Origin of the sequence: Photobacterium japonica, from assembly GCF_050337005.1 — a bacterium.
Lineage (GTDB): Bacteria > Pseudomonadota > Gammaproteobacteria > Enterobacterales > Vibrionaceae > Photobacterium > Photobacterium japonica.
In genome coordinates this window covers 1-115,343 of the sequence record NZ_JAKJSN010000016.1, presented here as the reverse complement: position 1 = coordinate 115,343, position 115,343 = coordinate 1, and the positions used below count along the sequence as shown (strand labels likewise).

General features: G+C 50.4%; 88 protein-coding genes (1 of these 88 running past the window's edge). 43 read left to right on the top strand and 45 right to left on the bottom strand.

All coding sequences use genetic code 11. The features are described 5' to 3' along the window. The 6 genes from L4C36_RS07345 to L4C36_RS07320 form a co-directional block, all read left to right on the top strand. A protein-coding gene (locus tag L4C36_RS07345) for a GH92 family glycosyl hydrolase (RefSeq protein ID WP_428477146.1) crosses the window boundary here: on the top strand, positions 1-1,175 show its 3' portion. The gene continues 1,282 nt to the left of window position 1, outside the view; only the last 1,175 of its 2,457 coding nucleotides appear in the window; its start codon lies beyond the left edge, outside the window; it ends in the stop codon at positions 1,173-1,175. Positions 1,176-1,246: 71 nt separating this feature from the next. Continuing rightward, positions 1,247-3,727, top strand: coding sequence for a GH92 family glycosyl hydrolase (locus L4C36_RS07340; RefSeq protein ID WP_428477145.1), 2,481 nt, complete (start codon positions 1,247-1,249; stop codon positions 3,725-3,727). 741 nt (positions 3,728-4,468) lie between these two features. Next, complete coding sequence (locus tag L4C36_RS07335) at positions 4,469-6,958, top strand: GH92 family glycosyl hydrolase (protein ID WP_428477144.1); 2,490 nt, start codon at positions 4,469-4,471, stop codon at positions 6,956-6,958. A 69-nt stretch (positions 6,959-7,027) separates the two neighbouring features. Continuing rightward, entirely contained in the window at positions 7,028-9,763 is a 2,736-nt protein-coding gene (locus L4C36_RS07330; protein ID WP_428477143.1) for a GH92 family glycosyl hydrolase, read from the top strand. Between the two features lie 64 nt (positions 9,764-9,827). After that, positions 9,828-12,668: a GH92 family glycosyl hydrolase gene (locus L4C36_RS07325; protein ID WP_428477142.1), complete on the top strand. Its 2,841-nt coding sequence runs from the start codon at positions 9,828-9,830 to the stop codon at positions 12,666-12,668. A 392-nt stretch (positions 12,669-13,060) separates the two neighbouring features. Continuing rightward, complete coding sequence (locus L4C36_RS07320; RefSeq protein WP_428477141.1) at positions 13,061-13,600, top strand: hypothetical protein; 540 nt, start codon at positions 13,061-13,063, stop codon at positions 13,598-13,600. A 76-nt stretch (positions 13,601-13,676) separates the two neighbouring features. Here the strand turns inward: L4C36_RS07320 and L4C36_RS07315 are convergent, their stop codons facing one another. After that, positions 13,677-15,965: a peptidase associated/transthyretin-like domain-containing protein gene (locus L4C36_RS07315; RefSeq protein WP_428477140.1), complete on the bottom strand. Its 2,289-nt coding sequence runs from the start codon at positions 15,963-15,965 to the stop codon at positions 13,677-13,679. A gap of 49 nt (positions 15,966-16,014) precedes the next feature. Between L4C36_RS07315 and L4C36_RS07310 the strand changes: the two genes are divergently transcribed. The 3 genes from L4C36_RS07310 to L4C36_RS07300 all read left to right on the top strand — a co-directional run bounded on the left by L4C36_RS07310 (position 16,015) and on the right by L4C36_RS07300 (position 20,431). After that, positions 16,015-16,347 carry a hypothetical protein gene (locus L4C36_RS07310; RefSeq protein WP_428477139.1) on the top strand — a complete coding sequence of 111 codons (333 nt, stop codon included), beginning with the start codon at positions 16,015-16,017 and terminating at the stop codon, positions 16,345-16,347. Positions 16,348-16,538: 191 nt separating this feature from the next. Continuing rightward, a complete protein-coding gene (locus L4C36_RS07305) occupies positions 16,539-17,321 on the top strand; it encodes an efflux RND transporter periplasmic adaptor subunit (RefSeq protein WP_428477138.1) in 783 nt (260 codons plus the stop codon). Then, a complete protein-coding gene (locus L4C36_RS07300; RefSeq protein WP_428477137.1) occupies positions 17,318-20,431 on the top strand; it encodes an efflux RND transporter permease subunit in 3,114 nt (1,037 codons plus the stop codon). The genes L4C36_RS07305 and L4C36_RS07300 overlap by 4 nt, the downstream gene beginning before the upstream one ends. A 120-nt stretch (positions 20,432-20,551) precedes the next feature. Here the strand turns inward: L4C36_RS07300 and L4C36_RS07295 are convergent, their stop codons facing one another. The 6 genes from L4C36_RS07295 to L4C36_RS07270 all read right to left on the bottom strand — a co-directional run bounded on the left by L4C36_RS07295 (position 20,552) and on the right by L4C36_RS07270 (position 27,404). Further along, on the bottom strand, positions 20,552-21,376 hold the full coding sequence (locus L4C36_RS07295; RefSeq protein ID WP_428477136.1) for an enoyl-CoA hydratase/isomerase family protein: 825 nt from the start codon (positions 21,374-21,376) through the stop codon (positions 20,552-20,554). A 291-nt stretch (positions 21,377-21,667) separates the two neighbouring features. Beyond that, positions 21,668-22,591 carry an EamA family transporter gene (locus L4C36_RS07290; RefSeq protein ID WP_428477135.1) on the bottom strand — a complete coding sequence of 308 codons (924 nt, stop codon included), beginning with the start codon at positions 22,589-22,591 and terminating at the stop codon, positions 21,668-21,670. A gap of 87 nt (positions 22,592-22,678) precedes the next feature. Next, positions 22,679-23,383 carry a phosphonate utilization transcriptional regulator PhnR gene (phnR, locus tag L4C36_RS07285; RefSeq protein ID WP_428477134.1) on the bottom strand — a complete coding sequence of 235 codons (705 nt, stop codon included), beginning with the start codon at positions 23,381-23,383 and terminating at the stop codon, positions 22,679-22,681. 9 nt (positions 23,384-23,392) lie between these two features. After that, complete coding sequence (locus tag L4C36_RS07280; RefSeq protein ID WP_428477133.1) at positions 23,393-25,150, bottom strand: putative 2-aminoethylphosphonate ABC transporter permease subunit; 1,758 nt, start codon at positions 25,148-25,150, stop codon at positions 23,393-23,395. A gap of 9 nt (positions 25,151-25,159) precedes the next feature. Next, entirely contained in the window at positions 25,160-26,266 is a 1,107-nt protein-coding gene (locus L4C36_RS07275) for a putative 2-aminoethylphosphonate ABC transporter ATP-binding protein (RefSeq protein ID WP_428477132.1), read from the bottom strand. Between the two features lie 130 nt (positions 26,267-26,396). Continuing rightward, entirely contained in the window at positions 26,397-27,404 is a 1,008-nt protein-coding gene (locus tag L4C36_RS07270; RefSeq protein ID WP_428477131.1) for a putative 2-aminoethylphosphonate ABC transporter substrate-binding protein, read from the bottom strand. 259 nt (positions 27,405-27,663) lie between these two features. On the opposite strand from L4C36_RS07270, the gene phnW reads away from it, so the two are divergent. Both phnW and phnX read left to right on the top strand, forming a co-directional pair. Next, the gene (phnW, locus tag L4C36_RS07265) at positions 27,664-28,791 is read left to right on the top strand and encodes a 2-aminoethylphosphonate--pyruvate transaminase (RefSeq protein ID WP_428477130.1); all 1,128 of its coding nucleotides are present in this window, start codon (positions 27,664-27,666) and stop codon (positions 28,789-28,791) included. Positions 28,792-28,833: 42 nt separating this feature from the next. Next, positions 28,834-29,652 (top strand): phosphonoacetaldehyde hydrolase, encoded by an 819-nt coding sequence (gene phnX / locus L4C36_RS07260; RefSeq protein WP_428477155.1) that lies wholly within the window; start codon positions 28,834-28,836, stop codon positions 29,650-29,652. A 97-nt stretch (positions 29,653-29,749) separates the two neighbouring features. Here phnX and L4C36_RS07255 read toward each other — a convergent pair whose 3' ends face one another. The 7 genes from L4C36_RS07255 to L4C36_RS07225 all read right to left on the bottom strand — a co-directional run bounded on the left by L4C36_RS07255 (position 29,750) and on the right by L4C36_RS07225 (position 41,342). Further along, positions 29,750-31,384 (bottom strand): FGGY-family carbohydrate kinase, encoded by a 1,635-nt coding sequence (locus tag L4C36_RS07255; protein ID WP_428477129.1) that lies wholly within the window; start codon positions 31,382-31,384, stop codon positions 29,750-29,752. Positions 31,385-31,395: 11 nt separating this feature from the next. Then, entirely contained in the window at positions 31,396-32,355 is a 960-nt protein-coding gene (locus tag L4C36_RS07250) for an ABC transporter permease (RefSeq protein WP_428477128.1), read from the bottom strand. Between the two features lie 3 nt (positions 32,356-32,358). After that, entirely contained in the window at positions 32,359-33,357 is a 999-nt protein-coding gene (locus tag L4C36_RS07245) for an ABC transporter permease (RefSeq protein ID WP_428477127.1), read from the bottom strand. After that, a complete protein-coding gene (locus L4C36_RS07240; RefSeq protein WP_428477126.1) occupies positions 33,350-34,843 on the bottom strand; it encodes a sugar ABC transporter ATP-binding protein in 1,494 nt (497 codons plus the stop codon). Before L4C36_RS07240 ends, L4C36_RS07245 begins: the two co-directional genes overlap by 8 nt. A 122-nt stretch (positions 34,844-34,965) precedes the next feature. After that, entirely contained in the window at positions 34,966-35,940 is a 975-nt protein-coding gene (locus L4C36_RS07235) for an autoinducer 2 ABC transporter substrate-binding protein (RefSeq protein WP_428477154.1), read from the bottom strand. A 565-nt stretch (positions 35,941-36,505) separates the two neighbouring features. Then, positions 36,506-38,173: an ABC transporter substrate-binding protein gene (locus L4C36_RS07230; RefSeq protein WP_428477125.1), complete on the bottom strand. Its 1,668-nt coding sequence runs from the start codon at positions 38,171-38,173 to the stop codon at positions 36,506-36,508. 352 nt (positions 38,174-38,525) lie between these two features. Continuing rightward, a complete protein-coding gene (locus tag L4C36_RS07225; RefSeq protein ID WP_428477124.1) occupies positions 38,526-41,342 on the bottom strand; it encodes a nitrate reductase in 2,817 nt (938 codons plus the stop codon). Between the two features lie 627 nt (positions 41,343-41,969). Here L4C36_RS07225 and cobA point away from each other — a divergent pair. From cobA to L4C36_RS07200, 5 genes are all read left to right on the top strand, one after another. After that, positions 41,970-42,815, top strand: coding sequence for a uroporphyrinogen-III C-methyltransferase (cobA, locus tag L4C36_RS07220; RefSeq protein WP_428477153.1), 846 nt, complete (start codon positions 41,970-41,972; stop codon positions 42,813-42,815). 52 nt (positions 42,816-42,867) lie between these two features. Then, positions 42,868-45,456, top strand: a complete 2,589-nt coding sequence (gene nirB, locus L4C36_RS07215; protein WP_428477123.1) for a nitrite reductase large subunit NirB — start codon at positions 42,868-42,870, stop codon at positions 45,454-45,456. After that, positions 45,453-45,821, top strand: coding sequence for a nitrite reductase small subunit NirD (nirD, locus tag L4C36_RS07210; protein ID WP_428477122.1), 369 nt, complete (start codon positions 45,453-45,455; stop codon positions 45,819-45,821). The genes nirB and nirD overlap by 4 nt, the downstream gene beginning before the upstream one ends. Before the next feature lie 317 nt (positions 45,822-46,138). Further along, positions 46,139-47,632: a NarK family nitrate/nitrite MFS transporter gene (locus L4C36_RS07205; RefSeq protein ID WP_428477121.1), complete on the top strand. Its 1,494-nt coding sequence runs from the start codon at positions 46,139-46,141 to the stop codon at positions 47,630-47,632. 34 nt (positions 47,633-47,666) lie between these two features. Continuing rightward, positions 47,667-49,523, top strand: coding sequence for a bifunctional protein-serine/threonine kinase/phosphatase (locus L4C36_RS07200; RefSeq protein ID WP_428477120.1), 1,857 nt, complete (start codon positions 47,667-47,669; stop codon positions 49,521-49,523). 121 nt (positions 49,524-49,644) lie between these two features. On the opposite strand, the gene cls is transcribed toward L4C36_RS07200, so the two are convergent. Continuing rightward, positions 49,645-51,102 carry a cardiolipin synthase gene (gene cls / locus L4C36_RS07195; RefSeq protein ID WP_428477119.1) on the bottom strand — a complete coding sequence of 486 codons (1,458 nt, stop codon included), beginning with the start codon at positions 51,100-51,102 and terminating at the stop codon, positions 49,645-49,647. Between the two features lie 157 nt (positions 51,103-51,259). On the opposite strand from cls, the gene L4C36_RS07190 reads away from it, so the two are divergent. The 3 genes from L4C36_RS07190 (at position 51,260) to L4C36_RS07180 (ending at position 53,423) form a co-directional block, all read left to right on the top strand. Further along, entirely contained in the window at positions 51,260-51,973 is a 714-nt protein-coding gene (locus L4C36_RS07190; RefSeq protein WP_428477118.1) for a TIGR01621 family pseudouridine synthase, read from the top strand. A 257-nt stretch (positions 51,974-52,230) separates the two neighbouring features. Next, positions 52,231-52,440, top strand: a complete 210-nt coding sequence (locus tag L4C36_RS07185; protein WP_428477117.1) for a hypothetical protein — start codon at positions 52,231-52,233, stop codon at positions 52,438-52,440. A gap of 44 nt (positions 52,441-52,484) precedes the next feature. Next, a complete protein-coding gene (locus L4C36_RS07180; RefSeq protein WP_428477116.1) occupies positions 52,485-53,423 on the top strand; it encodes a class I SAM-dependent methyltransferase in 939 nt (312 codons plus the stop codon). A gap of 98 nt (positions 53,424-53,521) precedes the next feature. Here L4C36_RS07180 and gspS2 read toward each other — a convergent pair whose 3' ends face one another. The 4 genes from gspS2 to L4C36_RS07160 form a co-directional block, all read right to left on the bottom strand. Continuing rightward, on the bottom strand, positions 53,522-53,911 hold the full coding sequence (gene gspS2, locus L4C36_RS07175; RefSeq protein WP_428477115.1) for a type II secretion system pilot lipoprotein GspS-beta: 390 nt from the start codon (positions 53,909-53,911) through the stop codon (positions 53,522-53,524). Between the two features lie 78 nt (positions 53,912-53,989). Then, positions 53,990-54,289: a YciI family protein gene (locus L4C36_RS07170; RefSeq protein ID WP_428477114.1), complete on the bottom strand. Its 300-nt coding sequence runs from the start codon at positions 54,287-54,289 to the stop codon at positions 53,990-53,992. 145 nt (positions 54,290-54,434) lie between these two features. Further along, on the bottom strand, positions 54,435-54,833 hold the full coding sequence (gene yciA, locus L4C36_RS07165; protein ID WP_428477113.1) for an acyl-CoA thioester hydrolase YciA: 399 nt from the start codon (positions 54,831-54,833) through the stop codon (positions 54,435-54,437). 14 nt (positions 54,834-54,847) lie between these two features. After that, entirely contained in the window at positions 54,848-55,387 is a 540-nt protein-coding gene (locus tag L4C36_RS07160) for a septation protein A (protein WP_428477112.1), read from the bottom strand. Positions 55,388-55,632: 245 nt separating this feature from the next. Between L4C36_RS07160 and L4C36_RS07155 the strand changes: the two genes are divergently transcribed. Next, positions 55,633-55,980, top strand: coding sequence for a hypothetical protein (locus L4C36_RS07155; protein ID WP_428477111.1), 348 nt, complete (start codon positions 55,633-55,635; stop codon positions 55,978-55,980). A gap of 103 nt (positions 55,981-56,083) precedes the next feature. On the opposite strand, the gene L4C36_RS07150 is transcribed toward L4C36_RS07155, so the two are convergent. The 8 genes from L4C36_RS07150 to L4C36_RS07115 all read right to left on the bottom strand — a co-directional run bounded on the left by L4C36_RS07150 (position 56,084) and on the right by L4C36_RS07115 (position 65,316). Next, positions 56,084-57,319, bottom strand: coding sequence for a dicarboxylate/amino acid:cation symporter (locus tag L4C36_RS07150; RefSeq protein ID WP_428477110.1), 1,236 nt, complete (start codon positions 57,317-57,319; stop codon positions 56,084-56,086). A 332-nt stretch (positions 57,320-57,651) separates the two neighbouring features. Beyond that, the gene (gene trpA, locus L4C36_RS07145; RefSeq protein WP_428477109.1) at positions 57,652-58,455 is read right to left on the bottom strand and encodes a tryptophan synthase subunit alpha; all 804 of its coding nucleotides are present in this window, start codon (positions 58,453-58,455) and stop codon (positions 57,652-57,654) included. Beyond that, the gene (gene trpB / locus L4C36_RS07140; RefSeq protein WP_428477108.1) at positions 58,455-59,645 is read right to left on the bottom strand and encodes a tryptophan synthase subunit beta; all 1,191 of its coding nucleotides are present in this window, start codon (positions 59,643-59,645) and stop codon (positions 58,455-58,457) included. Before trpB ends, trpA begins: the two co-directional genes overlap by 1 nt. A 14-nt stretch (positions 59,646-59,659) precedes the next feature. Beyond that, positions 59,660-61,030 carry a bifunctional indole-3-glycerol-phosphate synthase TrpC/phosphoribosylanthranilate isomerase TrpF gene (trpCF, locus tag L4C36_RS07135; protein ID WP_428477107.1) on the bottom strand — a complete coding sequence of 457 codons (1,371 nt, stop codon included), beginning with the start codon at positions 61,028-61,030 and terminating at the stop codon, positions 59,660-59,662. Then, positions 61,030-62,043 carry an anthranilate phosphoribosyltransferase gene (gene trpD, locus L4C36_RS07130; RefSeq protein WP_428477106.1) on the bottom strand — a complete coding sequence of 338 codons (1,014 nt, stop codon included), beginning with the start codon at positions 62,041-62,043 and terminating at the stop codon, positions 61,030-61,032. The genes trpCF and trpD overlap by 1 nt, the downstream gene beginning before the upstream one ends. Positions 62,044-62,088: 45 nt before the next feature. Further along, on the bottom strand, positions 62,089-62,694 hold the full coding sequence (locus L4C36_RS07125; protein WP_428477105.1) for an aminodeoxychorismate/anthranilate synthase component II: 606 nt from the start codon (positions 62,692-62,694) through the stop codon (positions 62,089-62,091). Between the two features lie 10 nt (positions 62,695-62,704). Further along, positions 62,705-64,306 carry an anthranilate synthase component 1 gene (locus L4C36_RS07120; protein WP_428477104.1) on the bottom strand — a complete coding sequence of 534 codons (1,602 nt, stop codon included), beginning with the start codon at positions 64,304-64,306 and terminating at the stop codon, positions 62,705-62,707. Next, a complete protein-coding gene (locus L4C36_RS07115; RefSeq protein WP_428477103.1) occupies positions 64,303-65,316 on the bottom strand; it encodes a 3-deoxy-7-phosphoheptulonate synthase in 1,014 nt (337 codons plus the stop codon). Before L4C36_RS07115 ends, L4C36_RS07120 begins: the two co-directional genes overlap by 4 nt. A gap of 343 nt (positions 65,317-65,659) precedes the next feature. Here L4C36_RS07115 and rnm point away from each other — a divergent pair, with 343 nt between their 5' ends. From rnm to rluB, 3 genes are all read left to right on the top strand, one after another. Next, complete coding sequence (rnm, locus tag L4C36_RS07110) at positions 65,660-66,553, top strand: RNase RNM (RefSeq protein ID WP_428477102.1); 894 nt, start codon at positions 65,660-65,662, stop codon at positions 66,551-66,553. Next, on the top strand, positions 66,550-67,170 hold the full coding sequence (locus tag L4C36_RS07105) for an L-threonylcarbamoyladenylate synthase (protein ID WP_428477101.1): 621 nt from the start codon (positions 66,550-66,552) through the stop codon (positions 67,168-67,170). The genes rnm and L4C36_RS07105 overlap by 4 nt, the downstream gene beginning before the upstream one ends. A 165-nt stretch (positions 67,171-67,335) precedes the next feature. Further along, positions 67,336-68,580 carry a 23S rRNA pseudouridine(2605) synthase RluB gene (rluB, locus tag L4C36_RS07100; RefSeq protein WP_428477100.1) on the top strand — a complete coding sequence of 415 codons (1,245 nt, stop codon included), beginning with the start codon at positions 67,336-67,338 and terminating at the stop codon, positions 68,578-68,580. Positions 68,581-68,689: 109 nt separating this feature from the next. Here rluB and L4C36_RS07095 read toward each other — a convergent pair whose 3' ends face one another. Then, positions 68,690-69,451: a YciK family oxidoreductase gene (locus L4C36_RS07095; RefSeq protein WP_428477099.1), complete on the bottom strand. Its 762-nt coding sequence runs from the start codon at positions 69,449-69,451 to the stop codon at positions 68,690-68,692. Between the two features lie 104 nt (positions 69,452-69,555). On the opposite strand from L4C36_RS07095, the gene sohB reads away from it, so the two are divergent. Continuing rightward, on the top strand, positions 69,556-70,617 hold the full coding sequence (gene sohB / locus L4C36_RS07090) for a protease SohB (RefSeq protein ID WP_428477098.1): 1,062 nt from the start codon (positions 69,556-69,558) through the stop codon (positions 70,615-70,617). Between the two features lie 118 nt (positions 70,618-70,735). On the opposite strand, the gene L4C36_RS07085 is transcribed toward sohB, so the two are convergent. Further along, positions 70,736-70,981, bottom strand: coding sequence for a YciN family protein (locus L4C36_RS07085; RefSeq protein WP_428477097.1), 246 nt, complete (start codon positions 70,979-70,981; stop codon positions 70,736-70,738). A 629-nt stretch (positions 70,982-71,610) separates the two neighbouring features. On the opposite strand from L4C36_RS07085, the gene topA reads away from it, so the two are divergent. Then, the gene (gene topA / locus L4C36_RS07080; RefSeq protein WP_428477096.1) at positions 71,611-74,262 is read left to right on the top strand and encodes a type I DNA topoisomerase; all 2,652 of its coding nucleotides are present in this window, start codon (positions 71,611-71,613) and stop codon (positions 74,260-74,262) included. A 322-nt stretch (positions 74,263-74,584) separates the two neighbouring features. Here the strand turns inward: topA and L4C36_RS07075 are convergent, their stop codons facing one another. Then, positions 74,585-75,346 carry a DNA repair protein gene (locus L4C36_RS07075; RefSeq protein WP_428477095.1) on the bottom strand — a complete coding sequence of 254 codons (762 nt, stop codon included), beginning with the start codon at positions 75,344-75,346 and terminating at the stop codon, positions 74,585-74,587. A gap of 268 nt (positions 75,347-75,614) precedes the next feature. Here L4C36_RS07075 and cysB point away from each other — a divergent pair, with 268 nt between their 5' ends. The 3 genes from cysB to L4C36_RS07060 all read left to right on the top strand — a co-directional run bounded on the left by cysB (position 75,615) and on the right by L4C36_RS07060 (position 78,703). Further along, the gene (cysB, locus tag L4C36_RS07070) at positions 75,615-76,589 is read left to right on the top strand and encodes an HTH-type transcriptional regulator CysB (RefSeq protein ID WP_428477094.1); all 975 of its coding nucleotides are present in this window, start codon (positions 75,615-75,617) and stop codon (positions 76,587-76,589) included. 198 nt (positions 76,590-76,787) lie between these two features. After that, positions 76,788-77,993 (top strand): methyltransferase, encoded by a 1,206-nt coding sequence (locus tag L4C36_RS07065; RefSeq protein ID WP_428477093.1) that lies wholly within the window; start codon positions 76,788-76,790, stop codon positions 77,991-77,993. Further along, positions 77,975-78,703 (top strand): sulfite exporter TauE/SafE family protein, encoded by a 729-nt coding sequence (locus tag L4C36_RS07060; protein WP_428477092.1) that lies wholly within the window; start codon positions 77,975-77,977, stop codon positions 78,701-78,703. Before L4C36_RS07065 ends, L4C36_RS07060 begins: the two co-directional genes overlap by 19 nt. Positions 78,704-78,764: 61 nt before the next feature. Here L4C36_RS07060 and L4C36_RS07055 read toward each other — a convergent pair whose 3' ends face one another. The 3 genes from L4C36_RS07055 to L4C36_RS07045 form a co-directional block, all read right to left on the bottom strand. Beyond that, positions 78,765-80,738: a putative bifunctional diguanylate cyclase/phosphodiesterase gene (locus tag L4C36_RS07055; protein WP_428477091.1), complete on the bottom strand. Its 1,974-nt coding sequence runs from the start codon at positions 80,736-80,738 to the stop codon at positions 78,765-78,767. Between the two features lie 181 nt (positions 80,739-80,919). Continuing rightward, on the bottom strand, positions 80,920-81,855 hold the full coding sequence (locus tag L4C36_RS07050) for a DUF3943 domain-containing protein (RefSeq protein ID WP_428477090.1): 936 nt from the start codon (positions 81,853-81,855) through the stop codon (positions 80,920-80,922). 248 nt (positions 81,856-82,103) lie between these two features. After that, positions 82,104-83,324 (bottom strand): aromatic amino acid transport family protein, encoded by a 1,221-nt coding sequence (locus L4C36_RS07045; protein WP_428477089.1) that lies wholly within the window; start codon positions 83,322-83,324, stop codon positions 82,104-82,106. Positions 83,325-83,804: 480 nt separating this feature from the next. Here L4C36_RS07045 and L4C36_RS07040 point away from each other — a divergent pair, with 480 nt between their 5' ends. The 3 genes from L4C36_RS07040 (at position 83,805) to adiA (ending at position 89,113) form a co-directional block, all read left to right on the top strand. Next, entirely contained in the window at positions 83,805-85,040 is a 1,236-nt protein-coding gene (locus L4C36_RS07040) for a CinA family nicotinamide mononucleotide deamidase-related protein (RefSeq protein WP_428477088.1), read from the top strand. A 379-nt stretch (positions 85,041-85,419) separates the two neighbouring features. Further along, a complete protein-coding gene (gene potE / locus L4C36_RS07035) occupies positions 85,420-86,742 on the top strand; it encodes a putrescine-ornithine antiporter (RefSeq protein ID WP_428477087.1) in 1,323 nt (440 codons plus the stop codon). Between the two features lie 76 nt (positions 86,743-86,818). Then, a complete protein-coding gene (adiA, locus tag L4C36_RS07030; RefSeq protein ID WP_428477086.1) occupies positions 86,819-89,113 on the top strand; it encodes an arginine decarboxylase in 2,295 nt (764 codons plus the stop codon). Positions 89,114-89,188: 75 nt separating this feature from the next. On the opposite strand, the gene yfaE is transcribed toward adiA, so the two are convergent. The 4 genes from yfaE to ubiG all read right to left on the bottom strand — a co-directional run bounded on the left by yfaE (position 89,189) and on the right by ubiG (position 94,211). Then, complete coding sequence (yfaE, locus tag L4C36_RS07025; RefSeq protein WP_428477085.1) at positions 89,189-89,539, bottom strand: class I ribonucleotide reductase maintenance protein YfaE; 351 nt, start codon at positions 89,537-89,539, stop codon at positions 89,189-89,191. After that, positions 89,536-90,669, bottom strand: a complete 1,134-nt coding sequence (gene nrdB / locus L4C36_RS07020) for a class Ia ribonucleoside-diphosphate reductase subunit beta (RefSeq protein ID WP_428477084.1) — start codon at positions 90,667-90,669, stop codon at positions 89,536-89,538. Before nrdB ends, yfaE begins: the two co-directional genes overlap by 4 nt. 58 nt (positions 90,670-90,727) lie before the next feature. Beyond that, entirely contained in the window at positions 90,728-92,995 is a 2,268-nt protein-coding gene (gene nrdA / locus L4C36_RS07015) for a class 1a ribonucleoside-diphosphate reductase subunit alpha (RefSeq protein WP_428477083.1), read from the bottom strand. A 508-nt stretch (positions 92,996-93,503) separates the two neighbouring features. Then, positions 93,504-94,211: a bifunctional 2-polyprenyl-6-hydroxyphenol methylase/3-demethylubiquinol 3-O-methyltransferase UbiG gene (gene ubiG / locus L4C36_RS07010; protein WP_428477082.1), complete on the bottom strand. Its 708-nt coding sequence runs from the start codon at positions 94,209-94,211 to the stop codon at positions 93,504-93,506. 331 nt (positions 94,212-94,542) lie between these two features. Between ubiG and gyrA the strand changes: the two genes are divergently transcribed. Further along, positions 94,543-97,179: a DNA topoisomerase (ATP-hydrolyzing) subunit A gene (gene gyrA, locus L4C36_RS07005; protein ID WP_428477081.1), complete on the top strand. Its 2,637-nt coding sequence runs from the start codon at positions 94,543-94,545 to the stop codon at positions 97,177-97,179. Positions 97,180-97,392: 213 nt separating this feature from the next. After that, entirely contained in the window at positions 97,393-98,475 is a 1,083-nt protein-coding gene (gene serC / locus L4C36_RS07000; protein WP_428477080.1) for a 3-phosphoserine/phosphohydroxythreonine transaminase, read from the top strand. 172 nt (positions 98,476-98,647) lie between these two features. Here serC and L4C36_RS06995 read toward each other — a convergent pair whose 3' ends face one another. From L4C36_RS06995 to L4C36_RS06985, 3 genes are all read right to left on the bottom strand, one after another. Then, complete coding sequence (locus L4C36_RS06995; protein WP_428477079.1) at positions 98,648-99,331, bottom strand: hypothetical protein; 684 nt, start codon at positions 99,329-99,331, stop codon at positions 98,648-98,650. A 208-nt stretch (positions 99,332-99,539) separates the two neighbouring features. Next, on the bottom strand, positions 99,540-100,799 hold the full coding sequence (locus L4C36_RS06990) for a sensor histidine kinase (RefSeq protein ID WP_428477078.1): 1,260 nt from the start codon (positions 100,797-100,799) through the stop codon (positions 99,540-99,542). Beyond that, the gene (locus L4C36_RS06985; protein WP_428477077.1) at positions 100,771-101,439 is read right to left on the bottom strand and encodes a response regulator transcription factor; all 669 of its coding nucleotides are present in this window, start codon (positions 101,437-101,439) and stop codon (positions 100,771-100,773) included. The genes L4C36_RS06990 and L4C36_RS06985 overlap by 29 nt, the downstream gene beginning before the upstream one ends. Before the next feature lie 93 nt (positions 101,440-101,532). Between L4C36_RS06985 and L4C36_RS06980 the strand changes: the two genes are divergently transcribed. The 9 genes from L4C36_RS06980 to pyrF all read left to right on the top strand — a co-directional run bounded on the left by L4C36_RS06980 (position 101,533) and on the right by pyrF (position 110,622). After that, positions 101,533-102,669 (top strand): DUF5666 domain-containing protein, encoded by a 1,137-nt coding sequence (locus L4C36_RS06980; protein WP_428477076.1) that lies wholly within the window; start codon positions 101,533-101,535, stop codon positions 102,667-102,669. A 139-nt stretch (positions 102,670-102,808) separates the two neighbouring features. Next, the gene (locus L4C36_RS06975) at positions 102,809-103,480 is read left to right on the top strand and encodes a hypothetical protein (RefSeq protein ID WP_428477075.1); all 672 of its coding nucleotides are present in this window, start codon (positions 102,809-102,811) and stop codon (positions 103,478-103,480) included. Between the two features lie 133 nt (positions 103,481-103,613). After that, positions 103,614-104,894 carry a 3-phosphoshikimate 1-carboxyvinyltransferase gene (gene aroA, locus L4C36_RS06970; protein ID WP_428477074.1) on the top strand — a complete coding sequence of 427 codons (1,281 nt, stop codon included), beginning with the start codon at positions 103,614-103,616 and terminating at the stop codon, positions 104,892-104,894. Positions 104,895-105,125: 231 nt separating this feature from the next. Next, the gene (gene cmk, locus L4C36_RS06965) at positions 105,126-105,809 is read left to right on the top strand and encodes a (d)CMP kinase (protein WP_428477073.1); all 684 of its coding nucleotides are present in this window, start codon (positions 105,126-105,128) and stop codon (positions 105,807-105,809) included. A gap of 99 nt (positions 105,810-105,908) precedes the next feature. Then, entirely contained in the window at positions 105,909-107,579 is a 1,671-nt protein-coding gene (gene rpsA, locus L4C36_RS06960; RefSeq protein WP_428477072.1) for a 30S ribosomal protein S1, read from the top strand. Positions 107,580-107,651: 72 nt separating this feature from the next. Then, positions 107,652-107,942, top strand: coding sequence for an integration host factor subunit beta (gene ihfB, locus L4C36_RS06955; RefSeq protein WP_428477071.1), 291 nt, complete (start codon positions 107,652-107,654; stop codon positions 107,940-107,942). A gap of 193 nt (positions 107,943-108,135) precedes the next feature. Continuing rightward, positions 108,136-108,432 (top strand): LapA family protein, encoded by a 297-nt coding sequence (locus L4C36_RS06950; RefSeq protein ID WP_428477070.1) that lies wholly within the window; start codon positions 108,136-108,138, stop codon positions 108,430-108,432. 6 nt (positions 108,433-108,438) lie between these two features. Next, on the top strand, positions 108,439-109,608 hold the full coding sequence (gene lapB / locus L4C36_RS06945; protein ID WP_428477069.1) for a lipopolysaccharide assembly protein LapB: 1,170 nt from the start codon (positions 108,439-108,441) through the stop codon (positions 109,606-109,608). Positions 109,609-109,926: 318 nt separating this feature from the next. Continuing rightward, a complete protein-coding gene (gene pyrF / locus L4C36_RS06940) occupies positions 109,927-110,622 on the top strand; it encodes an orotidine-5'-phosphate decarboxylase (RefSeq protein WP_428477068.1) in 696 nt (231 codons plus the stop codon). A 109-nt stretch (positions 110,623-110,731) separates the two neighbouring features. On the opposite strand, the gene L4C36_RS06935 is transcribed toward pyrF, so the two are convergent. Together L4C36_RS06935 and L4C36_RS06930 are read right to left on the bottom strand one after the other, a co-directional pair. After that, positions 110,732-111,061: a zinc ribbon domain-containing protein YjdM gene (locus tag L4C36_RS06935; RefSeq protein WP_428477067.1), complete on the bottom strand. Its 330-nt coding sequence runs from the start codon at positions 111,059-111,061 to the stop codon at positions 110,732-110,734. Between the two features lie 49 nt (positions 111,062-111,110). Then, positions 111,111-111,767: a QnrS family quinolone resistance pentapeptide repeat protein gene (locus tag L4C36_RS06930; protein WP_428477066.1), complete on the bottom strand. Its 657-nt coding sequence runs from the start codon at positions 111,765-111,767 to the stop codon at positions 111,111-111,113. Positions 111,768-112,062: 295 nt separating this feature from the next. Between L4C36_RS06930 and L4C36_RS06925 the strand changes: the two genes are divergently transcribed. Next, positions 112,063-112,968, top strand: a complete 906-nt coding sequence (locus tag L4C36_RS06925) for a DMT family transporter (protein ID WP_428477065.1) — start codon at positions 112,063-112,065, stop codon at positions 112,966-112,968. Positions 112,969-113,120: 152 nt separating this feature from the next. Here the strand turns inward: L4C36_RS06925 and L4C36_RS06920 are convergent, their stop codons facing one another. From L4C36_RS06920 to L4C36_RS06910, 3 genes are read right to left on the bottom strand one after another with little or no spacing between them, the layout of a single operon-like run. After that, positions 113,121-113,567, bottom strand: a complete 447-nt coding sequence (locus L4C36_RS06920) for a pentapeptide repeat-containing protein (protein WP_428477064.1) — start codon at positions 113,565-113,567, stop codon at positions 113,121-113,123. Between the two features lie 24 nt (positions 113,568-113,591). Further along, entirely contained in the window at positions 113,592-113,987 is a 396-nt protein-coding gene (locus L4C36_RS06915) for an ArsR/SmtB family transcription factor (protein WP_428477063.1), read from the bottom strand. 55 nt (positions 113,988-114,042) lie between these two features. Further along, positions 114,043-114,963 (bottom strand): permease, encoded by a 921-nt coding sequence (locus L4C36_RS06910; protein WP_428477062.1) that lies wholly within the window; start codon positions 114,961-114,963, stop codon positions 114,043-114,045. Positions 114,964-115,343 lie beyond the last annotated feature (380 nt).

Sequence of the window (115,343 nt, the reverse complement as noted above, 5' to 3'; positions counted from 1 at the left end):
TTATTGCCGATGCGATGGCGAAAGGGTTGGATGTTGATCCGAACTTGGCCAAAGAAGCCGCTGAATTCACCGTGCGTTACCACGAGAAAGAAGCGTTCCCAGATTGGACCGAAGACAACAACATTGGCGCGGCGAACGTTGTTCAAGTGAAAGTGTATGAAGAGAATGGCTTTGTACACCATGGTTACTGGAACAGTGCGTCTTACACATTAGAGTTTGCCTATGGTGACTGGGCGATGGCCGAAATCGCACGCATGGCGGGTGACGTGAAACTGCAAGAAGAATTCATGGTACGCGCGGATAACTGGATGAACCACTGGGATGCGGAAACAGGCTTCTTGCGTCCGAAGAATCACCCAAATAGTTCATCACCGAACAAGCCACCATTGGAATTTAACAGCCCAGTGGACGAAAACCGTGTGAATGAATGTGTGACCGTCGRGTGGCCGGAAGGCTCTGGCGACATGAAAGAGCAATGTCCGTTGTTGCCGTTCGACCCGTATTACGTCGATGAATTTGCCTTTACCGAGGGCAATGCGTGGCAATGGAAGTTCCAGCCAATGCATGACTTCGCTCGTCTAAAACAAGAAATCTTTGAAGCGGATAAAGCGAAAGGCAAAGACACCACACCAGAGAAAGCCTTCCGTGAAGACTTGGATGAGTTGTTCAATGCGCGTTCTTCAAATACGGGCGAAGAGCTGCCTGACTTGACCGGTTATATCGGCCAATACATGCACGGTAACGAGCCGTCGCACCACATTCCTTACCTGTATGCATTGACGGATGAGCCTTGGAAAGCACAAGAGTACCTTGATCGTATCATGACGGAAATGTACACCAGCGAACCAACCGGTTTGATTGGTAACGAAGATGTTGGCCAGATGAGTGCGTGGTACTTGATGTCTGCGATGGGCTTCTATCAAGTGACTCCGGCTGATCCGGTTTACACCATTGGTCGTCCAATGTTTGATGAAATTGCCATTCCTGTGGAAGGCGGCGAGTTCAAAGTGATTGCGGATAACAATAGCCCGCACAATAAGTACGTTAAATCTGTGACCATCAATGGTCAGCCTTTGGGTGAGCATTTCACGTTTGCGCACAGCGAAATTAAAGCGGGCGGTACATTGCACTTCATCATGACAGGCGATAAGCAAGAAGCCCTGCAAGCGCAATAACGCCATCTCGTTTCATTTACGCAATTGAAAGGGGGAGTGTCGACTCCCCCTCATCAGGACAAGGACATTCCATGAATTTCTCAAAAAGCATGCTTACCACAGCGGTTATCGCCAGTTTAGTGGGTTTGGTTGGTTGCAACGATGATGATTCGACCAGCAAAACTCAGGTAGACACCACGAACCTGCAATATGTCGATCCGTTGATTGGTACCGGTTTTAACGGCCATACTTTCCCTGGCCCTGTTGTGCCTGAAGGCATGGTGCAATTGTCGCCAGATTCTGAATTGATCGGCTGGCATTCATCGTCAGGTTATCATTTCGATAAGAAAACCCTGTTTGGCTTCTCGCATACCCACCTGTCAGGCACTGGCATGGGCGGCTTAGGTGACATTTTGTTCCTGCCGTTTACCGAAAACAAAGCCAAATATATTGAAGAGACCGACGACTACCGCAAGGCGATTTCCGTCAAGATGGATAAAACCTCTGAAATTGCGGAAGCCGGTTACTACTCGGTAAAAATTGCAGAAAACGGCATCAAAGCCGAACTGACCGCATCTGAGCGTGTGGGTTTCCACCGTTATACTTACCCAGAAGGCCAACCACAGCGTTTGAAGATCGACTTAAACTCGATCCTCAATAGCGACTGGGGCGCGACTTCACTGCGCAACAAACTGACTGTCAGTGATGATGGTTACACCATCACCGGTGAGCGTGATGCGGCGCATTTCTCGGGTTGGGCGAAAAACCAAAAAATCTTCTTCTACGCGACATTCGATAAGAAAATTAAAGATGTGTATATCTTATCGAACGGTCAACCGGTTGATGGTCTAACCGCAGAACACGTTTCATCGTTGATTTATGATGACGAAGGCACGGCTATCAAACGCGTTAAAGCGGACGTCACTGCCTATGTGGAATTTGAAGACGGCGGTTCACAAACGCTGAATGCGCAAGTGGCGCTTTCTGCGGTGGATGCTGACGGTGCACAGAACAACCACGTGGCAGAAGCCGATATGTCGTTTGATACGGCACGCACGCAAGCGCGTGAGAAGTGGGCCAAAGCACTGAATTTCAGCATTGAAGGTGGCACGGACGATCAGAAAGAGATCTTCTACACCGCGCTTTATCACACCAAAATTGCCCCAATGGTGCATCAAGATGTGGACGGACGTTTTCGCGGCATGGGCAAAGGCTCAATCCGCAATGGTGAGGGAGAATACTCCATCGCGTATGGTCAGGCCACCGAAGCGCTTCCTAACTTCTCGGTTTACTCCTTGTGGGACACGCATAAAGCTCTGCACCCGTTGAAAACCATCACTGAACCGACACGTGCGGTGCAGTACGCGAAGAACTTGGTACAGAAATATACAGAAAGTGGGTTGCTGCCGAAGTGGGAACACTTAGGGGATGAAACCGGCACCATGGTGGGTTACCCCGCGGTGGCCGTGATTGCTGATGCGATCACCAAGTTCCCGGATGCCTTCACCCAAGCTGAAAAAGATTTGGCACTGAAAGCCGCGATTGATTCGTCGACGTATGATAACTACGCGACCTTGGAAACAGAGTGGGATAAGGGCGTGTTGGATCGCACCCTGACCAAGCACATCGACTACATAGAGAAGGAAGGATTTGCACCGGCGATTCAACGTGATGCTGATGGTGACCCGATCGATCCAGACTACACCATTGAGTCGGTGTCGTACGGCTTAGAAAATGCCTTCTATGACTGGGCAATTGCACAAATTGCCAAAGCCGCAGGGGATACCGATGCTGAAGCCACGTACTTGAAACGTTCGAAAGGTTACCAGAAGTACTTCGACAACAACCCAAGTGAATACGCTGACTACGGGGTGACGGGCTTTATGCGTCCGGTCATGATGGACGGCTCCTTTATGGCACCGTTTGACCCTTATGGTACCGCTCATGAAACCGGTAACTACACCGAAGGTAACGCGTGGCAGTGGACATGGTTTGTGCCCCACGATATCGCAGGCTTGAAAACCATCATGGGTGGCGAAGCGGCCTTCCAGAAAAACTTGGAAGCGACCTTTACCGCTGAAAGCCAAGGCACCGAAACGGCTGACATGTCAGGTTTGATTGGTCAGGTCGCCTTCGGTAACGAGCCATCACACCATATTCCTTACCTCTACAACTGGACGGCAGAGCCATGGAAGACTCAGGAAGTGGTTGACCATATTCTGGACGACATGTACTTCGCTGCCCCTGAAGGGGTGATCGGCAACGAAGACGTCGGTGCGATGTCTGCATGGTACGTGATGTCGGCACTGGGCTTCTATCAGGTGAATGCGGCGGATCCAACCTACACTGTGGGTCGTCCGTTGTTTGATAAAGCGGTGATCCCAGTCGATGGCGGTACCTTCACCATCACCACAGAGAACAATGCCGACAACAACATGTACATCAAATCCGTTACCATCAATGGCAAGGCGCTGGATGACGGCTTGTTCTTCAACCACACGGAATTTAAACCGGGTGGTGAGCTGAAGTTCGTGATGACAGGCGATAAAACACAAGCGATTGGCGCTGAGTAAATATCACGATAATGATTCAATGAACGAAAAGGCCTGAGTGATCAGGCCTTTTTTTTGCCTGTTATTTCTGATTGTTGATATGCGTGGTGATGCATTTGGTAGGGAGGCGTTTTTTAAGATGAATGGATATTTCAGTATGATCATTAAAAATGTAACAAATAATATCTGTGACATTGGTTCTAAATATTAAGTCGCGTGTGTTTTGGTGTGCTTATTAATTCAAAAAAATAAAGGTAATGAGTCATGCCTTGAAAGTATGAGTCTGAGTGAATAGTTAAGTTAATGGTACATTGTTATTTAGAACGTATGTCACATTTTTTATATCCTCCTCCTTTCAATAGCATGACTCGTTACCGTCTCTTTGTTGGTTTAAGTGCTTGATTTTAAATGTTTTGTTGCGGTTTTTTTGTGGTGAGTGATTGTTTCTAGTACGTAATTGTCACTGCCGTCACACTTTACTTTCATAGGTACAAAAATCCAGTAAATGCTGTAAATGTCAACTTACAAAGGTGGCGTTTAATTAATATTATTTCCTCATTAAATGAATGCATGTTGAATTAAGCAAAAGTGTTGTGATGGCATTTTTATATTTTACTGTGATTCATGGTTTGTCATTTTATAAATTGAACGTAGAAGCCACCGTAAATAGGGGAGTCGTTGTTACATTATGTGTGTAATGGCGAGGGGTTATCCTATGGGCAGTTTTACTTTCCCTTTAAAAATAGAATAAAAGGTATAGTAATGAAATTTGAACGTAATGTACTTTCACTTGCAGTATTTATCGGTATCGTCGGGTTAACGGGGTGTAATGACGAAACAACGCATATCACCAATATCACGCCAGAGACATCCATTCCGACGACACCGCTTGAGCCAAGCACACCTGTCACACCGGTTGAGGTGGATTTGTCATTGAACAAATTCGTCAATCCTATGATTGGTACCGCTGCAAGTGGGCATACATTCCCGGGGGCGGTAGTGCCAGCGGGTATGGTTCAGCTGTCTCCTGATACGTTCGTGGGTTCTAATATTGACCATGAATCTGGCCTAAACCCTTGGCACTCCGCGTCTGGGTACTGGGATTCTTCCGATTACGCTGAAAACGGCGTGATCGTGGATAAAGATGTGCCGATTTATGGTTTCTCACATACGCACTTGTCGGGCACAGGTGCGACCGATTTGGGCGATATCTTAGTGCTGCCATACAGCGACATGAAAGATACCCTGATTAACGCCTTTGATAAGTCTAACGAACACGCCAGTGTGGGTTATTACAAGACCACGCTGAATGAAGGCAACATTGATGTTGAGCTCACCACAACAAAACGTGTGGGCTTGCACCGTTATACGTTTGAAGAAGGCGCCGATCGTAATATCAAGTTTGATTTAGGCCACACGCTGCTGAACAACAACGGCGAAACACTCAAGACAAAAATCGAAATTCTGGATGACTACACCATTCGTGGCCGTAAAACCTCAACCGGTTGGTTCCAGGGGCAAGATCATCAGGGACAAGATATTTTCTTCTACGCCAAATTTAATGAGCCAGTGGCGAAGGCGCTATTAGGCAAAGGGGAAGATGCACCGACGGATACAGAAATGCGTCACAACGCCGTGTACCAAGGTGATGACCTTACCGCGTATTTGAACTTTGGTGCGGGTGATAAAGCCATTGAAGTTCGCGTCGCGATTTCACCAGTGAACTGGCATGGCGCACAGAAAAACCTTGAAGCCGAAGCGATGACGTATGACTTTGCCAAAGTCAAAGAAAGCGCCGAATTCGCATGGGCAGAAAAACTGTCGAAAGTGAAAGTGGAAGGCGGCACCGACGCAGAAAAGACCAACTTCTACACCGGCTTGTATCACATGATGATCGCGCCAATTGAGTTCTATGATGTCGATGGCAAGTACGTCGATATGCTAGGCACCACGCGTACACTTGAGAAAGGCGACACGCCGAACTACTCGATTTACTCAACATGGGATACGTTCCGTGCCGTACACCCGCTGTGGACCATCATCGATCCGAAACAAGCGACGTTGTACGTTAACGACTTGATCCGTAAGTCCAATGATGAATTTGGCATGCTGCCTAAGTGGGAAGGCCACGGGTCTGAAACGGGTACCATGATCGGCTACCCATCAACGGCAATTCTGGGTGATGCCGTGACAAAAGGGCTGGTGGATGCACAAACGGCACTGGATGCCTCTGTGAAATCGGCTCGCTACCGTCCACATGATTTCCCACAAATTAACGATGGGATCTTAGGCTCATTGATGGCCGGTCAGTTAAATTACCACGTCAATGAACAATGTGTACGTGTACCTAACTGGAACTCAGTGTCTTACTCGTTGGAGTTCTCGTTCTATGACTGGACTATCGCCGAAATGGCGAAGGCGGCCGGTGATACGCACACCTATGAAGAATTTAAAGCGCGTTCTTATAACTCGCTGACGCATTGGGATGCAGAATCAGGCTTCTTCGTACCGACGGTACAAGTGGGCGACAACAAGTGTGCGCCATTAGCGGGTACTGACACATCGTGGGCCAATGATATTTACCCAACAGGCAACTTTGACCCGTATGTTGCTAACCCTTACGCCTTTACCGAAGGCAATGCGTGGCAGTGGCAGTGGTCATTCATGCAAGATTTGGACAAGCTGACGGAGATCATGGGTGGCACCAATGGCCTGAATGAAAAGTTGAATAACTTGTTTACGGCGAATTCAGACGAGGGTGACCAACACCAGGATATGACGGGCTACATTGGCCAATATATTCACGGTAACGAGCCGTCACACCATGTGATTTACTTGTACCAGCGCACCGAAGAATCGTACAAGACACAAGAATACTTGGATCAGGTTTACAAGGAATTCTATACACCAACACCAGACGGTATTATCGGTAATGAAGATGTGGGTCAGATGTCAGCGTGGTACATCATGTCAGTATTGGGCTTCTATCAGATTTCACCGACTGATCCAACGTACACGATTGGCCGTCCTATTTTCAATAAAGCAACAGTTCACATTGGCTCTGGTTTATTTACGGTGATTGCAGAAAATAACAGCCCTGAAAACATGTATGTGAAGTCAGTGACCATTAATAATAAGCCTCTGAACACGTTCAATACCTTTGAACATGAAGAATTCAAGGCCGGTGGTGAATTGCGCTTCGTGATGACGGGTGATAAAACGCAGGCAATGAAAGCCAACCTAGCTAAATAAACATCATCATCTCAATAAAGGGGCGAACGCCCCTTTATATTGACGCTTAAATTCATAGAGAACATCAACATGACATTTAAACAAAATGCATTGTCTATTGCTGTGCTATTGGGCATGGTTGCTTTAACCGGTTGTAATAGTGATTCATCCAATAATACGGATGGCAATATATTAGATCCGGGTCTTTCTGCGAATACAGTATTGAAATATGTCGATACGTTAATCGGAACGAAAGGTCTAGGAAATGTTAACCCGTCACCGGTGATGCCGGAAGGCATGATTCAGCCATCACCGGATAACTATGATCCGAATGGCTGGAATGGCAAAGGTTCACCATCAGAATATGATCCATCGAATACATACCTGTCTGGTTTCACGATGACGCATATTTCAGGTGCAGGTAAAGGCGATTTGAATGATTTCGCTTTCCTACCGTATTCTGAATTTAATACTGATGCGCCAACCATGAACAAAGAAACAGAAACGGCGGAAGTCGGTTATTATTCTGTTGAATTGATTGAGACTGGCGTTAAAGCCGAATTGACCGCAACGGATCGCGTCGCGTTCCAACGTTTCACGTTTAATAAAGGCGGCGATCGTAAAGTTCGTATTGATTTACAGCATGAGCTATTAGAACAATACGGCAACCACTCACGTAATATTTATTATAAGCGTATTAATGATACCACCGTAGTGGGTGCGCGTACCTCGAATGAATGGGGACAGTGGCAAACCGTCTTCTTCGTCGCTGAATTCTCTGCGCCGATTGTGGAAGAAAACCTCTACGCCAAGCTGGCGTCTGAAAGCCAATTATCACCGGTTGATGCCACTGAAGTTGGTCTCGCCGACTACCGTGGTTACGCTGAACATAAGCAAATGCCGGGTGAGCCCGCGCCAGAAGCTGATCGTTTAGCCAAGCGTGCCAACGATGTCATGACCCACTTGAACTTTGGTGCAGGCACCGATCCAATTACCGTGAAAGTGGCCATTTCTGGTACCAGCGTGGAAGGGGCAATCAACAACCTCGACGCCGATACCAATGACTTTGACTTTGATGCGGTGGTGGCGAAAAACCGCAACGCGTGGATCGATGTACTGGGTGAGTTTGAACTGGAAGGCGGAAAAATCGCGGACAAGACCATGTTCTATACCTCGCTTTACCGCACCTTTGTCGCGCCTTTTGTCTACCAAGATGTCGACGGTAAATACCGGGGCATGGATGGCAAAGTGCATCAGGCAGAAGACGGTTTCACCAACCTGTCTGTGTACTCGATGTGGGATACGTTCCGTGCGTCTCACCCGCTGAAAACCATCATCGATAAAGACCGTTCAATTGATTACGCCCGCGATTTGATCAACAAATTCAAAACGGGCGGGGTCCTGCCTAAGTGGGAACTGCACTCGGATTACACCGGTGAAATGGTCGGCTACCCGGCGGTGTCGGTGATTGCGGATATCATGGTGAAACACCCAGAAGCCTTCACCCAAGCAGACTTTGAACTGGCCTTGCAAGCGGCGGATGTGTCTGCAAACTTTGATGAATCTATCACCGAAAGCTGGGTGCCTTACAAAGATGCATGGAGCGGGGATAAACGCTTTACGGTCATGACGCGTCACGGGCAATACGCAGAAGAATTAGGCTACGTACCGGCCAACGTGAAATGGAGCGCAGGCGAGGGCAATAAGCCCGCGTATGTCGAAGGCTTAAAGCAAGATAAGTACGATGAACTGGTCAATGAATCGGTCGCGTACGGGCTTGAAAATGCCTACTACGACTGGACCATTGCTCAAATCGCTAAACTGGCGGGCAATGACGCCATGTTCGCGCGTTACATGAAGCGTTCTGAAACCTTCAAAGCCTACTTTGACTACAACCCTGAATACTACGGCAAAATGCTGGGTAAGAATAAAGAAAGCCTAGGGGCGACTGGCTTCATGCGTCCGTTATATCAAGTGTCGGGTTCTACCGAGCCAGAGTTTGCCAATAACCTGAGCCGCGAATGTCTGGATGACAATCTGGCACTGGCGATCCCTGATGGCAAAGATTACAACTGGTGTAAAGAACGCAAAAACCTCGTACAAGGCGACAGCTTCTGGCCTTACCGTGCCGAGCACCGTGGGGAAGACTTTACCGAAGGCAACCCGTGGCAGTGGACGTGGTTTGCGCCTCAAAACTTGAATGGCCTTGCGAATGTCATGGCTGGAGAAGTGATTGAACGTGCAGACTACAGCTTGCCAGAAGCGGTTTCTGAGCAGGGCAAAGCGGCGTTCTTGGCGAACCTGAATGCCTTGTTTAACGCGGATTCAAACGCTGATACCACGCAATCGCACGACATGTCTGGGTTCATCGGCCAATTTGTCATGGGTAACGAGCCGGATCACCACGTGCCTTACCTGTACAACTGGACGGCTGAGCCGTGGAAAACGCAAGAAGTTGTGAACCAAGCGATGAACGACTTTTACCACCCAACGCATGAAGGCTTGATCGGTAATGAAGACGTAGGCCAGATGTCAGCGTGGTACATCATGTCAGCGCTTGGTTTCTATCAAGTCACGCCGGGTGACCCGACGTACACCATTGGTCGCCCAATCTTTGATAAAGCGGTGATCCCAGTGGGGGATAATGGTTCATTCACCATTACGTCGACGAATAACTCTGAAGAAAATATTTACGTTAAAAACGCGACGATTAACGGTAAACCGCTAGGGGCGAATTTATCTTTCCATCATCGTGATTTAAAAGACGGCGGTGTGCTTCATTTTGAAATGACGAATGATAAACACCAAGCGTTAAAAGCGAATTAATTGACACAGTAATAGTTAAGGGGGACTCGCTCCCCCTCCTTTTTATCGACAAGAAAGGCATAACATGGAATTTAAACAGAATATATTATCCATCGCTGTATTCATGGGATTGGTGGGTTTAACGGGCTGTAATGATGAAACGATTAATTATAATGGTGACATCGATGTTGCACCGCCAACAGTAAGCCCAGAGACGGGTAAACCTGTGTGTCCGCCAACGGGTGACGAAGAGTGTGACGATAAGCCAAGCACCGAAAAGCCGGTCATTGATATGGGTGTACACACACCGGTTGAATTTTCCGATATGGATTTAACGCGTCACGTTAATCCTTTTATTGGTACTGGTAACCTCGGCAATAACTACCCAGGTGCGACAACGCCACACGGTATGGTGCAATTGTCACCGAATAACGGCGCTAACGGTTGGGAATATATTTCTGGTTATTATTACCATGATGCACGCACGTCTGGTTTCTCGCACACCCATTTATCCGGTGCTGGCGCGGGCGACTTGAACGATATTTTGGTGATGCCAATCAACAGCCGTTCTAATTATATGCTCAATGAAGGTTCGGCCACTCTGAACCTTGAAGCGTCACGCTTCCAACATAAAGATGAACAAGCCACGGCAGGTTATTATAAAGTTGATTTGATTGACTACGATATTACCGCTGAATTGACGGCTTCTGATCGTGTGGGTGTTCACCGTTATACCTTCCCGCGTGATAATAAATCGGAAATCATCGTAAACACCGGCTTTAAGATCAACTGGGACTACACGTCAGATTCTTACCTGAAATGGGATAAAGAGAATAACCGTTTGGAAGGTCACCGTTTCTCTGACGGTTGGGCGGCGAACCAGAAAGAATTCTTCGTGATGGAATTCGACCAGCCAATCAAAAACATCCGTTTTGCTTATTATGACAAAGACGGTAAACAGTATACCGATGCGCCTGCTGGCACGCTGGAAATCGGTGGCGAAACGCTGGGTAAATACCAATACGCCCGTGCTTACGTCGAGTTTGATACGGCAAAAGCGGGGCTGACCGTTGAAGCGAAACTGGCACTGTCAAACGTTGAAATTGGTAAAGACGGTAAAACCGGCGCATCACTGAATATGAGTGAAGTGGCGGGCAAAAACTTTGATGAAGTGCGTCAAGCGGCCACCAAGTTGTGGGAGAACGAGCTAGGTAAAATCCGTGTAGAAGGGGATGCTGACTATAAGCAAACTTTCTATACCGCACTGTACCGTTCGTACTCGGGTCAAACCATGTTGTCTGACCTTGATGGCCGTTACCGCCAGACACACCAAGGCCGTAACGCCTACCCAGATGGGAATACCCCATGGGGTGACAAGATCGACACGCTAAAAGAGTCGATTCGTACGGCCGATGCCAACAAAGACGGTAAAGCCGATTACACCCGTTACGATACGTTCTCACTGTGGGATACTTACCGTGCGGTTCAGCCGTTAGCCTCTATCACCGAGCCAGCGCGTATTGCTGACATGGTACTGTCGATGCTCTCTTATGCAGAAGAAGAGTGGACGAACGACAAGGGCGAAATCAAGCGCGGCCGTTTACCTGAATGGACCTTCAAAGGTAACGAAACGGGCATGATGATGGGGATGCACTCGACGCCAATCATTTATGACGCCCTGTCGAAAGGTTACCTCGATACCCGTATGATCGACTTAGGCTTCTCTGATGCAGAGCGTCAAGACGTGAAAGTGCGTCTGGTGAACGCAATGATCACTGATGCCCGTGCCGTATCGAGCCAAGGTGTCGCATGGATTAAGGAATATGAAGAACAAGGCTACGTACCTGCGCAATTGCATGATACACCGCCTGACTCATACGGCGGCCACTCACCGTTCAAAGATTCATGGACCGCGTCTTACTCGTTAGAGTATTCCATGAATGACTGGAACATCGCGAAATCCATTGCCCTTGTGATGGGTGAAGATGCGCCAGAATACAAAGAGTTCGCAGACCGTTCGAATAACTGGCAAGCCCAGTTCGACTTTGGTGGCTCGAAGTACCAAGGTTGGTTTAAAGCGCGTGATTACAGCGGCGAATTCATTGATGCAGGCTGGGTTGATCCAGTCACAGGTAACGCAGTCGGTAAAGACTGGCGACCAGACATGTTCAACTGGGCGTTCTCTGAATCCAACGGTTGGCAGTACTCGTTCAGCGTACAGCATGACATCACCGGTCTGGTGGACTTGATGACGGAGTTTGAACAGTCAACGCTAGGAGAAGATGAAGTGGCTGAACGCGGTGCCTTGTTTGCGGCGCGTTTGGATGAGTACTTCAGCACGTACCCAGACCGTAACGCCGGTGATAACCAGTTCCCTGTCTTTAATACCGGTAACCTAGGTCAGCATGTTCAAGGTAATGAACCCGATATCCATGTGCCTTACCTGTACAACTACGTAGCACAACCATGGAAAACTCAAGCGGCAGTCACAGCTGCAACGAATGTGTGCTACGACAACACTGCTGACGGCATCTGTGGTAACGATGACTTCGGTACCTTGTCATCATGGTTCGTGTTCCGTGCGCTCGGTTTCTTCCCAGTGAACTCCTCGTCGGGCGTTTACGAAATCGGTACGCCTATGTTTGAAACGGCCTCTATCGCCGTAGAGAACAACCAGCGATTCACTGTGAAAGCGAAGAACGTGAGCCGTGAAAATATCTTTATTCAATCAGCCTTGCTGAATGGCAAAGATTTCAATCGCACGTACCTGACGCATGCTGAAATCATGCAGGGTGGCGACATTGAATTCTTGATGGGTGATAAGCCAAACCATCGTTGGGGTGCCAACATGGATACGGATACACCACCTGATTTGGGTATCGGTGAGTTCCTACACACGGATGCACTGCCTGCGGGTTCACGTTAATCACGCTGTGCTAGTCTCAATATATTGCTAATTCAAATAGCAATTGAAACGATAGCCTCTACGTTCCCCCGTAGAGGCTTTTTTTGTATTTGTATTTGTATGTGTATGTAGGAAGGTTAGGTTGAACCGAGTGGGGGCGGAGTCAATCAAGAAAAAAATCAGGCATTCGGGATGAGAAGAGAGGCGGCACGGTGTGGCGGGTAACAGCAGGGAGAGGTAAATGAAACGGTTGTTCGTCGTTGCGTACATTTTAACGAGATGTAGCGCGCAAGTGGTTGATGTGCGCGGTGTAGAACATTTACCTTGCGATAACAGGTTGATAGGTTTGTAGATTCTGGCCTCAATCGTTATGTCTATGGCCATTTATCAAAGCAATGATAAAGGGAAGTAAAATGAAAAAAACAATACTTGTTGTCCTGTGTAGTTTCGCCTTAACCGCCTGTTCGACCATGCAGCCACCGAGGTATGCCAGCTCGGTTGATAATGTCATTAAGCTAAAAGAGTTTGATGGTGCAAAAGCACAGGTGACGTCACTTACGCAAACCGCAGAATTTAGTGCAACTTGTCGTTTGATGGGGCCAATTGAACCTGCTGATGGTCTGACTATTCCTGAGTTCATTACCAAGGCGATCAACGATGAGTTCAAGATGGCGAGTATTTATCATGCCGATGGCCATGCCATTACCGGTGACATTAAAAATATCGAATTCTCTTCGTCATCAGGCTTAACCAATGGGTATTGGGACATCGGCGTTATTTTGAATTCATCGAATGGCCAGTCTCTTGAAGCGAGCAATAAATACACATTCAAAAGTGGTTTTGATGCTGTCACGGCTTGTAATGCGACGGCAGATGCGCTGACTCCCGCAGTTCAAGACCTGATTAAAATGGCCATTAACCACCCTGATTTTTCCAAGTTGATTGTAAACTAGAAAAACAGAACCAGAGCCAGAAAACGTTAACGCCCAAGTGATCCTTGGGCGTTTTTTGCCTGATGGTGTGTCGAGACTAGCGTCGTGGTAACGCAATATGGTGGGACGATGTTTCCGTGTTGTGATTGACCCATTGACGTACGGATTGATATCCCGGTGCTGACACGTCGATATCATAGCTGCCTTGTGGCAAGGTCATGCCTGCTTGATAACTCGGTCTGATATTCATGATCCGCACTTTTATATGGGGGGCATTACTGGTTACCGTAAACGGTAATGGACCCGTATGTGTCGCCGGTGTTGTTGTGTTGCCATATAAGGAGGCCATGATGAGATTGTCCCATTGGGTCAATGAGGGTTGAAGATGGCGATCAAAGGCAGGGATCACTGCCAAGTGATTTTCTAACGTCGCCCCCAGAGGTTGCACTAACGGTTGTGTGTGCAGTACCCACTTCAGGGCAATGGAGCTGACAGGTGACACTGTGTCATCAAACTGCTCAAGGAAATATGAAACCGCAGAGCGTTGTTCGGTGAACTTTGAACTACCGACCAATACTGGGCTGATCATCATCAAGGCGATTAAGCCAGCCGTGATCAGTTGATGGTTGCGCTTCTCGACGGGGGTGACAGGGGTATCATAGTGTACTAACTGCCACAATTTGAGCGGCAATTTGATGATGGTGAGTAAAATCAGCAATAGGGACAATGACATGGAAATCGGCGGTACGATGATTGAACGTAGTGCGGCTTTCCCATCCTCAGCAAAAGGACGTCCATCGGCGAATTGGGCGCTGGCTGACTGAATGTAAGTGAGCCAGTATTTGCGCTCGCGATCAATGTTAACTTTCACCACATGCTGATAGAACTGGCGTTTGTTCCAGTCAGACAGGATCGGCTTGACGTAATAACGCTCACCCATTTCAGCTTCAATCTTCCCTTGAATATCCGGATGCACCTGAAAAGCGGTCCAACTCTTATTCGGGGATAAATCCATTCCGCTTTGGTTGACTTGTTGTTGCCATGCCGTGTTTGCCTGCTGGCGAACGGACAGTTCTACCGCTTGTTTAAACGCAGAGACTTGATGGATGCGCCATTGGGGAGAGAGTGTGACTCCTTCATGACTCATTTTGTCGCGGATGGTATTGGCGGTGGCCACATGGTTACGGAAAGTCTGGTTAGAGGTAATAAACAGCGGATATCCCGTTTTCTGTTTGAATTTATCGTTCCATAAAGCCAAAATTTTGGGTTGATAGTCTGACGGATCGTTTGTGTAGTAATACTGCACATCTTTTTCACCGGCATCGCCAGCCGCAATTTCTACGGCCGCTAATAATGCGGATAAGCCCAGCGTCATCATGGTTTCTTTAACCGATGTTTCCCCTCGGGTACGGTTTATTCTTTCAATTAACCAGTAATCCATGTCTCGGTAAGGAAGCTGTGCTTGTCGCAGACCATACTGATATTTCTTTTCGATTTTAGCGAGACAGCTTTCAAGGCGATGGCCAGAAGAGCGCTTGTTACATTGATTGCGAGCGTCTAACAGTTCATACAATTGGGGCGCAAATTTGTCTGCGATGTGGCCAGCCTGTTTTTCATAGGCTCGGTGTGCTGATTGGTAGTCTTGCCAGCCTTGTTGGATCTGTTGGTTGGCGTCATCCCACGCAGTGTTGGCTCGACGATTCGCAGAGGCCATTGTTCTGTTGTATTCCGTACTGCCACGGTGATAGTCCGCCCATGCTTCTCTGACTTCGGTGCGCAGCGTGACATAGCGAGCATAATCGTGATCAAACTGACGACCTGCGTGGTTGGTGATGTAGCGATCTAAAATAGCGTGTTTTTGGGTCGAAACATGATCGATGAAATCATCTTGCGCGAAAATCAGTCCACCAATCATGGTCAGGAAGGTCATTTCTGTCGCGGAATTCGACCGGTTGGGATCGTAAGGTATGCCTTGGATCTCTACGGCATTGACCGCCAAGCCCGACCGTAAAACGGAAGAGAAAAAGGCATCTTGGCGTGCTTGCGGGGTGGATGGATGAATTAAAAACGTATCGACAGCCCATTTCTGCCCCCAAAAGACGGTGGGCCATACAACAGCTGCAATTAAGGCAAAGTGGCAAAGGGTATGCGTTGTCGTGCGTACCCAGCGTCCTTTTAATAGAACATCCGCCACTAAGAGCGTAACCCCGATCCCTGACATCGTACGGCCAAATAATTCAATGACATGTAGTAGGTGTTGATCATTACGACCGTTACCTGCGACATCCACCAAGGTGGCATTAAAAATGATTTCAGGAATGAGATAGAGTAGAGAGAGGCTGAAAAGCAATATCGCGAGCCAACGCGGCTTATTGAGACGTTTCATCAATGTGTACGCTTAAGAATGAGGGACAGTGATTTGAATAGGTTTGAGCATGACGTCAAAATCACCGTCATCAACAATCGTGGGTGGCATGGTCACTCGGATGGGTTTAGGCGCATTCTTTAACGGTGTTGCTGTGGGCGTTTTGTCAACGGCACTGGATGAACGCGTGTGCGATGGGGTATTGGGCCTTTCTGAAGAGGATGGCGTTGTCGCACAACCCACTAATAGTATGGCAGTCATGAGCAGCGTACATAGACGAATGCGCGTAAGAAGTATGTTCATAAAAATACGGAAAAAGAATGGGTTAGAAGAAAGAGCGCCGAAAGTAGCATTAAAACGTAATGTGAACAATGACAATAAGGGGAAACGCTTGTTAATTTAAATCGGTATCTCCTATCACCTCTCTCCTTTCCCCTCTCGTCGTCTTGTGCTTATAACCCTCTTCGACATTTTATCCACTTTTCCTTGTTTACACTGGTTGCTGATGGCAGGCCTATTGCCTAGTACCCATAGACCACCAATAGCCATGTTGTCTTTTCCTGATAACAATCCATTACAACCAAGGAAATCCCCATGAAAAAAGCATTGTCGCTGCTTACGTTGTGCCTGATCTCGGCAGGGGCGTTTGCGGATAATTATATTGTTGGCAAGTTAGCGCCAGAAAAACAGGTAGAAGTGCGCAGTGAAGTCAGCGGCATTGTGGATACCTACCATGTTGATACTGGCGATGCTGTTAAACAGGGCACGCCATTACTGTCTATTTCGCAGCAGGATTACACCTTGGAAGCCGATTTGGCCAAATATGACATGGCGGTCAAAAAGGCTGAGCGCGATATGCAGGAAAAACAGCTTATCCGCTATCAATCCCTTTTTAAAAAACACGGGATCTCGGAAGGGGATTATGAAAACCAATTGCGCCTGACCCATATCAGCCGGGCTGAACAACAGCGCAGCCAAACCCAGTATGCGATTGCGCAGCGTACGCTCACCAAAGCCACGCCGAATGTACCGTTTGACGGCGTTGTCGCCTTGCGCGCTGTAGAAGTAGGGCAGTTTATTTCGGTGGGCGACGCCCTTTATACTCTTGCGGATATTCATACATTGAAAGTGCGTTTTCATTTGCTGGAAAGTGATTTTGACCCGTTCCATAAAGGCGATACGGTGCAGGTGACCATTCCGGCTGATGCGCAAACCGTGACAGGGACAGTGTCATTGTTTTCACCGGTAATGGCAGACAATGATCCGGGCTTTTTAGTGGAAGTGACCATTGATAATGCCCAGCAGCAGTGGCTACCGGGTATGGAAGCTTACGTGCATGTGAATGAGCACACGCCAACGGCCGAGGCGGGTCAATGAATACCTTATTAAACCTACTGTTTACCCGAAAATATGCCGCCAAGCTGCTGACACTGTTAATCATCGGTATCGGTGCGTGGACGGCTTACCACCTGCCATTGGCGGAAAAGCCCCGTTTTGATATGCGTGAAGGCAATATCGTGACCCAGTATCCAGGGGCAACGGCGCTGGATGTGGAAAGCAACGTCACCAGTAAGTTGGAAAAAGAGTTGCTGTCGATTTCCGGTATCAAACAGTTTACCTCAACCTCGGAAAATGGCCGATCGGATATTGCTTTTGAACTCGATAGTCAGGTTACGGATCCGAATGCGGTTTATCAGGATGTGCGAGATGCCATCACCCGCGTTTCGGATCTACCCAGCGGTGTAACCGATGCGCCAACCTTGTCGATCAAAAAATCCTACAGTTTGGATTTTATGGTGGTGGGCATTGCCGGTGACGTACCGTATGCCACCTTGCGCGACAAAGCGAAAAACCTTGAGTTGGCATTGCGTCGCGTGCCCGGGATTGGCGAAGTACATCCGATCGATTTACGCGATCCGGAGTTTTTGATCCAGCTTGAACCGATTTCACTCAAGCGTTATGGCTTCACACTGGATGAAGTCGCCAGCATTATTGCCGAGCGCAATGCATTGATCAGTGGCGGTCGCTTGGAAGCGTTGAAAGACAATCCGGAATTGATCACCGCTGCCGAGTTGAACAGCTTGCAGACGCTGCGCGAGATGTTCATTGGATTCAGTCCGAATTTGCAACTGCAAGACGTTGCCGGTGAGATTGCGGCGGGTTTTGAAAAAGGAGCGTCCTACGGGTCGATTAACGGCAAGCAAAGTATTTTGTTTGATTTGCGCACCAATGAAAGTGCTGATGTGATTGCTACCTCAAAGGCGGTAAAAACCTTATTGGCGCAACAAGAAACCCAGTTAGGGGATACCTACACGTTAGCCATTGGTTCTGATTTATCGGCGGACATTCAAGAAAAAGCCAACATTGTACAGAGTAACGGCTTGATGGGCTTGGCCTTGGTGTTGGCGACGTTGGCCTTGTTCTTAAACAAACGTATTGCGTTCTGGGTGGCGATTTCGATTCCGGTGTGTATTTTTGGCACCTTGGCGGTATTGCCACATTTTGGCCAGATCCTCGATGTGTTTACCTTGTCAGCCCTGATTTTGATTATCGGGATCATCGTTGATGATGCGGTGGTGGTGAGTGACAAAATTGTCTCGCTGGTGGAAGAAGGCTATGAATTTGACCGCGCGGTGATTGACGGGGTGAAAAGCGTATTCCCGGCAGTGGTCGCAAGTATTATGTCGACCATGGTGGCCTTCATTCCGTTGCTGTTCTTTCCGGGGAACAGCGGAAAAATGATGTACGTGATCCCGCTGACGGTGATCATCGCACTGTGCTTCTCATTCATTGATGCCTTGATTTTTATTCCGGCCCATCTCAAAGGCGTGTTGAAAAAAGGCGTGTTGAAAAAAGGCCACGGCTTAAAAGTAAATCCAGATTCAAAGTCAGATTTAAAGCCTGATTCAAAGGCAGGCCAAGGCGGTCAGTTTACGCTGATTAATCGAGGTATTGCCGCTGCGATTGGGCAATACAAATGGGTGTTGCCGGGCGCCATCATTGTGGTGGTGGTGATGGGGGCGGTATCGTTGAAAAACATCAGCTACCTGTTTTATCCCACCGACGGCGCGTACCTGATTGAAGTCAGTGCCGAGGCGAACCCAGAGCTGGCGTTGGATGATGTGTGGCAACAAACCCAAGCGTTAGAGACGCTGTTTGCACAGACGCCAGAAGTGGCGTATTGGTTCGGGGAGATTGGCTCCCCCAATAGCACATGGGTGCTGTCGTTAACGCCAGCTAATGATCGTACCCGCAGCGCTGAAGTGATAGTGGCGGACTGGGAAACGCGCATGGAAGGCATGACGGGATTAAGCCAAGTCGAGTTTGATATCGATGGCGGTGGCCCGCCCGTAGGGCGTCCGATTGACTTGCGCATTGTCGGGGGGACCGATGCGGGGCGTGAACAATTGGCGGATGACGTCGCCGCCACGTTACGTACCTTACCGGGCACCACGCGCGTCAAACGGGATGTGAACGAGCCAGCCCCACAGATTGAAGTGGCGTTGCAACACCGTTGGCTGACGTATTACGGGATCAGTGCCACGCAAGTGGGTGACATTATTCAATACGCCATTGAAGGGCAACGTGTGACGCGTATTTTCAATGGTAAAGAAGAAGTCCATTTCCGTGTCACCTTGGAAGAGAACGACAAGTCACTGGCTGAGTTGGATCAGATCCGCGTCCGGGCGAAAGATGGGCAATTAGTCCCTCTGAATAAACTGGTGCGCTGGACGTGGCGTGACACGGTCGCGCAAGTTGACCACTTTAACGGTGAGCGAGTGATCCGTGTGTCGGCAGGGTTAGATGCCAGCGTGACCGATCCGCTGACGGTGTTTGAACAGGTGCAGACAGCTTTTGCCCGTGACAATCTGGCGGAAGGGAAAGATTACGCAGGCGCGCGTATTGTGCCAATGGGGCAGATATTGGAAACGCAGGAAGCGCAGTCCGGTTTTACGGTCGCGATTGCGGTGGCGCTGATTGGCATTGCGTTGATTCTGTTGCTGCTGTTCGACAACGTGTTGGAATCACTGATTGTGCTGGCGGTGATCCCGTTTGGTATTGGCGGCGCGTTATTTGTTCTGTTCCTGCATAACCAAGTGCTGAGTTTCTTTTCAATTATCGGCATGATTGCGCTGATTGGGATCATGGTGAACAACAGCTTGGTGCTGATATGGCATTTGAAAGATACCGCGCACGAGCGTGCGGCCTTAGGTTGGGTGGCGTTTGTCATCAAAGGCACGCAAAGCCGCGTGCGCGCCATTAGCCTGACAACCATCACCACGGTCGCGGGGCTGATCCCATTGGCGTATGGCTTAGGCGGTTATGATAACTACATGTCGCCGATGGCGCTCGTAGTGGGCTGGGGATGTGTGATTTCCTGGGTGGTGACATTGACTGTTATCCCGTCGCTGTATTTGTGGGTGATGAAAGGACGTTCTCCTGACCAAGTGGCTGCACCGTCACATCCGCAGGATCCTGCTTATTAACGGGGCCAAAACAAGCCGTTGATACGGGCTTTTTCAACCGAAAAACCGCTGATGACGTTATCGCTATCAGCGGTTTTTTTAGGTTTGTTCTATGCGGTTAGCCGCGTTTATTACTACAGCTTATTTCGACAATTCGGCCGCCGTATCGACAAAGATCCCTTGAATATCTTTGGCTTCACGCTCGGTTTGACCACCATGTTTTAAGAACGCCTCAATGATGCTGGCCGTCTTTTGCTCTTTGGCGCGCTCCAAGAAGTAGCGCAGTTCTAGCTCGGCGCCTGCATTTTCATCGACGATAGAGGTCGTGACAATGTCTTTGTACATCACGATATCACGCACTTCTAATGTGCTGATTACACCCAGAGTGGCCGCAAGAAAAGCGTCCATCTCGGCTTTAGGTACATACTGGGTAATGATGTTCAATTGCTCTGCTTGTTGTGCGGTGAAATCGTTGCCCAGTAGCAGTGCCTGTAGTGCTTTGTTTTTTCCCATACGGCGAGCAAACTGCACTGCACCTTGACCGCCGGTTGGGATGTTGACATGAATTTCTGGCTGTGCAAACGCGGCGTTTTCGGTGCCGTAGGCCAAATCACACGCCATCACAAATTCGTTACCGCCCCCACGCGCCACACCATCTACCAGCGCAACAGACAGTTGTTTCATCGCTTTGATATTGGCAATCATGTGGTTGAACTCAATCGAGGCGGCTTGACCGCCTTGTGTCCCGTTGATCACGTTCAGATCCAAATGCGCTAAGAAGAAGGTCTCATGCAGGGATTTGAATACCACGATTTTGGTGTCGCGGTCATCTTTCAGCGACAGTACAAACGCATTGATAGCGTTGATTAAATCACTGGTGATCACATTCACTGGCGGGTTGTTGATCGCCACTGTCGCAATGCCGTTGTGGTGAGTGATAGCAAGCAAGTTTGATTGAGCGTTCATAGTGGTATTCCTTATGGGGTGGGACATCAGTAAAAGGCCGTGTCCTCGTTGTGTGTGATTACTATAGGTCTGGAATACGCCAAGATAAATGAACGAATCGGCACATTATTGGTGCCATGAATGCACCAATACTATGGCCCTATTGGTGATGCGGTGAATACAGAGCGATGCGTGGTGTGATTGAACCTGTGAGCGAGCATGTAAGAGAACGATGAAAAAGAGGGGGGAGCTTGTGCGGTGAGTGACTGCCATGTTGTAGATGACGTATTGTGAATGATGTGTCGAGAGTCGCTACAAGGTCAGCAGGATGCCACCCAATATTGCGGCGACACCGACGCCCCGTGTGATGTACCATTTTTCCTTGAGGAACAGGGTGCCCATGATCAAGCCGACCACGATACTGAACTGGCGTAAGGCGACAATCAGGCTGACGTTGTCGGTCATGGTCATGGCAAACAGCACTAAGCCGTACGTCATGGCCATCATGCTGCCGGCAAGGGTGGCATTGCGTCGCAGCTGCCAGGTTTGTGCCAGTATCGCGGTGTGGTGTCCACGCGTCCGTTGAATACCGGCATAAACCGCAATCCCCAGCAGTAAGGGCAGTACCATCGCCCAAAACTGCATGCCTAAGTAAAATAGGGCAGAGAGGGGATCACTGATGAGGGTGTGTACCAGCTCAGTCAATAACGCCATGGCCGCTTTGTCGACCACCGAATAGCCGGTGGTCCCCAGCGCGGCAATCAATGCCCAACCAACGCCTAAGTTGCAGTAGGCCGCGCGGGAGAGCTGGCGAAAGCTGCTCAGTGGCACTATCAAGCAGCCAATGGTGATCAAGACAAACCCCAGCCATTGCAGATTATCTAATGACAGGCCAAGCCAGCGGGTGATCCCACCGACCATTAAGACGGGTAAGGCTCGAGCAATGGGGTAGATCAGGCCAATGTCACCGTGTTGATAAGCGACCAATAACCCCACTAAATAGATCAGCTGGCAAAGGCCGCTGATCAGCAATAATTGCCAGAACGCAGGCGATAACGTGTCCCAACCAATCGTGAACAGATACCACAACAAAAAAGGCGAGAGCAGCAATGCCGCCGAGCCACTGGCGGCCAGTGAAAAGGCCACGCCAGATCCCGTATTACGTTTGCCGAGCAAGTTCCAACTGGCGTGGATCACGGCGGAGAGGAGTACTAAAACAATCGCCAACAGTGTCATACAGCATCCCTGACTGAGTGAGGCCTATTTTTCTTATGGTGTGTGGTGATGGTGTGGTTATGGCGTCGCTATTGGGCAGAACGCGCGTTAGCGTACGAGGGTCGCGAACGACTCAATACTGATGGCATCGTGACGCCAGTATTCAATATCACAATCAATTAATTCACCGTGTTGGTTATAGTTGACGCGCTCTACTACCATGGCCGGCGTGCCTGACGTGGCACGTAAGGCTTGTGCGATGTCACCCAGCAAGGTGCTGGTGGTGATGCGATAACGAATGGACTGATACACCATGCCGTAATGCTCACGGTAGATATCCGTTAGCGAGGTGGTGAGATCATGCGCCAACAAATCAGGAAAGTGTTCCGGGCGAATGTAGTGAGTGACATACACCACCGGACGGCTTTCCAAATAGCGCACGCGATCCACCTGATACACAGTGGAAAACGGCGGTAAATCCAGTAGTTGCGCTGCGTGTTTGTTGGCGACTGTGTTATGCGCAGACAACAGCACCGTGTTCGGGGTGCGTTGTTGTGCCAGCGCCATATTGGTGAAATTTAAGGTCTGGCTCGGATCGTAACGCAGGGGCGGTGGCGAGATAAACCAGCCGCGGCGGTCTTCGCGATAAAGACGGCCTTCGGCTTCCAGCAGTGACAACGCTTCACGCAAGGTCACACGCGTGGTGTCGAACGATTCGGCTAACTTGCGCTCTGCCGGTAGCTTTTCCCGAGGCGACAGTTGCCCCGTTTCAATTTGCTCGACAATCGCATCTTTGATCTTTACGTATTGCACACGGTGTCCTTATTTTTTACGCCACGCTTGGGTACGGTTTTCTAACAGTTTGCCAAGGGTCAGTTGCACGATTTTCGCGGTAGCCGCCGACATCATGATCATGACCGCCATAGCGGCTGCCGCGCCAGTTTGACCAGCATCGTCCATATTCAAGACAGACACCGAGGCCGGAATGGTATCGGTGGAATAGAGAAATATTACCGCAGATGTGGTGGTTAATGCATTAACAAACAGATAGGTAGCGATATCTAAAATAGCCGGTAAGCACACTGGCACCGTCACTTTAACAAACAGTTTGTATTGCGGCAGTTTGATGGCTGCGGCGGTGGCTTCAATTTCAGCCGGCAATTGTTTCAGGGCGGTCAGTGCCGTCATGTGGCCGACGGTGTAGTAATGCACCACAGTGTTCACCACCAAAAAGGCCATGGTGCCATACAGCACATTCAGCGGGTTGTTGGTATCGTTGAAATAGAAGATATAGCCCAAGCCCAGCACCATGCCCGGTACGGCCATCGGGATCACGCTGATCACTTGCATCACTTGACGAATAGGGGCAAACGCACGGCCTTTTTCCATGCTGTAGGCGCCGATGAAAATCACCACAGTACCGATCAGAGCCGTCCATCCCGCCATGGTCAGGGAGTTCATGTAGGGCAGCCAGCCGTAGGTACTGATTTCGGCAAAGTTGTAGTTATTTAGGGTCAGGGCTTTGTTCCATGGCCAGAACGTCACGAGGGAGCCGTATACCGCCATGCCCAACACGGCGAGAACGGCCACGGCAATCACAGAGCAATAGAGTAAACACAGGCCATCACGCACAGGGTGTGGCGCGGGTTGATAAGGCACGGAGTGGGAATCAAACAGGTTTTGCTGTTTGCGCTGTACCCAACGGTTCGCGGTGAAGGCCAGTATCGCCGGGCAGAGCAAAATCAAACTGGCGACGGCCCCCATGGCAAAGTTCTGCTGACCGACGACTTGCTTAAAAATGTCGGTGGCCAACACGTTATAACTGCCGCCAATGACTTTCGGGACACCAAAGTCGGTGATCACCAGCGTGAAAACCACAATCAGGGCGCTGATCAGACCAAATTTTGCCGCCGGTAATGTGACGATGAAAAAGGTTTTGAGCGGCGAGGTTTTCAACACACGCGCCGCTTCATACAAACGGGCATCGGAGGTGCGCAGCGAGGTGGTAAGGATCATCAAGGCGTGTGGAAATGTCCAGAAAATCAGCCCGAGTGAGATACCGATCATGCCGTAAACGGAGTGGTCGCCTAACACGTCTTTGGCGACCCCCTGATTGCCGAACAAGAAAATTAGACTGATTGCCGGCAGCAGTGACGGGGCCAGTATCGGTGCCGTGCCGAGAATGTGAAACAGCCCTTTGCAAGGCATGCAGGAACGGGTTAAGGCGAACGCATAGCCAAAGGCCAGCACACCCACCATGGTGGTGACCAGTATGCCGACGGTGAACGTATTGCCCATGGAGTGCCACAAACTGGCCGATGAAAAGTAATGGGTAAAGTTGGCCAGCCCGACAAACTCCCCGTCAGTGTTTTGCACGCTTTTGCTCAGCATGGCCCACAGTGGCATCAGGATGAAGAGGATCATCAGCATGGCGAGTCCCGTCAGCAGCGCAAACAACACCAGATTATCGCGGCTAAGACGGTTAACCCAAGATTGGGCCTGTTGTTGCAAACGACGGGCGGTGGGCGTTGTCGTTGCTGCTGCGTTGCTGTTGGCAATGCGGGTAGAAAGGGTATTCATGGTCTGTCCTTACGCGGCACGGGTGTGATGAACGGCGGGCATGTCATAGCCACGCAGGCCTTGTTCGGCGAACTGGATATAGCGGATATCACCCGGTCGCAGGTTCAGGGCCTGTACGGTGTCGACACTCACATCCACGCGAATGGGTTTGGCACGGTTGTCGTTGTGCAACTGGCAGTCGACCCGGTAGAACGCCCCCAAAAATTCGGTGGCCAGAATGCGTACCGGCAGCGAGCGATTAAAGCTGTCGACAAAGCGAATATTTTCCGGACGGGCGGCCAAATCAAAATGGTCACCGCGAGCAATGGTGCGGTTGTCTAGTGTCGGTGCCGGTAACAAAGATTCGGCAATGCGGATTTGTTGATCGCTGGTGGCGGACGCGGCAATGAAATTCATGCTGCCGACAAACTCAGCCACAAAACGGGTGGTTGGTTGTTGGTAAATCTCTTGTGGGGTACCCACTTGCTCAATCACGCCGTGGTTCATGACCACAATGCGATCGGCCATGGACAAGGCTTCATCCTGATCGTGCGTCACCATGATGGTGGTGATCCCCAATTGGCGCTGTAAACGGCAGATTTCATTCCGCAAATGCACGCGCACTTTGGCATCCAGTGCTGACAGCGGTTCATCCAGCAATAACAGCCCCGGTGACAGCGCCAGTGCGCGGGCTAACGCGACACGTTGCTGTTGGCCGCCAGACAGTTGATTCGGGTATTTGTTGCCCGAGGTCGGCAGGCCAATCGTCTCCAGCCAGTGCTCGACTTTCAGCAAGGCGTTTTGGGTCGACATGCCTTGGTTTTTCAGGCCAATGGCAATGTTCTCTTCCACTGTCAGGTTCGGCAAAAGGGCATAGGATTGAAAGACAATGCCAAAGTCCCGTTTTTCCGGTGGCAGAAACGTGGTCTCTTGCTCGTTTTGGTAAATCGCACCGGAGGTCGGTAAATCCAAACCAGCAATGGCACGTAACAGGGTGGTTTTTCCGCAGCCGGAAGGGCCAAGAAAACAAACAAACTCGCCTTTTTCGATCGCCAGCGAGATCTGTTTCAGCGCCGTGAACGAGCCAAACTGTTTCACAACCTGCTCAATCTGCAAATAAGGGGGAGGGGGGGTCATGCGCAATACTCCATTTGGTATAGACCAAATTTATCGAGGTTATATTTCAGGTCAATGACACATTTGTAGCGTGTCGATGACAAATGTGCCGATGGTGCATGTAGCGACGGTAGATGTGGCCACGAACATGTTATGACTGTGGCTCTGATTTTCCCTCAAACTTGGCCGCCCACGTAGCCAGTACGTGGGCGCGATCGCTGCCCATCTTGGCGAAATCCATCGTTGCCATAGCCTCTTCCACATCTGGGTAGTGAGACACCGTGGAAGACACCGCTTTGTGGGCCACCACCGGGTAAGACTCGACATACAACTCATTGGCGGCTTGTGAGACAGACCAATTGACCACGCGCTTGGCCGCGTCAGAGGCTTTCACCAAGCCGACCGCCTCCGATTCCCAGCCGATGCCTTTCGGGGTGATGATCGCCAGTGGTGCGCCTTGGGCTTTCAGCTTCGCGCCTCGTACCGCCATTGAGATGCCAATGGCCACTTCGCCCATGGCCGCCTGCACACAGGGTTTAGACCCCGAATGGGTGTAATGGGCGATGTTCTTGTCCAATTGCTGCATGTATTGCCAGCCTTCCGTTTCCCCTAAGGTGTTCAACCACGCAAAAACCTGCATATACCCCGTGCCGGAAGAGGCGGGGTTCGGCATGGCGATATGGCCTTGGTACACCGGTTGGATCAAGTCATCCCACGACGTTGGGGTCGGCAGGTTGTGTTGTTTGGCGACGGCCTCATTGAAGCAAATGGCATTGAAGTAGGCATCATTGCCAAACCAAGCTGGATTGGATTGCGGGTCGTTCAGTGCTGGGCGCAGGTGTTCAATTCCCTTCGGTGTGTACGGCTTGAGGATCCCCGCGTCTTTGATCAGTGCCATGGAAGAGCCTGATAAGCCCCATACCACTTCAGCGCGCGGGTTGTTTTTTTCCGCCAGTAATCGGGCTGTCATGATGCCTGTTGAGTCACGTACCCACTTGATGGTGATATCCGGATTAGCACGTTCAAAGGCCGTTTTGTATTTGGCCAGAATGTCGGTTTCAAACGCGGTATATACCGTCACTTCCTGTGCCGCAAAGGCCTGCGTTGCCATCAGRGAAACCAGTGCCGCCAGTGATCCTTTCATTACACGGTTTTTCATCAACTTCTCCAGAATAATTCATATTGGTCTGTACCAAATATGCTGATTACCCTAAAGCGTGACTGTGACGATTCCGTGAACGAAAAATGGCAATTTGACGATGAATAAATCGGTGTTAGCGGGCGATTAACCCATGAGGTGGCCAAAAATGAAGCTTTTGTGAATTTCACTGTGCCCCCATTTACGGCGTGATTTTTCTGCTGGTACAGTAAATGCGTTTCTGGTGTAGACCAATTTAATTTTCTTGATGGATGACATGATGAAAAATGCTTATTTGCTGTTAACGCCTGGCCCGCTATCGACGTCTGAAACCGTACGTAGTGCGATGTTGAAAGACTGGTGTACGTGGGATGACGATTACAACAAAGCGATTGTGGAAGTGATCCGCGACAAGTTGGTGGCGTTAGCCACGCAGCAACCGGGTTATACCAGCGTGTTAATGCAAGGCAGCGGCACCGCGTCAGTGGAAGCGACGTTGGGCAGTGCCATTGGCGAAAACGGTAAACTGCTGGTGGTCGATAACGGTGTTTACGGTGCGCGTATGGCAGAAATTGCCCAGTACCTGCGTATTCCATGCCAGACCGTGGCCTCGGGCGAAACGGCACAGCCAAACGTAGACGACGTGGCAGCGGCACTGGCAGCTGACCCAAGCATCACCCATGTGGCGATGGTGCACTGTGAAACAACCACCGGCATGCTCAATCCCATCGCAGACGTGGCAGCCTTAGCGAAACAACACGGCAAAGTGATGATTCTGGATGCGATGTCGAGCTTTGGCGGGATCCCGATGGACATTGGCGAGTTGGATATCGATTTTATGATCAGCTCCGCCAACAAATGCATTCAGGGCGTACCGGGCTTTGGCTTTGTGATTGCCAAGCGCGAGGCGTTGGCGGCGTGTGAAGGCCAAGCGCGCTCATTGAGTTTAGATTTGTACGCACAGTGGGCGTGCATGGAAGCCAACCACGGTAAATGGCGTTTCACCTCACCGACACATACCGTGCGCGCGTTTTATCAGGCGCTGTTGGAGTTGGAACAAGAAGGTGGCATTGCTGCGCGTCATACACGTTATCAAACTAACCAGCGCACCTTGGTGGCGGGTATGCGTGAATTGGGTTTCACGCCGTTGCTGGATGAGGCGTTACATTCACCGATCATCACCTCGTTTTATTCGCCGACAGACAGTGACTATCAGTTCAGTGATTTTTATGCGCGTTTAAAAGCAGAAGGATTTGTGATTTATCCGGGCAAAGTCTCGAGTGCGGATTGTTTCCGTATCGGCAACATTGGTGACGTGTATCCCGCTGATATTGAACGCTTGTTAGTGGCGATTCGCGGCGCGATGTACTGGCAGACACAAGACATTGACACCGCCGTACTGGCATAACACACATTGACGCAACAAGGGATCAGTACTATGAGCAATACCATGACGACGACATCTTCTGTACAAGCGGTGATTTTTGACTGGGCCGGCACCATTGTGGATTTCGGCTCGTTTGCCCCCACCACGATTTTCGTGGAAGCCTTTAAGCAAGGTTTTGATTTTGACATTTCGCTGGAAGAATCCCGCGTACCAATGGGCGTGGCCAAGCGGGATCACATCCAGGCGGTCGGCCGTTTACCGGAGGTGGAAAAACGTTGGCTGGCCCAGTTTGGCCGTGCCATGACGTCTGAGGATATCGATGCGATTTACGCCGCGTTCATGCCACTGCAAAAGGCCAAAGTGGCGGATCACGCCACGCCGATTTTGAATGCCATTGCTGTGGTGAGCGATCTGAAAGCACAAGGGATCAAAATTGGCTCTTGTTCGGGCTATCCACGAGAAGTGATGGATGTGTTGATCCCGGTGGCGGCGGATTATGGTTACCAGCCGGATTACATTGTGGCGACCGATGATTTGCCGCAAGGTGGCCGTCCTGCGCCTTTCATGGCACTGAAAAACGTGATTGAACTGGGCGTGACAAATGTGAATGCGTGTATCAAAGTGGATGATTCCGCGCCGGGGATTTATGAAGGCCACAATGCGGGCATGTGGACGGTAGGTTTACTGCTGTCGGGCAACGAAGCCGGACTGACAGAAGCGGAATTCCTTGCTGCCGATGAGGCCACACTAGACGCTGCCCGTGAAAAAGCCCGTGCGACCTTGATAAAAAGCGCCCCGCATTATTTGATTGATACTATCAATGATTTGCCAGACGTAGTGGCCGATGTGGAACGCCGACTGGCCGCGGGTGAGCGTCCATAACTATCGACGTGTCTCGTGAATAGGCCATTGTGAACGTCAACACGCAGTAAAAAAGTAAAGCCCAGCGATTGCTGGGCTTTGTTCTATTCAGTGGGTCTTAAAAGTCAGCCATTAAGCGTTTGTACTCGGCATCATCTTCGTACATTTTGTGGAAGATTTGGTATTTCGCGTCGTAGAAGCGCTTAATCTTCTCGGTTTGTGGCATCACGCTCTTGCTGATGCGGCTCATTGCGTTCATCGCATCTGGAATATCGCTGTAGAAGTTCGCGGCCACCGAGCCGAGCATGGCCGATCCCAATAAGACCGCTTCGCTTTCTTCCGGTAGCAAAATTATACAGGCCGTGGCGTTGGCATGCTCTTGCAAGAAGACGCTGTTTTTCGTGCCGCCGCCACACGCCATGATGGTGTCAATCTCATAGCCGGCGTCATTCATCACCTCGATAATGTGGCGGGTACCCAACGCAATGCCTTGAATGGTTGCCAGGTAGTGCAGCGCCATGTCATCCAGTGTTTTCGACATTTTCAGCCCCGTCATAGTACCCGTCAGGTGGGCATTAGCACGCGGTGAACGGTTACCGTGGAAGTACGGCAGTACATGGATGTCTTTGGTCAAAAACGCGATATCTTCTTTGCTGCCCGCCAGTTGCAACAGGCGTTCGTTCAGGATCTGGTAAACCGTGATGCCTTGCTTGTGTGCTTGCTCTTTGGCGCTCTCGTACATCGGGTGCGACGTAATGATATGGTCAATGAGCGCGCCTGTTGCCGACTGGCCGCCTTCGTTCAGCCAATAACCCGGGATCATCGCACTGTAGTACGCGCCCCACACCCCGTCGATAAAACGGGCGGTTTTTGATGCCGCCATGTGGCACGATGAGGTTCCACCAATCAGGGCTAAACGTTTATTGAAATCGGCTTTTTCACCGGTCATACCTGCTGCACCCAGCACACCGATGCCGCCTGCGTGCGCATCAATGATGGAGGTGCCGACCGCCGTGCCCGGCATCAAGCCCAAATCGTCAGCGGCGTGCGGTGTCAGGCCGTTACCGACCGGTTGACCCATCGGCAGAATGCGATCACCAATGGATTGGGCATTGTTTTCGAGCAAATCTTCCAAGCCAATGCGTTCAAAGAAGCTCTTATCCCACTTACCTTCATGGCCGGAATAGGTCCACTTACACACGGTGGAACACAGTGAACGGCTGGCATCAAAGGTGGCTTTCCAGGTCAGGAAATCCGGCAAATCAAAGAAGTAACCGGCTTTTGACCAGGTGTTTGGCATGTTTTGTTTGAGCCACAACAGTTTCGGCGTCTGCATTTCCGGTGAAATACGGTTACCGACATAGGTCAGCACCGGGTGCTGGGTTTTGTTGATGCGATCGGCTTGGGTAATGGCACGGTGATCCATCCACATCACAATGTTTTGTTCACTGCGACCGGTTGGGCTCACGGTCAATGGCTGGCCGTTTTTATCGAGTACTACCAATGAACAGGTGGCATCAAAACCGATCCCTTTGACCTGAATCGGGTCGATATTTGCTTGTGAAACGGCGTCTTTGACGGCCAGACACACGCACTGCCAAATGTTGTCAGAAGACTGTTCAACAAAATCGGCCTGTGGCTTGAACATCAAGGTGTCGCGTTTGGCTTCACCCACTTTACGGCCTTCAGCATCAAAGACCCCAGCACGTGCGCTGCCACTGCCAACATCAACGCCAATGAAATAAATAGTCATAGTCTTCCCCGTTACGCCTTATTTTTTTGTAAGAAGATAAATAGGATCAAGATGCCGCCCCAAAGCGCCATGGTGAGATAACTGCTCACACCCAGCAGGTTTAGACCACTTTCCAGTGTCTGTAGAACGATAAGTGCCAGACCGATACCCATGATGCGGCCAAAGCCCCCGTCAGGATTAATGCCGCCTAATACAGAAGCCAAAATCGCAATCAGCAGGTAGGACTCACCGTAGCCCGCCTTGGCGGAGTTAAACTTGGCCATCATGACGATAGCGGCGACCCAGCACAGCATGGATGAAATCACGTATACATACAGGGTGGCTTTTTGCGTGTTGATACCGGAAAAGCGTGTGGCTTTCTCGTTCGAGCCCATCAGGTAAATCGTACGACCAAGCGGCGTATGTTCCAGTAGCGCCCATAGCCCGATAGCGAACGCCACGAACAGGATCAATGGTGTCGGAATACCCATCAGTGAGCCATTCCCTAGCACCTGTAGCGCTTCAGGGAAACCGGAAATCACGCTACCGCCAGACATCAGCACGTTCAGGCCGTTAATAAGGGTCATCATACCCAGTGTCGCCAGAATCGGGGATACCCCTACGTAGGCGATAAGCGCGCCATTGAGCAAGCCCACCACAACGGCAGTCATCAGACCGCCAGCGAGTGCGAGGATCAGCATCATTATGCTGTCCGGTGCTTGAGTAATGATGCTGGCCATGACCAAGCTACAGGCGTTGGTGGTGGCAATGATTGAGAGGTTAATCCCGCCCGTCAGCATACACACGGCCATAGCGAGCGCCAGCAAGCCTAGCAGCGGCATCTGCGAAGACATCGACTGTAAGTTGTCGACAGAGAAGAAGGCTTGGCCGCTGGAGAGCGCCATGATGGCTAAAATGCCCACCAAAATTACCAGTAAATAACGAATGTTTTTGTCTGTTGGTAGTTTCAAACTATTGAGAACGTGTTCCATCGCTTATGCCCCTTGTGCCGCTTGTTTTTTCTCATTCATGGCGGTCATGCTGATACTGAAAACAATGATTAAACCCGTGACGACCGTGTGCCAGTATGAAGGGACACCCAGTAGGGTGAGGCCATTTTTGACAATGGCCAGTAGAATTACACCTAAAATCACGCCAAACAAGGTGCCTTTACCGCCACTCATGCTGGTGCCGCCCAATACCACCGCCGCCAGTACCATCAGCTCAAAACCCATGAGTGAGTTAGGCGCCACAGACTGGGTAATTTGGGTTTGTACCACAGAGGCAATACCAGCCAGTGCGCCCATGTAGCCGTACACAAACAGGTTAATGCCAAATAGGTTGATACCGATACGACTGGCTGCATCCGCGTTACCGCCAACCGCATAAATTTGGCGGCCTAGGCGCGTCTTTGACATCAAAAAGGACGTCAGTGCGATCATCGCAATCAAGGTGATAATCGGAAGAGACAGGCCATAGTCGTACCCATCACTGCCAGTGAAAGAAAATAGTTCAATACCGTTCATGAACCAATCCGGGAAGCCGTACAGCCATTCGCCATTGCTGAAGTAAATCAGTAGGCCAAAGAACATGTTAAGGGTTGAGATGGTTATGATGATGGCCGGTACCTTGAGTTTGTAGACCAAGGTGGCGTTAATCATCCCTAACAGCACACCCACGACCGTGGCAATTGCAAAGGCGATCATGAAATTGCCGCCGATATTCAGAATGTAGGTCGCTGCAACATATTGCGCGATCGCTGCCGTAGCTGGGAAAGAAATATCGATCCCGCCAGCAATCAGTACCACAAACAAGCCACAGGCCATGATGCCCAGCAAGGCGGAACTGACTGACATATCAAAGATGTTACCGAGTGTCAGGAAGTCTTCGGCGGTGACGCTCAGTACGCCGACAATCAACACAATCATCAATGAGAGATAAAACTCATGGCGTTTGGCAAAGGTCGCCAATGCGCCCTGAAATTGATTAAGCATTGACGGCCTCCATAATTTCTTGCTCGGTAGCGTGAGTGGGGTGGAAGTCATGAGTAAAACGTCCTTCTTTCATCACAATGACGCGATGGCTGTTGTAAAACACTTCTGGTATTTCATCACTGACCATAATGATGGCCATGCCTTGTTGTGCGAGATCTTTGGCGATGTTGTAAATGGCTTCTTTGTTCGCCACGTCCACACCGACCGTTGGGGAGTCCAGAATCAGCACGTCCGGCTGCGCCGCAATCCATTTGGCGATGGAGATACGCTGGGCGTTACCGCCCGACAGACTGGTGACCGGCAGTTTGGGATCCGCCACTTTGATCGCCAAAGAAGAAATCAAGGTCTTCACTAAGCGATTGGCTCGGATGTGGTCAAGAAAGCCGGACGGTTTGCGCAGTCGTGGTAATACCGACGCGGTAATGTTGTCCTGAATGGCTTGCTCCATCACCAGGCCGGTCGACATGCGGTCTTCCGATACATAGCCAATGCCGTGCGCAATGGCATCGCGGTTAGAGGCAAATTGCACGCGCTGGCCATTGATCAGGATGTCGCCATTGTCCGGCTGGGTCATGCCAAACAGCGCCATGCACAATTCGGTGCGTCCTGCGCCCAGCAAGCCCGTGATAGAGACGATTTCGCCAGCACGGACCGAAAATGAAATGTCGTGGAACTGTCCCTGCTTGCTCAGGTTGTTCACTGCCAGCTTCACGTCGCCGTTTTGGGCGTAAGCGGGCAGTGGGGTGAATTCAAAACGCTGGCCAGTCATCAGGAAGGCCAATTCGTCGCTGTCGACGTCGCTGGCTTGATAGGTGCCAATCGTGCGGCCATCACGGATCACCGTAATACGATCGGATATTTCCATCACTTCATCCAGCTTGTGGCTGACAAAGACCACGGTGACGCCTTTGGCTTTCAGGTCGGCGACCACGTTAATGAGGTGATTGACTTCGGTGCGGGTCAATGAGGCGGTCGGCTCATCCATGATCATCAATTTGGCATCGGACGCCATGGCCCGGCAAATGGCCACCAACTGACATTCAGCAATGGAGAGTTGCTCTACACGCTTGTGCAGTGGCAGGGTCACGCCGACTTTGGCCATCGCTTGTACGGCGATATCTTCGAGGCGTTTTTGCTGCACCAAGCCTTTGGTCCATTCAACGTGATCCTGAATGGCGATGTTTTCTGCCACGGTTAAATTCGGGAACAAGGACAGATCTTGATAAATAACCTGAATGCCGTGCTCAATGGATTGTTGCGGATTGAGGCGCGCGTAGTGTTTGCCACCCAGAATGATTTCAGCCCCTTTCTCTGGCGCATGAACGCCGGAAATGACTTTAAAGAGCGTACTTTTGCCGCAGCCATTTTTTCCTGCTAAGCAGTGTACTTCACCTTGATTGAAAGTAAGGTTAATACCATCCAGCGCCTTCACAGAGCCAAAGTGTTTCGACACCTGCTTCAGGGTAATAAAAGGAGTACCAGACATGAGAATTACCAGACGTTGAAGGGCGGCGTTGCACCGCCCTTAATGTGAGAGACGAGCCCAAGTGTGTTAAGCGTGTGCCGATATGGCAGCCTTAATTGGGCGGGGTTATCCCCTTGAAGGAATTAGAAACCCAATGCGCGCGCGTTGGTTTTATCCACTTCGAGGATCTTGTTGAATTTGATGACGCGTTTTTCCTGATCGATGTCGGCATCACCCAGACCCGCAACCGTTACACCTTGCGCGACATTCTTGCCTTCCAGCATCTGCTTGGCGACCGCCACCATGGCGTATCCTGCATCTGCGGGGTTCCATAGGTAGCCTTTGTCGATTTCACCACGCATCAGGTAAGGGGCCGCTTGGCTTGGCATCAAAATACCCACCACGCTCATCTTGTTTTTAGCGCGTTTTTTCTTGATGGCTTCACCGGCACCGATACCGCCCAATGAGCCGTAAGAGACGATACCTTTCATATCTGGGTGCGCTTTCATCAGGTCGTTCGTTGCCGCGTAAGACTGGTCGATGCTTTCTGCCACGGGCATACGGCTCGTGACTTCGTACATACCAGGGTACGTTTGCTTCTGGTAATCAATAGCGAGGTTCGCCCAGTTATTGTGTAGTGGCACGGTCAGTGAACCGACATACACGGCATAACCGCCTTTTTCACCCATGTTTTTCGCCAGTTCATCCATGGTGGCTTTGGCGTACGCTTGGTTATCGATGGTTTCGATATCCCAATCAGCACCATGACCGTCTGGTGATTCGTGAGTCAGAACGATGATGCCTTTTTCACGGGCCTTTTTGAAAACAGGTTCAAGCACAGTCACATCGTTAGGCACAACGGTGATGGCATCGACGCCTTTGGCAATCAAATCTTCAATGATTTTGACTTGTTGCGCCGGATCGGGCGTGGAAGGGCCAAGTTGATGCGCATTGACGCCAAAATCTGTCGCCGCTTGTTCAATCCCTTTGTTCATTTGGTTAAACCAAGGAATGCCAGAGACTTTTACTACGTTGACGATTTCATACTCTTTAGCGTGAACACCAGTGGCAGCAAGCGCGAGTGTTAAAGCCGCAGCTTTAAAAAAGACCTTTTTCATCTTCATCAATCTTCTCTTTGTTATGGGTAGGGTATGACGAGTCGATGAAGAAATGGTAAGGCGTGCTTAGCAAGTTTTTTCGAGTGCAGGGGGAAATCTGTGATAGCAGCACGTTAATGATAAATTCAATAACAAAATACGTTAGCAGGGCGTTAATTGGTAAGTTTTACGAAATATACTTTCACTCAATCGATGGTCCCTTAACAGAATGGTAATGAGTTTCAACGAGGCGGCAACAAGGGTGGCCGCAAAATAGAGGGAGGTGGGATATCGACGGGTATAAAAGTCCGGCTATTGAGTTATTTGTTATTAAAATCGCGATCTCTGCACGTGTTTAGATAAAAAAAACATGTTTTTGGTTGTGGTACACATGGCATCACATCGAGATCATCGGTCGAAAATCGGGAATGTTTGTCTTTTTTGTCCGGTGTTTTGGTTGTTTAGTTACAGATTGGAGAATGGGTATCGAATGGGGACAATGGCGCTTATCTTGCCAAAGCAAAGCCCAGCAATTGCTGGGCTTTGTTGTTTCAGTGTTTGTTCGTGTTCAATGAGCAACGGTTATTTAGATAACTGGCTTCAGATCCAACACATGCAACAAACGCTCTGGGGTGCCTTCCCATGGCATTGGGCGACCTTTGGCGTTGTCTTTGTTCCACCAACCCGTAAAGCGTTGGGTGTTGTATTGGTAGAAGTTAGAGCCAGAAATCACCGGCACGGTCACTTGGTTTTCTGCGATCATACGCTGGATTTGGTGAGCGATGGTGATTTGCTCATCGCGCTTATCCGTTTTGTAGAAATTATCCAATAGCGTGTCTAGCTTCGGATCACTCCAGAAGTGCATCGCGAAGCGTGGCATGCTTTCCCCGCGCTGCAGTTTAGAGTGGTAGGCGCTGCTCCAGTACTTGTGCGGCGTTGGGCCGTGGAAGTAGTTGGTGAAGGCAATGTCGTAACCGGCTTTTTGCATGTTGGTGTTGTACACCGCAAAGTCAGGGGTACGGACTTTAATATCAATCCCGACCGCTTCTAATTGTTCAGCCGCCAAAATGACCACGTTGTTAAAGTCTGTCCAGCCACCTGGTGATTGAATCTCCAGCGTCAGTGTCTTGCCCGATGGGGTTTCAACCAGTCCATCACCATTGCGATCCACAAAGCCGGCTTTTTTCAGCAAGGCTTTCGCGTCTTTCGGGTTGTAGGTCATGTATGGGCTGTATTGCTTGTGCACCGCTTTGTCTGACCACGCTTCAAACGCGTACCCCAAACCAGATGCAAAGTCGTTCAGGGTGCCGTTACCGTAGTTGGCTACATCAATGACGGTTTGACGGTCCAGCGCCATAGAGAAAGCGCGACGGAAGTCGACATTATTCAGTGCTTCACGTTTAACCGGATCGCTGTTGTCAAAGTTGAACATGAAAGATTGCGTACCCGCTGCCGTGTACCAGTAACCGTGGTTCTTCGAGGCTTTTAGGTAGGTACTTTCGATATCAGGCACGAAGGAGCCGCCCCAGTCCACTTCGGAGTTCACCAATGCCGCTAACACTTGGTCGTTGTGGTTGTACTGCGGTACGCGCAAGCAGTCGACGTCAAGGTTGTCGTTGTCCCAGTAATTCGGGTTACGACACTGTAAGAACAAGCTTGGTGTAAAGCGCGGTATTTCGGTGAACGGGCCGGTACCGACAGGGTTTTCGTTCACAAAGGTGGTTGGATCTTTGACTTTTGACCACACGTGCTCAGCCACGACAGGGATCAATGATATTTCATACGCGGCGTTGGTGTTGATTTCTGTCAGGTAGAAGGTGACGGTGTTGCCGTCTGCAGTGACTTTATCGATCAACTTGTTGACGCCACGGTCATCCAACGCGGGGGTCTTCTTCAGGTTGTTGAAGGTGAACGCCACGTCTTTGGCGCTAAACGGTGTGCCATCAGACCACTTTACCCCTTCACGAATGTCAAAGGTGATGCGTTTGAGATCGTCACTGAAGTGATAATCGGTGGCTAAGCGAAACTCAGGCGTGTTGCCTTTGAGTTCATTGAAGATCACCAATTGCTCATAGATGAAGTCACGTGCCGTGTGCAAACGGCCAGGCAGGTAAGGGTTGAAGTTACGCACCAAGGTCGGATTGTGGTTAGGGATAATGGTCAACTGCGACATCTTGTCGACGTCGGTTGCGGCGTGTGTCCATCCAGAGACAGACATCCCGACCAAAGCGGCCATTAACGTGATTTTGTTCATCGGTTTCTCTCCTGTGTTCATCCAGAACGGTTCGCGTGGAACAATGGAAACGAAAAAGAAAATTGCTTATCAACGCTATCATTGACGCAATCACGACGATAAAAAAACACGGAATGCGAAAAGTGCGTCGGTTTGCGCGGGAGGAAACCAGTCACGCGACAATTTTGGATGTACCAAGCGAAAGACGGCGTGCGTTTTTGCGGGGTAAGCGGCACCCCTCAAGGGGAAAAAGAACCGGATTTGTGCTGACGCTGGCAGATTTTTTCTGGTTTATGTGCTGCCAGCGAAGGGGGTGTGGCGGGGATCTAAAAATGTTATCTCGGGGCCGCGATGATGACGACAGTACACAGCATTACAAGGAAGTGTGATTGTGCGCATCGATTAGCCCTTGTAGCTCGGGTAAGCAACTGCCGCAACCACTCCCTGCTGGTGTGCATTGGCGCAAGGTCTGCAAAGAGGTGACGGCGTGCTGCTGAATGGTGTTAACCAGCGTCGTCCGTCCCATCTGGTGACAGGCACAAAGCAGCGCCCCTTGTGCAGGGTGTGATGCCACTGCGTCAGAGGTTACCTCTCCGAAAAGGGCCCGCACCGCCGGATCCGTTAAAGAACGGGTGAGCAGCGAGGGCAGGGTATCGTGATGGAAAGGGGGCAGGCGGGGTGCACAGACCAACGCGGCCGATACTTGTTGTTGATTCAGCATGGCCATTCGCAGGGTATCACCGCTGTGCGCGGTCATGTGTTGCGTAGTCGCGTGTTGCGTAGTGACGGATTGCGCGTGAACAGCCACTTGCAGACTAGCGAATAACGCTTTTGCCCGTTCTGCTAATGGGGCTTGTCTTGTAGGTCGAGTGTCCGGTTCTGGGGCGTACAGCCGATATTGGTAGCCGTTGGGGATGGCTTGCTCGACCCAATACGTGATGCCATGTTTCGCCCAGAGCATGGTCGGGATTGGGGATCGGGTGATTAACAGCGCTTCACTGCACAGAGAAATAGGCGACAAGTACACTGGCGTGTATTTAAAGGCCGGTTGACCTGAAAGGGCATCGCAGAGGGGGGCAATAAGGTTGTCGATGTGGCCAAAACTGCTGTTACTGCGGCTCCAATGAAACGGGGCAAACACACTGCCGGGTTGGCAATCCGTACTGATATGCAGACGTGCATCGGTGTGTCCCTGTTGGCTGGTGATCCGCACCATGTGCTGTGACTGAAGTCCGTACCGTTTGGCATCCTTCGGATGCACCGTCAGTGTGGGTTCGGCGGTATGGGCGGATAAGCGCGGCGACAGTCCGGTACGGGTTAAGGTATGCCAGTGATCGCGCACCCGTCCGGTATTCAGGATGAATGGGTATTTGCGACTGCGCACCACCATGGGGGGGCGAGAAGGCGTCGCGATACAGTGCGCACGGCCTGATGGGGTGGAAAAGTGGCCATCATGAAACAAGCGCGGCGTTGGTTGATCTCGTTCGGTAACGGGCCATTGTTGCGGTAACAGCTGGTGATACTCGGCGGGAGTGAGGTGCGTTAGTCCCGCCAAGTTCAATTGCCGAGGTGCTTCGCTATGCGGTTGTGTGGCTTTTTTGGGGGCCGGATTCGCCAAGGTCGTCATACTGGCGTATTCATTGAAAATGTCGGCTTCATGACGGTAATCAAACGCGTGTTGAAATCCCATGCGTTTCGCCACTTCACATATGATCCACCAATCGGGTTTACCGTCTCCGGGCGTGGGCAGTAAGCGACGCTGGCGCGAAATACGGCGCTCCGAATTGGTGACGGTGCCGGATTTTTCACTCCACCCTTGGGCGGGCAGCGCAACATGGGCGTGACGCAAGGTGTCCGTTTTCGCCATGCAATCGGACACCACCACCAGTGGACACGCAGCCAGTATCGCATTCATGCGTGCGCTATCAGGCAAACTGACGGCGGGGTTGGTCGCCATGATCCAAATGGCTTTGATCTTACCGTCGCCGATGGCATTAAACATGTCGATGGCTTTGAGGCCGGGGGCGGTGGCGAGGTGTTCGGCCTGCCAAAAATCACGGATCTGGGTGCAGTGTTCGGGGTTATCAAACTGCATGTGGGCCGCGAGCATGGTCGCTAACCCGCCGACTTCACGCCCGCCCATCGCATTGGGTTGGCCAGTGACAGAAAATGGCCCGCTGCCCGGCAAGCCGATGCGCCCAGTGGCCAGATGGGTATTGAGGATGCTGTTGACCTTATCGGTGCCAGCGGCCGATTGATTGACCCCTTGTGAATACACCGTCACCGTACGGGGCGTGTTCGCCACGCGCTGGTAAAACGCGAGGATATCGTRTGCCGTTAAGCCTGTGACTGCCGCGACCTGCGCGATATCGCCATAAGGGGCGGTGGCCGCTAAGGCCTCGGTAAAGCCTTCGGTGTGCGCCTGAATATAGGCGTTGTCGGTGTGACCGTGTTGATGCAGGTACGCCAATAAGCCATTAAACAGCGCCACGTCGGTGTCGGGGTGCAGCGCTAAATGGTGATCGGCCAATTCGCAGGTGGCGGTTGTGCGCGGATCAATCACCACCACGTGGGTTCGGCGTGCCGCTTTGGCGGCGCGCAGGCGTTGATATAACACCGGATGGCACCACGCTAAATTGCTTCCCACCAAAATCACCACATCAGCCAGTTCGATATCTTCATAGCAATTGGGTACCACATCTTCGCCAAACGCGCGGGTATGTCCCGCCACGCTGGATGACATACACAGGCGCGAATTAGTGTCGATATGGCTGCTGCCAATGAAGCCTTTCATTAACTTGTTGGCGACGTAGTAATCTTCAGTCAGCAGTTGGCCAGAAACATAAAACGCGATCGCTTCACGCCCATGCTGCGCAATGATCTGCTGAAACTGTTGGGCGACGTAGTCCAATGCGTGTGACCACGTTTGAGGTTGCCCATTCACCAGCGGTTGAAGCAACCGGCCTTGATGGGAGACCGTATCGCCCAGTGCCATGCCTTTGGTGCAGAGTTTCCCTTTATTGGCGGGGTGGCTTTGATCGCCCCGAATCGCCAGTCCACCTTGTGCATCCGGCTTGGCTTCAATGCCACAACCCACCCCACAGAACGCACAGGTCGACTTGATCCAGCTGTTGTGCGTTTTTCCTTGTGCGTCGTCGTGATGCTGAATATTGCTGTTCGCTGTCGTCATCTGCACTCCTTGAACGGTGTCTGGTGAGGGAAAGTCCATTCACCAACGTGATAGATGAGAGGAGCAATATTCGCACCAGTTGCGATACGGATGGCCATCAAGGGGTAGGTTATTTCTCGTTTCGAGCGGCCAAATATTGCGTGCGTGTCGGTAATGCTTGAATTTATCTTGTTGATATTGATTGATTATTTTTGATCTTCAGGCGCGCCTGATGAGCGGGTTCTCTTGATGAAAAGCGTGAGATGCCATGGCGATGGGCGACATGGCATACACGGTTCTGCCTGTCTTTACTGTTTACCTTGTTATTAACGTGGTGCAATTCCCTTCGGCGTTGCACGATAACTGTGCAGCGATGAGGAATGAATGGGATGGCTGTGTGTTGAGCATGCTGATAATGAACGCTGAGCGCGTGCCGACACGGAAGAAAAGAGAGTGAGATAAGTGACTGAAAGGTTGATGATTCATGCCAAATAGGGCAGCGGCAGGAGAAGCGCTGGAAGGTCAGAATGATGAAGTTGGCACTGTCTTTGCTCAATCCTTGTTATGAGCAGAGAAATGCAAGGACAGGGTGGCGCAATGAATGAAGCGAGTAAACCAATGGTCAGTCAGCAGGCGAAAGCCCGGGCGATGCCGCCAGGCAAAAATCCTATTCAGGAGCAAGGTGTCGGTCAGGTCGCTCTGGTGGGAGCAGGACCGGGGGATCCGGCGTTACTGACGGTAAAAGCCACCCAATGTATCGCACTGGCTGATGTGATTGTGTATGACCGATTGGTCAGTGATGCCATTCGTGCCACGTTTCCCTCTTCCGCCCGATTGCTGTATGTCGGCAAAGCCAAAGGTTGCGTGAGCTTGTCGCAAGGGGCGATTAATCAACGGCTGGTGGATTTAGCGCAGCAAGGATACCGTGTTTGCCGATTGAAAGGCGGCGATGCCTTCGTTTTTGGTCGCGGCAGTGAAGAGTTGCAAGCGCTGGCAGCGCACGACATACCGGTCGAGGTGGTGCCTGGCATTACTGCCGCTGCGGGATGTACCAGTTATGCCGGTATTCCATTAACCCACCGTGGGGTCTCGCAAGGTTGTACCTTTGTGACCGCCCATGCGGAAAAGCAGACTGAAAAACAGATTGAAAAACAACGGGCGTTGAACTGGACGGCCTTAGCGCAACTGAATCACACCTTGGTGTTTTATATGGGGCTGACCAAAGCTGATGACATTGCTACGCACCTGCAAGCGGCGGGCATGCCAGCGTTGACGCCCGTGGCGGTGATCGAAAACGGGTGTTGTCCTGAGCAACGGGTGATCACGGGCATGTTATCGGCTTTGCCTGCGCTGGTGGCGCGTCACCATGTGATCTCGCCAGCGCTGATTGTGGTGGGCGATGTGGTGGCGTTATCGCAGCCGTTGCCCGTGTTGTGGCAGCAAAGCCAATCAAGGATGGCAGCGGTCGTGCAGCCTGTGTCGTTATCGGCATAGCAAAGAGAGTGCCGCGTCAGGGTGGCCGTTTAGAGGCAAGGGGGAGAGTAGCATGCAGAAACAGCGGATTGTGGTGGTCGGAAATGGCATGGTCGGCCATAAGTTCATTCAAGATATGCTGCAACACGACAAAGCGCGTCGGTTTGACATTGTGACATTCAGCGAAGAGCCGCGTTTGGCGTACGACAGAGTGCAGTTGAGTCAATTTTTCAGCGGGAAAACGGCAGCCGATCTGGCGCTGGCAGACGAGCAAGCTTATCAAGAGCAAGGCGTGACGTTTCACCTAAATGAAAAAGTGGTGGGCATTGATCATGCGCATCAGCAAGTGGTGACGGCGTCAGGTTTGCGAGTGTGTTATGACAAATTGGTGCTTGCGACCGGCTCATACCCGTTTGTCCCGCCGATCCCCGGTTGCGAGCAGTCGCATTGCCATGTGTACCGTACCATTGATGACCTGCATGCCATTGAAGCGTCCGGCATGCGTAGCGAAGTCGGCGTGGTCGTGGGCGGTGGCTTACTGGGCTTAGAAGCCGCCAACGCCTTAACCTCGATGGGCTTAACGACTCATGTGGTGGAGTTCGCACCGCGCCTCATGGCGGTGCAGTTAGATGAGGGCGGCGGTCAGCGGTTGGCGCAACAAATTACGGCCTTGGGCGTGCAGGTGCACACCGACAAAGCCACCACGGCGATTGAATCCGGCACCCATTGCCGTTATCGCATGGTGTTTGCCGATGGCTCTTACCTTGAAACTGACATGATTGTGTTTTCCGCCGGGATCCGCCCACAAGACAGTCTGGCGCGAGACAGTGGGATCGCGGTGGGTGAGCGCGGCGGGATCGTGATAGACGATTATTGCCAAACCGATAAACCGAATGTGTATGCCATTGGGGAGTGTGCGTTATGGCAGGGCAAGATCTTCGGTTTGGTGGCGCCGGGTTATCAAATGGCCAAGGTGCTAGCACACGGGTTTATTCACGCGGTAGAGCATAACGACAATCAGGGCGAGACACCGCAAAACGCGTCGGAGCGAGAACGCTTTGCTGGGGCTGACATGAGCACCAAACTGAAACTGCTGGGGGTCGATGTGGCCAGTATTGGTGATGTGCATGGGCAAACCCCCGGCGCACAGTCTTACACCTACAGTGATGACATTGAGCAGATCTACAAGCGCCTGATTGTCTCCCCAGAGGGGGACAAAATTATCGGGGCGGTGCTCGTGGGCGATGTCAGCCCCTATGAGCAATTGTTGCAAATCACACGCAATGATCTGTCTTTGCCGGAGAACCCTGCCGCTTTAATTTTGCCACAATGGGCTGACGATGACAGCGAGGCTGCGGGTACGCAAGGGGTGCCGGATAGCGCGCAAGTGTGCTCATGTTATGACGTGACAAAAGGCGCCATTACCGAAGCGGTGATGGCCGGGTGTTGCACCATGGCTGACATTAAATCGGCCACGCAGGCCTCAACGGGGTGTGGCGGGTGCGCCGCGCTGACGCAGCAGATCCTCCATGCCACGTTAGAAGCACAGGGCGAAACGGTGAATCACAATCTGTGTGAGCACTTTGCGTATACCCGACAAGAATTGGCCGACATTGTGCGAGTCAAACAAATTAAAACATTTGGCGAGTTGATTGACGGCCATGGCACTGGCTTGGGGTGTGATATATGCAAACCGGCCGTGGGCTCGATGCTGGCCTCGTTTTGGAATGATTATGTCTTGGATGATGCCCACCTTGAACTGCAAGATACCAACGATATTTACCTTGGTAATATGCAAAAAGATGGCACCTATTCTGTCGTGCCACGGGTGGCGGGGGGCGAGATCACTCCCGATAAATTGATTGTATTGGGGGAAGTGGCCAAACACTTTAACTTGTACACCAAAATTACCGGGGGGCAGCGGATTGATTTATTTGGCGCGCAATTGCATGAATTGCCTCAGATCTGGCAACGCCTGATTGATGCAGGGTTTGAAACGGGCCATGCCTACGGTAAAGCGGTGCGCACGGTGAAATCGTGTGTCGGCAATACGTGGTGTCGTTATGGGGTGCAAGACAGTGTGGGTTTTGCGATAGCCTTGGAGAACCGTTACAAGGGGCTGCGAGCACCACACAAATTGAAGTTTGCGGTATCCGGTTGTACGCGCGAATGCGCCGAAGCGCAGTCGAAAGATATCGGTGTGATTGCCACTGAAAAGGGCTGGAATTTGTATGTATGTGGCAATGGCGGTATGCGCCCGCGCCATGGGGATCTGTTTGCAGTCGATTTGGATGACGCGACCTTGATTCAGTATGTAGACCGTTTGTTGATGTATTACATTCGCACCGCGGATCGCCTGCAGCGTACGTCGGTGTGGTTAGAGAATCTGGACGGGGGATTGGCCTACCTCAAAGAGGTGGTGATTGAGGACAGTTTGGGGATTGCCCACGCGTTAGAAGCCGATATTGCTCGAACGCTGGATCAGTACCAGTGTGAATGGCAAACCACCTTGGCATCTCCTGAAAAGCTCAAGCGTTTCCGTCATTTCTTCAATAGTGAACAAGCGAATACCCATTTGCACTACGTGGTTGAGCGTGGGCAGCGACATCCGCGTCCTCAGCGAATCAATGTGGTCGACATAACCGATGAGGTGAACCGATGAAAACTTATCCTTTAGATGATTTTCCCTTACCTTCGCCCACGCGTATGTGGCAAACCATTTGTGCCAAGGGGGATCTGCCGTCCCATGCCGGCGTATGCGTGTTGCTGAATGAACAGCATGTGGCGATTTTTTTCTGTGCCCGTACCGACTCGCTGTATGCGGTCGATAACTTTGATCCGATAGGGAAAGCCAGCGTGTTATCGCGGGGCATTATTGGCTCGATGGGAGACGTCGCGGTGGTGGCATCCCCTTTGTTTAAACAGCATTTTAATTTGAAAACCGGCCAGTGTATTGAGCAGCCGGATATCCTACTGAAAACCTATCCGATCCGCTGTCAGCAAGGATGGGTACAAGTGGCGGTATAAACGCAATGTCCTAAGGACGCATTGTGTATCTTGGTGTGATTGTTGAGCTTGTCTCTTCGTGATTAGTGATCGATCTGCCCTCCGACGATGAGGGCTTTTTTTTATCTGTCGACAGGTATTAGGCGTGCATTAACTGTGGCGCATTAACAGTGATGGTGCGCCTGTGCACCATCACTGTTGATTCAAACGTTATACACAGAGCTAAAACGGCATTTTTTAGTTTAAGTCCATGATTATAAATGGATGTAATAATGCGTTTTGATCTGGCATGTAACGTGCATTAACTACGTTAGTCATCAATAAGGAGGGTGAAGTGTATGTCAGAGAGAAGTGCGGTGTCAGAGAAGGACACATTCAATCTGTTTTCTTTTTCGGGGAAAATGAAAATCCTGCATTTAAGCTGGTTCGCATTTTTCATTACCTTTTTCGTGTGGTTTAACTTTGCGCCCTTGTTGCAGTCGGTGAAGGCCTCCTTGGGGCTGACCACGGCAGAAATCAAAACCCTGTTGATCCTCAACGTAGCTTTTACTATCCCTGCACGGGTGGTGATTGGCATGCTAACGGACCGATACGGCCCCAGACTGGTGTACACAGCGCTGCTAGCGATTTGTGCGATCCCGTGTTGGGTGTTCGCCTTCTCGGACAGCTTTGTTCAAGCGGCGATTGCCCGTTTTGCGTTGGGGTTGATCGGAGCCGGGTTTGTGGTGGGGATCCGACTGGTCTCGGAATGGTTCCCGCACAACGAACTGGGCACCGCCGAAGGTATTTACGGGGGATGGGGTAACTTTGGGTCGGCAGCGGCAGCTTTTACCTTGCCCACTTTGGCAGTGTGGTTAGGCGGCGAGGATGGTTGGCGTTATGCCATGGCGATCACCGGTGCCATGAGTCTGCTGTTTTCGGTGATCTTTTATCGCAATGTGCAAGATACGCCACAAGGCGCGACGTATTTCAAGCCCAAAGCAGTAGGGGCGATGGAAGTTACGTCAAAAGGCGATTTCTTCTTGTTGCTTTTGATGAAAATTCCGATGTACGGCGCGTTGGCGTTACTGACATGGAAGCTGTCACCGAGCGGGGTGGGGTTACTCAGCGAGACCGTTGAAATGGCGTTATATGCAGGCTTGGTCGTTGTTTATTTGTATGAAGTGCGTCAGGCCTGGCGGGTGAATAAAACGGTTTTTTCTGCCCCTGTGGCGAAAATCCACCGTTATTCGTTCAAGCAAGTGGCCATTTTAAATGTGCTGTATTTCGCCACCTTTGGTTCCGAATTGGCCGTTGTGTCGATGCTGCCGTTGTTCTTTGCAGAAACCTTCACGTTATCGCCTGTCGTGGCGGGCATGGTCGCGTCGGCTTACGCGTTCATGAATCTAATGTCGCGTCCGGGTGGCGGTTGGCTGTCTGATAAGTTTGGTCGTAAACCGACGCTGTTGATCTTAACGGCAGGGTTGGCGGCAGGGTACTTCTTGATGGGGCAGGTTGATGGCCAATGGCCGCTGTGGCTTGCGGTGGTAGCAGCGATGGTGTGTTCGTTCTTTGTTCAGTCGGGAGAAGGGGCGGTGTTTGCCACCGTGCCCCTGATCAAACGCCGTATGACCGGACAAATTGCGGGCATGACGGGGGCTTACGGTAACGTGGGGGCAGTGTGTTACCTCACCCTATTATCGCTGGTGGAGTACCAGACGTTCTTCTATGTCATCGCAGGCACCGCCGTTGTGGGCTTTGTGACCTTGCTGATGATGGAGGAGCCGGCCGGGCAAATCGCAGAAGTGAATGATGACGGCAGCATCACATTGATCGATGTCGCCAAATCCTAAATGTGGGTTGTATAGGGGCGCAGGAGGGACGGTAGTGATCATTGAAGAGGTGCTGGCCAATAATCGCTATGGCTTAGTGGTGTCGGCTGGGGGGCACTCTTGCGCGGGTAAACGCGCTATAAATCAGGATGCATTTGCAGTGAAGATCCCGCAGCAAGCGCGGGAGTACACGCAAAAAGGCGTGGTCGCCTGTGTGGCGGATGGCGTCAGTGGGAGTCAGTATGCCCAGCAAGCCAGTCAGATCACCGTGACGCAGTTCATTGAAGACTATTACGCCGCGCCTGCGACATGGGGCGTGCGGCCAACGGTCAGTAAAATTTTGCATGGCCTGAATCAATGGTTTTATCACCAAGGCCAGCAGCGAGACTTTGCCTATGAAGGGTCGGTTACGACATTTTGCGCGGCGGTGATCAAATCGAATACGGCCCACATCATGCATGCGGGTGACAGTCGGGTGTACCTGTTTCGGCGGGGGCGTGCGCAAGGGAAACGTCAACTGCGTTGTTTAACCCAAGATCACCGGCGTCGGCAATACGGCGGACAGTATATGCTGACACGCGGATTAGGGATGGACTCGCATTTAGAGGTGGATTACCAACAACTGCCATTGGAAGTGGGTGATCAGCTGATTTTTACCACCGACGGCGTGCATGATGCGTTCGCTAACGAGGCTCAGTTCACTGCGGTGCTAAACGCGGCGCAATTAAACACCGTCGCGGTAAATAACCGAGCAGAAAAGCAGGCGCAGTACGTGGTGAATGCGGCATTGAAGGGGGAAGTAGATGGCGTCTATACCCATGAATACGCGGTTAAAACGGCGAAGAAAAAGTCGCCGCCGACGGTTCAGGATAACGCCACCTGCGTGATTGTGAACGTGGAGGCATTGCCCGAGTGGGGGACGGATGAAATGCTCAATGCCTTGTTGCAACGGGTGATCCCGCCAGTGTTGAACGTTGGGCAGCGGTTGGATCATTACACGATCACCGAGGTGGTGCACAGCGGATCACGCAGCCACGTGTATCAGGCGGTCAGTGACAAAGACGGTCAACGGTATGCCTTAAAAGTGCCCTCGCTGCACTTTGCGGAGGATTACGTGTATCTGCAAGGGTTCATCCGCGAGGGGTGGGTGGGGGCGCAGATCCGGCACCCTCAAATTTTGCGTATTTATTCGGATTCATGTGCGTCTGCGTTTTTGTACCACGTCTGCCAGTGGGTCGAGGGGATCACGTTGCGCCAATGGATGGCGGCGCATCCCAATCCGCCTTTGGCGGCGGTGCAGCGGCTGGCGCAAGGGATGATCAAAGCGGCGAGGGCGTTGCAACGCCAAGGTATCGTCCATCGGGATTTGAAGCCGGAAAACATCATGATCACGGCCGATGAGACGGTGATGATCATTGATTTAGGCACGGTACAGGCCGACAGTTTTAACGATGATACCGGTGCATTGCTCAGTGAAAGCGTGCCGGTAGGCGATAAAAAATACCTCGCCCCCGAGTGCGGCATCGGGCAAAAAGCCACGGTGCAGTCAGATCTCTTTTCTATCGCCGTGATGTGGTATGAGATGTTATCGGGGCATTACCCATATGGTGGCACCGCAGAAAAAGCGGCGTTCAAGCGGCCGAAAGACAGTCGGGAGTACTCTCCTATCAGGCATTATCGGCATGATCTGCCCATGTGGGTGGATGTGGTGTTGTGTAAAGCCTGTCATCCTCAAGCCGAATGCCGGTATGTCGCGTTGTCAGAATGTATTGCAGATTTCACCCACCCCAGCACCGCCGTACTTGAAAAGGCAAAGCGCCAGCCGTTACCGCTGACCGCGTCGCTAACGTTCTGGAAGCTGCTCTCTTTGGGATTATTTGTCATTGTTCTTATTCAATGTTTCTTGCCGTAAAGCACATTGCTCGCAGGCTCAAGGCTATCTCAATGATGGCAAAGAGGTCGGATATAGAGCGTTTGCGCCCATACAAGCATGGGCGCATTGTTAATGTGTGCAGGGAAATCGTCGCAGATACTTACAGTAGCGGGCTGAACATATAGAAGAACTGTTCAAACAGCTTATTGGTGATCGAACGATCATGCCAAGTGCTGCCATCCACTTGATGGGAATCGGCGATGTACTGCTGTTGAAGCCAACTGAGTTGCTGGGTAAATTCGGCGTTATCCACGGCGAGCGTGACTTCAAAGTTGAGCCACAAGCTGCGCATATCCAAATTGACCGTGCCAATCAAACAGTGATTCCCATCAATCACCACCGATTTGGTGTGCAGCAAGCCCCCTTGGAAGCGGTGAATACGCACGCCAGCAGTCAGCAATTCTGAGAAGAAAGAGCGGCTGGCCCATTCCACCATCAAGGAATCGTTCTTATCGGGGATCACGATGTCGACCAAAACCCCACGCTGCGCCGCGCCTTTCATCGCATGCAGCAAGTTCTCACTGGGAATGAAATACGGGGTGGTGATCACCACGCTTTCACGCGCTTGATAAATACTCAGTAGCAAGGTTTGATGAATAATTTCATCCGGCATGCCGGGACCCGATGGGATCACTTGGATCATATCGGTGGCATTGACCGCACTGGGAAATGGGCAATCCGGTACCATTGGCAGATGACGCTCGCCAGTCTCCACTTCCCAGTCCCATGCTTGGATCGCATTCAACACCTGCACGGTTGGGCCCGTCACCCGTACCATCACATCAATCCATTGGCCGACACCCGCATCGGTTTTGAAATAGGCCGGATCGACCATGTTCATGGAGCCCGTGTAGGCAATGTTGCTGTCGATGACGACAATTTTGCGGTGCTGGCGTAAATCAAGCCGGCGCAAAAACATACGCATCGGACTGACCGCCAAGGCTTCCGTAATATGGATGCCTGAATGACGCATCAGTTTCGGCCAGTGAGAACGGAAGAAACGCATACTGCCTGCCGCATCCAATAAAATGCGCACGGTGACGCCCCGTTTGGCGGCCATGATTAAAGCGGTGGCTACTTCATCGGCCAACCCGCCAGGGTGCCAAATGTAAAACTCCATATGAATGGCAGATTGTGCTTCGTGAATATCGTCAACCATGGCGCGTAAAATGGTTTGTGGTGAATCTTGCAGGGACAGGGTGTTGCCACTGAGGGCGGGGATGCCGAGCCGATTTTCACACAGATCGTTGATAGGGCGGGCATGTTCGCTCATCAGGTGGGGTTGGTGCCCCGGGCAGTCCGTCAGGCCTTGGAACCAGTTTTCATAGGGTTGAAACATGTCTTTGGCCCGTTCGGCCCGTTTCTTTCCGAGGTTCAGTTCGCCAAACAGGATATAGGCGAAGACACCGCCGATGGGAATGATGTAAATGATCATCAGCCACGCAAGAGAGACCCCAACGACTCGCCGTTTGAACACGACACGCATTGTGACCGCTGCAATCAGTAACCAGTAGAGAAACACGCCGACCCAAGTCAGTACTTGATAAAACTGTTCCATTCACGTTTGCTATTTTGGTGACATATCTATCTATTTTGCATTGAAATGGTAGGAATACCAATGAATTCTCATTGGGTTGGTCGTTTTGTGAAGGTGGCGGTTGGGTATATACTGCGCGTGTTTTCGCTAAACGTTTTTTGAAAAATAGAGATCCCCTATGTTTACTTTGGTTTTCCAGCACCCTGATTTTCTCGTGATCGATAAGCATCCGGGGATCAGCGTCCATAAAGACGACAACGAACAACCGCTGTTGGCGGAAGTGGCCCGTCACACTGGGGATGAAAAACTGTATTTGATCCACCGCTTAGACAAAATGACCTCAGGGTTATTGTTGCTGGGGCGGCATCATGAGGCAGCATCATTGTTGTCTGCTAACTTCGCGCAACGGGTTGTTGAAAAATACTACTTGGCGATTGGCACGAAGAAGCCAAAGAAAAAACAAGGCATTGTGGTGGGTGACATGACGCGCTCACGCCGCAGTAGCTGGAAGCTGGAAACGAGCCGTGAGAATCCGGCCATCACGCAGTTTTTCTCGACCACCGGTGGTGACGGGCGCCGTCTCTTCTTGTGTAAACCACACACGGGTAAAACCCACCAAATTCGTGTGGCGTTACGCAGTGTGGGGTCGGGGATCACGGGCGATGACATTTACGGCTGTGAAGCGGCGGATCGGGGGTATTTGCATGCCTACGCGCTGCGTTTCCCGTATTTGGGGGAGCAATGGCAGTTTGTTTGCCCGCCGACACGCGGTGAACTGTGGCAAGGCGATGCAGTGAAAGCCGGTTTAGCCGAGTGGCAAACACCGTGGATGCTCAATTGGCCAGCGGTGCCGGGGAAGAGCAAACAAGGTCAAACCGACGCCGAGAAATAAAGGGCGAGTCGCGTCTGTGCGGATAAAACGGTACTGGGTGATAAATAACCACACGGTTTCTTTCGTGGTGATAAAAACACCGGTTTTTGCATTGTTAGCGTATGAAAATAAGCCTTACTGATAATAATCGCGGTAAACGCGGGTTTTCTCCGCCTTATTTTTGATTAATCGCGTTTTTATTGGCCACAAGGCATTAACCCATGGATGAAGATCACCTATAATGCCCGTCTAGGATACCACCTAGATCGAGGAAAACCATGCGCCTTACCCGTTCTGTATCGCTACGTATGCGATTAAAGAAAAAAAAGAATAAAACGCGTTTTTGGGGGCTGGCGTCATTTCGTCGACATCGTAAACTGGTTAAACAACGTGCGCGCCGCCAGCATCAGGCGCGCATGCAAGCCGAATATGTGCTGCTAGCTAGCCACCGTCTTCCTGAGCAAGAACAGCTAAAATTGATCGCGTGAATGCGTGCGTCATCCTATCCACATTAACTAAATGCAGTATCGTGATGGAAATTAGTGCACTACCTACTCTTGAGCAACACTTGATGGCTGCGTTGGCGACACCGCCAACGGAAGTACGCCGACTTTTTCATGGCCGTGGTCGTTGCTGGCCGGGCTTAGAACAATTGACGGTTGACTGGTTATCCGGTCAAGTGTTGGTGTCTTTGTTTAAAGAGCCCTCAGACGATTTTCTGGCTGAATTGCACCGTGTGTTGAGCACTCTGGCAGCATCGCCAGTATGGCAACAGTCGGGTGCTTCGGCCTTGTTACTGCAGCACCGTGACCGTGAAGGCTCACCGCTAGAGGTGTTGTGGGGCGAGAGCCGTGATTATCAGGACGTGGTAGAAAACGGCCTGACGTTCAAGCTGGATCTGGGCCGTAAGCAAAATAACGGCTTGTTCTTGGATATGCGTTTAGGCCGAGAGTGGGTGATGAAGCACGCCGAAGGCAAACGCGTATTGAACCTGTTTGCTTACACGTGTGGTTTTTCCGTCGCGGCGATTACGGGTGGTGCCGAGCACGTGGTGAACTTAGACATGGCAAGAGCGGCACTGAGCCGTGGCCGTGACAATCACCACTTGAATCAGCATGACCTGTCGAAAGTGAGCTTCTTGGGCCATGAGCTGTTCAAGTCGTGGGGCAAAGTGCGCAAGCTGGGTCCGTATGACATGATCATTATCGACCCGCCGTCGTTCCAGAAGGGCAGCTTTGCGCTGACGAAAGACTACCAGAAAATTCTGCGTCGTTTGCCTGAGTTGCTGACAGCCGAAGGGCAAGTGGTGGCGTGTGTGAATGATCCGGGTGTGTCGTCGTCGTTCTTGATTGAAGGCATGGCCACAGAAGCCCCAGAACTGCATTACCAGTACCGTCTGGATAATCCACCTGAATTTAAAGACATCGATCCGGAAGGCGGCTTGAAGGTATTGATCTTCGATCGCCAGTGATATGGTTGTTACCCCATAAAAAAACGCCAGCTATGTATGCTGGCGTTTTTGTTTGTGCTGTTTCAGTGTTGCTGATCACGTAACCGGAATAGGCACCATCAATTTGTCAGGGTGCTACATACTTCTGTATTGACTGGCTGGCTCACCATTGGGCGGCCTCGCATGTCGATGATCACAATGTTGTAGTCCACGCCCTCACTCACGATAGGGGTTAACTCGTCATTATTACAGTAGTTGATTGCGGCATTTTTTGCGGCGATGGTCGGTGCGGTATTCCCTCCGCCGCCGTACAAAATGGTGATTTCGACCACGTTCTCACGTGCTTTCGCTTTCATGATTTGATATTGGTCGATTTTCTCATACGGGGCTTTGCTGTTAATGGCCGTCGCGCGCATCTTCGCCAAGTTTAGCACGGCATCGTCGTCACCATTGGACGCACAGCCTGCCAACAAGGTGACGGCCAAAAGCGCGAGTGTTCGTTTTAGCATGCGGGTATCTCTGTCGATAGTTACGATAAAAGTCGTTGAATAGACCGTTTTATATTCAAGGCGTTCCCGAAGCGACGCTTACGGCAGCACTTTTTTGAACGGCTTCACGATCACTTTTTCGTAAACACCGGCTTCAATGTACGGATCGGCATCAGCCCATGCTTGTGCGTCGGCCAATGAGTTGAATTCCGCGATCACGGTTGAACCGGTGAAGCCGGCTTCTCCTGGGTTGTCACTGTCGATGGCAGGCATCGGACCGGCAACCAGCAGGCGACCTTCTTCTTGTAAGGCACTTAGGCGGGCCAAGTGTTTTTCACGGACACTTAAGCGGCGCTCAAGGCTATTGTCGACATCTTGAGAAAAAATAACGTACCACATGTGACATGTCTCCTTGGTACTCGCAGGCCATGGTGGATCAAGAGAAGGGCGCTGCGAATGCAAAATCAATAAGGGATGAGAAGGGTTACATACTAATTCAAAAAAAACGCCCTAACTAGCGGTTAGGGCGTTTGGCCTGTATTTGTTAGTCTTTTTTAACCGGACGGGGACGACCATTGCTGTCGATTGCAACATAGTTGAAGGTTGCTTCACAGACTCGGTAACGGTCACCCACACCGTCGATGGCAACAGGTTTTACCCACACTTCCAAGGCCACACTCATTGAGGTGTTGCCAATGCGGTTGCATTCACCGTAACAGCACACGACATCACCCACTTTGACAGGCGCTTTGAATGCGATGCTGTCGACGGAAACGGTAACGACACGGCCGCCAGAAATTTCTTTAGCCAAAATCGCACCGGCTAAATCGAGTTGGGACATGATCCACCCACCAAAAATATCACCATTGGCGTTGGTATCGGCTGGCATAGCAAGGGTACGTAGCAATAGTTGCCCACGCGGGATAGTATTTTCTGCAGTCATGGGACGACTCTGTCTTATTCTGAATCGGATTCTTTAGGCAAATGGTGGTAGATATAGCCGCCAGTGGCAAGGGTGAACACCAAGGTCAGACCTAATAAGCCAAAGACTTTGAAGTTTACCCAGACATCGAGTGGCAGGCGAAAAGCAATATAGACATTCACGCATGCACATACAATGAAAAACAGCGCCCAAGCGGTATTTATGCGCTGCCAAACGTGTTCTGGCAGTTGGATCTCATGGTTTAACATGCCTTTGATCAACGGCTTACCCAGGTATTGACTGACCAATAACCCCATCGCAAACAGTGCATAAATGATGGTGACTTTCCATTTAATGAAATTGTCGTCATGCAAATAGAGCGTCAGTCCGCCGAACACGGTGACCATAACGAGGGTAACCAGCTGCATCTTCTCGACTTTCTTATACAAAAATCCTGTCACCATCACTTGCACCATCGTGGCAGCAATTAAGGCGCCAGTGGCGACGAAAATGTCATGGGTTTTATACAATACGAAGAAAATAATGAGGGGGATGAAGTCAATGAGTTGTTTCATTGTAACAACCTCTTGGGTGAAAAAAGAGTGCCATCATACAGGGTTATTATGTGATGCCAATCACGTTTTACCCAGTGTCAATGCTGGGATGCAGAGAACATGGTGACGTATCATCGTTGCATGTTAGTACACAATATCATCAGGATACCTCCACGATTGAGAACATTCAGTCCTTTAATGCATGAGTGTTTGTGTGTTTTTTGTTCTACTAATGCCTGACGTTATTATGGATGATGAGGTGGCGTATGGATGTCGTTCTCGCGATATTCGTGTTTATGTTTTTTACCGTGTTATCGATTAAGCTGGCGGCGAAGTTGCTGGATGTCGACAGCCCAGGCGCAGGCTTGTGTGTGTTGGCGACGATATTATCGGCCGTAGTGAGCGCGGTACTGATTGTGTTTTCAGGGGCGGGCGTGATCGCTGCGGTCGTTTCCTTTTTCGTTACAGGGGCGGTTTATACCTTTGTTTTTGGTGTCAATGCGATCGTCGGGTTTGTACTGGCAGGGGTTTCGATGGCGGTGCAGATGGCGTTCATTATTGCTGCCGTGATGGTACTGGGTTTCTCGTTGGGCGGATTGGAACAACTGGTGTAACGCTGCCTATTCGCCAAGGCATGTGCAAGCTATGCCTGTAAAAGCACGCCCGTCAGACGGGCGTGATAGGCAAAGAGAGAGAAAAAACCCGTAGGTGATGTGCTTATTTCTGTGACGTTTCTTGACGGGTGTTGATGCTATCAATGATCACGGCACAGGCCGCATCGCCCGTAATGTTCAATGCGGTGCGAATCATGTCAAAGATACGATCGAGCGCGAACAGCAGTGGCAGGCCTTCAATGGGGATCCCTGCCGCTAACAGCACGGCGACCACCAAGAAGGACGGTCCCGGCACGCCGGCTTGCCCGATAGCCCCTAATGTTGCGGTCAAGATGATGGCAATATAAGCGGTCATATCTAAATCGACGTGGAACAGTTGCGCGAAAAACACGGCAACCAAGCCGTAGTAAATGGCATTACCACTCATGTTGATGGTCGCCCCTAGCGGCAGAACAAAAGCGGCAGTGGCATTTTTTACGCCGAGTTCTTCTTCACACACTTCCATCGTAACGGGCAGCGTGGCCATGGAGGAGGCTGTCGAGAGCGCCACGGCTTGTGGCTTTTTCATCGCAGAGATGAACGCACGCGGTGAGGTGTTACTGAAGAGTTTGACCAGAGCCGGGTAGAACAGGAACCCGTAAACAAGAATAGCGATCACGTACACCACAAACAGCTTTAAGACCACTTCAAGGGCTTTGAACCCAAAGGTGCCGACCGCATCGGCCATCAAACCAAAGACCCCCAACGGTGCGACTTTCATCACCACATTGATCATCCAAACCATGGCATCGACGATGGCATTGATCCCGTTGAGTAACGGATCACGGCGTTCTTTTTCCAGTTTGGAGAGCGCAATGCCAAGGAACAGGCAGAAAACAAGAATTTGGAGGATATTGGCTTCGGTGAGTGACTGAAAGATATTCGTGGGGATCATGCCTTCCAGCGTCGCCCAAAACGTGGGCAGATCGCCTTTATCCGCATAGGCATTGGAAAATAGCCCTTCGACACCTTTCACATCTACGCCGACCCCTGGTTCAAACACTTCCCCCATGAACAAGGCCAGCCCGACCGCGACTGCTGAGGTGAGGCCAAAAAAGCCTAAGGTGGCGACCCCGACTTTCCCCGCAGAGTGACTGCTGCCCAGACCGGCAGCCCCTGAAATGATGGCGACAGCGATCAATGGTATCACTAACATTTTGATCAAATGAATGAAAATGCTGCCGAGTGGGGCGAAAATACTGGCGTCATGGCCCATGAGTACGCCGACCACGGTGCCGATACACATGGCAATAATGACCTGCACACCAATATTACCGAATACGCCTTTTTCTTTTAACACGGTGTGTACCTCAGTTGTGCTTGTTGCTCGTTGAAGTGTTATTGGGTTTTTATTTTGTAATTATGTGAATGATCAACCCAATATGTTGCCTTTTTGTTTTACCCGCAAGTCTACGCAGATTCAATGGTTAATTGAAGTATTTATCAAGTGTGTATCGGTTGAGTGACAATTCACTCACATTTTTGTGATGTGGATTTATGTGACAGCATGCAGGCTGAGGTGCGAGGTGCGAGGTGCGAGGTGCGAGGTGCGAGAGCAGGGAGAGGAAAAGAAAAAAGGAAAAGGGCACAGTGGCCCTTTTTCATATCGTGATGTTGGAGGTCAGTAAGTGGTTAGCGCGTGGCGGCTTTCATCTCGCTGATAAAGGTGCGCATGTTGGCTAACAGTGCGGCTTCATCATTCAGATTATTTTCAATCACTTTGACGACCGCAGAGCCAGAAATCGCCCCTGCAGCACCGGCTTCAATGGCTTCTTTTACCTGCGCCGGTTCGGCAATCCCAAAGCCCAGCAATGCAGGGGGGGCTTGATGGGCTTTTAAGCTTTCAAGCAGTGGGCCGATCGGCATACCGGCTTTGGTTTCAGTACCTGTGACCCCTGCGCGTGAAAGCAAGTAAGTATAACCACCGCCGTACTGTGCGACGGTTTTCAAGGTGGCTTCATCGGCATTGGGTGGCGCAATGAAGATAGGGTGAATACCGTGCTTTTCAGCGGCAACACGAAATTCAGCTGACTCTTTCACGGGCACGTCAGCGACCAGCACGGAATCGACCCCAGCGGCGGCACACTGCTGATAGAACGCATCCACACCGTTAGCAAACACCAAATTGGCATACATTAATAGGCCAATGGGGGTGTCCGGGTATTTGGCTCGTACTTTTGCAATCAGATCAAAACAGATGGTGGGCGTTGTGCCGGATGTTAAGGCACGGATACTCGCGCTCTGAATGGTCGGGCCATCGGCTAATGGGTCGGAGAAGGGGATCCCGAGCTCCAGTGCATCGGCACCGGCATCGACCAGAGTTTCAATGATCGTGAGGGAGAGCTCAGGGTTGGGATCGCCGATGGTAACAAACGGCACAAATGCACCTTCGTTGTTGGCGGCTAAACGGGCAAATTGTGCTTGATAACGATCCATTACAGCGCTCCTTTTGCTTCTAGGATGTCATGAACAGTGAAGATATCTTTGTCGCCACGACCGGAAAGGTTCACGACTAAGAGCTGTTCTTTGTCAGGGTTGGCTTGGATCATTTTCAGTGCATGGGCCAGTGCGTGTGCCGACTCTAAGGCTGGAATAATCCCTTCGTTACGGGCTAAGGATTGGAAAGCATCCAGGGCTTCATCATCCGTGACCGCTTCATAGGTGGCGCGACCGATGGCATTCAAATGAGCGTGCTGTGGGCCCACTGACGGGAAGTCGAGACCGGCAGAGATGGAATACGACTCTTCCACTTGCCCGTGCTGGTCTTGCATCAATGGGGCTTTCATGCCGAAGAAAATACCCAGTTTGCCGTGCTTCAGTGGCGCGCCGTGCATGTCGGTATCCAGTCCTTTACCGGCCGGTTCAACCCCAATCAAACCGACGGATTTTTCTTCAATGAAGTCGGCAAACATACCAATGGCATTTGAGCCTCCTCCGACACAGGCGATCACTGCATCGGGTAGTCGACCTTCTTTTTCGAGGATCTGCGCTTTGGTTTCTTCACCGATAATGTGCTGGAATTCACGCACAATGGTCGGGAACGGGTGTGGCCCCGCGGCGGTGCCGAGCAGGTAATGGGCAGTGTCATACGTGGCAGACCAGTCACGCATGGCTTCATTACAGGCATCTTTCAACGTGGCAGAACCCGAATGCACAGGGATAACTTCTGCGCCCATCAGTTTCATACGGAACACATTCGGGCTTTGACGTTCAACGTCTTTCGCGCCCATGTATACGCGGCATTTCAGGCCCAGTAATGCACAGGCCAATGCGGTCGCAACACCGTGTTGACCCGCGCCAGTTTCTGCGATGATTTCATGCTTGCCCATGCGTTTGGCCAGTAAGGCCTGACCCAGAACCTGATTGGTTTTGTGTGCGCCGCCGTGCAACAGATCTTCACGCTTGAGGTACAGTTTGGTTTTCGTGCCTTTGGTCAGGTTTTGACACAGGGTCAGGGCAGTTGGGCGACCGGCATACTCTTTGAGCAGCGTCATAAATTCTTGCTGGAAGGCTGGGTCTTGCTGGGCATCAACGAAAGCGGCCTCAAGCTGATCCAGTGCTGGCACGAGAATTTGCGGGACGTACTGTCCGCCAAATTCACCAAAGTAAGCGTTAATTTTGCTCATAGTCTGTTTAGTCCTTAATACTTTCTGATAGCCGCAAATGCCGCTTTCAATTTTGATGAATCTTTTTTGCCCGGCGCACTTTCGACACCAGAATTCAAATCTAACCCTTTACAGCCGATGTGAGCGGCGTCCATGACGTTGTCGGGTGTCAAACCACCCGCCAGCATGATACGTTGGCGATCTGCTGCGGGGATCAGTTGCCAGTCAAAGGCAATACCGGTGCCGCCAGACTGTTGACCCACTTGGGTATCTAACAGGTGACGATCCACATCCCATTGCGCCAGTTCTGGCACGGTGTCGCTGACCCCGTGGGCTTTCCAAATCTCACATTCGACAGGCAGTTGTGCTTTCAGTCCCTGCACGTAGTCCGGGGTTTCGTCACCATGTAACTGAATGGCGGACAGTGACAGGGCGTGCGCGGCTTTGATGATGGCATCCGGATCGGCATTGCGGAACACACCGACGTATTGCAGAGGTGCACCGCTCATGATCATACGGGCTTGCTCGATATCAACCTGACGCGGTGAGCCAGACACAAAGATCAGCCCGCCGTAAACCGCCCCGCTTTGATAGGCGGCGGCTGCATCATCGGCATGGGTCAGGCCACACACCTTGTTGTCGCCGAGCAGTACACGGCGAACCGCGCGCTCAATGTTGTCTTCGGCCATCAGTGAGCTGCCAATCAAAAAGCCATTGGCGTAAGCGGCTAAATCACGCACCTGCTGGTGGGTGTAAATGCCGGATTCAGAAATCACAATGGTGCCTTCCGGCAGTTTTGGTGCCAGCTGCTTGGTACGGTTGAGATCGATGCTGAGATCACGCAGATTACGGTTGTTGATGCCAACCACTTTGGCGTTCAGGGCGATAGCACGTGTCAGTTCCTCTTCGTTACTCACTTCGGTCAGTACGCCCAGCTGTAAGCTGTCTGCCAACGCGGCCAATTCGCGGTATGTGTCATCATCCAAGACAGACAGCATCAACAGGATGGCATCGGCCTGATAATGGCGAGCCAGATAGACCTGATACGGGTCAATCATGAAATCTTTGCACAATACCGGCTGGGTCACCTGACGGCGTACCACGGGGAGAAAGTCAAAGTTACCCTGAAAATACTTCTCGTCGGTCAGCACGGAAATGGCATTGGCGTAACCGTTATAGACGGCGGCGATGGCATCTAAGTTGAAGTCCTGACGGATCAGCCCTTTGGACGGGGAGGCTTTTTTGCACTCCAGAATGAACACGGCATTGTCGCTGGACAGGGCATCGTAAAAGGAACGATCGCTAGGGGTTAGCGTATCGATGAAGCTGTCCAGTGGTTGTTGCTGTTTACGCGCGTCAACCCACAGGCGTTTATCGGCGACGATTTTGGCTAATACGGTTTCCATTATTGACCTCGTGCAGCAAGTTGGCTGACCAGCGCATACGCCTTGCCGGATTGCATCACGGCAAGGGCTTGCTGGGTGTTGGCTTTCAGATCCTCTTGTCCGAACAAGCGCAGCAGCAAGGCCACGTTGACGGCGACGGCGCCCATTTGCGCGTCGGTGCCTTTGCCGGTGAGGATGTTGGTGATGATGGCGCGGTTTTCTTCCGGCTCACCGCCTTTAATGGCTTCCAACGGGTGGCTCTCTAGCCCAAAATCCGCCGGCGTTAGGGTGTATTCTTTGATTTCTCCATCAATGATTTCTGCGACGGTGGTTTCACCGTGAATGGCGACTTCATCCAAGCCGCTGCCGTGTACGACGGCCGCGCGCTTCATGCCCATGGCTGCCATGGTTTCCGCAATTGGGCGGACCAAAGCATTGTCGTAGACGCCCATCAGTTCGATATTCGGGCGGGCAGGGTTGATCAAAGGGCCCAGCACGTTAAAGATGGTGCGGGTTTTCAGGGTTTGTCTCACGGGCATCGCGTGGCGAACACCACCGTGGTACTCCGGTGCAAATAAGAAGCAAACACCCAGTTCGTCTAATGCTTCGCGCGCGGTTTCCGGTGCCATTGCCAAATCAATCCCGAATTTATCGAGCAGATCCGACGAGCCTGATTTGCTTGATACGCCACGGTTGCCGTGCTTGGCGACTTTCACCCCGCAGGCGGCCGCCACAAACGCGGCCGTGGTCGAAATGTTGATGGTGTTCGCGCCGTCACCGCCTGTGCCGACGATATCGGCAAAGTCATAGTCAGGGCGAGGAAACGGGTTGGCGTTGGCCAGCAGGGCTTTCGCGGCACCGGCGATTTCCGCGGGGGTTTCGCCTTTAATTTTCAGGGCCGTCAAAATGGCCGCCAGCGCAATGGGATCGATATCGCCTTTGATGATGGCATCAAACAGCGTCTGGCTTTCGTCTTGGCTCAGTGCTTGCTGGTCATACAGCTTGTTGATGAGCGTTGAGATGGTCGCATCCATAATTCTTATCCTTGTTAAAGTGTCGTCGTGAATACCGTCATACGATTATTGGGAGGACGACATGACCCATGCCAGCGTGTTGGTCAGCAGCTGGGCTCCTTGGGTCGTGAGAATCGATTCAGGGTGGAACTGGTAGCCACACACACGATCGTGGTCGTGTGTCACTGCCATTACCAGGCCATCGACATCGGCAATCACACGTAGATCGCTTGGCACATCTTGCGCGATCAGCGAGTGGTAACGGGCAATCGACAACGGACTGGCGAGATCGCCAAACACCGGATGGTGGTTGTGGCGCATCATGGCCGATTTGCCGTGCACAATGTCACCGGCACCCGACACGGTACCGCCGTAGGCTTCCACAATGGCTTGATGGCCGAGGCAAATACCAATCATCGGCACTTTGCCGCGCAGGCGAGTGATCAATTCCGGCATGCAGCCGGCTTCCGCTGGCGCGCCGGGCCCAGGAGACAGCACCAGCACCGGTTTGGCGTTGTCCGCGATGGCGTGGTCAATGGCGGCTTCTACGTGTGCAGCACTTAAGCTATTGCGGTACACCGTGACCGAACACCCGAGTGTGCGAAACTGATCCACCAAGTTATAGGTAAAGGAATCAAAGTTATCGAGTAAAACAATATGTGGTTGCGTCATGGGGCGTCCTTTACCGTTTGGGGGGGCTTGTTGCCGCGCCCATGGCGGGCATACTGTGGGCCGAACGAATGGCATTGATCACGGCTTGCGCTTTGCTGCGCGTTTCATCGGCTTCGGCTTGTGGCACCGAGTCATAGACGACACCGGCACCGGCTTGCACACTGGCGATACCGTTCTCGACGTAGGCTGAGCGGATCACAATGCAGGTGTCCATGTCACCTTGACCGGTCACATACCCCACGGCACCGCCGTAGGTGCCACGACGACGTTGTTCCACATCACGGATCAATTGCATCGCACGAATTTTCGGTGCACCGGTGAGTGTGCCCATGTTCATGCAGGCTTGGTAGGCGTGCAGCGCATCCAGATCGCCACGCAGTTGGCCGACGACACGTGACACCAAGTGCATCACATGGCTGTAGCGATCCACTTGCAGCAAATCGGCCACATAGCGGGTGCCCGGCTCACTGATCCGCGCCACATCGTTACGGGCCAAGTCCACCAGCATCATGTGTTCGGCGTTCTCTTTCATGTCGCTGCGCAGTTCCAGCTCAATGCGGCCATCTAAATCCAAGTTAATCGAGCCATCGGCATTTTTACCGCGTGGGCGTGTACCGGCGATCGGGTAGATTTCGACTTGGTTGCTGTCGGTGCAGTATTTCAAGGCGCTTTCAGGAGAGGCACCAAACACGGTGAAATCCGCATCTTGCAGATAAAACATGTACGGGCTTGGGTTACCAACCTTCAGCGCTTGGTAGGCGACCAAGGGGGACGGGCACGGCAAGGTAAACTGACGTGACGGCACCACTTGGAACACATCGCCTTTGATCACGTGTTGCTTGAGGTCGACGACCTGTTGGCAAAACGCTTCATCACTGATGCTGGTGGTGGGCTCACACTCAGCCAGTAATTCCGCGGCCGGTAAGGGTTTAGGTGCTAAACAGGCTTCTTTGATGTGTTGCAGGCGGCGACTGAGTTCAAAATAGCTGGCAGTGTATTGATCGCCACCAAACAGGGTCGCTTGCAGCTTGCCTTTGCGGCGTTGGTGATCAATCACCAACAAGGTTTCGGCAATGTAAAACAGGTAGTCAGGACATTGGTTGTCTTGAGCGACCGCCGGTAACGGCTCGAAGCTGTCGACCACGTCGTAGGCAAATAAGCCGCCTAAGAACAGCGCTTCGCGAGGCTGACTGGTGAGATCAAATGCGTGTTGGATCATGCGCAGCGCATCAAATGACGAAGGCTCACGTAATCGGCTGTCTTCATCCAATGCGCGTTCGGCGGTGGGGAAATGTAAAATCAGGCACGCTTTCTCTCGCTGAACGGCAATGCCGTCTGCGATCTCATTTTCCAGCGTTTGCAGTACGTTGAGGCCATTATCGGTTAAGGCTTCCAAGCGCACTTGCTTGCCCCGACAGACAATGCGTACCGCCGCATCAATCAACATCAGGCTTTTCAGATCTTGCTTGGAGTCGATTTCCGCCGACTCCAACAGCAAGTTATGTGGGCGGTTGCCGCAGACGGAGTAGTACAACTCCGTCGGCTCCGCCACGTAAGGGACATCCAGGCTCAGCAGCTCCAGCTTGCCAGTGCCTAAAGGGGTAGTGTTCACAGCGTTCTCCCTGCCGCTTCAACAAACGGTTTTAGCTCTTGCATCAACTGCTCAAACATCGGACCGGTTAATGCTTGGTGACCGTCAGACAATGCCTCACACGGGTTAAGGTGTGATTCAACGATAATGCCATCAGCGCCCACCGCCGCAGCGGCACGTGATAGCGGGATCACCAGTTCACGCACACCCGTACCGTGGCTTGGATCAACGACAACCGGAAGGTGTGTACGTTGTTTTAAGTAAGCGACGGCATTTAAATCCAATGTGTTACGTGTGGCTGTCTCATAGGTGCGGATACCTCGCTCACACAGGATAATGTTTGGATTTCCTGCATCATAGATGTATTCCGCAGCTAAAAGCAGCTCCTCGATAGTGGCTGAAAGTCCGCGTTTGAGCAAGACCGGTTTTTGGCTTTCGCCGACGGCTTTAAGCAGGGCGTAGTTTTGCATGTTACGTGCGCCGATTTGGAGGCAGTCAACGTACGCACACATGTCCTCCATTTGACTCACTTCCATCACTTCCGACACCGTGGGGATGCCATGTTGCTCACTGGCCAGTTTGAGCAGTTTTAGCCCTTCTACGCCCATGCCCTGAAAATCGTACGGGCTGGTGCGGGGTTTGTAAGCGCCGCCACGCAGGGCCACGGCACCGTGTTGCTTCACGACTTCGGCTACCGACAGGAGTTGTGCTTCTGATTCCACCGAACACGGGCCGGCAATCACGGCGAACTTGTCACCGCCTACGCTGGCATTGCCAAAGCGAACAACCGTGTCATGGGCTTGTACTTCGCGGCTGACCATTTTGTACTTGGTCAGGATCGGTTTGACGTTTTCGACACACGGGTAAGCATCAAGGTGAAGTTGTTCCAGCACACGCTCATCGCCTAATGCGCCGAGAACGATGCGTTCGACACCCGGCATGTAAAGCGGCTTCAGGCCCGCTGTTTCAATGCGCGTTAAAATTTCTTTGGCTTGTGCTTCGGTAGCGTTGGGCTTGAGGACGATGATCATGGCGTTTTCCTTTTAAGTCGTTGGCGCTCGCCGTCGTGGCCGGGTCAGGCGCTGAATTTGGCTGTTTTTCACTGATTGTTGGTGTTTTCTCTGACGATTTTTTCGCCGTTCTGGTTGTTCAGGTATAAAAAAGCCCGCAAGGTGCGGGCGGGAATTATCTGGCTCGAGGCACAGCATACTCCACAACCCGCGTTGCGTGGTGCCACCACCAAGAAAATAAAGCGCAGAGTGAATGAGGAATTTGCTGTAACATGTAAATATCCTGTAACGTGAATACATCGTGATACCGAGTAATTACGTACTAGTAAACTAGTTCACAAAACCAAAGTCAAGAATTTAATTTATGTTGTTTGATTTACATACCCACACCACGGCGTCGGATGGGCGTTTGACGCCAGAAGAACTGGTGGCTCGCGCCGTAGAGCGCCGAGTCGATGTACTGGCCATTACGGACCATGACACCGTCGCAGGTTTGACGGCGGCAGAGGCTGCGATTGCAGCACAAAATTTGCCAATAACTCTGATCAAAGGGATTGAAATATCGACACTTTGGCATAATTTTGATATTCACATTGTCGGTTTGCAGATCGATCCCGAACATCCTGCGTTGGTCACATTGATTGAAGCGCAGGCGACCCGCCGCGCCGCGCGTGCCGAATTAATGGGTGAGCGGTTAGAGAAAAATCGTATGCCGGGCGCGTTGGCAGGGGCCAAAGCGATCGCCAATGGCGCGACATTAACCCGTGCCCATTTTGCCCAGTGGATCGTCGAACAGGGCTATGCCAAGAACATGCAGGCCGTGTTTAAGCAATATTTAACCCGCAATAACCCGGGGTATGTTCCGCCGGATTGGTGCGCCATTGCAGAAGCGGTGGACGTGATCCACCAAGCGGGGGGACAAGCCGTATTGGCCCACCCTGGGCGCTATAATATGACCGCGAAATGGATTAAGCGTTTGCTCGCCGCGTTCAAAGAAGCGGATGGGGACGCGATGGAAGTGGCATTGCCACAGCAAGCACCGGTCGAACGCCGCGTACTGGGTGACTATGCCATTGATTTTCAGTTATTGGCTTCACAGGGCTCTGACTTTCACTATCCTTCACCATGGACCGAGCTGGGACGTAATCTCTGGTTACCGAAAGGCGTGACTGAGGTCTGGCATGAGTGGACAGTCGAGAAGAAGCGCATTGACGAAGAACAGCCTACGGGCCACCCACTTCCGACGGAGGAAGAATGAGTCAATATTTTTATATGCACCCAGAAACACCACAAGTGCGTTTGATCAATCAGGCCGTGGCGATCATTCGTGACGGCGGTGTGATTGTTTACCCGACCGATTCCGGCTATGCACTGGGCTGCCAGTTGGAAAATAAATCCGCTTTAGAGCGTATCTGTCAGATCCGCCGTTTAAACGATAAGCACAACTTTACGTTACTGTGCCGCGACTTATCTGAGCTGTCGGTGTATGCACGGGTCGATAATGTGGCGTTCCGTTTGCTGCGTAACAACACGCCGGGCGCGTACACGTTTATCTTTAAAGGCACCAAAGATGTGCCGCGTCGTTTAATGAACCCGAAGCGTAAAAGTATCGGTATTCGTGTGCCGGATAACGCCATTGCGTTGGCGCTGCTGGAAGCCTTGGGTGAGCCGATGATGTCGACCTCATTGATCTTGCCGGGCAATGAAACAACAGAGTCTGATCCTGATGAAATCCGCGATCAATTGGAACATGCGGTGGACTTGATCATCAATGGTGGGTATTTAGGTGAACAGCCAACCACGGTGATCGATTTCAGTAATGATGAGATGGAAATTGTCCGTGTTGGTGCGGGTGATCCTATACCGTTTGAATAATCCACGATCCGTGGCCATTATCACACGGGGTGTGGAATATCATCGTGCTTCACCGTGTTTTTGGTGGTAACTGCAGCCAGCTTTTGGCATAATCCGCCGTCGCTTTAAGATGGCTTAAAGTGCGATGATATTTCGACGCCTGTGAAGGCGACAAAGGTTTGTCTTATGAGTGAAAAATTACAAAAAGTTCTGGCCCGTTCTGGCCAGGGTTCTCGCCGTGAAATCGAATTGATGATCCAACATGGTCGCGTCAGTATCGATGGCAAAGTCGCTAAGTTGGGTGACCGTCTGGAAGATTTGTCTGTCAATGTACGTATTGATGGCCGCAATATTCAGATGATCTCGTCTTCAGATGAAGTTTGCCGTGTAATGGCTTATAACAAACCTGAAGGTGAGCTGTGTACTCGCCATGATCCGGAAGGTCGTCGCACGGTATTTGACCGTTTGCCTCGCCTGAGTGATGGTCGTTGGGTCTCTGTTGGTCGCCTTGATGCGAACACCGGCGGTTTGTTGCTGTTCACCACCGATGGTGAGTTAGCAAACCGTTTGATGCACCCAAGTCGTCGCGTTGAGCGTGAGTACATGGTACGTGTCTTCGGTGAAGTGAACGAAGAAATGGTACGTAATCTGGTTCGCGGTGTTGAACTGGAAGACGGCATGGCCCGTTTTGAAGACGTGGTTTATGCGGGCGGCGAAGGGATGAATCACACGTTCTACGTGATGATCACCGAAGGCCGTAACCGTGAAGTTCGTCGTCTGTGGGATTCACAGGGTGTAACAGTAAGCCGCCTGAAGCGTGTGCGTTACGGTGACATCTACCTGACCAAAGATCTGCCTCGCGGTGGATGGATGGAGCTTGAGCTGAAGGAAGTGAACTACCTGCGTGAGACGGTTGAGCTACCGCCTGAGACTGAAACGTTGTTGACCGTTGAAGGTCAAAAGCGTAAGCGTGGTGTTCGTCAGATCCGTCGTGCGGTACGCCGTTTCGAAGAGCGTTTGAGCGAAGAACCGCGTGGCCGTCGTGGTCGTCAAGATCCACGTCGTTCATCAAGCCGCACGGCAGAAGCGGATGTGGCTGCGCAAGAGCAAAAGCCAGCACGTCGTCTACCTGCAGTGGAAGATACGCGTCGTAAGCCAGCGGGTGATGCACGTCGCAAGCCGTCAAATGACGATACGCGCCGTAAGCCAGTCGGTGATGCACGTCGTAAACCGTCAAATGATGATACGCGCCGTAAGCCAACCGGTGATGCCCGCCGCAAGCCGTCGAATGACGACACGCGCCGTTCATCGGGTGAAGATACACGCCGTAAACCCAATGCTGAAGGCGCACGCCGTAAGCCATCAGGTAACGCTGTGAATCGTCGCAATCCGCTGAAGAACAAGCCAGCGAAACCGCGTACACGTAAGTAAGTGTCGAGAATAATGAAAAAGCAGCCTAAGGGCTGCTTTTTTTATGTCTGTCTTTTCTCTACGAATATCCGTTTATCTATCTGTTTATTCGTTCACAAAAAAAGAAGCCTTATTTTGCTTCGCCGGCAGGGCGTTTTGGTTGCGCATCAATGCACTGACCATTCACGTCACGGCTTTCAGGGCCCATCAGGTAAAGGTACAGCGGCATGATCTCTATCGGTGTCTTCAACAGTGTCGCATCTTCGGCTGGGAAGGCTTTGGCACGCATGCCTGTCCGTGTGCCGCCTGGGTTAATTGCATTGACGCGCACAGGCGTGTTGGCTAATTCATCCGCCACCACTTGCATCATGCCTTCAGTGGCAAATTTAGACATCGCGTAGGCGCCCCAGAAAGCACGACCGTGATGACCCACCGTGGATGAGGTAAAGATAATGCGGCCATCTTGCGCTTTTTTGATCAACGGAATAATGGCTTGTGTGAGCAGAAACTGGGCTTTCACGTTGATTTGCATGACTTCATCAAATGCGCCTTCATCCATTTGATCAAACGGGCTCAACACACCTAACACGCCAGCGTTGTGCAGTACACCGTCAAGGCGACCAAATTGGCCTTCAATGGTGTCGATCATGTCTTGATAGTTCTGCTTGCTGGCGCCCATGAGATCCATCGGAATAATGGCGGGCTGCGGGTAGCCAAGGGCATCGATTTCATCATAAATCGCTTCCAGTTTGGCGACGGTGCGGCCGAGCAAAATTACCGTGGCCCCATGTGCTGCATAGCTGATGGCAGCCTGACGACCAATGCCTTCCCCGGCACCCGTGACAAGAATCACTCTCTCTTTCAGTGAGTTTTCAGCGATTTGATAATCCACGCTTTATTTCCTTATTGGTTTTTTTGTTTTCCTATTGTATTGCCATAGCGATACAGGTGACAACGTGGTTACAATAGGTCGATGCCAAAAATGAGGACTCAACATTGGATTTTTTGTTTGATTATGGGCTATTCCTAGCCAAGATTGCCACGGTGGTGATCGCGATTGCTGCCATTCTGATCATTGTGAAAGGATTGAAAGACCATCACGGTGCATCGAAAGGTGAGCTAGAAGTGACGGATTTGACTGAGCAGTACAAGCATACGGTGTCTCAACTTGAGTCCCACTTGTTTGATAAACCGCTGATTAAAGCGCGTGATAAAGCGGAAAAGAAAGCGGATAAAGAGAAGAACAAAGCGCGTCAAAGCGAAGTGAAAAAAGCCGCGAAAGAAGGGGATTTATCCCATTCGCGTGAGCCGCGTTTGTTTGTTTTAGACTTCCACGGCAGTTTGGATGCGCGTGAAGTGTCGGCATTGCGTGAAGAAGTGACGGCTATTTTGGCCATCGCGATAGAAGGCGATGAAGTGTTGCTGCGTTTGGAAACGGGCGGCGGCATGGTACACGGTTACGGCTTGGCCTCGTCACAATTGGCGCGTTTGAAAACGGCGGGTGTGAAGCTGACGATTTCGGTCGACAAGGTTGCGGCCAGCGGGGGCTATATGATGGCCTGTGTGGCAGACAGCATTATCTCTGCCCCGTTTGCGATTGTGGGTTCCATTGGCGTGATCGCACAGTTGCCTAACTTCAACAAATTGCTGAAGAAAAACGACATCGAATTTGAACAAGTGACGGCGGGTGAATTTAAGCGAACGCTCACGATGTTCGGTGAAAATACCGATAAAGCACGTGAAAAGTTCCAAACTGAGATTGAGGAAACGCACGGTTTGTTTAAAGATTTCATCGCAGAACACCGTCCAAGTTTGGATCTTGAAACCGTGGCGACCGGTGAGCACTGGTTCGGTAAGCAAGCCTTGTCATTGGGGCTAGTGGACGAGATTGGTACCAGTGATGATTTCATCAGCCAAGCCTGTAAAGACCGTGATGTGTTGCAGGTACGCTACGTGCAACGTAAAAAGCTGGCAGAGAAGCTGGCGGGTGCAACGGGTGAAGCGGCCGATAACCTACTGATGAAGTGGGTGAGCCGTGGTCAGCGTCCTTTCATGTAAATGAAGGGAGGTGAGCCGTAGACGCTCGTGGCATGGCGTTATCGCCGGAAGAAAAAGACACAGCCCCGCCTTTGGTGGGGCTGGTGTTTTTGCGGACGGGCAACCGCCGCAATACCGTTTATGCTAGCGTGAATTCTGGTGACAATTTGTGCGCCAAAAACTTGAACATATTGAACACGGCCGTGGTTTTTTCTGTTGGTAGGCCCTCTTCATTGAGGAAGTATTCCCCTTTGAAGATCAGTACCCCATCACGTTCTTCAACCGATGTCGCACGCATGCCATCTAGGTAGCTTTCGTGGTCTTGGATAAGTTGATTGGCAATTAAAAGCAGATTGTCTGGGCTAATGGTTGTTTTGTTGCTCATGAGTGTCTCAATGTCCATAGTGTTATCCGGATAAACCCCGGACCGGTGGCAAATAGTGTAAGTAACTTCTGAGAGGAAGACAATTGTGTCAAAGGGAGCACGAGTTGACGAAAAGGTGTGAGAAAAATTGTACAAAGAGTAGTTCACTAACCCCTTGAAAAGTCATAATTCTGTGAGCAATGGCAAAAAATAGCTGTTTTTTATAGTCAAATTGCCGACGAGGTGGTAATCATTAGCGCCCATTGGGACCGAGAAAAGGCGGTGACGGTGCTCTCTATATAGAGGGAAGGGGATAAGGAAGTCTGAGGAAGGGCTTGCTTCATGGCCATTATTTCTGTTTAGATGCCTGCTGTAACCAAGTATTAACAAGTGGAGAAGGGACAACCAAACAGTCTCTATTTGTTAAAAAGCAGTTGACCTTCTAGGATTGTAGCCCAATATGTAAATACCAATCTCATTACGTAACGTGTCAGCTTGCCGGTGTTCTCACCCCTGTTGTGAGCCTCGCTTTGAAGCGTTACGTAATCAGTTTGGTGTACCAGCTTGCCGTGCTACCTTGAGTTTCTTGCGTGCAACTGTTTGTTTTTATTTTTTATTTTTTGTGAGCACGAGGACGTAATAGAATTATTATGGGAAAATCACTCGTTATTGTGGAGTCCCCAGCCAAGGCGAAGACTATCAATAAGTACTTGGGTAAGGACTTCATTGTTAAGTCAAGCGTAGGTCACGTTCGTGATTTGCCGACCGGTGCACGTAGTACAGGCAAGAAAGCCGCTGCGACCTCGACCAAAGGCCTGAGCGCGGAAGAAAAAGCGACGATTAAGCAAGAAAAAGATCGTAAGGCGCTGATCGGTAAAATGGGTGTTGACCCTTACAACGATTGGGAAGCGCAGTACGAAGTGTTGCCGGGCAAAGAAAAGGTCGTTAGCGAGCTGCAGAAGCTGGCTGAAGATGCTGATTTTGTCTATCTCGCAACCGATTTGGACCGCGAGGGGGAAGCTATTGCGTGGCACCTTCGTGAGATCATCGGTGGCGATGATGCGCGTTACAAACGAGTGGTCTTTAACGAAATCACAAAAAATGCGATTCAGCAGGCGTTTGAACAGCCTGGTGAACTGAATATTGATGGGGTGAATGCCCAGCAAGCACGTCGTTTCCTTGATCGCGTGGTGGGCTTTATGGTCTCGCCACTGTTGTGGAAAAAAGTGGCGCGTGGCTTGTCTGCCGGCCGTGTACAGTCGGTGGCCGTTAAGCTGATTGTTGAGCGTGAGCGCGAGATTAAAGCGTTTGATCCAGAAGAATTCTGGGACATTCATGCCAACACTTTGACCGCAGGCAGCGATGCACTGCGTTTGATGGTGGCACAGCAGGCGGGTAAAGCATTCCGTCCTGTTAACGAAGCCGATACCATGGCTGCGCATGCGTTGTTGGAAAAAGCCGCTTACACCGTGGCCGAGCGCGAAGATCGCCCGACCAGCAGTAAGCCGTCTGCACCGTACATTACCTCGACGCTGCAACAAGCGGCGAGTACCCGTCTAGGTTACGGGGTAAAACGCACCATGGGCTTAGCCCAGCGTTTGTATGAAGCAGGTTACATCACGTATATGCGTACGGACTCGACCAACTTGTCGAAAGAAGCCGTTGAAGCTGCTCGTGAATTTATCACCAATGAATACGGTGATACGTACTTGCCCGCTCAGCCGATTGTGTATGGCAGTAAAGGCAACGCACAAGAAGCGCACGAAGCTATTCGCCCATCGAGTGTCGATGTGAAAGCGGAAAACTTGGAAGGCGTGGATCAAGATGCAATCAAACTGTATGACCTGATTTGGCGTCAGTTTGTGGCGTGTCAGATGGTGCCGGCACAGTACGATTCCAGTACGATCACGGTACAAGCGGGTGACTTCACCTTGAAAGCCAAAGGCCGTACGCTACGCTTCGCTGGTTGGACGAAAGTACAGCGTCCTTCTGGCAAGAATGAAGATACGACGTTGCCAATGGTGCACGTCGGTGAAACGCTACAGCTTGAGGCGCTAGAGCCTAAGCAGCACTTCACCAAGCCGCCAGCACGCTTCACAGAAGCCGCGTTGGTGAAAGAGCTGGAAAAACGCGGTATTGGCCGTCCATCGACGTATGCGTCGATCATTTCGACCATTCAGGACCGTGGTTACGTGCATGTGGATCAGCGTCGTTTCTACGCTGAGAAGATGGGCGAAATCGTATCTGATCGCTTGGATGAAAGCTTTGCGGATCTGATGGATTACGACTTTACTGCCCGTATGGAAGGTAATCTCGATAAAATCGCAGAAGGTGAGGCGAACTGGAAAGGCGTACTGGATAAGTTCTTCAGCGACTTCACCGCCGAGCTTGAAAAAGCCGAGCTGGATGAAGCTGAAGGCGGCATGAAGCCGAACAATATCGTATTGACCGATATCCAGTGTCCAACGTGTGAACGCCCAATGGGTATTCGTACGGCATCGACGGGCGTATTCCTTGGCTGTTCTGGTTATGCGTTGCCGCCGAAAGAGCGTTGCAAAACCACCATCAACCTCGGTAACGAAGACGGTGTGGTGAACGTGCTAGAGGAAGACGTGGAAACCGCCGCATTGCGTGCGAAGAAACGTTGTCCGAAATGTAGCACCGCGATGGATGCGTACCTGATTGACCAAACACGTAAATTGCACGTGTGTGGTAACAACCCGGGCTGTGATGGTTTTGTGGTTGAGAAAGGTGAATACAAGCTCAAAGGTTACGAAGGCCCGGTTATCGAATGTGATAAGTGTGGTTCGGACATGGAGCTGAAAAACGGCCGTTTCGGTAAGTACATGGGTTGTACGAACGAAGGCTGTAAGAATACGCGTAAGATCCTGAAGAATGGCGAAGTGGCACCACCGAAGGAAGATCCTGTGCATCTGCCTGAGTTGCCATGTACCCAAGATACGAGTGCTTACTTTGTGTTACGTGACGGTGCTTCAGGCCTGTTTATGGCAGCAAGTAGCTTCCCGAAATCACGCGAAACCCGTGCACCGTTGGTGGAAGAGTTGGTACGCTTTAAAGACCGTTTGTCTGAGAAGTTCTTGTACCTGACGGAAGCACCAAGCCACGACCCAGACGGTTTGTCGACCGTTGTGCGCTTTAGCCGTAAAACGAAAGAGAACTATGTTCGTTCTGAAGTAGACGGCAAGCCAACAGGTTGGACGGCGTTGTACGTGGGTGACAAGTGGGAAATCACGGACAAGCGTAAGAAGCCGAAGAAAGACAGCACAGAAGAGGCTGAGTAATCACCGTGTCGTGCTTGATCGCTGAATCATAAAAACCGCCGAAAGGCGGTTTTTTTATGCCTGTTTTATGCGTTTTCATCCTGATGCTGGGCTTGTGGCTGCGCATCGCCGAAATGGAATCAGTCAGCGTGTATCGAGAAATTGACGATAAGCGATGAGAAGGAAGGATGAGGCGCCGAGGAAAGAAGGTGTATCACGATAATAATAGGGTAGGGATAAGCGGGAGCGGTGAAAGTGAGACAGAGAAGGCGAGATAAAAGAAAGGCCACGCAGTGCGTGGCCTTAGAATACATGGCAGGGTAGATCACCCGTTACGGCTTGGTTACCACTTGCGCTTAGGTTGGAACAGCACGTCTAATTCGTCCTGCTCTTTGTCGATCATCTGCTGACGCAACTGTTCGTGGCTGGAGTTCTGGCTGTTGTCGATCTCACTGAGCATGATTTGCAACTTTTCACGCGCCTGATTGGCGTAGTTGTCATTTTTGCTCGCCAAGACCTCAATGCCCTTTTTCAGCAACTGCTTCGCTGTGCCTAGCTGACGCTTGGTGCGGGCTTCGTTAGCACGCTTCACGACGTTCTCAATGTTGATGCGTAGTTGCAGGCCTTCTAAGCGTGCATTTTCCGACACGAAAGACTGCGTTGGCATACGGCCTTTGCTGTGTTCGTTACGAATGGTGGCTTTCAAGCGCTTTACCAATTGCAACATGCCTAGAGCTTGTTGGTCGGTGGTCGGGACTTTGAAATTGGCCACATCGGCGCTGGAATAGTTTTCCTGCAATTGGCGGATCTGCTCAGACACGTTGCTGATGCGCTGGGACAGCGACTTATCGGCCGGATCAATCTCTTTCATGTTTTCAAGGGTAAAGAGAACACGGCGATTTAAGCACATCAACAACTCTTTACTGAAGGGTAAATGATGGGCGTTGCCGATCAAATCTTCACTGGAATTTATGATCGCAATGCACTTCGATAGCTCTTGTTGCTTTTTGCTCTCAAGTTGTTGACGATACTGAATAATGATGTTGTAACCAACAATCAATACCAGCAATAGGCTTACCAGGCCAATGACTAATGGCATACTCATAGGTTTGATGACCACCCGCACTTACATTAAGCCTTATAAGATACACTATCTCACCAAGACGGCCTAGTTTTGTTGTGACTTTTGCGTGTTTTATCAAGAGGGATAAGCGACTGAGAGTCGTTAACAATTAAGCAAAGATGTGTGCGGCCAAAAAGGCGGATTTGACCATATTTTATTCAACGAAGACTAGGCAAATACCGTCATTCAAGATATAACGTAAGGTCATACATGGTTGCATTGATATAATGGACTATAAATAGGCGGTACCATGAAATTACAACAATTAAGATATATTGTTGAGGTTGTGAACAATAACCTTAACGTTTCCTCTACGGCGGAGAGCCTTTACACGTCACAGCCGGGGATCAGTAAACAGGTGCGTTTGCTGGAAGATGAGCTCGGCATCCAGATTTTTGAACGCAGTGGTAAGCACTTAACCAAGGTGACACCTGCCGGTGAAGAGATTGTTAAGATCTCGCGTGATATTCTCTCTCGTGTGGAAAGCATTAAGGCCGTGGCCGGTGAGCATACGCATCCAGAAATGGGTACCCTGAACATTGCTACCACGCATACGCAGGCGCGTTATGCATTACCAGCAGTGATCCAAGGGTTTACTGCACGTTATCCGAAAGTGACCCTACACATGCATCAAGGCACACCGACACAGTTGGCGGATGCCGTTTCCAAAGGCACCACGGATTTTGCCATTGCGACGGAAGCCTTGCACCTGTATCAAGACATGATCATGTTGCCGTGTTACCACTGGAACCGCTCCATTGTGGTGAAAGCGGATCACCCGTTGGCGAAAAAATCAGCCATTACGATTCATGACTTGGCCGCGTACTCATTGGTGACATACGTGTTTGGTTTTACGGGGCGATCAGAGCTAGACAGTGCGTTTAATCGTTCGGGACTGACACCGCGTATCGTCTTCACCGCGACAGATGCGGATGTGATCAAAACCTATGTCCGATTGGGCATTGGCGTGGGCGTGATTGCGAGCATGGCGATGGATCCGGAGATCGACAGTGATTTGGTCGCGATTGATGCCAGCCATATCTTTGAGGCCAGCACGACCAAAATCGGCTTTAAGAAAGGCTCATTCTTACGTTCATACATGTACGATTTCATGGAACGTTTTGCCCCGCATTTAACCCGCAATGTTGTCGACCAAGCGGTTGCACTCAAGAGCAATGCGGAAATTGAAGCCATGTTTACCCATATTCCCTTACCCGTAAAATAAGCTGGAATACCGTCTATCAGCAGGCTGCCCCGTAGTAGCCTGCCGTTTGTTTACCTTGTTGTCGTCCGCGCCTCCTTCCTCTGCTCGTCGCTGATGTTCTTTCTTGTAAAGACAGAGTCTCTTTCTGCACTTTTTATCGGCGTATTTCCCTCTGCTTGGGTATAATCGCTGCCTTGTTCGACTTCGTTAGAGTAATTCATGCACGCCCCGCTTTTTTCTCAGCTCGACAGCCTGTTGGTTGAAACCCGTGATTATTGGCAGTTCATGCCGTTTGCCGAAACGCCGGCCGCGTGGGAGGCGCGCCATCCTGCGCTGTATCAATGGTTGGTGTCACTGACCGATGAGGACGTTGCGCAGTATTTGGCGGATCCTGCTGCCTTGTGCTCAGCATTGCAGGCATGGATTCCACAGGCAGAGGCGTTAACCGCACTGACACACGTTTCAGCGTTACCACACACGGAACGCGCCACGCCGCGTGGATTGGATGCTGGCATTCCGGGGCGAAAGTGGACGCAACTGCATGCGTTTAACGGCGTGTTGCCGGCACTGTCTTTGCCGTGGTTGGAATGGTGTGCCGGAAAAGGCTTCTTGGGGCGCGTATTGGCCGCGACGCATCAGACACCCGTGGTGAGTTTGGAATGGCAACAGGCACTGTGTGACAGTGGTGATGAGGCGGCGAAAAAACTGGGCTTAAACATGACGTTTGTGCACGGTGATGCGTTTTCTCCTGACAGTGAGCAATACATTCAGCCGCAGCAGCATGCGGTCGCACTGCACGCTTGTGGGGATTTGCATGTGTCGTTGTTACAACGGGTGGCGGCTAAGCGGGGGCAAGCAGTGAGTATTTCACCGTGCTGCTATCACTTGATCCGTGGCAAAGCCTATCAGCCGCTTTCTCTGCAAGCGCAACAGAGCGCGTTGCAGTTGTCGAAACATGATCTGCGTCTACCGTTGCAGGAAACGGTGACTGCCGGTAATCGGGTACGTAATTTACGCTTTGTCGAAGTGAGCTTCCGTTTGGGCTTTGATAGCTTGCAGCGGGCGGTGAGCGGACAGGACCGTTATATTCCGGTGCCGAACGTACAAAAGGCCTTGCTCAATGAGGGCTTTGCCGCCTTCTGTCAGTGGGCTGCCGCAGAAAAAGGCCTGCTGTTGCCGGCTGATATTGATTTCACCCACTGGCAACAGATGGGCGAAACGCGTTTTCATTGGGTTGAACGCTTGGAATTGCTGAGACAGTTATTCCGCCGTCCATTAGAAATGTGGCTGGTATATGACCGGGCGTGTTTCATGGAAGAGGCGGGCTACCATGTCACGGTCGGCACCTTCTGCGACAAACCTATTACCCCAAGGAACTTACTTATTCACGCGGAGATCGTGCCAACATGGACACCAGCACCTTAATTTATTGCGCGTTGGCGCTCGCCGCCGGCTGTGTTGTACAAAGTACGGTCGGCTTTGGGATGGCGATTGTCGCTGCGCCAATTGTGTACTACTTCGAGCCACGGTTTGTGCCGGGCGTCATCTGTTTGGTTGGTTTTGTACTGGCCTTGATCAACATGTGGCAATACCGTGCCATGCTGTCATTCAAAGGGCTGGGGGCGGCGTTTCTCGGCCGTATTCCTGGCACGCTTGTGGCCAGTGTGTTGCTGCTCTATATCACCTCTCAATCCTTGGCATTGGTATTGGGGATTGGGGTATTGACGGCGGTTGGGATCAGTTTATTAAAAGTGCGGATCAAACCCACGCCTAAAGCGCTATTTTGGGCGGGGTTTGCCTCGGGGTTGATGGGGACATCGACATCGATTGGTGGGCCACCGATGGCTTTGGTGTTGCAACATGCGGAAGCGGCCAAACTTCGGGCGAATTTAGCCGGTTATTTTGCATTCAGTGGTTTATTGTCATTGGCTGCGTTAACCGCGACAGGCCACTTTAGTTGGTGGCACTTTCAATACGGTATGATGATCATGCCTGCGCCTATCTTAGCCTCACTTTTTGCGTACCGTATTCAGCATTTGATTAAAGCCGAATGGCTGCGTTATGCCTTGCTGGTGTTATGTTCAGTGTCGGGTGTGATTGCGATGTGGCAGGGGCTTGCACCGCATTGGGCGTAGTCAACAGGGATGAGAAAATCCGCCTCTACTTGGGTAGAGGCGCGTGACCGAAGCGTTACCGTCAGTAGTAGTACTTGGTGCCCGGTATCGTGTTTTGTAGAGAGAAGTGACGGGCTTCATGCTCATAGGCTGGCATCGGCCGACCTAAGTAATACCCTTGGCAGTAGTCAAAGCGGCATTTTTGTAGGTACTGAAGTTGGGCCAGTGTTTCTACCCCTTCCGCCACCACTTTCAGGTTTAGCTTTTCACAAATGGCGCGGGTTGCTTCAATGATGGCTTGGCTGCCTTTGTGCTCTCCCTGAACAAAGCTCTGATCCAGTTTCACGGTGCTGATTGGCAGATCTTGCAGTTGTGAGAGCGATGAGTAGCCGGTGCCAAAGTCATCCAGATACAACTCCAATCCCAGCGACGCCAGATCTTCCAAGCATTGTTTGGCTTCATCATAGTCTTGCAGCATGGTGGATTCAGTCAGTTCCAATGCCAGTCGGGATGGCGGGATCTGATGTTGTATCAACAAGGCTTCAACGGAAGGGGCTAAGCTTGATTGCAATTGCGCCCGTGATAAGTTCACACTCATGATGAAATGTTTGTTGTACTTCTCTCGCCACAGCGCCAGTTGTTGGCAGGCGGTTTTGAGAACCCATTTCCCTAGCGGTACTATCTGGCCCGTTTCTTCCGCCAGTGGAATGAACTCCGCGGGTGAGACGTGCCCCAGTTCTTCATCGTGCCAGCGGATCAGTGCTTCAAACCCTTTCAACTTGTGGCTTTTCATGTCGACGATGGGCTGATAGTACAGCTCAAACGCTTCGGTTTCTAATGCCAGCGTCAGGTGGTGACGCAGAGTCATTTTTCGGTACAGGGCATCAGCCATGTCCGGCGAGAAATGGTGGCTGCGATTACGTCCGCGTAGCTTGGCGCGATGCATCGCCATGTCGGCTTGCGTGATCAGGGTTTCAATGTCTTTGGCATCTTGTGGGTATTGAGAGGTACCAATACTGCACCCGATCGACAGCTCACCCACTTCTTTGAGGTGGAAAGGGCGGTTGAGTGCTTTGATCAGTTGCTGTGCAAAGCGGGTCGGATCGCTGATGTTGCGGTGTTCGATTTGAATAATGAATTCATCGCCACCAAAGCGCGCCAGTAGCCCTTTGAAGCGCAACGCTTCTTGCAGGCGAATGGCGATGGCGCGTAGCAGCTTATCGCCCACCGCATGGCCATAGGTGTCATTGATTAGCTTGAAGCCATCAATATCAAGAAACAACAAGCTATACGCATGCAGGCTAGGTTGATGCTGAATAATGGCATGGGTGATCCCCCGGCGATTTAACAGACCGGTGAGGTAATCATGTTCCGCGTTGTATTTCTCTTTATTCTGCTCTTCTTTTTTCTGGCTGATATTCACCATGTCCAGCAACAACAGCTGCTTGTCGTCAAGCCACATGCCTTCAATGGTGAACCAGTAATGGCTTTTACCCGTCCAACACAAACGCTTGGTCGAGAAAGGGCGGCCTTGACGGGCCGTGTCGATCCATTCTTGTGCCAGTTTGGCATCACCTAAAAAGCTATTAAGATCAGGAAGCTGGTCACCGAACTCATGGGCAAAGGTGTTGTTGGAACTGATCAAGTCACCAGAGGCGGCAAATAACAGAGAAAGGTTGGCACCACTGGACAGGGCGAGCTCATGACGAAGACCAGACTCTTCGGCAATCACGTGAACCAGCATACCCAGAGAACCATCGGGAAGCGGGATCCCCGAAAAATGGCAGAGGGCTTTTTTAAATGCGCCATTAGGGGCAAACGTCCACCAGGTTTTAATGGTTTCGCCTTGTTCAAAACGGGGCAGATAGCCTTCAAGCACAGCACTGACAGCCAGTGACATATCGCGTTGAAGATCGCGCGCTAATAAAGCGTCTTGGCTTTCGGCATCCCACAGCGGGAGTGAGGCCGAATTGGCCCAGAGAATGCGTTTTTGGTGAATGTCGAAAACCCAAACCGGTGATTGTAGGTATTCGAACATCGAAAAAATCTGGTTCATCACCAATGCTTATAATTTATTGTGATTATTGAAAATGCTATCTCAAAATATCGTGTTGAAATATCGAGATAATACCAAAGCGTGACCTTACTTCATGAACGATGAATTATTCGGTCTTAAATGTTGAAAATCAGTAAAGGACGCGTTAGCTACGTCACTTTACTGACTAAAGGCATCCGTTCTATTGCAGGGCCAATTTTAACTCTAAACCGATAAAGGCTTTGTCGTAGTTGGCGCCTGAATCCATCGCAAATTGCGCGACGTCAGCAYTACCAAACCACGGCGAGTAAGTCAGGCTGACATCGGAGTCGCCCTTCCACCAATCGGTGACCCAGTAATGGATGTGACCAACAGGGTTGAGCAGGAACAGGCTGACATTACCGATGGTCTCTGACCCGAGCACTTCTCCCCCGCGTGCCGTGATCTCGAGTTCAGTCTGGAACATCCATTCACCCACGGCGGCACCGAATAGCGGTGTCACAATGATGTCTTGAATCGACGGGACTTCAGCGAAGCCTTCCACGCCGTATTCCCAGAAGAACGTCGACATGGTGGCGGAATATAAGAAGGATTCCCACTCATTGAAGCCGGAATGACGGGCAGCCGTGTAGTAAACACCACCAAAATATGGGTGCATGACGTAGTTCAGGACATGGTCATCTTTATCCCAAACGGGACCTTCACTCACGTTATCCCACCATTTTTGGCCCAGTCCGCTTAAATCACGGTCTTCTTCATCCCACTTGGTGATGCTTTCTGGCAGTAAGGTCATCATCCCCACGGTCGCCACACTTAAACCGAAAATGGTGTAAGACTGCTCAAGCAGGTAGTCCCAGTTTTTTTCTGAGGCGACAGACAGGTGCATCGGCAAAATGTTGACGGATTGCTCTGTGGTGGTCGCCGCCTGAGTGCCAGCATCCGTCGTTGCGCTGTAGCGGAACGTTGATGGCGAGGTTAAGGCATAATGGTTAAGAAACGTACCTTGTTGAGTTGTCGTGTCTGTGTGGTTATTTGCATAGGCATGGTTGTTTGTGTAAGGGGTGTTGTCATACCAAGCAAGGGCTGGTGAGCTGATAGCACAGCCTAAAACAAACGAAGATAACAGTGAAGTGCGCAAGATACGCTCCGCGATAGATCAAGTGAGACAGGGTTTAAGGGCGGGGAGTATCACTGAAAAAGGAAGAAATGCCTAGCGGTTATTCATAATCGCTAACATAGATGCGGTTTTTTTTCTCTCATTAAGTGCGTTTTTGCGCGGTAATTCGTCTTTTATTGTTAACCAGTGAGACTTAACTCACTGTTTAATAATTACAAAGGTGGCAATTGTGCAATAAATGCACATTGCCACCTCTTTTTGCCCTGAGCTTAGCCTACTGCAGGAATTTTACCGGCCATTTGGAGCAATTGGGCGGAGATAATGATGATACCTGCGGTGGTCGCCATGATCAGTGCCGGTGTGCCACCCGCCACTTGGTAAGCGGGCTCTGCATTGATTTGGGCATTGATGCGTTGTTTACGTTGTGCGCGCACCATGGCAACCGGCAGGAAGATAGCGAGGATCACTAAGGCAATCGCCGCAAATCCCAGTGCCATAATGAAGCCTTGTGGGTAGAACAGGGCAAAGCCAAGCGGCGGCACAAAGGTAATGAAGGCGGTTTGTAAACGGCCGTATTTCACGCCATCACGCTTAAAGCTGTCTGAAATGAAGTCAAACAAGCCCAAACTCACCCCCAAAAAGGACGTCGCTAACGCCAAATCAGCAAAAATGGAGACGGATTGGCTGACCATCGGGTTGTGCAGCAAAGTGTTCAGTGACGCAATGAAAGCCCCCAAATTGTTGTTCGCCATCAAAGCTGATTGGCTCATGACGCCTTGGCTGGCCAGCTGCCAAAATACGTAAATGATCAGTGGCAATGACGAACCGAAAATCATGATTTTGCGCAGTGCTTTAATGTCCATGCCGATGTAACGCACAATCGACGGGATACTGCCATGAAAGCCGAATGAGGTGAAAATGACAGGTAGCGCAGACAGGATCAGCCCTTTTTCTACCGGCATATTGACCAAGTGTCCGCCGTCAACATTGGGCACTAACAGCCCCAGCATGACTACCAGCGCAATAATTTTCAGGGTGAACAAAAGGCGGTTCACCATATCGACCGAGTGGGTTCCGATCCCGACAATGGTTGCAATGATCAATGTAAACGCCACCGCACTGATTTGTGGGAGTACGTTGAGTCCACCCCACTGGGTCAGCTTATCGTTCAATTGGCCGCCGCCCCCTGAAATGTAGGCCGCACACAATGAGTACATTAAAAAAGCGACCGCGAAACTGGCGAGGTATTGCCCTTTTTTGCCCAGCAATTGGTGAGCAAGTGAATTTAAGGTGGCGGTGTTATCGGCGTGCTGGTGGACTTCCAACATTAATAATGCGGTGTAGGTCATCAGTAGCCAAATGCTGAACATGATGAGGGTGGCGGTGGTAAACCCAAGCCCGGCAGATGCCAGAGGTAAAGCCAGCATACCGGCACCAATAGTGGTACCTGCGATGATCAGCATACTGCCGAATGTTTTGTTCATGGACATATTTCTGTTGCTCCCAAAGATAATAAATAGGCGGGAGAGGTGCGAACACCCGTGGTTACTCCCCAATCAGGTGGCAGCCACAACAGCGAAATCAAGAGGGTGTAAATAATTAATTACATCTGACTTGGCCGTTGCGGCTATCGATAGTCAGACGTTGAATAGGTTAATAGCATGTTATTCCCTATTAAGGTGGTCGTATATTGCTATACTCTAAGGTTTGTTGTAATTTTTCTCTGAGCTGTACATTATCGATCAAATTATCCACTGTCAACTTATCTTTATTTGCATGTAAATTAATCTTTACATTGAGTTGTTGAAGGGGAATTGTCGAAGGAAGCGTAGACATTAATAGCCTTATCAAAAAAGAGCGGTTGTCTTCGCAGTTCTGATTTTTTATATCGGAAAAAGAGTGAGATAGATCGGAAAGTGTGGTGATTTGGTATACCGTTAAGACAGGTTAAACAGGGCGCAGAGGACAGCATGTTAGAAGTGGTCATGATCAGTACCGGAGAAGAAGTACTGCACGGCGATATCGTCGATACCAATGCCGCGTGGTTATCTTGGTTGTTTTTTGAGCAGGGTTTTGCCATGACACGCCGAACCACGGTGGGCGACCAACGTGAGCAACTGGCTAAGGAAATTGAGCATTGTAGCTTGACCGCCGATATTGTGGTGGTGAATGGCGGATTGGGACCCACTACAGATGACTTAACCGCACAGGCTGCTGCGATTGCGGCTGATGTGGGATTAGAGCTGTCAGACCATTGGGTCGCCCAGATGCAGGAAAAATACACGCGGGTTGGGCGTGAGATGCCTGCGACAAACATTAAGCAAGCGATGTTACCGGCAGGGGCTGAGTTGATTGATAACCCGATTGGTACCGCTTGTGGGTTTGCGATGCGGTTAAACCGAGCGTGGATCTTTTTTACGCCCGGCGTACCGCGTGAATTTAAACAGATGGTGCATGAGCAAATATTGCCACGGCTTTCTGCGTCGTTCGCGGCAAACCAAACAGATCGGGACTGTTTACGCTTATATACGTTTGGCTTATCAGAGTCGGGGATCAGTGAAATGTTGGATCCTCTTGTCTTGCCAGAAGGATTTGAGTTGGGCTACCGCTCTTACTTGCCGTTTATTGAAGTGAAAGTGTTTGTGCCACTCGGGCATTCGGAGGCCGACGGGCTCTATCAACAGATTGCCGCATTGTTAGGGGAGAATGTGGTGGGACAAGGCCAGCCATTGCTTGACGCCTTAAAGCTGGCGATGGCGGCATCATCACAGACGCTCGCTGTAGTTGAAGGCTATACCGGAGGAGCGGTGATCAATGCATTGCACGATGCCGAGTTTGGCGATTTGGTGTGTCAGGGTACGGTTGTGAACAAGAGTGCGGTGGTCAGCCCTATCTCGGTCAGTCCAAGCTCGGCACACAACGACGCTGAGGCGATGGCGTGTGATGCGCTCAATAATAGTGATGCATCATTGGCACTGGCGGTCAGCCACTGCGATGATCAACAGATCACGCTGGCGTTGGCTTCGGCGAATGGGGTGTGGTCTCAAACGGTATCAACCCGTCGACAGTACGCTTACCGCGATCATCGCATGGTCATCGCGACGGTGGCGTTAGACATGTTGCGCCGTGTTGTGGATGGAAAGCCCGTATTTGGTCACTATGAATCGTTGATCACGCATGCATCAAGGTATTTGCCGATCACTTGAGTGTCGGGTTAATCGTTCGAGATAGCGTTTTCTGGTGACGGTGAACGCTATTTTTCCATGTTACCTGCCTTTTTACGCGCTTCTCGCTCGCTTTTCCCCCTTTTTTCCCTTTCTTTCTTCTTTATTCTTTTACCGTCTTTCTTCCCACACGCTTTTTCCACATCGCTAGCGTCACGTTTTGTGTCGTGATCGCCGGCTTTTTTCTGATTGTCTTAAAAGTAAACCGCATTTTTTTACCGTGTCATCTATGACGGTTTTTGTCTTGTGTATTTCGGTGGCGAAGTTGAAAGAGCAAACTAAGCTTATCATCGTGTAAGGCTTGATTATTTGAGGCATCACAGGGATCCGTGTGTCTCCTTATGGGGAGCGTAGCGATACAATGAGTGAATCCAAAAATAAAATGGGTTTGATGGGATTAACGACCATCGTAACCGTAAATATGATGGGGTCGGGGATTATTTTGTTGCCCTCGAGTTTGGCCGCCACTGGCGGTATCGCATTACTGGCATGGGGGATCACCGCGGTGGGTGCGCTGTGTATCGCGTATGCCTTTTCAAAGTGTGGGATGTATTGTACTGAAGACGGCGGGATGTCCGCCTATGCGCAAAAAGCCCACGGTAAATCCAGTTTCTTCATCGCGTCCTACACCTACTATGTCTGCTTGGTGATCAGTGCCGTGGCGATATCCGTGTCGACCGTGGGGTATCTGGAAACCTTCATACCCTGGTTAAAAACCAGTCCCATCCATAATTTCGTTGGGGTGATCACTATCCTCTCCTTAACCTTATTGGCGAATATGCGTGGCCCCAAAATTACGGGGGGAATATCCTCTGTGACGGTGTGGGGGGTGATCATTCCAGTGCTCGGGGTGTCCATCATCGGGTGGTATTGGTTTGACCCTAAGGTGTTTGCAGAGGGCTGGAATCCGCACGATGTGGGTCCGATGACGGCTATGTCATCCGGTATTGCATTAACCTTATGGGCGTTCCTTGGTATCGAATCGGCGGGGGTGAACTCCGGTGCGGTGGAGAACCCGAAACGTAATGTGCCGCTGGCGTGTATGTTGGCGACCGTGTTTTCGGCCATCACTTACATTGCTTCGACCACGGTGATCCAAGGGATTGTGCCCAATGCCGAACTGGCTAAATCGGATGCGCCGTTTGGGTTAGTGTTCTCCATGATGTTCGATTCCACCATCGGTAACATTATCACGGTGATGGCAATTATCGCTTCCGTTGGTTCTCTGCTGGGGTGGCAATTTACTAACGCGCAAGTGTCCAAAGCGGCGGCGGAAATTAACCTGTTCCCGAAAATCTTTTCCGAAGTGAATAAGTACGATGCGCCGATCAAAGGCATGTTAATCATGCTGGCATTGGAAATCGGCTTGGCGGTAATGACGATTTCGCCAACGTTATTGAAGCAGTTCAACGTGCTGGTCGATCTGGCCGTGTTCATTAACATGATCCCTTATATCCTCTCCCTAACGGCACTGGGTGTGATTTTGCGTGACAGCCATGTACCGGATAAAGAGTACAAGGTCAGTATTGCCGTGGGGGCGGTTGCGGTTGTGTACAGCATTTACGGTGCGTATGCCACGGGCGCCGACTCGGTGTATTACGGCACGGTGATCATGCTATTTGGTTATTTTTTCTATGGCTTTATTGCCAGCCGAGATGCGGCGAATGCCACTGGCCGGTCTTGAGTGATGGCGAGTCAGAACGTGTGGTTTTGCTCGCTCTGACGTTGTCGACGGTTTTCCGAGGAAAGGAAATGCGCATATGAAAAACTACGGTAAACAAAAACGCGTCCTGATTTTTAATGACACCTTAAAAGTCGGCGTGATTGAAAACGCCTTAGAACGTTTGGTAGATGAATTTCACCATGAAGGGATCAGCGTCACCATCGCGACCTCGTTCGATGATTGTTATTCGATTTTGAATGCCAATATCGCCATGGACTGTTTCATGTTGACCTCGCAAATGACGGGGCAACAGGCGGATGAAAACGACAAGTTTTTCCAGCTGATTGATAAGCTTAATCAACGCCAGCAAGGGGTGCCGGTCTTCTTATTGGCCGAGCGGAAGAAGATCACCTTGGCGGTTAGCCGTGAATTGATGTCACGGGTGGATGAATTTGCGTGGTTACTGGAAGATACCGCCGACTTCATTGTCGGGCGTGCGGTTGCCGCCATGAAGCGTTATCGTGATCAACTGTTGCCGCCACTCATGGCTGGCATGATGCAGTATGACGATGTGCACGAATACTCGTGGGCCGCACCGGGTCACCAAGGCGGGGTCGGGTTCACGAAGACGCCTGCCGGTCAGCGTTTTTATAGCTATTATGGCGAAGGGTTGTTTCGTTCAGACATGGGGATTGAACGCGGTTCATTAGGTTCGTTGTTGGATCACACGGGCTATTTCGGTGACAGTGAGGCGTATGCGGCCAAGGTGTTTGGTGCGAATCAATCGTATTCTTTGGTGACGGGAACCTCGGGGGCCAACCGCACCATCATGCAAATTTGTATGAAGGCTGATAGCTTGGCGATTTGTGATCGTAACTGTCACAAGTCCATTGAGCAGGGGCTGATGCTGACGGGTGCACGCCCAGTTTACATGCTGCCTTCACGTAACCGGTATGGGATCATCGGCCCGATTTATCCGACGCAGATGACGCCAGAGGCCTTAAAACAACGCGCGCTGGAAAGTCCGTTAACCCGTGATTACGCCAATCAAGATCCGGTATACGCGGTGATCACCAACTGTACCTATGATGGTCTGTGTTATAACGCCAAGCGTGTGCAAGACATTATTGGCCAGAGCAGCCACCGTCTGCACTTTGATGAAGCGTGGTATGGCTACGCGCGATTCAATCCCATCTATGAGAACCATTATGCGATGCGCGGTGAGCCTGTAGAAAGCAGTGATGGCCCGACCGTATTCGCCACACATTCTACCCATAAATTACTGAATGCGCTGTCGCAAGCCTCGTGGATCCATGTGCGTTATGGGAAAGACCATATCGACTTCCAACGTTTCAATCAGGCGTACATGATGCACGCGACGACCTCGCCGCTCTATGCCATTAGCGCCTCCAACGATATTGCCGTTTCACAAATGGCGGGTAATCGCGGCCATTCTTTGACGCAAGAAGTGATCAAAGAAGCGGTGGATTACCGTCAGGCGATGGGGCGGTTATACCGCGAATTTGAAGCCGATAATGACTGGTTCTTCAAGCCGTGGAATGCGGAAACCATCGAAGACCCGTTCACCGGAAAAACCATTCCGTTTGAAGAAGCGGATCCGAACTTGCTGGCGACCAAGCAAGATTTCTGGGTCATGAAACCGGGTGATGCATGGCATGGCTTTGCGGATATGCCGGAAGATTGGTGCATGTTGGATCCGATCAAGGTCAGTATTCTGGCCCCAGGGATGGGTGACGATGGTACCTTGCTTGAGACCGGTGTCCCCGCGGCGTTGGTGACGCAATATCTGACCCGCTTTGGGATTGTGCCAACCCGAACTACCGATTTCCAAATCATGTTTCTCTTCTCGATGGGGATCACCAAAGGGAAATGGGCGACGTTAGTGAACACCTTGCTCAGCTTTAAGAAGCACTATGACGGCAACACCCCATTGAAATCGGTTTTGCCCGATTTAGTCGAAAGCTATCCGGATGTGTATGGCGAGATGGGCTTTAAAGACTTGGGCGACAAGATGTTCAACTATCTCAAGCAACACACCCCGTCCGATAAACTGAATGCGGCGTATTCCACGTTGCCAGAAGCGATCGTGACCCCGCGAACAGCGTTTGAAGCGATTGTTGATAACAACGTTGAGATGGTGCCGTCTAATCAGCTAGAAGGGCGCGTGACAGCTAACGCGGTGATCCCGTACCCACCGGGTATTCCAATGCTGATGTCGGGAGAAAGTTTTGGCGACAGCAACAGCCCGCAGATTGGCTATTTGAAAAGCTTGGAAGTGTGGGATAAAGCCTTCCCGGGGTTTGAGCATGAAACCGAAGGCACCGAAGTGGAAGACGGGGTGTATCACGTCATGTGTATCAAGCAGGTGTAATGAAGAAGTGCAGGAAACGTCTGCGTTGAGAGATGAATGCATTGATAGATGATACAAACAAAAAGACCGCCGAAATTAGGCGGTCTTTTCATTGGATGCTTGGTTTCCAGAGCGGTTCCCGGAACGGTTACCGGAATGGTTTTGCTCGATACGTTGCGTGTCCTGAACTAACTCATAATCAAAGTTGATCACAATATCGCTTTTCGGGGTCGAACAGCAGGTGAGGATTTCATTGGGAGCAATGAAGGCCATGCTATCGGTTTGCGAGACGGCGCCCGCCGAGAGCTTACAGCGACACGCGCCACACAAGCCACTGCGGCATTGGTATTCCGGACGCAGGCCGATGCGTTCAAGCTGGGTGAGCAGAGGCTCGTGGCTGTTGCCACGAACCTCTACGCCATTCACGGTAATCGTGAGTGAACTCATAGTTCAAAGTCACCCAGATCATCAACGCTGACATCGTTGTCAATCTGACCAACGAGGTAAGAACTGATTTCGGCTTCCTGTGGGGCAACTTGCACGTTGTCAGACGACAACCATGAGTTGATCCATGGGATTGGGTTTTGTGTTGCACCCGGGTACGCGTGCTCAAGGCCTACGGCGGTCATGCGTAAGTTCGTGATGTATTCCACGTACTGACACAGAATGTTTTTGTTCAGGCCGATCATAGAGCCGTCTTTGAACAGGTATTCTGCCCACTCTTTTTCTTGTTCGGCGGCATCTTTGAAGATCTGGAAGCTTTCTTGCTTACATTCTTGCGCGATTTCTGCCATCTCAGGATCGTCATGACCGTTGCGTAGCAGGTTAAGAATGTGCTGGGTGCCGGTCAGGTGCAAGGCTTCATCACGGGCGATCAGTTTGATGATCTTCGCGTTACCTTCCATCAATTCACGTTCAGCAAATGCGAACGAACAGGCAAAGCTCACGTAGAAACGAATGGCTTCCAGCGCGTTCACTGACATCATGCACAGATACAGTTTTTTCTTCAGCTCACGCAGGTTCACGTTTACGGCTGTGCCGTTAATGGTGTGCAGGCCTTCACCCAAACGGTGGTAGTCATTGGTTGCTGCAATCAAGTTATCGTAGTAACCCGAAATGTCACCCGCACGCTTGATGATGTGCTCGTTCGTCACGATGTCATCAAATACGATAGCCGGATCATTTACGATGTTACGGATAATGTGCGTGTAAGAACGTGAGTGAATGGTCTCAGAGAACGACCACGTTTCAATCCACGTTTCCAATTCTGGCAGTGACACGATAGGCAGTAGCGCGACGTTCGGGCTACGGCCTTGAATAGAATCCAGTAAGGTCTGGTATTTCAGGTTACTGATGAAAATGTGACGTTCGTGGTCTGGCAGGTTGTTGTAATCAATGCGGTCGCCTGAAACATCCACTTCTTCTGGACGCCAGAAGAAAGACAGCTGCTTTTCGATCAGTTTTTCAAAAATTTCAAACTTTTGCTGATCATAACGCGCAACGTTTACGGACTGGCCGAAGAACATTGGTTCTTTAAGTTGGTCGTTTTTAGTTTGACAGAAAGTGCTGTATGCCATGTTACCCTCAACAGGAAAGGGAGCCGCAGCCCCCATTCGTTATAACGTTATAAACCGATTAAATCTTGCAGCTTGTGCAGTCGTCTGCACCCATGTCGCCTTGGCTATCTGAAGCGCCATCACGCGTGTTGTGGTAGTACAAGGTTTTCACGCCGAGTTTATACGCGGACAACAGGTCTTTTAGCAACAGTTTCATCGGTACTTTACCGCCTGGCTGTCGGCTTGGGTCGTAGTTGGTGTTTGCAGAGATCGCCTGATCGATGAACTTCTGCATAATACCCACAAGCTGTAGATACCCGTCATTGCTGCCAATGTTCCAAAGCAATTCGTAGTTATCCTTGTACTTGCTGTACTCAGGCACTACTTGCTTCAAGATACCGTCTTTCGATGCTTTAACCGACACGAAGCCACGTGGTGGCTCAATACCGTTGGTCGCGTTTGAGATCTGAGATGAGGTTTCAGATGGCATCAATGCCGACAGGGTAGAGTTGCGTAGACCGTGTGTTTTGATCTCTTCGCGTAGCGCTTCCCAATCGTAACGCAGTTCAGCCGAGCAGACGTTATCAATGTCTTTCTTATACGTATCAATCGGCAAAATGCCTTGTGCATACGTGGTTTCGTTGAAAGAAGGACATGCGCCTTGTTCTTTCGCTAAGCCCACAGAGGCTTTCAATAGGTAATACTGAATCGCTTCAAAGGCTTCGTGTGTCAGGTTGTTTGCGCTGCCGTCAGAGTAACGTACGCCATTCTTCGCCAAGTAGTACGCAAAGTTAATCACGCCCACACCCAGGGTACGACGGTTCATGGTTGAACGGTATGCCGCAGGCAATGGGTAATCTTGGTAATCCAGTAGGGCATCCAGTGCACGCACGGTTAGCTCAGCCAACTCTTCCAGATCATCCAGCGTCTCAATCGCACCCAAGTTAAACGCAGACAGCGTACAAAGCGCGATCTCACCGTTTTCATCTTCCACGTTGTTCAGTGGCTTGGTAGGCAGTGCAATTTCCAGACACAGGTTCGACTGACGAATCGGTGCCACGCTTGGGTCAAACGGGCTGTGCGTATTACAGTGGTCCACGTTCTGAATGTAGATACGGCCTGTTGAAGCACGCTCTTGCATAAGCAGTGAGAACAACTCAATCGCTTTCACCGTTTTACGCTTCACGCTGCTGTCTTGCTCGTACTGCACGTACAGACGCTCAAACTCCACTTGGTCAGCAAAGAAGGCATCGTACAGGCCCGGAACGTCAGACGGAGAGAACAGGCTGATGTTCTCGCCTTTGATCAAACGGGTGTACATCAATTTGTTTAGCTGTACGCCGTAGTCCATGTGACGAACACGGTTTTCTTCAACACCACGGTTGTTCTTCAGTACCAGTAGGGATTCGACTTCACCGTGCCACATTGGGTAGAACAGGGTCGCTGCACCACCACGTACGCCGCCTTGTGAACAACATTTTACCGCTGTCTGGAAGTACTTGTAGAACGGGATACAACCCGTGTGGAAGGCTTCACCACCACGGATTTCAGAACCCAGAGCACGGATACGGCCTGCGTTGATACCGATACCGGCACGCTGAGACACGTAGCGAACAATGGCGCTTGCCGTTGCGTTGATAGAATCTAGGCTGTCATCACACTCGATCAGTACACAAGAGCTGAACTGACGGGTAGGGGTACGCACACCAGACATGATCGGCGTCGGTAGCGAGATCTTAAATTGTGATACCGCGTCATAGAAACGCTTGATGTAGCTCATGCGTGTTTCGCGAGGGTATTTACCAAACAGGCACGCCGCGATCATCATGTACAAAAACTGTGCACTTTCAAAAATTTCGCCACTTACGCGGTTCTGAACAAGGTATTTACCTTCCAGCTGCTTTACCGCCGCGTAGGAGAAATTCATGTCACGCCAATGGTCGATATACGTATCCATCAGAGCGAATTCTTCTTGGCTGTAGTCTTCCAGCAAGTGTGCGTCGTACTTGCCTTTTGCGACCAACTGGGTCACGTGATCAAACAGCGCAGGTGGCTCAAATTGGCCGTATGCTTTTTTGCGAAGGTGGAAAATCGCCAAGCGGGCAGCAAGGTATTGGTAATCTGGGCTCTCTTCTGAGATCAGATCGGCTGCTGCTTTGATGATGGTTTCGTGGATATCTTCAGTCTTGATCCCTTCGTAGAACTGGATGTGAGACTTAAGTTCGACCTGTGAAACCGACACGTTCTCTAGGCCTTCGGCGGCCCACGTGATCACTCGGTGGATTTTTTCAAGATCGATGTTTTCTTTGCGTCCATCACGCTTGGTAACAGTGAGCTGTTGAGTCATTTTTTATCTTTTTCCCAGATTTCCAGCATTAGCCGTGTTTTTTGTCACTTTCAGCGAGAACGTTAGCAAAGCTTGTTAACTTTGTTAGATTTCTGCTTGTGGACGTAAACACTACATATTGGGGTGTTGAGCTTATAGGGTTACAAGATAGTGGTGAAGAGGGGGTATTGCAAGATGGTAATTTTTAACCAGCTGTGGATAACTTGGGGAATCATAATATTAAGTTAGTGCCTACCAACCTATTTGCTCAGGTCTGACAATATCATAGAAAAAAGCAATAAAAATTCGCTATAAAAATACGGGCTTGAAAAAAAAATATCTTGATTTTTTGTTGCCCTTCTTAACGGACAGAAAAGCGAACTTTTCTGGTTATTTATTGGCTAGTTATGGATTTTCGTCTTAGGGGAATTACGTGCCAGTTAAGCGGGAATAGAGGGGAAAGCGAGCAGGGCAATGAGGGTGCCCTGCAAGGACGATTACTGTGGATGTGTGCACGTAGGCGTGAAAATCACGGTTTGATGGTATGAACGATGTAGTTGACGTCCACGTTGCTACCCAACCAGTAGTGATCGGTCAGCGGGTTGTAGTGGAGGCCCGTGATATGGCGATCTTGCAACGGGGTGTTGTCAATCATGCCTAAGAGTTCAGACGGACGAATGAACTTGGCATGATCGTGTGTCCCCTGCGGCACGAGTTTCATTAACTGTTCTGCCCCAACAATGGCGAACAAGTACGATTTGATATTGCGGTTCAGGGTGGAGAAAAACACATGGCCGCCGGGCTTGACCATTTTGGCGCAGGCCGCAATCACTGACGCCGGGTCCGGTACGTGTTCCAACATTTCCATGCACGTGACGACATCGTAGGTCTCTGGGAACAACTCTGCCTGCTCTTCTGCCGTGCGCTGGACATACTCCAGCTTCGTTCCGGTTTCTAATGCATGCAGACGGGCAACGGTCAGTGGCTCCTTGCCCATGTCCAAACCGGTCACGTCAGCACCTTCTATGGCCATGCTTTCCGCCAGGATCCCGCCACCACAGCCGACATCAAGAATTTTTTTACCGAATAAGCCGTCGGCATGGTCGATAACAAAATTCAAGCGTAAGGGATTGATTTGGTGAAGAGGTTTAAATTCTCCTTCCAGATCCCACCAGCGAGATGCCATGTCTTCAAATTTACTGATCTCTGCGGGATCAACGTTCAACTGCTTGGTCATGTGATTAAGCCATCTTCCTTATAGAGGGGAGCATTATAGCGAAATTGCCCCCGTTGGACATAATGAAGATAGGGGCGACATGTGTTTACGCTGGCGCGTCATTTTTGCGTGTCACAAACCGTGTGTCTGCTAAGTGAAAGGGCGTACTGAGTGAAAAGTAAACTGATAGTGGAAAAATTCTGTTATCGAGGTTTCCGATTTTTAACCAATCCGCTAAATTACTCACAACATAATGGTGAAAGGTGTGCCTATTTAGGCTGAAATATGCTATATTCTCGCACCTTGCACGTACTAAAAATACGACAGAAATTACCTGAGGGATATTGGCTCAATGAGCGATCTTGCAAAAGATATCACGCCCGTCAACATTGAAGAAGAGCTGAAAAGCTCGTACCTCGACTATGCGATGTCAGTTATCGTGGGTCGAGCACTTCCGGATGTGCGTGATGGCCTAAAGCCAGTGCACCGTCGCGTGTTATTCGCGATGAATGTGCTAGGCAATGACTGGAATAAAGCTTACAAAAAATCTGCCCGTGTGGTGGGTGACGTAATCGGTAAATATCACCCACACGGTGATAGCGCGGTTTACGACACGATCGTACGTATGGCACAACCATTCTCGTTACGCTACATGCTTGTTGATGGCCAAGGTAACTTTGGTTCTGTCGATGGCGACTCAGCTGCGGCAATGCGTTATACCGAAATCCGTATGTCAAAAATCGCCCACGAATTGTTGGCGGATCTTGACAAGGAAACCGTGGATTATGTACCTAACTATGACGGTACAGAGCAAATCCCTGCGGTTATGCCAACGAGAGTGCCTAACCTTCTCGTGAACGGTTCATCGGGTATCGCAGTAGGTATGGCAACAAACATACCGCCGCATAACCTGGGTGAAGTGGTTAATGGTTGCTTGGCGTTGATTGATAATGAAGATATCACTATCGATCAGCTCATGGATTACATTCCTGGACCTGACTTCCCAACCGCTGCTTTGATCAATGGCCGTAAAGGTATCATTGATGCTTATCATACGGGGCGCGGTAAAGTTTACATGCGTGCCAAAGCGGATATCGAAGTAGACAGCAAAAATGGTCGTGAGACTATCGTTGTCACTGAAATCCCTTATCAGGTGAACAAAGCGCGACTCATCGAAAAGATTGCCGAGCTCGTTAAAGATAAGAAGGTTGAAGGCATCAGTGCACTGCGTGATGAGTCTGATAAAGACGGTATGCGTATTGTGATTGAATGTAAGCGTGATGCTGTGGGTGAAGTTATTCTGAATAACCTTTACTCACAAACACAGCTACAGACCACCTTCGGTATCAACATGGTTGCACTTGACCATGGTCAGCCGAAGTTGTTCAACCTGAAAGACATGCTGAAGTGCTTCGTGAATCACCGCCGTGAGGTTGTGACCCGTCGTACTATCTACGAATTGCGTAAAGCACGTGAGCGTGCACACCTGCTTGAAGGTTTGGCGATTGCCTTGGTGAATATCGATGAAATCATCGAGTTGATCAAGAGCGCACCAACACCACAAGTGGCACGTGAAGGGCTACTTTCACGTCCATGGCAGCTAGGTGATGTTGCCGCGATGCTTGAACGTGCTGGCGTTGACGCTGCACGTCCAGAGTGGCTAGAGCCACAATACGGCATCCATGGTGGTCAGTACTTCCTAACGGAACAACAAGCCCAAGCGATCCTTGAGCTACGTTTGCACCGTTTAACCGGCCTTGAGCACGAGAAGATTCTCGATGAATACAAAGGCCTGCTTGATATCATCGAAGAATTACTGTTTATCCTAGGGAGCTCTGAGCGCCTGATGGAAGTGATTCGTGATGAGCTGCATGCAGTGAAAGAACAGTTTAACGATGAACGTCGTACTGAAATTACTGCCGCAAGCCACGATATCGACCTTGAAGACCTGATCACGCAAGAAGATGTGGTGGTTACGTTGTCTCATGAAGGCTACGTGAAGTACCAGATCCTCAGCGACTACGATGCACAGCGTCGTGGCGGTAAAGGTAAAGCAGCAACGCGCATGAAGGATGAAGACTTCATTGAGCGTCTACTTGTCGCGAATACACACGATACCATTTTGTGCTTCTCAAGCCGTGGTCGTATGTACTGGCTGAAAGTATACCAGTTGCCGCAAGCGAGCCGTACGGCACGTGGTAAGCCAATTGTGAATATTCTACCGCTGGAAGAAGGTGAGCGTATTACCGCGATCCTACCAGTGAAAGAGTACGCGGCTGACAAGTTTGTCTTCATGGCCACCGCTGACGGTACCGTGAAGAAGACACCATTGACTGACTTCAGTCGTCCACGTAGTGCCGGTATCATTGCCGTTAACTTGCGTGACGGTGACTCATTGATTGGTGTTGATGTTACCAATAGTACTGACCAAATTATGCTGTTCTCTGAAGCAGGTAAAGTGGTTCGCTTCTCTGAAGAGCAAGTGCGTGGTATGGGCCGTACGGCTGCGGGTGTCCGCGGCATGAAGTTGGCGGAAGGCGATAAAGTGGTATCACTTATCGTGCCGCACAACGATGGCGATGTACTGACTGTGACCGAAAATGGTTACGGTAAGCGTACAGAACTGGCAGAGTACCCAGCGAAGAGCCGTGCAACACAAGGTGTTGTATCGATTAAAGTCTCTGAGCGTAACGGTCGCGTTGTCGGTGCTGTTCAGGTTGAAGACGGTGACGAGTTCATGATGATCACCAACGGCGGTACGCTGGTTCGTACTCGTGTTGGCGAAGTGAGCCGTGTTGGCCGTAACACACAAGGTGTGACGCTGATCCGTACCACTGATGGTGAGCTAGTCGTTGGCCTTCAACGCATTGATGAGCTGGAAGAAAGTGAATTGATCTCTGATGCAGAGATTGTTGACGGTGAAGCCGCTCCATCGACAGAACAGCCTGCGGCTGATTCTGCGGCAGAAGGTTCTTCTGAAGAAGAATAAGTAATACAGCACTATGCACTATAAAAAACGCAGCCCTCGGGCTGCGTTTTTTTTATCCTGTTGTTTAAGCACCAACTAATTCACGGCCACCCCTTTTCAGGGCGGCGAGAAAGGTGTAAAAGATCACCATTACACGGCGAGCCTGATGGAACGTGATTCAGGTTGTCGCACATCATTGCATTCCCATGTCTTAGCAGGAGCAAGTCTTTTATCATGGATAAGGTTTTTAATTTTTGCGCCGGTCCGGCGATGATCCCGGCTGACGTGCTGAAAAAGGCACAACAAGAGCTCACCGACTGGAATGGTCTGGGCACCTCCGTGATGGAGATCAGTCACCGCAGTAAAGAATTTATCCAGGTGGCTCAGCAGTCTGAGCAAGACTTACGTGATCTGATTGGGATCCCTGACAATTACCATGTGCTGTTCTGCCATGGTGGTGCCCGCGCACAGTTTGCGGCAGTACCGATGAACTTGTTGGGTGATGCGACAACCGCCGATTACATGGATGGCGGCTACTGGGCACACAGTGCCGCAGAAGAAGCCGAAAAATACTGCCGTCCGAACGTGGTGGATATTACGTGTGAAAAAGACGGCAAGAAAGCCATCTTGCCAGCGGCACAATGGCCATTGTCCGATGACGCCGCGTTTGTTCACTTCTGCCCGAATGAAACGATCGACGGGATTGAGATCCGTGACCTGCCAGTGACGGATAAGCCGATTGTTGCTGATTTGTCTTCAACGATTTTGTCGCGCGAAATCGATGTGTCGAAATACGGTGTGATTTACGCCGGTGCACAAAAGAACATCGGCCCTGCCGGTTTGACCATTGTGATCGTGCGTGATGATCTGTTGGGTAAAGCGAAAACCGCATTGCCAAGCATTTTAGATTACACCGTGCAGGTGGATAAAGAGTCCATGTTTAACACACCGCCGACCTTTGCATGGTACTTGGCCGGTGAAGTGTTCAAGTGGCTGAAAGGCATCGGTGGCGTCGCAGAGATGCAACAGCGTAACGAAGTGAAAGCCAAAACGCTGTATGACTTTATCGATCAGTCAGATTTCTACCGTAACGACGTGCATGCGGATAACCGTTCTTTGATGAACGTGCCGTTTCAGCTAAAAGACGCGGCGTTAGATGCGCTGTTCCTTGAGCAAGCGGATGCGGCAGGTCTGAAAGCCCTGAAAGGTCACCGTGTCGTCGGTGGTATGCGTGCCTCTATCTATAACGCCATGCCACTGGAAGGTGTGCAGGCGTTGGTAGACTTCATGCGTGAATTTGAACAGCAAAACGGCTAACTGTTGCTGTTGCTGTTTACACGAACGAAGATAAAAACCGCCGGCTGGCGGTTTTTTTATGGAAAGTGTTTCTAGTTTCTAGTTTCTAGTGACTCGAATTTCGTCCACTCGCCACTCGCCACTCGCTCTCTGCACTTCCTCGATCCTAGTCCCTCGTCACTCATCCCTGATCTTAATACTTAATATAACGCTGGGTCATGGGATCCCACTTGAATGCACGTAACAGGGTATCGGCGGCATGCTCAATATCATCGAGGATCAGATGCACGTCTTCGTCACGAATGCTTTTTAGCTTGGATAAGCGGTGGTAGAAAATCGTCCACGACACAGTGGCATCATCCCAATAAATCACTTCATCTCCCTGACTGCCTTGTGTCACGAAAATGTACGCAGGCGGGGAAATCGGCGGTGTCGGGGTGCAATGCGTTTCATGGTGTCGCTGTATTTCCTGTTCGATTTCATTGACTAAGGTTTGATTGCCTGCGCCACAGGCTGAAAGGCTGATCATCACCTCGCCATTGTACTGTTCCATGTCTTTAAACAGCGGATCCATGGCCATGAATAATTGTTGCCAGTTAAGAAAATCCCGCCCGAATGAGACGCCCCGTTCGTTGCCATGCGCAGAAAGGTGAATACACAGTGGGCGTTGCTTACTACGGGTGACGTGGATGTTGTCGATAGAGGAGATGTAGTCGCAGTACTTCTCTAAATCTTCGGCACAATAGGCTGTTAAGATGGCCACCTCATGACCAATGATGTGACAGATCTTTTCGAGCGCTTTGGCTTCAGAGCGATCTTGCAATAAATCCATGGGGCCGACACATTCAATAATAAACAGGCGGATTTTATCGCTCATGGTAAGGGGTCCTTTGTTATCTGCTGTTTTCTTCTTTAGGGGCGAAAGAGCGATGAGCATGACGCCGTGCATACATCGAAAACAGAAAATTAAAGGGATTATGCGGGGAACGCGAATAAGCGCGCGTGTTTTTCGAGTGAGTAGACACAATAGTGGGGAAAGTCAGGGAAATGACCCAAGCGGTTGAGTACCGAGTGGGTCATTCGAGTCAGTGTGTCAGTGAGTCAGCGTTCGAAAATGAGACGGTGGTTTTGAATTGCTGGCCGTCATCGTTAGTTGTGAAAAACCACCCCATGCGTTCGCAAATCCGCTCTACAATCACCAATCCACAACCGTATCCGGCATGGTAGGTTTCATTGCCTTCGTGACGGTTGATGATGGTTAAGGTGTGGTATGCCAGTTGAATGTAAATATCCCCCACGCTGTAACTGAACGCATTTTTGATCAGGTTATTAATAATAATGGTAATAAAGCTCTCTGGGGCCACAATTACCTTCGATGACACCACGCGCAATGCGTAACTGGCATCCTGTTTAGCAAACAGCGGGGCTAGCGCGTCCAGCTGTTGGCGCAATTTCTGCTCTAAATCGTGTTCCCCCAAATGGTGTACTTCCACACTTTCTTTGCCCAGTAACAAGAAGGTTTCGGTTAATACCCGCATTTCTTCGCTGGCTTTGCCTACCCGGTCAATGGCTTTTAATGCCACAGCGGGTTGATTGGGGACTTTATTCAGGAGTTCCGCCGATCCCTGAATCACCATGATAGGTGTGCGTAGTTCATGTGAGGCAAAGCGGCTGAATTCTTTTTCCCGTAGGAAAAAGCTGGCAATGTTACTTTTGCTGTCTAGCAGGGTTTGTTCAATTTTACGGGTTTCGTTATACGCCGTTTCGACCTTGAAATAGGGTTGATCCGGTGGCATTTGTGCCACTTTTGCTTCAATGAGACCCAACGGTTTAGAAATAGTGCGGACAAAGTAAATACCGTACATTGCCATTCCCAGCGACACGAGTATGCCGAATAAGAAGGTGAAGGAATGCAGGCTGTCTTCATAGCCATCGAGGTAATCATCGGCATCATCTTGAAACAAGACATACATTAAGCCTTTACCAGAAGGGTGTCGAAAGGCAATAAAGTGCTTGTCTTCCTCGCCGAGTAAGTGCTCATAGAATCCCGGTTTATTGTAGGCATGCAGCCAGCTTGGCATTTTGCCTTCGCTCCAGTAACTGCTGAACTCGTCACTGTTGGGCAGCGGAGTGTTTTCTTTGTGTACCCGGTACTCATCGACAAAGCGCTCGGCTTCTGCATCTAACCAGTGATGCAGGCTGATGATCTCTAACTGGTTCTCGGCAATATAAATCACCGACCAAAACAGAGAGAACATAGCGAATGTCATGATGCCAAAGCTCCAGCGGATCTTGCGATAGATGCTGGGAAAATGGTTATGCTTTAATGCGGTAGCCTTGTCCATGAATGGTCTCTAATCGTGAATGGTCAAACCCTTTGTCGATGGCATTGCGCAAGCCATAAATATGGCTACGCAGGGCATCGCTTGATGGCGATTCATCGCCCCATACCGCCTCAATTACCTCTTGGCGGCTGACAATGCTGGGGGCTTTGCGCAGTAGTGCTTTCAATATCTTGTATTGAATACGACTGAGCTTGATAGGGCGGCCATCGCGGGTCACTTCATCAGTACGGGTATTCATGCTGATATCCGCAAACGTGAGCGCGCCAATGTCTTGTCGTGGACCACGGTTGTTTAACGCATGCAGACGCAACAGCAGCTCTTGCATCGCAAAGGGTTTCATCAGGTAGTCATCGCCCCCGGCTTGAAAGGCCGCGATCTTGTCATCCAGTGAATCTTTGGCGGTCAGGAATAAAATCGGGGTCTGACAGTAGTGTTCTTCCCGCATTTTGGTGACAGCCGTGATCCCATCCATTTTCGGCATCATGATATCCATGATGATCACGTCATAATGCTGTTCTGCCACGCGCGCGATGGCGGCTTCGCCGTGGTACGCGCAATCAATGGTGATTCCTTCCAGTTCCAGATAGTCAGCAATGGTTTCCACCACGCTGTGGTTGTCATCGACGATCAATACTTTCATAAGATAATTTCACTTTTCTTCACGACTACTTCACGTTTCTAGGTGTAATATACCGCCTACAAAAACAATATTCCTTAGCTCATAGGTGTTTAGATGAAAAAATTGGCATTGGTATCGATGATTGGCTTGGTTCTAGCGGGCTGTGGTGGCGGTGGTAGCGACGACAATGGTGGCCAGACTCAGCCACAACCAAAAGCGGTGATGGGTACTATCGAATCAGTGCAATCTAATAACATCTGGGTTAATGGTGATAAATACACTGTATCATCGGTAGGTTACGGCAATCTAAATGATGTGATGGCACCAACTGCACTTGCTCCTAACATGATGGTAAAACTGGTTGAGCATGCGCGTGCGGGCGTGGAAGTGCAACTTGAGCCAACCATGATTGGTATGGCAAGTGAAGTGTCTGGTAACAACTTTAAAGTGAATGGCGTTGCACTAACATTTAATGGCCTGAAAGGTATTGAAAACGGTGATTGGGTGCTAGTGTCATCCTTGCCAACAGCGACAGAAGGTTACAAAGTACTGTCTGTTGTGAAAATTGAAGCAGACAAGTTTGACAACACGGTTGAAATTGAAGGCCCTGTTAGCAACCTTGATGAAAACACCACGACCTTTAAATTGGGCGCAGCACTAACCGTTAACTACAATACGGCAAAAATGGATCTGGATTCAGCCTTAGCAAATGATCTGTGGGTTGAAGTGACCGGTAAAATGAATGGTGCTACTAACGAGTTAGATGCAACGGAAGTTGAAGCTGACGATTATGATGATCTTGGCAACGAAGCAGAAGTTGAAGGTATTATTACGGCTGTAAACCACAGCGAATCTTACTTTGAAGTTAACTACCGTGGTCGCTTTAACTTTGACCACTCTACCGAGGTTGAACTGGCTAATGACCGTGACGGTTCAATCGCGGATATTAAGCTAGGTCTACAGGTCGAAGTGGAATCTGTATTGAGAAATGGTCAGCGTTTCGCGACAGACGTTGAGTTTGATAACTACGCAGGTAATCAGTGGCAGACGTTTGAGCAGGAAGGACAAGCTGCAGAAGGTACAGAAGCTGGTTCATTCAAGCTAAACGGTATGACGATTTTCACTGACAGTAAAACGCGTTACGAAGACGGTCTGACATTTGACTCTTTGACGCAGGTGGGTTTGATTGAAGTTGATGGTGTAGTGATTAACGGTAAAAAAGTTGCTCGCGAAATCGAACGTGAAGACTAATCACACTCAGTGATGATTCATTTCAAATCATCATCCTAAGTTTGTAAATAAAGCGCCCTTGTGGCGCTTTATTTGTATATGCCTCAGGCGTATGGTCTCCCCATCAAATTCAACCTAGTTAATGAGTTTAGAAGGGTGTATGAAGACATTGAGTATTGCCGTGGCATTGAGTGTGTTATTGAGCGGATGTGGCGATAAGGCCACTGTGCCGGTCTCCCATGATACGCCGACCGACAGCACCGTTTCGGGTGTGATAGAAGCGGCCTCGGTCTATGACATGACCCTTAATGGGACCACGTACCCGACTCAAGACGCGGAAGCGAACTACGAAGGCCAAGATTACAATGTCACGTCCGTGAAAAAAGGCATGGCTGCCACGCTGCAACTTGCCAATGATAAGGTGACCGACATTTCGCTGGATCCGGCATTCGCGGGACTCGCTGTATTGAATCCAGAAAATGAGTTGTTGATGAATGGCACCCAAATCCGGATTACCGATCCGCAAGTGTTTACCTTAGATTACCGATACGGTGGCGGCAGCTTAGGCTGGGTGATGGTCTTTGCGCATTTGGATGATCAGGATCACTGGGTGGTCACCAATGTGTCCCCCGTGGATGCCATGCCAAATGCAGAAATGGAAGGCAAGGTATCGCATTTAACCCGTGACCACTTCCAACTTGATGGTGCGAAGGTCGCTTACTCAGCATCAATGGTGGCAGGCGATAAACCGCTAGCAGAAGGCATGTACGTGCAGGCGTTCGGTCAATTTATCAACGACCAACTCAGCGCGAATCGGATTGATATCAAATAGTGGTATAACAGCGCGGCAAGCAAAAGCGACGAGAGTGGCGTTGTGCGCTGTGATGAAAGATCGGTATAGATCACAGCGTTAATATTGGTTACTCTGAAATGACTGCGACCAAACAGGATAGAAGAATTCAGAGATGGAAAGTATAACGTTACAGCCGATAAACAAGATTAACGGCACGGTGAATCTGCCGGGTTCAAAGAGTGTCTCGAACCGCGCCTTGCTATTGGCGGCGTTAGCAACAGGGACGACGCGACTGACCAACTTGCTCGACAGTGACGATATTCGTCATATGTTGAATGCGCTGCAGGCACTGGGTGTGACCTACCACTTGTCTGCCGACAAAACCGAATGTGAAATTACCGGCCTGGGCGGGGCGTTTCAGTCCTCCGAGGCACAGGAACTGTTTCTTGGCAATGCGGGCACTGCAATGCGCCCGTTGGCAGCGGCGTTATGTCTGGGTAACGGTGAATACGTATTGACCGGTGAGCCTCGCATGAAAGAACGCCCAATAGGCCACTTAGTGGATGCGTTGCGTAGCGCGGGTGCTTCTATTACTTACCTTGAAAACGAACACTACCCACCGCTTAAAATCAGCGGTACAGGGTTAAGTGGCGGAGAGGTTGAGATTGACGGGTCGATTTCCAGTCAGTTTTTGACCGCGTTCTTGATGGCGGCGCCATTAGCTAAAGCCGATACAGTGATCCGCATTAAAGGGGATCTGGTGTCTAAGCCGTACATTGATATCACCCTGCACATTATGGCGCAGTTTGGTGTCACGGTAGACAATCACGATTACCAACAGTTTGTGGTAAAAGGGGGCCAGACCTACGTTTCACCGGGGGATTTCCTGGTGGAAGGCGATGCATCATCGGCATCTTACTTCTTAGCGGCGGCAGCGATTCGTGGCGGTGAAGTGAAAGTGACCGGTATTGGTAGCAAGAGTATCCAAGGGGATATTCAGTTTGCCGATGCGTTAGCCGCCATGGGCGCTGACATCGAATGGGGTGATGACTACGTGATTGCACGCCGTGGCGAACTCAATGCGGTGGATTTGGATTTCAACCATATTCCTGATGCCGCGATGACCATTGCCACGACAGCCTTGTTCGCCAAAGGCACAACCGCCATTCGTAATGTGTACAACTGGCGCGTGAAAGAAACGGATCGACTGACCGCAATGGCGACCGAGTTGCGTAAAGTCGGTGCCGAGGTGGTTGAAGGGGACGATTTTATCACCATTACCCCGCCGGCAACGTTGCAACACGCCGCGATTGATACCTATGATGATCACCGCATGGCGATGTGTTTCTCGCTGGTGGCATTAAGCGACACGCCGGTGACTATCAATGACCCGAAATGTACGTCTAAGACTTTCCCTGACTATTTTGAGAAGTTGGCTATACTAAGCGAATAATCGTCTTGGGGCGGTAAGATGACACTGTAACACCCGTCACTGTTGGCGGGTGTTGTTTTTTTGCTGTTTTTTTTGTTGTAATAGTGCGGTATTACCGATTGGTATCAGTGGTATTTTCCCGTATAATCTGCCCCCGCAAAAAAGATGTAATACGTATCTGCATTTCGAGCGCGTTCGATGGGGTGTGGATGGGTATTACTGCTTACGTTAGAACAAGTTCGGAGAACGCTTATGTCAACTCATGCTCCAGTGATCACTGTCGATGGACCAAGCGGTGCAGGTAAAGGCACCCTGTGTATGTTATTGGCAGATAAACTGGGCTGGAAACTGCTTGATTCTGGCGCAATTTACCGTGTATTAGCACTGGCTGCTATTCATCACGGTGTAGAACTTGAATCGGAAGACGCGCTTGTGCCATTGGCCGCGCATCTGGATGTTCAGTTCATCGCTGAAGGCGATCTCGTCAAGGTGATCCTTGAAGGGGAAGATGTGTCAGGTGAGCTTCGTAAAGAAGAAACCGGCATGGCAGCATCAAAAGTGGCGGCATTGCCACGTGTACGTGAAGCGCTATTGCGTCGTCAGCGTGCATTCAGCGAAGCACCGGGACTGGTCGCGGATGGTCGAGATATGGGCACCGTTGTCTTTCCGCAAGCAGAAGTCAAGATTTTCCTCGATGCCAGTGCAGAAGAACGTGCGAATCGTCGCATGAACCAGTTGCAACAGAAAGGCTTAGATGTTAACTTTGTCCACCTTTTGAAAGAAATTCAAGAGCGCGATGATCGTGATCGCAACCGCGCGGTTGCTCCCCTTCGTCCCGCTGAAGACGCATTAGTGCTCGATTCAACGTCCATGACGATTGAACAAGTCACTGCACAAGCACTTGCGTATATTGAAACAAAATTGTCTGCTGAATAGTTCAGTAGACGGCGTCGGTGTCACGGATGATAACTGACATTACTACCAACCCCATGCGGTAGGATACCCATGGTTGTTAATCAGATTGAAGATTAAATAATGACTGAATCTTTTGCTTTACTCTTTGAAGAGTCTCTAAACGAACTAGAAACACGTCCTGGCGCGATCGTTAAAGGTACTGTTGTAGCTATCGAAAACGGTTACGTACTAGTTGACGCAGGCCTTAAGTCTGAGTCTTCTATCCCAGTTGAAGAATTCAAGAACGCTGCTGGCGAACTAGAAATCGAAGTTGGTGCAGAAGTTGACGTTGCTCTAGATGCAGTAGAAGACGGCTTCGGTGAGACTAAGCTATCTCGTGAAAAAGCGAAGCGTCACGAAGCTTGGATCGTTCTAGAAAAAGCTTACGAAGATGCTGAAACTGTTATCGGTATCATCAACGGTAAAGTTAAAGGCGGCTTCACAGTTGAACTTAACGGCATCCGTGCGTTCCTACCAGGTTCTCTAGTAGACGTTCGCCCAGTTCGTGACACAGCTCACCTAGAAAACAAAGAGCTAGAGTTCAAAGTAATCAAGCTTGACCAGAAGCGTAACAACGTAGTTGTTTCTCGTCGCGCAGTTATCGAATCAGAAAACAGCGTTGAGCGTGATGAACTTCTTGCTTCTCTACAAGAAGGCATGGAAGTTAAAGGTATCGTTAAGAACCTTACTGACTACGGCGCATTCGTTGATCTTGGCGGTGTTGATGGTCTACTACACATCACTGACATGGCTTGGAAACGCGTTAAGCACCCATCTGAAATCGTTAATGTTGGCGACGAGATCAACGTTAAAGTTCTTAAGTTCGATCGTGAGCGTACTCGCGTATCACTAGGTCTTAAGCAGCTAGGCGAAGATCCATGGGTAGCAATCGCTAAGCGTTACCCAGAAGGTACTAAACTTTCTGGCCGTGTAACTAACCTAACTGATTACGGCTGCTTCGTAGAAATCGAAGAAGGCGTTGAAGGTCTAGTACACGTTTCTGAAATGGATTGGACTAACAAAAACATCCACCCATCTAAAGTTGTTAACGTTGGCGACGAAGTTGAAGTTATGGTTCTTGATATCGACGAAGAACGTCGTCGTATCAGCCTAGGTCTTAAGCAGTGTAAAGCGAACCCATGGCAGTCATTTGCAGAAATGCAAGCTAAGGGCGACAAAGTAACTGGTAAGATCAAGTCTATCACTGACTTCGGTATCTTCATCGGTCTTGACGGCGGCATCGACGGTCTAGTTCACCTATCTGACATTTCTTGGAATGTTGCTGGTGAAGACGCAGTTCGTGACTTCAAGAAAGGCGACGAAATCTCTGCTGTAGTTCTAGCGGTTGACGCTGAGCGCGAGCGTATCTCTCTTGGTATCAAGCAAATCGACGAAGACCCGTTCAACGGCTACGTTGCAGCTAACAAGAAAGGTGCTCTAGTTAACGGTACTGTTACTGCTGTTGACGCGAAAGGCGCAACTGTTGAGCTAGCTGAAGGTGTTGAAGGTTACCTACGTGCTTCTGAAGCATCTGTTGACCGTGTTGAAGACGCAACTCTAGTTCTTTCTGTAGGCGATTCTGTTGAAGCTAAATTCACAGGCGTTGACCGTAAGAACCGCGTAGTTAACCTATCTGTTCGCGCTAAAGACGTTGCTGATGAGCAAGAAGCAATGGCGACACTGAACAAGCAAGATGATGCTGCGTTCGGTAATGCTATGGCTGACGCTTTCAAAGCTGCTAAAGGCGAATAATTGAGCTAAGGGGGAAGATTTTTCCCCCTAAGCGGTTATACTATTGAGAAACATACTAAAAACGGAGTGTTTATGACAAAGTCTGAATTAATTGAAAGGCTATGTAGTCAACAAACACATCTTTCTGCCAAACAGGTAGAAGATGCAATCAAGGATATCCTTGAGCATATGGCAACCACTCTTGCTGAGGGTGATCGTATTGAGATCCGTGGCTTTGGTAGCTTCTCTCTGCATTACCGTGCTCCGCGTGTCGGTCGCAATCCTAAGACTGGGGACAAGGTAGAGTTGGACGGCAAGTACGTTCCTCACTTTAAACCGGGCAAAGAATTACGTGACCGTGTTAACTCTGCAATAGCAGGTTAACCACGTATCGAACATAAAAACGGCATACTGCTTAGTATGCCGTTTTTTTATGCTTATTGATCATGGTCTGATGAGCCAAAATCTTGCATAATCAGGCATGCCTATCTGTTTAAGTGCCTGTTACGTTTTTCGTTCGCGCATTGACGACTTCAGATTGGTGTTATCAACGTTTATTGAGTGAGAAGGATTCACGATGAAGAAGATACTGAGTGCATTGACGGTTGTTATTTTGCTTGGTTGTTTCTTTGTAGCCATGGCTTTGGGTACGCAGAACCAACAAGTGATCAATTTTGATTTTCTGATTGCACAGGGAGATTTCCAACTGTCGACATTGTTGGGAATTGCATTCGGTTCCGGTTTTGGGCTTGGTTGGCTAATTTGCGGCCTGCTATACCTGAAAGCGCGCTTTGCTAGAAACCGCCTGAGAAAGAAAGTCCAAAAACAGCAAACAGAATTAAATCAGCTTCGTGCCGAACCTGTAAAGGAATAACCATTAATGCTAGAGCTGTTGTTCCTGCTTTTGCCTATTGCTGCCGCCTACGGCTGGTACATGGGTAACAGGAGCGCTAGTAATAAACAACAGGAGCAGTCTCACCACATGTCACGTCAGTACGTGACGGGGTTGAACTTGCTGTTATCGGACCAATCCGATAAAGCGGTTGATGTCTTCATCGAGCTGCTCCAAGTTGACAGTGAAACGATTGATACCCACCTTGCCTTGGGGAACTTGTTCCGCAGCAGAGGGGAGGTTGATCGTGCCATTCGTATACACCAAAATCTCATTGCAAGGCCGAACCTGACCATTGATCAGCGTAACTTGGCATTGCAACAATTGGCGCAAGATTACATGGCCGCAGGCTTCTTTGATCGCGCTGAGAAAATTTTTGAACAATTGCTGGATGAACCCGATCACCGTAAAGGGGCCTTACTGCAGCTATTGACCATTTACCAGCAAACCCGTGAGTGGGAGAAAGCCATTGACGTGTCCACTCAGCTGGTAAAAATGGGCAAGAGCAAGCTCAAGCACGACATTGCGCACTATTGGTGTGAAATGGCGATGCTGGAAATGAGCGCGCAAAATCCAGAGAAAGCCAAGCAGCTATTGAAAAAATCGCTCGCGGCCGATAAAACCTGTGTGCGCGCCTCTATCATGTTAGCGAAGATTTTTATCTCGGAAGACGAGTATAAAGCCGCCGCCAAGCAGTTAGAGCGTGTGGCCGAACAAGACATGGAATTCATTGGCGAAGCCTTGCCATTGCTGCTTGAATGTTACGAAGCCACCAACAGCGAGACCGCGTGGTTGAAGTACCTGCGTTATTGCGTGGAAGAAAAAGCCGGTTCTACCGCTGAACTGATGCTGGCTGATGAAATTGCCAAGCGTGAAGGGGCCATCATGGCGCAGTCCTACATGACGCGTCAGTTGCAGAAAAATCCGACCCTAAAAGGTTTCTACCAGTTAATGGATTACCATTTGGATGAAGCGGAAGAAGGGCGAGCGAAAGAAAGCCTGATGACCTTGCGTGGTATGGTTGGCGAGCAATTGAAAATTAAGCCGCATTACCGTTGTCGCCAGTGTGGGTTTGCCACGCATTCGCTGTACTGGCAATGCCCATCCTGTAAAGGGTGGGGCACCATTAAGCCGATCCGCGGTCTTGACGGTGAGTAAGAGTAAGCACCTGTCTCAGTTGGTCATAACGGCATGCATCATGATATGAAGACCCTAAAAGCCTATTCGTTTGAATAGGCTTTTTGCTATGTGTCATCGGCCTAATGTGCGGCGTGATCATCGCCGGGAGCAGTAAGTATTGATGGGTTGTTGAGTTATGTGCGGCTAACAAACGATTGGCATTGATAGATAACTGTTGTTTTTGACGCTTAGGTGCAGCAAAGCAATAATTGTTCGCATAATTCATCTTTTACTGTACAATCCCGACCGCGCCCAGCATACCGGGCTTGATTGACCTATAACTTAGCAGGAGATGCCATGTTAGACCCAAAAGTGATTGTTGCTCTTGATTACCCAAGCCAGGAAGAGGCCTTGGCCTTCGTTGACCGCATTGAGCCGGGTAGCTGCCGATTGAAAGTGGGCAAAGAGATGTTCACGTATTTTGGCCCTGACTTTGTGCGTCAGCTGCAAAACCGCGGCCACTCTGTCTTCCTTGATTTGAAATTTCACGATATCCCTAACACCTGTTCTCACGCTGTGCGTGCTGCCGCGGAGTTAGGCGTGTGGATGGTGAACGTGCATGCATCAGGCGGTGAACGCATGATGGCTGCATCGCGTGAAATTCTTGAGCCGTACGGCAACGATCGTCCGTTACTGATTGGTGTGACCGTGCTAACCAGCATGGAAGCGTCTGACTTGCGTGGTATCGGTATTCAGTGCGAGCCACAAGAGCACGTATTGAACTTGGCGCGCTTGACGCAAAACAGCGGCCTTGATGGCGTCGTGTGTTCTGCACAAGAAGCGAGCCTGCTAAAAGGCGAGCTAGGCCAGTCATTCAAACTGATCACCCCGGGTATTCGCCCTGCGGGCAGCGAAGCCGGTGACCAACGCCGTGTGATGACCCCTGTGGAAGCGGTACAAGCCGGTTCTGACTACTTGGTGATTGGTCGCCCGATAACTCAAGCGGCGGATCCTGCTGCGGTACTGGCTGCGATTAACAAGACGCTGGCTTGATATAATCAGCGATAGCAAAGATTAAAAAGAAACAGGCCCTTATGTATACAAGGGCCTGTTTTTTTATGCGCAGTGCAAAAGCGGTATGCGTTGGGATTGAGAAAAAAGATTAGGCTTTTTTCACAAAGGCCGCGGTCACCATCATGTCGCCGGCGCCATCCATTTTGCAATCGAGTTGATGGTCTTTGCCTTCCACGATACGTTTAATCACCGCTTTGGTGCCAATCTTCAATACCAGTGAACTGCCTTTCACTTTCAAATCTTTTGCGACGGTCACTTTATCGCCTTCGGTTAATACGGTGCCGTTAGCATCTTTCACCGTGAAGGTCTCTTCTACGGCATTCGGATCCCATTCATGGGCGCACTCTGGGCATACAAGGTGATTCTGGTCAGGGTACACGTATTCAGATTGACAGTTTGGGCAAGGTGGAAAAGACATAAATGGCTACTTATTCATTGAAGGAAAAATAAAGCGACCATAATAATCATTAATCTGGGTAAATCACAATACCGAGCGTTTCGAGTAACTGTTCTTGTTGCCAAGCGGCGATCTTCACCCCAGTCATGTCCACTTTTCGTGGATCCAGCCCATCAAGCTCGGCATGGCATAAGTTTGCGCCCTGCATGCTAAATTGTCCCCAGACATCTTCAGAGAACACACCTCGGCTTAAATCCGACTCTTTCAGTGATGCCCCCAGCAGGTTTGTGCCAATCCAACGGTTTTCAAATAGCTCACATTTTTCTAAACAGACGCGCTCCATGTTGGCATACGCGAGGTTACAGCCTGTAATGAACGCCGAACAAAAGTACATGCGATTGCTGACTTGGTTGGCGAAAGAGGTCCGGAAAAAATTCGCCCCTTTTAAATCACACTCTCGAAATTCAATGCCGTAGCAATTGGCATTACTGAAATTCGCCATGGCCAGTTGGCATTGCTGGAAACTCGCATCGCGAAGATCGGCACTGTCAAAGTGGCAGCCTTCCACCTCACCTTGTTCAATGAACTTACAATTAATGAAAGTTGTGTCGCGCAAGTTGGCGCGTTGGAAGTCACAACGAATGAACGTGCAACCGGTAAACGTGAGTTCGCTTAAATCTTGACGAGAGAAGGTGTGATTACGATAAGTATAATGATTCGTTTCCATGCTGGCTCCTTGTTAAGGTGTTGGCAAGGTTACCACTGTGCTCAACGTCGCGCACGAAATTAAAATCGTTAAAAATCAGGATTTTAAAAGTGCGTTTTTTACCGCTTTAAAGGGGGTAAATCAGCGCGTAGCGCGGCTATCCATGGGTTTTTAATATGCGCCCTCGTTGAAAAAAGTTTGTCTCGTTATCGTGTGATACACGAGATTAATCTTATCGTGGACGATAACAAACCCGTAGGTTGGTCATCCCAAACTGCGATATGATGCCTTCTTCCCCATTTTGATTGAAATCTATATGCCTTCTCTTTCTCTTTCCCACATCCCTGTCGGGGTGCGCTTCATGGTGCTGTCTGCGTTTGGCTTCGCCCTCATGTCGGCCTGCGTTAAGTACGTCAGTAATTACGGTATTCCCGTGTTTGAAATTGTCGCGGCCAGGGCTTTTGTGTCGCTGATCATCAGTTATTTGGATGTGAAGCGAAAGGGCATTTCCGTCTGGGGAACCAACAAACCGCTGCTGTTTTTACGTGGCGCGGTCGGCACGATGTCGTTGATGTGTGTGTATTATGCCGTCACTACCTTGCCCTTGGCCGAAGCGACCATTTTGCAGTATGTCCATCCGGTGTTTACTGCGTTACTTGGCGTGTTGTTCCTGAAAGAGCAGATCCAAAAATCCACGATTGTCTGTATTCTGTTCTGCCTTGCGGGCTTGTTTGTGATGGTGCAGCCCAATATTCATACTAACATCGTCAATGAGCTTCCTCTATTTAGTATCATGATTGCATTGTGCGGGGCATTTGGTAGCTCCATTGCTTATGTGATTGTGCGCAAGTTAAGCCAAACCGAAGACAGCTCCGTCATCATCTTCTATTTCCCGTTGGTGGCCTTGCCGATTTCATTGACCCTGATTTGGGATAACTTCGTTTGGCCAAGCCTGTTCCTGACCGTCATGCTGATCTTCGTCGGCATCTTCACGCAAATTGGCCAATACGGCCTGACCAAAGCGATGCAGACCCAAGCGGCCGGGAAAGCGTCAGCCTATTCCTATGTGCAAATTGTGTTTTCTGCCTTGCTCGGCGTGTGGGTGTTTAATGAAATCCCGTCTGTTTGGACGTACATGGGCGGCGGCCTGATCGTGACGGGTGCGTTGATCAATGTGCTGGGCATGAAAATATTGGCGCCGTTTAAGCGGATGGCGAGTTAGCGAGTATCGAGGGACTAGGAAAAGCGGGGGTTGTAGGGTGAGGAGCTAGGTGCGGTGGCCCTATGGCCCTGTGGTTGTTGGTGTCGGAGGGGCTGAGTGCCCCTTCTTGTTACGGTTCATCGATATGACCTATCGATGCTTTCTACTTACGATTACGCGGTTTGGCAGCGTGGCTGATTTGGATCGCGTAACGTAATGATTGTGCCAGCCAATGTTGGCTTTTCAAATGAACCGTCACTGAAGCGGGTGTGACGAAAGTTCGTGTGGTACAGATCAGCGCGCGTGAAATCGACATTGTTCATTTGCGCGTGACTTAGATTGGCATTGCGCAAATCGGCATCGTGGAACATCGTTCCAGTCAGATTAGCATGGCTCAAATTGGCAAACGTCATATCGGCGTCGCTCAAGTTCGCGCCAGAGAAATTGCTACCTCGGCAATTTGCCCGAATGAAGTTCGCCCGGCAAAGCACCGCGCCTTGCAGATCAAGATTCGAGAGATCGGTATGGCTGAAAACGGCACGTTCACCGCCTGTATTTACCAACCATAATCGGTGTTGTTCGAGGATGTTATCCAGCTCTGCTTGGGTTAATGTCTTCATTGCTACCGTTATTGGTTACTATCGTTATTCATTGAGTTTGGCTTGCCATATTTCGGTATCCGCACCAACCACACATTCACCGTTCACGCGAAGTGAAAGGCGCAGCATGCACCGCTTGGTCACTTCTTGAAAATCGTCTTCGGGTAAAAATCGTACCGAGTCCACCAATGCGCGACAGTGCGGAGCTGCCTGCTCTTTCAAGGTGTAAAACACCCACTTGCCTTTCTTTTGGTGGTTCAGCAATCCCGCTTTATAAAGCATTTTGAGGTTTCGGGAGGTGTTGTATTGCGTATCACCGATAATATCCATCGCTTCGGCTACCGCGATACATTCATCCACGTGAAGGAATAACCAAAATAAACGCAGTCTGTTTGGCTCAGACAGCGCTTTAAGTGCATCAATATACTTCTCATCCATCATGGTTATGCCCTTTTCATTGAATTATCGCGCCACGCATTGTGGTGGCGCGATGCATTTATATCACGTATTGGAAGATAGCCCCGCCAATAATCGCGGTGGTTAGCACGATGCCCACAAAGGCAATGACGGCCTTTCTTTTCAGCACGGCTGATACTAGCGCAATTTCAGGTAAACTTGCACCCGTACCACCAATAATCAGTGCCAGTGCTGCACCTAACCCCATTCCTTTTGCAATCAATACATTAAGTAACGGAATGGCCATTTCAATGCGCAGGTAAAGTGGGATACCAATCAGTGACGCCACCACGATAGATTGCATACCGTCACCGCCGACATATTTCTCAACCAAGTCCGCAGGCAGGTAGGCCGCTGAGAATCCACTAATCGCTGCACCAAGCAATACGTACGGGATGATGCGTTTGAACAGCGACCATGCGCCAGCCATCGCATTGCGCATTCTTGAGCGTGAAGTCGGCGTGCCGCCACATGTTTTCACTGTATTGCTGCTGCAACCGGTTGTTTTCGTGTCTTCTAATTCATCACCACGTTTTATTTCATTGCGCCATGGTGATTTTGCAATCAAGAAACCGCCCAGTACCGCCGCTGTGAAGGTGATCAAGAAGTACACAACGGTGATTTTCAAACCGAACGCCGCATAAATCATGGCTAAGACAATAAAGTTACACAACGGCGCTGAAATGATGAAGCTCATTACTGTCCCGAGTGACGCGCCCATTGAAGCCATCGCCATCGTGACAGGCACCACCGCCGCACTGCAGAACGGCGTGAGCATCCCAAATAATGCACCGAGTAATGTTCCCCACTTATCGTGTTTGGTTAACGTCGCTTGCAGTTTGTCTTGGGGGATATATTCACGCATCAAGCCGGTTAACACCGACACAATGGCAATGATAACCACCAAGCCTTTGGCGACATAAAAGAACTCATTCAATGCAATCGCTAATGTAGCATCCAAAATTTTAATCTCTGACTATGGAAAAGAGGCCAGATCATATACTCACATGCGCGATTGTGCAAGTGTCGGTTTTTAAGAAAGGAGCGAGTAAAAGTGGAGAGGAGATCCGTGATGAGGGCGAATGGCTGTGAGGATTGATTTTTCGATAAGTGGGCAGTTGAAGTCGTTAGTATTAGAAAATAAAACATGTATTTGTAAAGTGTGAAATAAGTTAAGGTTATGTTTGGAGTGAGAAATGATGACACTAAATATAAATTTAGTTATCAATAGAGGCATTGCTACCTACTGTTTTTACTTGTGTTAATTACCTTTTTTTTCAAAAAAATATGAAATTAACCCATTTATAGTTAAATCGTTTGAGTTATAGATGATTTTATGTC

Coding starts and splice junctions, on each gene's coding strand:
- L4C36_RS07340 (WP_428477145.1), top strand. CDS start 1,247: ATGAATTTCTCAAAAAGCATGCTTACCACAGCGGTTATCGCCAGTTTA.
- L4C36_RS07335 (WP_428477144.1), top strand. CDS start 4,469: ATGAAATTTGAACGTAATGTACTTTCACTTGCAGTATTTATCGGTATC.
- L4C36_RS07330 (WP_428477143.1), top strand. CDS start 7,028: ATGACATTTAAACAAAATGCATTGTCTATTGCTGTGCTATTGGGCATG.
- L4C36_RS07325 (WP_428477142.1), top strand. CDS start 9,828: ATGGAATTTAAACAGAATATATTATCCATCGCTGTATTCATGGGATTG.
- L4C36_RS07320 (WP_428477141.1), top strand. CDS start 13,061: ATGAAAAAAACAATACTTGTTGTCCTGTGTAGTTTCGCCTTAACCGCC.
- L4C36_RS07315 (WP_428477140.1), bottom strand. CDS start 15,965: ATGAAACGTCTCAATAAGCCGCGTTGGCTCGCGATATTGCTTTTCAGC.
- L4C36_RS07310 (WP_428477139.1), top strand. CDS start 16,015: ATGACGTCAAAATCACCGTCATCAACAATCGTGGGTGGCATGGTCACT.
- L4C36_RS07305 (WP_428477138.1), top strand. CDS start 16,539: ATGAAAAAAGCATTGTCGCTGCTTACGTTGTGCCTGATCTCGGCAGGG.
- L4C36_RS07300 (WP_428477137.1), top strand. CDS start 17,318: ATGAATACCTTATTAAACCTACTGTTTACCCGAAAATATGCCGCCAAG.
- L4C36_RS07295 (WP_428477136.1), bottom strand. CDS start 21,376: ATGAACGCTCAATCAAACTTGCTTGCTATCACTCACCACAACGGCATT.
- L4C36_RS07290 (WP_428477135.1), bottom strand. CDS start 22,591: ATGACACTGTTGGCGATTGTTTTAGTACTCCTCTCCGCCGTGATCCAC.
- L4C36_RS07280 (WP_428477133.1), bottom strand. CDS start 25,150: ATGAATACCCTTTCTACCCGCATTGCCAACAGCAACGCAGCAGCAACG.
- L4C36_RS07275 (WP_428477132.1), bottom strand. CDS start 26,266: ATGACCCCCCCTCCCCCTTATTTGCAGATTGAGCAGGTTGTGAAACAG.
- phnW (WP_428477130.1), top strand. CDS start 27,664: ATGAAAAATGCTTATTTGCTGTTAACGCCTGGCCCGCTATCGACGTCT.
- phnX (WP_428477155.1), top strand. CDS start 28,834: ATGACGACGACATCTTCTGTACAAGCGGTGATTTTTGACTGGGCCGGC.
- L4C36_RS07255 (WP_428477129.1), bottom strand. CDS start 31,384: ATGACTATTTATTTCATTGGCGTTGATGTTGGCAGTGGCAGCGCACGT.
- L4C36_RS07250 (WP_428477128.1), bottom strand. CDS start 32,355: ATGGAACACGTTCTCAATAGTTTGAAACTACCAACAGACAAAAACATT.
- L4C36_RS07245 (WP_428477127.1), bottom strand. CDS start 33,357: ATGCTTAATCAATTTCAGGGCGCATTGGCGACCTTTGCCAAACGCCAT.
- L4C36_RS07240 (WP_428477126.1), bottom strand. CDS start 34,843: ATGTCTGGTACTCCTTTTATTACCCTGAAGCAGGTGTCGAAACACTTT.
- L4C36_RS07235 (WP_428477154.1), bottom strand. CDS start 35,940: ATGAAAAAGGTCTTTTTTAAAGCTGCGGCTTTAACACTCGCGCTTGCT.
- L4C36_RS07230 (WP_428477125.1), bottom strand. CDS start 38,173: ATGAACAAAATCACGTTAATGGCCGCTTTGGTCGGGATGTCTGTCTCT.
- cobA (WP_428477153.1), top strand. CDS start 41,970: ATGCCGCCAGGCAAAAATCCTATTCAGGAGCAAGGTGTCGGTCAGGTC.
- nirB (WP_428477123.1), top strand. CDS start 42,868: ATGCAGAAACAGCGGATTGTGGTGGTCGGAAATGGCATGGTCGGCCAT.
- nirD (WP_428477122.1), top strand. CDS start 45,453: ATGAAAACTTATCCTTTAGATGATTTTCCCTTACCTTCGCCCACGCGT.
- L4C36_RS07205 (WP_428477121.1), top strand. CDS start 46,139: ATGTCAGAGAGAAGTGCGGTGTCAGAGAAGGACACATTCAATCTGTTT.
- cls (WP_428477119.1), bottom strand. CDS start 51,102: ATGGAACAGTTTTATCAAGTACTGACTTGGGTCGGCGTGTTTCTCTAC.
- L4C36_RS07190 (WP_428477118.1), top strand. CDS start 51,260: ATGTTTACTTTGGTTTTCCAGCACCCTGATTTTCTCGTGATCGATAAG.
- L4C36_RS07185 (WP_428477117.1), top strand. CDS start 52,231: ATGCGCCTTACCCGTTCTGTATCGCTACGTATGCGATTAAAGAAAAAA.
- L4C36_RS07180 (WP_428477116.1), top strand. CDS start 52,485: ATGGAAATTAGTGCACTACCTACTCTTGAGCAACACTTGATGGCTGCG.
- gspS2 (WP_428477115.1), bottom strand. CDS start 53,911: ATGCTAAAACGAACACTCGCGCTTTTGGCCGTCACCTTGTTGGCAGGC.
- L4C36_RS07170 (WP_428477114.1), bottom strand. CDS start 54,289: ATGTGGTACGTTATTTTTTCTCAAGATGTCGACAATAGCCTTGAGCGC.
- yciA (WP_428477113.1), bottom strand. CDS start 54,833: ATGACTGCAGAAAATACTATCCCGCGTGGGCAACTATTGCTACGTACC.
- L4C36_RS07160 (WP_428477112.1), bottom strand. CDS start 55,387: ATGAAACAACTCATTGACTTCATCCCCCTCATTATTTTCTTCGTATTG.
- L4C36_RS07155 (WP_428477111.1), top strand. CDS start 55,633: ATGGATGTCGTTCTCGCGATATTCGTGTTTATGTTTTTTACCGTGTTA.
- trpA (WP_428477109.1), bottom strand. CDS start 58,455: ATGGATCGTTATCAAGCACAATTTGCCCGTTTAGCCGCCAACAACGAA.
- trpB (WP_428477108.1), bottom strand. CDS start 59,645: ATGAGCAAAATTAACGCTTACTTTGGTGAATTTGGCGGACAGTACGTC.
- trpCF (WP_428477107.1), bottom strand. CDS start 61,030: ATGGAAACCGTATTAGCCAAAATCGTCGCCGATAAACGCCTGTGGGTT.
- trpD (WP_428477106.1), bottom strand. CDS start 62,043: ATGGATGCGACCATCTCAACGCTCATCAACAAGCTGTATGACCAGCAA.
- L4C36_RS07125 (WP_428477105.1), bottom strand. CDS start 62,694: ATGACGCAACCACATATTGTTTTACTCGATAACTTTGATTCCTTTACC.
- L4C36_RS07115 (WP_428477103.1), bottom strand. CDS start 65,316: ATGATCATCGTCCTCAAGCCCAACGCTACCGAAGCACAAGCCAAAGAA.
- rnm (WP_428477102.1), top strand. CDS start 65,660: ATGTTGTTTGATTTACATACCCACACCACGGCGTCGGATGGGCGTTTG.
- L4C36_RS07105 (WP_428477101.1), top strand. CDS start 66,550: ATGAGTCAATATTTTTATATGCACCCAGAAACACCACAAGTGCGTTTG.
- rluB (WP_428477100.1), top strand. CDS start 67,336: ATGAGTGAAAAATTACAAAAAGTTCTGGCCCGTTCTGGCCAGGGTTCT.
- L4C36_RS07085 (WP_428477097.1), bottom strand. CDS start 70,981: ATGAGCAACAAAACAACCATTAGCCCAGACAATCTGCTTTTAATTGCC.
- topA (WP_428477096.1), top strand. CDS start 71,611: ATGGGAAAATCACTCGTTATTGTGGAGTCCCCAGCCAAGGCGAAGACT.
- L4C36_RS07075 (WP_428477095.1), bottom strand. CDS start 75,346: ATGAGTATGCCATTAGTCATTGGCCTGGTAAGCCTATTGCTGGTATTG.
- cysB (WP_428477094.1), top strand. CDS start 75,615: ATGAAATTACAACAATTAAGATATATTGTTGAGGTTGTGAACAATAAC.
- L4C36_RS07065 (WP_428477093.1), top strand. CDS start 76,788: ATGCACGCCCCGCTTTTTTCTCAGCTCGACAGCCTGTTGGTTGAAACC.
- L4C36_RS07060 (WP_428477092.1), top strand. CDS start 77,975: ATGGACACCAGCACCTTAATTTATTGCGCGTTGGCGCTCGCCGCCGGC.
- L4C36_RS07055 (WP_428477091.1), bottom strand. CDS start 80,738: ATGAACCAGATTTTTTCGATGTTCGAATACCTACAATCACCGGTTTGG.
- L4C36_RS07045 (WP_428477089.1), bottom strand. CDS start 83,324: ATGTCCATGAACAAAACATTCGGCAGTATGCTGATCATCGCAGGTACC.
- L4C36_RS07040 (WP_428477088.1), top strand. CDS start 83,805: ATGTTAGAAGTGGTCATGATCAGTACCGGAGAAGAAGTACTGCACGGC.
- potE (WP_428477087.1), top strand. CDS start 85,420: ATGAGTGAATCCAAAAATAAAATGGGTTTGATGGGATTAACGACCATC.
- adiA (WP_428477086.1), top strand. CDS start 86,819: ATGAAAAACTACGGTAAACAAAAACGCGTCCTGATTTTTAATGACACC.
- yfaE (WP_428477085.1), bottom strand. CDS start 89,539: ATGAGTTCACTCACGATTACCGTGAATGGCGTAGAGGTTCGTGGCAAC.
- nrdB (WP_428477084.1), bottom strand. CDS start 90,669: ATGGCATACAGCACTTTCTGTCAAACTAAAAACGACCAACTTAAAGAA.
- nrdA (WP_428477083.1), bottom strand. CDS start 92,995: ATGACTCAACAGCTCACTGTTACCAAGCGTGATGGACGCAAAGAAAAC.
- ubiG (WP_428477082.1), bottom strand. CDS start 94,211: ATGACCAAGCAGTTGAACGTTGATCCCGCAGAGATCAGTAAATTTGAA.
- gyrA (WP_428477081.1), top strand. CDS start 94,543: ATGAGCGATCTTGCAAAAGATATCACGCCCGTCAACATTGAAGAAGAG.
- serC (WP_428477080.1), top strand. CDS start 97,393: ATGGATAAGGTTTTTAATTTTTGCGCCGGTCCGGCGATGATCCCGGCT.
- L4C36_RS06995 (WP_428477079.1), bottom strand. CDS start 99,331: ATGAGCGATAAAATCCGCCTGTTTATTATTGAATGTGTCGGCCCCATG.
- L4C36_RS06990 (WP_428477078.1), bottom strand. CDS start 100,799: ATGGACAAGGCTACCGCATTAAAGCATAACCATTTTCCCAGCATCTAT.
- L4C36_RS06985 (WP_428477077.1), bottom strand. CDS start 101,439: ATGAAAGTATTGATCGTCGATGACAACCACAGCGTGGTGGAAACCATT.
- L4C36_RS06980 (WP_428477076.1), top strand. CDS start 101,533: ATGAAAAAATTGGCATTGGTATCGATGATTGGCTTGGTTCTAGCGGGC.
- L4C36_RS06975 (WP_428477075.1), top strand. CDS start 102,809: ATGAAGACATTGAGTATTGCCGTGGCATTGAGTGTGTTATTGAGCGGA.
- aroA (WP_428477074.1), top strand. CDS start 103,614: ATGGAAAGTATAACGTTACAGCCGATAAACAAGATTAACGGCACGGTG.
- cmk (WP_428477073.1), top strand. CDS start 105,126: ATGTCAACTCATGCTCCAGTGATCACTGTCGATGGACCAAGCGGTGCA.
- rpsA (WP_428477072.1), top strand. CDS start 105,909: ATGACTGAATCTTTTGCTTTACTCTTTGAAGAGTCTCTAAACGAACTA.
- ihfB (WP_428477071.1), top strand. CDS start 107,652: ATGACAAAGTCTGAATTAATTGAAAGGCTATGTAGTCAACAAACACAT.
- L4C36_RS06950 (WP_428477070.1), top strand. CDS start 108,136: ATGAAGAAGATACTGAGTGCATTGACGGTTGTTATTTTGCTTGGTTGT.
- lapB (WP_428477069.1), top strand. CDS start 108,439: ATGCTAGAGCTGTTGTTCCTGCTTTTGCCTATTGCTGCCGCCTACGGC.
- pyrF (WP_428477068.1), top strand. CDS start 109,927: ATGTTAGACCCAAAAGTGATTGTTGCTCTTGATTACCCAAGCCAGGAA.
- L4C36_RS06935 (WP_428477067.1), bottom strand. CDS start 111,061: ATGTCTTTTCCACCTTGCCCAAACTGTCAATCTGAATACGTGTACCCT.
- L4C36_RS06930 (WP_428477066.1), bottom strand. CDS start 111,767: ATGGAAACGAATCATTATACTTATCGTAATCACACCTTCTCTCGTCAA.
- L4C36_RS06925 (WP_428477065.1), top strand. CDS start 112,063: ATGCCTTCTCTTTCTCTTTCCCACATCCCTGTCGGGGTGCGCTTCATG.
- L4C36_RS06920 (WP_428477064.1), bottom strand. CDS start 113,567: ATGAAGACATTAACCCAAGCAGAGCTGGATAACATCCTCGAACAACAC.
- L4C36_RS06915 (WP_428477063.1), bottom strand. CDS start 113,987: ATGATGGATGAGAAGTATATTGATGCACTTAAAGCGCTGTCTGAGCCA.